Origin of the sequence: Streptomyces aculeolatus (assembly GCF_020400605.1) — a bacterium.
GTDB lineage: Bacteria > Actinomycetota > Actinomycetes > Streptomycetales > Streptomycetaceae > Streptomyces > Streptomyces aculeolatus.
On record NZ_JAINRD010000027.1, the window covers coordinates 1 to 115,343 of the forward strand.

Below are 115,343 nucleotides of genomic sequence, written 5' to 3' on the forward strand. Positions count from 1 at the left end.
CTCCCCGGCGCGCCCCGGGGCCCGCTACCGCGTCTGGTCGTCCTCGGTGTCGCGGGACCGGCGGCGGCGCAGGATCACGATCCCCGCGGTGCCGACGAGGAGCGCGGCGGCGGCGCTGCCGGCGGCGTAGACCTTGTTCGACGAGACCCAGGGCTCCGGGGACCACTCGTCGTCGGCGCTGGTGCAGGTGAGCCACTCGCCGCGGTTGCCGCCCTGGAAGCAGACCGTGGTCGCCGAGGCCGCGGCGCCGGTGCGGCGCGGGGCGGGTGCGTCGGAGGGTTCCGGGTCCCGGTCCGTGTTCTGCGCCCTGCGCACCCGGTCCCCGGTACGGCCGGGGGCCGCGGTCACCGTCAGCTCCCGGCTCGTGCCCGCGGGCAGCATGATCTCCCAGGTCACCTGCTGCCCCGTCGCCGTGGCCCGCGGGCTCGCGGAGACGTACTCCAGGGAGTCGGGGAGGAGTTGGGTGACCCGGCCGTGGGGCGCGTCCGCGCCCGAGGTGTTGTGCACCGTGATCGCGTACGTCGTGCCGCCGTCCGCCGCGTCCCGGCGCTCCAGCGCGAGCCGGACCGGGGACGACGGCGCCACCGTCCCGTCGGGCGCGGGCGTGCCGGGGGAGAGCGGCGGGGAGGGGGCGAGGGACGCCAGCAGGCCCGCGACCATCGCCGCGGAAGCGATCGCCGTACGCATTCCCTGCCACCTCCCTGTCCGTGCCGCCCGATCCCTGCGGCCGGTCTACCAGCGGGAGTCGCCAGGAAAAAGGGCAAATCGCACCAACGGCGCCGCGATGCTACGAACGGCCCGCCGTACCGTCCCCCGGTCGGAGGAACCGGTCCCGCGGTGCGTCCGGGGGCCTCAGTCGCCGTAGAAGAGGCGCTCCACCACCGCGCGCGCCCGCCGCGTCGTGCGCCGGTACTCCTCGGGCAGCTCGCCGGCCTGCCCCGGCCCGTAGCCGAAGTAGCGTGCCACCGCGCCGAGTTCGCGCTCGGCGGCGGGGAAGGTGTCGCCGGGGCGGCCGCGCACGAGCATCACCGCGTTGCGCAGGCGCGTCGCCAGCAGCCAGGCGTCGTCCAGGATCCGCGCGTCCTCCGCGTCCAGCAGCCCCGCTCCCAGCGCCGCGGCCAGCGCCGCGCGGGTGCGGGTCGTACGCAGCTCGGGTACCTCGCGCGCGTGCTGCAACTGCAGGAGCTGCACCGTCCACTCCACGTCGGCGAGCCCGCCGCGCCCCAGCTTCGCGTGCAGGGCCGGGTCCGCGCCGCGCGGCAGCCGCTCCGCCTCCATCCGCGCCTTCAGCCGCCGGATCTCGCGTACGGCGTCCTCGTCGAGCCCGCCCGCCGGATAGCGCAGCGGGTCGATCAGCTCCGTGAACCGCGCCCCCAGACCCGCGTCGCCCGCGACCGGCTCCGCGCGCAGCAGCGCGTGGCTCTCCCACGTCAGCGACCAGCGCCGGTAGTACGCCTCGTACGACGCGAGGGTGCGCACCAGCGGCCCCGACTTGCCCTCCGGCCGCAGGTCCGCGTCGACCAGCAGCGGCGGGTCGGCGCTGGGCAGTTGCAGCAGCCGGCGCAGCTCGTTGGCGACGGCGAACGCCGCCGCCCCCGCCTCCTCGTCGGAGACGCCCGCGCGCGGCTCGTGCACGAACAGCACGTCGGCGTCCGAGCCGTAGCCCAGCTCGTGGCCGCCGAAGCGGCCCATGCCGATCACCGCGAACCGCGTCGGCAGCGTGTCGCCCCAGCGGGCGGCGGTCGCGGCGCGCAGCGCGCCGGCGACGGTGGCGGCGTTGAGGTCGCTGAGGGCGTCGCCGGTGCGGTCGACGGCGGCGGCGATACGGGCGTGCTCGGCCCGGTCGTGCTCCTCCGCGGCCGCGAGGTCCACGGCCGCGGCGTCCTCGCCGTCCTCCTCGCCGGGCACCGTGTGGGCCCCGTACGCCGTGATGAGGTCCGCCGCCGCGGTGCGGAACAGCTCCCGCCGCCGCACGCCGCGGGCCGCCGCCACCGCCGCTTCCGGGTCCGTGTGCCGGCCGACGGCCGCCAGGGTCTCCTGCTCCAGGTTCGCCCGCCCGCGCGGCCGCAGCCCCTGCTCGTCGCCGAGCAGCGCCACCGCCTCCGGCGCCCGCAGCAGCAGGTCGGGCGCGAGCCGGCCCGAGGACAGCACCCGCGCCAGGTTCTCCGCCGCCGCGCCCTCGTCGCGCAGCAGCCGCAGGTACCAGGGCGTGCTGCCCAGCGCGTCCGAGACCTTGCGGAAGTTCAGCAGCCCCGCGTCCGGGTCGGCCGAGTCGCCGAACCAGCCCAGCAGCACCGGCAGCAGGGTCCGCTGGATCGCCGCCTTCCGGCTCATCCCCGACGTCAGCGCCTCCAGGTGGCGCAGCGCCGCCGCCGGGTCCTCGTACCCCAGGGCCACCAGCCGCTCCCGCGCGGCGTCCGGCGTCAGTCGCACCTCGCCGGGCGCGAGCCGGGCGACGGCGTCGAGCAGCGGGCGGTAGAACAGCTTCTCGTGCAGCCGCCGCACCTCGAAGGAGTGCCGACGCCACACCTTGCGCAGCTGCGACACCGGGTCGCCGCGCTCCGTGTCGGGCAGCAGCCGCGCCAGCGAACGGCCGAGCGCGCGCAGTTCGTGCTCGCCCTCGGGCACCAGGTGCGTACGGCGCAGCTTCTGGAGCTGGATGCGGTGTTCGAGCGAGCGCAGGAAGCGGTACGCGGCGTCCAGCGCGGCCGCGTCGGCCCGGCCCACGTACCCGCCGGCGGCCAGCGCCTCCAGCGCGTCGAGGGTCGTACCGCTGCGCAGCGAGGCGTCGGCGCGGCCGTGCACCAGCTGCAGCAGCTGCACCGCGAACTCCACGTCCCGCAGCCCGCCGGGCCCCAGCTTCAGCTCCCGGTCGACCTGCGCCGCCGGGATGTTCGCCACCACCCGGCGGCGCATCTGCTGCACGTCCGGCACGAAGTTCGCGCGTTCCGCCGCCTGCCACACCATCGGCGCGATGGCGTCCGCGTACGCCGCGCCCAGCTCCGGGTCGCCCGCGACCGGCCGGGCCTTCAACAGGGCCTGGAACTCCCAGGTCTTGGCCCACCGCTGGTAGTACGCCAGATGGGAGGAGAGGGTGCGCACCAGCGGGCCGTTGCGCCCCTCGGGGCGGAGGTTGGCGTCCACCGGCCAGATAGTGCCCTCGGCGGTGGTGTCGGAGCAGACGCGCATGAGGCGGGCCGCGAGCCGGATGGCGGCCTGCATCGCGGCGCGCTCGTCGGCGGGCTCCCCGCCGCTGCCGCCCGGCCCTTCCCCGCGCGGTTCGGCGACGAAGATGACGTCGACGTCCGAGACGTAGTTCAGCTCCCGCCCGCCGCACTTGCCCATTCCGATCACCGCCAGCCGGCACAGCGCGGCGTCCTCGGGCTGCTCCTCGGAGGCGATCTCCAGCGCCGCCCGCAGCGTCGCCGTCGCCAGGTCCGCCAGCTCCGCCGCGGCCTGCACCACGTCCGTCGTCCCGCACACGTCCCGCGCCGCGATCCCCAGCAGCGCCCGCCGGTACGCCACGCGCAGCGCGTCCGCCCGCGGCAGCTCCGCGCCCCGCGCGCCCCACACCCCCTCGGCGAGCGCCCGCTCGAACTCCGCGGTCGTCGGGTGCAGATCGGCCGCCTCGTACGTGACGAGCGACTCCCAGTCGTCCGGGTGCCGTGCCAGATGGTCGCCCAGCGCCTCCGACGCGCCGAGCACCCCCAGCAGCCGGTCGCGGAGCGGCTTGGCGGCCACCAGCGTGTCCAGCAGCGCCTGCCGCCGCTCGGGACCCAGCGCCTCCGCGAGCCGCACCAGGCCGAGCAGCGCCCGGTCCGGGTCCGCGGTGCCGCCCAGCGCGTCGAGCAGCACGGGATCGTCCCGTACGCCGTCGAGCGCCGCGGACTCCAGCAGCCGCCCGGCGGCGGCCGGCTCCCCGAACCCGTACCGCAGCAGCCGGGTGAACGCACTGCTCCTGCGCCCCTGCGGAACCGCCATCGCCGCGCCCCGCCCCCTACAGGACCGGGAGGCTCTTGCGCAGCTCGAAGGCCGTGACCTCCGAGCGGTACTCCTCCCACTCCTGCTTCTTGTTCCGCAGGAAGAAGTCGAAGACGTGCTCGCCGAGGGTCTCGGCGCAGATCTCGCTGCGCTCCATCAGCCCGATCGCCTCGCCGAGGTTCTGCGGCAGCGGCTCGATGCCCATCGCGCGCCGCTCCGCGTCGGTCAGCGCCCACACGTCGTCCTCGGCGCCGGGCGGCAGCTCGTAGCCCTCCTCGATGCCCTTCAGGCCGGCGGCCAGGAGCATCGCGTACGCCAGGTACGGGTTGCAGCCGGAGTCGATGGAACGGACCTCGATGCGGGTGGAGCCGGTCTTGCCCGGCTTGTAGAGGGGGACGCGGACGAGGGCGGAGCGGTTGTTGTGGCCCCAGCAGATGTACGACGGCGCCTCCCCGCCCGCACCGGCGGTGCGCTGGGAGCCGCCCCAGATGCGCTTGTAGGAGTTGACCCACTGGTTGGTCACCGCGGAGACCTCCGCGGCGTGCCGCAGCAGCCCGGCGATGAAGGAGCGGCCGACCTTCGAGAGCTGGAACTCCGAGCCCGACTCGTGGAAGGCGTTGCGGTCGCCCTCGAAGAGCGACAGGTGGGTGTGCATTCCGGAGCCCGGGTACTCCGAGAACGGCTTCGGCATGAACGTCGCCTGCACGCCCTGCTCCAGCGCCACCTGCTTCATGATCAGCCGGAACGTCATGATGTTGTCGGCGGTGGCCAGCGCGTCCGCGTAGCGCAGGTCGATCTCCTGCTGGCCGGGGGCGCCCTCGTGGTGCGAGAACTCCACCGAGATGCCCATGGACTCCAGCATCGTGATCGCCTGCCGGCGGAAGTCCATGCCGACGTTCTGCGGGGTGTGGTCGAAGTAGCCCGAGTTGTCGGCGGGCACCGGGCGGCTGCCGTCGACCGGCTTCTCCTTCAGCAGGAAGAACTCGATCTCGGGGTGGGTGTAGAAGGTGAAGCCCAGGTCGGAGGTCTTGGCGAGGATCCGCTTCAGCACGTACCGCGGGTCGGCGTAGGACGGCGAGCCGCCCGGCATGAGGATGTCGCAGAACATCCGCGCCGTGCCGGGGGTCTCCGCGCGCCACGGCAGCACCTGGAACGTGCCGGGGTCGGGCTTGGCGAGCATGTCCGACTCGTGCACCCGGGCGAAGCCCTCGATGGCCGAGCCGTCGAAGCCGATGCCCTCGTCGAACGCCTGCTCCAGCTCGGCGGGCGCGACGGCGACGGACTTCAGGAAGCCCAGCACGTCGGTGAACCACAGCCGCACGAACCGGATGTCGCGCTCCTCCAGGGTCCGGAGCACGAACTCCTGCTGCTTCTCCATGGTCCACATCCTCGCAGGTGACTCGATGGCGCGGGCGCGAGCCCTCAGTATCACGGTAGGGAGTTTCCGCCGCGTTTCGCACCCCGCGTGTCCGCCTGCGGCGGGCGCGGCGGGTTCGTGGCGCGGCTCGGGGGTGGGGGCGCGCCGCTGGGCCGGTGGGGGAGCGGGCGGGGGCTACGACGGGGGGCGGAGTGTGGAGCCGTCGGGGAGGGTTGCGGTCAGGGTGGCGCTTGCGCCGCGTTCCGCCGTCGCGGCGAGGAACCGGCCCTCCACCGCGCCGCTGACGCCGCCCGACGCCGTGACCGACGTGACGTCGCGGCTGCCCGCCGCCAGCACGTACCAGCTGCCCGAGCGCGCCTTCCACAGCACGCCCGCCAGCGCGTGCGGCGCCCGCGTCCCGCACGCCGTCGTGTCCCGCCCGCGGGCCGCCACCGCGCCCTGCTGCCGCGTGTCGGCCGTCGGCGGCTGGAACTGCGCCAGGGCCACCCCGCCCGTGCCGCGCCAGGTGTCGGCGCGGGTGCACACCCAGGCGGCGGTGCCGCCCGCCTCGGGCAGCGGCTGGCCGGCGAAGGTCCAGGAGTTCACGGACCGTACGCCGTGGACGCGGAGCGCGGCGAGGTGGCACGCGGTACGGGCCCAGCGGTCGCGGGCCGCGCTCCCGGCGACGTCGGCGGCGGCGCCCGGCGAGCCGTACGTCAGCCTCGCCGGCACCATCTCGCCGAGGTCGGTCGTGAGCTGGGCGGGAGCGCCGGTGCCCGCCGAGGGGCGGGTGCGCAGCTCCAGGACGGGCCAGGTGGCGCAGGGCTCCTCGGCGGCGGGCGGGGAGGCGGCGCCGTCCTCCTCCGGAGCGGTGGCGGGGAGCGGAGGGCTGGGGACGGGGTCGGTGACGCCGTCGGTGTCGCGGCCGACCCGCCGCGGCGCCGCCGCCGGGTCCAGCAGCTCTCGCTGCGACACCCCGGAGACCCACGGGGCGGTCAGATAGCGCACCTTGCCGTCCCTGCGGCCGACCACGACGGCCAGCGCGCTCGCCGCGTCCGCCGCGTCGGCGCGGGCGAAGTCCAGCACCGCGGCGCCCGGTTCGCCCGGCACCTCCGCGTACCGCACCAGCCGCAGGCCGTCGTGGAGGAGGACGACGGTCGCCCGGTCGACGTCCCCCGCGTACAGCAGCCGCGGCGGTCCCGCGGGCGGCCCCGCGGCGGTGCCGGGCGTCGCCGAGACCCGTACGGACTCGCCCGGCCCGGCCCAGACCGCCAGGGCCCGGCCGAGCAGCGCGCTGTCGCCCGTACGGTCGCCGCGGGCGGGCCAGGCGGCGAAGTCGGCGCGGTCGGCGCGCTGCCAGTCGTCGCGGCCCGCGACGGCGAGCCGCGCCGGGTCGAGCGCCTGCTCGGCGAAGGCGTTGCGGGCGTACGGGGCCGCCGCCGCGTCGTCCGTACGGCCGCCGGCGCCGGGGACGCCGAGCAGGGCGACGACGGCGACGAGGGCCGCGGCGGCGGCGAGCGCGGCGCGGGTGTGCTGGCGGCGCCGCAGCAGGTCGGTGGGGCGGGCCTGGAGCGCGCAGGGGTCGAACTCGGGGGAGAACAGCAGCCGCCGCTCCGCGCTGCCGGGCGGCTCGGCGACGCCGTCGGCGGCGGCGAGCGCGGCCCCGGGGTCCTCGGCGCCGGCCGCCGCGAGGAGCCGGCGCACGGCGGGGGCGGGCAGCGCTTCGAGGCCGCGCAGCACGTACGCGGCGCGGGCCGGCGGGGGGAGTGCCGCGAGGGCGCGGTCGAGGGCCAGTTCGTCGGAGCCGCCCGGGCGCGGGTGGAGCCGCAGCCCCCAGAGCCGGGGCAGCGGGCTCGGCAGCCGTACGGGCCGCGGCAGCCCGAACGGGCCGCGGGCGCGCCCGGCACCGAGGGCGGCCCGTACGACCCGCAGCCGTACGTAGGCGTACCCGGCACCGGAGTCCTCCGCGGGGCGCCAGGCGGCGCCCCCGGTGCCGGCCCCGCCCGGGTCCGCCCGCGGCCCGGGCACCCCGCCGACCGGCACCCCGCCGACGGGCACCCCCTCCGGAGCCGGTGCCCCCGGTGCCGTACGCCCCCGGGGCAGCGAGCGCTGCACCAGGCCGTGCGCCGCCAGGACCCGCCTGCCGCGGTTCTGCTCCGCCGGCAGCAGCAGGTACGCGAGACGCGTCAGGTGCGCGTAGTGCTCGACGACGGCGGCCTCGGCCTGTTCGACGTCGACGGGCGAGGAGACGGTGTCCGCGGGCGGCGGCGGGCCCGCGGCTCCCCGGGCGGCGGTGACGGCCTGCTGATCCACGCTGGGTTGAACGAGTGAATCCTCAGATGGTCACTCCGCCCGCGGGCCGCCCCGCGGGCACCCCGCGGGCGCCGCGCCCACGGGACCTCCCGCACTCACCTCACCCGCTCGTCCACCCGCTGAACTCCACCGTCCCCCGCACCCCCGCCGCCGCCGACATGAACGGCCCCGCGTCCTGCGTCCCCGCCGTCCCCGGCACCGTGACCGTCGCCACCGTCCGCCACGTCGCCCCGCCGTCCGTGGAGCACGCGCCCGTGAACGCGTCCCCCTCCCGCGTCAGCCGCAGCGTGACCGGTGCCGCGATACCCGTGATCCGCTTGTACGTGTCCAGCGTCCCGTCGCCGTTGGAGTCGTACGACAGCGCCACCCCGTTCGCCGGCGTCACCGCCAGGTTGAGGAACCCGGCCGCGCCCGCCGTCCGCAGGTCGTTGCGGGCGACGATGCCCGCCCGCGCCCACGGCCCGCTCGGCGCCTGCGCGTCGACGGTCAGCGTCACCGTGCCGCCGGAGGCCAGCGCGCCCGGCCGGAAGACCGCGCCGAACTCGGTCGTCGCCTTCCACATGTCGGCGCCGCCCCCGTCGATCGCCCAGCGGTCACCGAGCTGCCCGAAGACGGCGGCGTTCGTGGTGACCGCGGCGACGCTGTCGTCCAGCGGCCCGGCGACGAACAGCGTGCCCGGCGTGTGCACCGTCACCGGCTTCTGCCCCGCCATCCCGTACGCCGTGCGCACCTCGTACTCCAGCGGCGTCAGCGGCTCCGCGGGCGGCCCTGCGGGCGCCCGCACCTCCCACGCGTGCTCCGCGCGCCCCGCCGCCGGCACCGCCGGGAGGGACACCGCGCCCGGCGGCGTCGCGTCGAGGCCGGTCAGCTCCAGCTCCACCGGACCCGTCGCCGCCAGCCCGCACATGTTGCGGAACCCGGCGGTCAGCCGCCCCGTACCGCCCGGGGCGAGCGCCGGGGGGTCGGCGACGGCCGTGACGACGCCCTGGTACGGGGCCGCGGCCAGCACCTCGTGGACCCGGCGGGCGATGGTGTGCGCGTTGCCGGAGGGGCGCTCGGGGTAGCTGTTGCTCTGCCGCGTCCAGGGGTCCTCGACCGCGTACCAGTCGAAGGGCTCCGGCTCCCGCCCCGCCGCCAGCGCGTCCTGCAGCTCCTCCAGATAGGCGCGCCAGCGCGGCGCGTGGAAGTCGCGGATCAGCCCCGACCAGTCGCGGTTCGCGTAGTCCGCGAGGTGCCCGCCGTCGGCGGTGGGGCGGTCGGCCCAGGTGGTGACCAGCACCCGCGCGGTGCGCTCCAGCCGCGCGGCCTCCGCGTCGTCCGCGGCCATCCGGCGGGCGTCGGCGAGCCAGGGGCCGAGGAGGAACGCGCGGTGCGCGCCGGTGGTCTCGTCGCTGAGCGCCATCAGCTTCAGCCACAGGTCGGACAGCGTGCGGAACGCCGCCGCGTCCTTGCGCCCGTACGCCGCCTTGAGCTGCGGCAGCAGCACCCGCGACCGGCTCGCGAGCGCCTGCCGGGCGAGGTCGACGAGGTCGTGCCGGTACGCGTCGGAGGCGCGCAGCGCCGGGGCGACGCCCAGCAGCGCGCCGAACGCCTTGTCGAAGTCGGCGAGGTCGAAGGCCGGCGTCTTCGTCGCGTAGTACGCGCCCGAGCGGGCGTCCAGCGACGGGCGGGCGGCGAAGATCGAGTCGTGCGGGCGGCCGTCGGCGCTGGAGATCGCGTACGCCGTCTCGCGCAGCGCCGCGAACGCCTCGCGCGCCGCCGCGTCGTCGCCCCCGTAGCGCACGGCCGCGTACTCGTCGAACCACTCCTTCCGGTCCACCGGCTCCGCCCGCCACGCCAGTTCGCTGAAGAGCTCCAGCGCCGCCGGGTCGCGCTCGGCGGCCTCCGGCATGTACGCGGTGCCGACGCAGGCGCTGCCCGGCTTGTCGCGCCAGGCGGCGAAGCGCTCCGCCCACATGTGGGTCTTGGCGCCGATCGTGGTGCGCCCGCCGAAGTTGGGGATGGTGCCGAAGGCGTACGGCACGCCGCCCCAGTCCGCCTCGCGGTCGGTGACGCGCTCCAGGTCGGACAGGCCGTCGACGACGAGCATCCGCTCGGGGTGTGCGAGGCCGTCGAGGAGTTCGCGCCGCGGGTTCTCCTGCCAGCCCAGGATCACCCACGTCGCGCCCGGGCGGGCGGTCTGCAGCGCGGTCTCGACGGCGCGCGCGGCGTCCGGCACGGGCACGTCGCCGGGGTCGCCGCCCTCGTGCAGCAGGTCCATCTTCAGGTGCGCCACCGGCCCGAACAGCTCTTCCTGGTGGCGGTAGTAGGCGGCGGCGACGTCGCGGAAGGCCTCGGTGCGCGGGTCGAGCCAGTCGGGGCGGGGCAGGCCCGCCCAGGTGCCCTGGGGGATGGTGCGGGCGAGGGGGTGGCGGTCCGTGAAGCCGCCGGGGACGGTGCCGAAGTAGCCGGGCAGCACGGGGGCGATGCCCAGCTCGCGCATGCGGCCGACGATGCGGCGGCCGAGTTCGGTGCGCTCGGCCAGCAGCGCGGGGCTGACGGGGCCGCCGTAGTCGCTCATGTTCTGCAGCAGCCACCACGGCTGGTGGCTGGGGGCGGGCAGCCAGGCGCGGGCCTCGGCGTCGGAGTAGCCGAACTCCGTCAGCAGCCGGTGGTAGACGGCCTCGCTGCCGGGGGTGACGAGCACCTGGTTGCAGCCGTGCAGGGCGAGCACGTCGATGAACCGCTCCCAGCGCGGCCAGTCGTGGTACGGGCCGGTGTAGCCGTCGTGGGTGTCGTTGAGCGCGAACCGGGCCGGGACGGTGGCGCGGCGCTCGACGGGGGCCGCGGGCGCGGGCAGGCGGCGCGGCAGCCGGGTCTGGCTGCCGGACCAGGAGACGACGGCGCGGCAGGTGTACTTCAGGTACCAGTGCACGCCGGTGAGGAGCACCGCGGGGCTGGTGCCGCCGACCTCGATCCGGCCGGCCCGGCCGCGTACGGTGAACCGCTCGGCGCCGTCGAGGGCGGTGAGCGCGAACTGCCCGGCGTGCTCGGGCAGCAGCCGCTCCAGCGCCTCCCGGGCCGCCGCCACGTCGAACCCCCCGCCCGCTTCCGCGTCCGCTGCCGTACCGCCTCCGGCCGTCACGCTACGGGCGTGCGCCTGCCCGCTCACGAGTGCCGCGCCGGCGCCGAGCGCGCCGGCCGTGCCCAGGATCGTGCGTCGCGTCATGTCCGTCATCAGCGGACCGTAGCCACGCGCGGCGGGCGGGGGCAACGGAGGGAAACGGGCGGAAAGCGGCCCGTACCCGGGCGGGACAGAAAGCGCTGTCTGCGGAAGCCCGGCCGGGCGCGGCCCGAAGCAGAGCCGGGCGGGCGGCCGAACCGCCGCCGGGGCCCCGCGCCCCGCGCCGGCCGGCCGGGTCCTGGTGCGGTCCTGGTGCGGTCCGGGTCCGCCCGGGTCAGCCGCGGTCGAGGTACGCCAGCACCGCCAGCACCCGGCGGTTGTCGTCGTCCGACGGCGGCAGCCCCAGCTTCCCGAAGATGTTCGACGTGTGCTTGGCCACCGCCCGTTCCGTGACCACCAGCCGCTCCGCGATCGCCGCGTTGGACCGCCCCTGCGCCATCAGCTCCATCACCTCGCGCTCGCGCGGCGTCAGCGTGTTCACCGGCTGGTCCTGCGCCGCCCGCCGGCTCAGCAGCTGCGAGATGACCTGCGGGTCCATCGCCGTACCGCCGCCCGCCACGCGCCGTACCGCGTCGATGAACTGGTCGGCGTCGAACACCCGGTCCTTGAGCAGGTACCCCACGCCGCCGCGCTCGTCGGCCAGCAACTCGCGTGCGTACAGCTGCTCCACGTGCTGCGAGAGCACCAGCACCGGCAGCCCCGGCCGCTTCGCCCGCGCCTGCAGCGCGCACTGCAGCCCCTCGTCCGAGAACGACGGCGGCAGCCGGACGTCGACGACCGCGACGTCCGGCTCCAGCTCGTCCAGCGCCCGCGTCAGCTCCGGGCCGTTGTCCACCGCGGCCAGGATCTCGAAGTCGTACGCTTCGAGCATGCGGACGAGACCGTCCCTCAGAAGGAAGAGGTCTTCGGCGATGACAGCTCGCACGGAATCTCCAGGGTCACCATCGTGGGGCCGCCGACCGGGCTGTTGACGGCCAGTACGCCGTCGAATGTACCGAGCCTGCGCTCCACCCCGGCCAGCCCGGAGCCCTTGTCCACCGACGCGCCGCCGCGGCCGTCGTCCGTGATCGCGATCCGCAGCATGCCGTCGCGGTGCCCCATGTCCAGCCACACGCGCTGCGCCTCGGCGTGCTTGATGGCGTTCGTCAGCACCTCGCTGACCGCGAAGTACGCCGCCGACTCCACCGGCTCCGCCGCCCGCCCCGGCGGCGTACCCAGGTCGATGTCCACCTCGACCGGCACCGGCATGCGCAGCGCGAGCGCCCGCACCGCGTCCGCGAGGCCGCGCTCGGCCAGCACCGGTGGGTGGATGCCCCGTACCAGGTCGCGCAGCTCCGTCAGCGCCTCGGCCGACTCGCCGCGCGCCCGGGAGACCAGCTCCTTCGCCTTGGCCGGGTCCTTCTCGATGAGCGCCTCGATGGTCCCCAGGCTCATGCCCATGGCGACCAGTCGGGCCTGCGCGCCGTCGTGCAGGTCGCGCTCGATGCGGCGCAGCTCGGCGGCGGAGTTGTCGACGGCGTCCGAGCGGGTCTCGGTCAGCCGCGCGACCCGCTGGGCCAGCTCGACCTCGCGGGGCGCGAGCACGCCCTTGGTCATCTGGAAGTGCATCGCCAGCAGGCGGGGGCCGGTGAAGAGGCCGACGGCGAGCAGGGCCGTGCCGAGCCCGGCGGCCATGAACGCGGTGCTCTGCGAGGACACCGGCACGAAGCCGTACCAGTAGGTGCTGTCGCCGCCGCCGGTCATGGGGTCCCAGACACCGGCGGCGATCACGTACCCCTCCAGCGGGTAGAAGGTCAGCGCGACCGTCACGATCGCGAGGACCGAGCCCGCGATCATGTCGGTGAACAGCCAGCGCACGTCGCGCCAGGTCGCCGGGTCGGTGAGCAGGTGGCGGGTGCGCTGCGCCTGGCCGATGAGCCCGCCCTGGAGGTCCGGCGGCCAGGGGCGGTACGTGGCGGGGATGCGCACGTCCGACCACTGCGCGGCGAGCAGCCGGCGCAGGTTGGCCTGCATCCGTACGCCCTCCAGCACCCAGGGCGTGGTGATCAGGCCGATGCCGAGCACGGGTATGAGCACGACGGAGACGACGGTCAGCACGAAGAGCGTGATCGAGGCCGCGGTGCACAGCACCGTCAGCGCCAGGGCCCGTACCCCGGCGAGCGCCCAGTTCCGGAAGATCATCTCCGTGTTCCCCTCTGTCCCTGCTGTTTCCGCTGGTCCCTGCTGGTCCCGTGTCCGTTCTGCGGCCGTCCCGTGCCCGGCCTGCGGCCGGGGCCCGGCCCGCGCGGCCGTTCGCCGGGCGCATGTCACAGTCTGCCGCGTGGGCAGGGCGGGGGCACGGGGCCGGCCCCCCGGGGCCGGGGTGTAGCTAGCACCACCACCCCCGCGACGCCCGCCGCGCCGCGGCGTACGGGGAGGCGGGGGACACACCGGGTTTACATCCGGGCAACGGTCGGGAAACCGCGGCTTGCGACGCTGCCCGGGGCGGGAGGACGTGCCCGCCGGGACCGCATCTGTGCGACATCTGTGCGAACGAAGGACGGCGACCGTGAGCTACAAGGCCGAGTACATCTGGATCGACGGCACCCTGCCCACCGCCAAGCTGCGCTCGAAGACCAAGATCGTCGAGACCGGCGCCGAGCCGCCCCTGTGGGGCTTCGACGGCTCCAGCACCAACCAGGCCGACGGCAGCTCCTCCGACTGCGTCCTCAAGCCCGTCTTCACCTGCCCCGACCCGCTGCGCGGCGGCGCCGACGTGCTCGTACTCTGCGAGGTCCTCGACACCGACCTGCGCCCGCACGCCTCCAACACCCGCGCCGAGCTGCGCGAGGTCGCCGAGCGCTTCGCCGCCCAGGAGCCGGTCTTCGGCATCGAGCAGGAGTACACCTTCTTCCGCGGCTCCCGCCCCCTCGGCTTCCCCGAGAACGGCTTCCCCGCCCCGCAGGGCGGCTACTACTGCGGCGTCGGCGCCGACGAGATCTTCGGCCGCGAGGTCGTCGAGGCCCACCTCGACAACTGCCTCAAGGCGGGCCTCGGCCTGTCCGGCATCAACGCCGAGGTCATGCCCGGGCAGTGGGAGTTCCAGGTCGGCCCGCTCGCCCCGCTGGAGGTCGCGGACCAGCTCTGGGTCGCGCGCTGGCTCCTCTACCGCACGGCCGAGGACTTCGGCGTCTCCGCCACCCTGGACCCCAAGCCGGCGAAGGGCGACTGGAACGGCGCGGGCGCGCACACCAACTTCTCCACCCGGCGGATGCGCGAGGGCTACGAGGCGATCGTCGCCGCCTGCGAGGCGCTCGGCGACGGCGACAAGCCCCTGACGCACGTGCGCGCGTACGGGGCGGGCGTGGAGAGCCGGCTGACGGGGGCGCACGAGACGGCGCCGTGGGACGAGTACTCGTACGGGGTGTCGGACCGCGGGGCGTCGGTGCGGATCCCGTGGCAGGTGGAGAAGGACGGCAAGGGCTACATCGAGGACCGGCGGCCGAACGCGAACGTGGACCCGTATGTGGTGACGCGGCTGATGGTGGACACGTGCTGCGCGGCGCTGGAGAAGGCGGGCCTGGACTGAGCCGGTAGGCCGACGGGGTACGGGCCGGGGCTGGACCGGGTCGCCGCGGTCGGCGGGGTCCGCGGCCGCCGTGCCCGGAACCGCCGGCCACCGGGCGGCCGAGGGGTTGGTGCAAAGGGCTCTTCCGCTCGCCCTTTCGGCCGCGTTGCGCTGGCCCGCGGCCGGTGAGGTGCCGAGGCTGAGTGCATGTCAGGGGCGCGGCGGGTCTGGACGGCGGTCGCCGCCGCGCTGCTGAGCGCGCTGACGGTGCTGCTGCTGTGCCGGTACACGGTGGCCGACCCGGCGTACTACACGGGCGCCGTACGGGAGGCCGACGGCTACCAGCGCATCTACGACGAGGTACTGCCCGACCCCGCGGTCCGCCGGGTGCTGCGCAGCGGCGCGCTGGGCGTCCCGCTGCGTAGCGACGCGGTGGTCGACAACCTGCCGCTGCTGGTGCCCCGCCCGGCGCTGGAGCAGGCGGCGGCGAGGCAGGCAAGGGCCCTGGTGGCGGCGCTCACGGGCACCGGCCGCGCGGTTCCGGGTGACGACTGGCGCGGCCCGGTCACGGAGAGCGCGACGGAGGCGGGCAGCGAGCACCTCCGCGCGCTGCGCGCCGACGCGGACCCCTCCGCGGCGCGCGGCCTCACCCACCTCATCGCGCGCCTCCGCGAGTACGTCACCCCGTCCAGCCCGTCGCCGGCCCCGACATCGGCGCTGCGGACCGCGGTGGCGGCCTTCGTCCACGACACGTGGCCCCCGGGTACGGCGCGGCGCATCATGACGGCGCTGGACGAGGTCCTGCCGGGAGCACCGCCGGAACCCCACGGCCCGTCGACCGGCGCCGGAGTGGACGGCACGGGGGCGGAGGTCCGCCCGCCGTTGACAGGGCCGCCGGAGTGGTGGTCGGTGGCCGGGAGGGGGTCGGAGACACGGGCGAAACGCGGTGCGGAGCTGCGCCCGCCGTTGGTCGTGGGTGGCGAGGCGGTGGGGCGGCCGGGGTTGTGGTCGGCGGAGCCGGGGGATGGTGCGGCGGGCGCGCGGGCAGGACGGGGTCTGGAGCCGCGGGGGCCCGGGGCCGGGGAGGGACCTGGGGCGGAGCCGCGCCCGCCGTTGGTGGTGCGGGGTGAGGGTGTCGGGCGGCCGGGATGGTGGTCGGCGGTGCCGGGGGATGGTGCGGCGGATGCGGATGTGCCGGTGGGGCGGGGGCCGGAGGCCGGGGAAGGGTCCGGGTTGGAGTCGCGTGGGCAGACTGCGGGGGGCGGGTCCGGGGCGGAGTCGCGCCCGCCCTCGACGGAGGAAGCGGCGGACCGGCCGGGCGCGCCCTCGGTGGCGTCGGGGGGTGCCGTGGCGGAGCGGCGGGTGCCACTGGTGGTGGAGGACAGGGCCGGGGCCGGTGCGGATCCGGCGTCGGCGGCCCCGTCGAAACTGCCGGGGTGGGTGCCGGAGCGCGGCGCGGTGGTACGGACCGTGCTCGCCGCCGCCGCGTCGTGGTGGGCCGTCGCCGGGGTGGCCGCCGCGGCGGCCGTCGCCGGAGTGCTGGCGCTCCGCGCCGCGGCCCGGAGCGGGCGGCCCCGGGCCCGTACCGCCGCGGCGACGTGCGCCGGCGCCGCGGTACTGACCGCCGCCGCGGGGACCGCGGTGTGGGCGATGCTGCCGGCGTCCGCGGGGCTGGTGCCGGACGGGCTGCCGCCGAGCGTGGCGGCGCTGCTCACGGACGTGGTGACCGGGCTCTACCGCGAGGCGGCCCTGAGCTGGGCCGCCGCCCTGCTCGGCCTGACCCTGACCGCGACCGCCCTGGCCCTCACCGCCTCGACCGCCACCCGCAGAACCCTGCACCGCACCCTCACCGCGCTCACCCGCCGCCCCTCGACCCCACCGCCAGCCGCCCACCACACCCCGCACCACCATCCGGAACCCCCCGCACCGGCCCGTATCCCACCCACCTCCCCGACTCCCCCCGAACCCGCCCCGCCCGCCCGCAACCGTCCCCGCGCCCCCGCGCCTCCGCGCCCCTCCCGCCCCCCGAAGGCGACTCGTTGGGTCCACCGCGCCGGAATCTGCGCCGCCGCCGCAGCCGCCCTCGCTCAGGTCTGGGTGCTCGTCGGCGTCCCCTCCGAGGCGGCCCTCGCCTGCAACGGCGACGTCGCCCTCTGCGGGCGGCCCTACGACCGCGTCGTGCAGGTCGGCGCGCACAACGCCATGGCCACCGTGCCCGACGGGTTCCTCGGCGCCCACCAGGACGTCTCCCTCACCGGGCAGCTCGACCGCGGCGCCCGCGCCCTCCTCCTCGACACCCACTACTGGGAGACCGCCGAGCGCCTCGTGCCGCCCGCCGGCACCGGCGGGCTCGACGCCGCCGCGCGGGCGACCCTCGTACGGGCCGTGGACTCCGTCGTGCGGCCGCGGCCCGGGACGTGGCTGTGCCACGGGCCCTGCCGCATGGGCGCCACCCCGCTCGCCGCGCAACTGCGCGAGCTGCGCGGCTGGCTGGAGGAGCATCCGCGGGACGTGGTGACCCTGATCCTCCAGGACGCCATCACCCCCCGCGATACGGAACGCGCCTTCCGCGCCGCCGGCCTCGGGCCGTACCTGTTCCGGCCCGACCCCGACCCCGCCGCCCCCTGGCCGACGCTCGGCGAGATGGCCGGCTCCGGGCGGCGGCTCGTGGTCTTCGCCGAGGAGGCCGACGGGCCCGCGCCCTGGTACCGGAACTTCTACGACTACGCCGTCGAGACCCCGTACCGCGCGCGCAGCGCCGGCGACCTGAGCTGCGCGCCCCACCGCGGCGGCACCGACCCCCGCAAGCAGCTCTTCCTCCTCAACCACTTCGTCACCCACGGCATGGGCGCCCCCCGCGCCGAGGCCGCCGCCGTCAACGACGCCGACGTCATCGTCCGCCGCGCCACGACGTGCGCGCTGCTGCGCGGGCGGCTGCCGACCATCGTCGCCGTGAACCACATGACCCTCGGGGACGCCGTCGGCGCGGTGCGGCGCCTCAACGCCGGGACGTCCTGAGGGAGCCGCCGGTCAGCCGCAGCGCGTTCCCTCCCGCGGCAGGTTGCCCTCGAACAGGAAGCGGTCGACGTTGCCGTCGACGCAGTCGTTCCCGGTGATGTAGCCGGTGTGGCCGTCACCCTGGTAGGTCAGCACGACGGAGTCGTTGCCGAGCGCCTTCGCCATGTCCGCCCCGCCCTTGTACGGGGTGGCGGGGTCGCCGGTGGTGGCGACGAGCAGCGCCGCCGGGGCGTCCGTGGCGCGTACGCGGCGGGAGTCGTTGTCGCCGGGGACGGGCCAGCCCGTGCAGGTCAGCAACTGGCCGGCCATGAACGTGCCGAAGACCGGGGACGCCTTGGTGAACTCGGGTCTGGCCTCCTCCACGTCCGCGGCGGTGTAGCGGTCGCTGGTGTCGCGGCAGGTGACGGCGGTGAAGGCGGCGTCCGCGTTGTCCTCGCCGCCGCGCTGCGAGATCCCCGAGCCCGACCCCGGCACCACCGCCCCTGGAACCACCGCACCCGGAACGGCTGACCCCGGCGCCCCCGCGCCGCCGCCTCCGCCCGCCAGCCGTACCAGCGGCGCCCCGTTGCCGTTCCCGAGCGCGGTCAGCGCGCGCCGCAGGTCCGGCCACAGCTCCGTCGTGTACATCGCGTTCGTCAGCGCGTCGACGAACGTCGTCTGGTCCAGCACGCCCGCCGCGGTCTCGATCTCCCGCCCGTCGAGCAGGCCGAAGAGCTGCCGTATCTCCTTCCTGGCCGCCGAGGGGTTGCCGCCCAGCGGGCACTTCGACGCGCCGCGCTTCGTGCAGTCGTCGGTGAAGTCGTCCAGCGCGCGCTGGAAGGCGTGCGCGTTGGCGAGGTAGGTCTGCCGGCTGTCCTTCAGCGGGTCCTCGACCCCGTCCAGGACGATCCGTCCCGCCTTGTCCGGGTAGTGGTGCAGGTAGTCGGCGCCCAGCTTGGTGCCGTAGGAGAAGCCCATGTACGTGAGCTTGTCCTCGCCGAGCGTCGCCCGCAGCACGTCGAGGTCGCGGGCGGAGTCGACGGTGCCGACCCACGGCAGGAGCTGCGCCGAGTCCTCCTCGCACAGCCTGCCCTGGAGCCGGTGGTACGCCGCGAGCCGGTCGGCCTCCGTGCGGTCGTCGGGGGAGCGGTCCAGGCTCTTCGTCTGCCGCGCGGTCGGCCGCGCGCAGCGTACGGGGCTGCTCTCGCCGACGCCGCGCGGGTCGTGGGCGACGACGTCGTAGCGCTCGTTGAGCTTCGCGAACTTCGCGCCGAGGCCCGCGAGGCCCTCGACGCCGGACTCGCCGGGGCCGCCGAAGTTGAGCACGAGGGAGCCGATGCGCTCGTCCTCCGGGCCGGTCGCGGGCAGCCGGGCGACGGCGAGGTGCAGGTCGCCGCGGTCGGTGGCGGCGTAGTCGCGGGGGACCTGGACCCGGGAGCACTGGAGCCGTTCGAGGTAGGCGGGGGCCTTGCGGCCCGCCTTCTTCTCCGCCTCCGCGACCGCGTGACCGCAGTCGTTCCACGACACGGACTGGTTGTAGTACGGGGCGAGCGGCGCCGTGTCGTCGTCGGCGGGGCGCTGGACGGGGGCGCCGGCCGGGTGCGCGGCCGTGAGCGCGAGGGCGCCGGCGAACGGCAGGACCGCGACGGCGAGGGCGGCGCGGCGGGACGCGGAACGGCGGCGACGGGCGGGGGATATGTCGTGGTTCGCTCCCATAGGCCACACGGTAAGCGCGGCCCCGTACGCCCGCACCCGCGGCGCGGGCCGCCGGACGCCCGCCGGCGTACCCCCGCGGAGCCGCGTGCGGCACCGGTCCCGGCGCAGTGCGCGGAGCCGTGCGCGGAGCCGAGGGCCGCCGGGCGCAAAACGGGGCGCGCGGCTGCCCTGCGGGCTGGGATGCTGGCCCGCATGGCTGATCACGACCCCCGCGGCGCCGCGCGCGTCGTCGCCGCGCTCCACTCCGTCGGCGTCCGCCGCCACACCGGGCAGGTCATCCTCGACGGCGTCGACTGGACCGTACGGGCCGGGGAGCACTGGGCGCTGCTCGGCCCCAACGGCGCCGGCAAGACCACCGCGCTGCGGCTGCTCGGCGCGCTGACGCACCCGACGACCGGCACCGTGGACGTGCTCGGCCACCGCATCGGCCGGGTCGACATGCGGGAGCTGCGCGCCGCGATCGGCCTGGTCTCGGCGGCGCAGAAGGTGCCGCAGGACGCCACCGGGCACACGGTCGTGCTCACCGGCGCCAGCGGCACCGTGCAGCCGCTGTGGCGCACGTACGGCACGGCCACGCGCGAGCGCGCGTACGAACTGCTGGCGGAGCTGGACTGCAAGGAGCTGGCCGACCGCCCGTACGGCGTCTGCTCCGGCGGCCAGCGCGCCCGGCTGCTCATCGCCCGCGCGCTGCTGCCGGACCCGGGACTGCTGCTGCTCGACGAGCCGTTCAACGCGCTCGACCTGCCCTCCCGCGAGGACCTGGTCGACGCCCTGGAGCGGCTCGCGGAGACCCGCCCCGGGCTGGCGACCGTCATGGTCACCCACCACCTGGAGGAGCTGCCGCCCACGACGAGCCACGCGCTGCTGCTGCGCGACGGCCGCGTCTCGGTGGCGGGCCCGGCGGCGGAGGTGCTCACGGGCGCACGCCTGACGGAGTGCTTCGGCCGCCCGATCGAGGTCCACCACCACACCGGCCGCTGGCAGGCCCGCTCCCCCCGCCCGTAGCACCCCCGCGCCGAGGGGCCCGGCCGGGCCCGTACCGCCGCCCGGCTGCCGCACAGCAGCACGACGTTCGCCCCGCCCCGCAGACCCTTCCCGCGCTCGGAACCTTCGCCCACCGCCGAACCAGGAGATCGAACATGAGCGTGCCCGACCGCTGCACACCGCGCCGCCTCCGGTGGCACCGGTGATCGTGATGCAGCCGGTCCTGGAGTTCTACGCCCCCGGCGGATTCGACCTCTGGCCTCTCTCCGAGGAGGCGCCGTTCGGGTACCTGGCGCTCAGCGGTGAACTGACCACCGCCGAGGTCGGGACAGCGGTGATGTCCATCGCCCGGTGCAACGACATCGACCCCGACCCCGCAGCGGGAGACGACCGCCCGCCCCGGCCGGCCGACCCGCTCGGCTCCTTCCTGCACGGGCTGCTGACCTTCGACGACCTCTTCGCCGCCGGCGGCCTGCGCGTCACGGACCACTCCACCGGCGTCACGTTCCTCCCCGGCTGCTGCAACGGCCTGGAGGACTGGCGCGAGTGGTACGGCATCGTCGACGCCGGCGCACCGGCGTCCTTCGGACACGACCCCGACCCGGCAGCCGAGCTGATCGATGGCACCGTCCGCCTCACCGTGGACGCCGAGCAGGACGACAGCCCGGTGATCGACTTGCCTGCCGCGGACCTCCGGCCGCTGCTGGACGGGGTGGAGCGCGACCTCGCCGGCTTCCTCGCGCTGGCGACCGGCTGGGCCGGCGAGCAGCTGGCGGACGGCGCCGCCCCCGTGGCCGCGGCCCTCGCCCGAGTTCTCGCCCACCCGGCCCGGTGACACCCGAACCTCTGCGCGCCGGCTGCCCGCAGCCCCCGCGGCCCGTCCTCCGTTACGCGCCCGGGGGTATGCGGTCGCGTTCGCCCGGCCAGTCCAGCGTCAGGCGGTGTGCCCGGGGGAGTTTGGCGACCACCAGGTCGTACGAGTCCTCGATCATCTCCAGCACCAGGTCCTCGGGCACGGCGCCGTCGAGGCGGACCGTGTTCCAGTGGCGCTTGTTCAGGTGGTACCCGCCGACGATCTCCGGGTACGTCGCGCGCAGTTGCACCGCCAGGTCCGGCTCGCACTTCAGGCTCACCGACAGCGGCGCGGCGGCCAGCTCGCTGAGCGCGAACATCTTGCCGCCGACCTTGAAGACGGAGACCGCCCGGTGGCGGTCGAAGGGCCACTCCTCGACGGCCCCGTTCGGCTCCAGGCAGGCGGCGCGAAGCTGGTCAGGTTCCATGCGCCCAGTATGGGAGCCCCCACTGACACCGCACGGCGAGCGCCCGCCAGGGGCGTACGCGGAGGGGCCCGGATGGCGGACCGCCGCCCGCCCCAGCCGCCCGCGGGCCCTACAGCCCCGCCGACGTCGCCGCCGCCGTCAGCACCTCCCGCAGCATCGCCGGCGTCAGCCGGCCGGTGAAGGTGTTCTGCTGGCTGACGTGGTAGCACCCGTACAGCTCCAGCGGCGCGCCCCCGTCCGCCCGCCGCAGCGTCGTGTGCGCCCCGTGCCCGAACTCCGGGCGCGGGCGCGGCACTTCCCAGCCCGCCGCGGCCAGCACCGGCAGCGCCGCCTGCCAGCCGAACGCGCCGAGCACCACCGCCGAGCGCAGCGTCGGCCGCAGCAGCTCGATCTCGCGGACGAGCCAGGGCCGGCAGGTGTCGCGCTCGGTCGGCGTCGGCTTGTTCTCGGGCGGGGCGCAGTGGACGGGGGCGGTGATGCGGACGCCGCGCAGGGTCAGGCCGTCGCCGCGGTGGGTGGCGGTGGGCCGGCTGGCGAGGCCGGTGGCGTGCAGGGCGGCGTACAGGACGTCGCCGGAGCGGTCGCCGGTGAACATCCGCCCGGTGCGGTTGGCGCCGTGGGCGGCGGGGGCGAGGCCGATGATCAGCATCGCGGCGTCCGCGGGGCCGAAGCCGGGGACGGGGCGGCCCCAGTAGTCCCAGTCGGCGAACGCCTTGCGTTTGGTCGCCGCGACCTCCTCCCGCCAGGCGACCAGGCGCGGGCAGGCGCGGCACTCGCACAGCCGCCCGTCCAGTTCGGCGACGGTACGGGTGAGGGGGGCGGTGTCGGCGGGGAGCGGGGGTTCCGTGGTGGTCATTGGTGCCAGCATGCCCGAAGGTGGCCGGCGGTGCCGAACGGGGTCCCTGTACACCTCTGCACATTCGAACTGGTATCCCGAAATGACCTTTGACCAGGGGAGTTTGTCAGTCGGTGGCGGTATCATAGAGGGAGTGAAGACGGGCCAAGACGAGGCCGAGGAGGTCGCCCATGCCAGTGGCGTACGCCCCGACACCCCTGCCCAAGAAGCCGCTTCCGGCAGGTATGCCGCGTGAGTGGTATGTCGCGCACAACCGCATGCTGAAGGCCATGCGCATCGCCATCGCACTGCTCGACACCGGGGTCTACACCCCGCAGCGCGCCCGCAACGAGGTGATACGCCACACCGCCGAACGCATCGGCGTCCACCCGCCCTCGCTCACCACCTGCCGGCTGGTGCGCAACCTGCTCCCGCTCATCTGACCGCGCCGTCCTGACCGCGCCCGTTCCGAGCACGTCGTCCCGGACCGCGTCGACCTGACGGCGCCGTCCTGACCGCGTCGATCCGACCGCGTACCGCGTACCGCGTACCGCCTACCGCGTGCCGGGCGCGGGGCCCGGTCCGCAGGCCACGAGCCTGCGGGCCGTACGCCCCGCGCCCGCGCACACGCGTCCGAACCCCGGCACCCCAGCCCCCCGCCCGGAAAAACCGGCTGCGCCGCGTCCGTTCCAGCGCCCACACTGGACGTCCCGACACGGCGCACACTCCCTGCGCGCGCCGCACCCCGACCCGAAACAGGAGCCCGCCGCGTGCAGGCAGCAGTCACCGTCACCCCCGCCCGGATCCCCGAGTTGCTGCTCGGCCTCGCCACCGTGCGCCCGGTCTTCCTCTGGGGCGCCCCCGGCATCGGCAAGTCCTCGCTGGTGCGGAAGTTCGCCGACTCCCTCGGCCTCGACTGCGTCAGCCTCATCGGCACCCAGCTCGCCCCCGAGGACCTCATCGGCGTCCCGCAGATCCGCGACGGGCGCAGCGTCTTCTGCCCGCCGGAGGCCATCGCCCGCGACGAGGCGTACTGCCTGTTCCTCGACGAGCTGAACGCCGCCACCCCCGACGTGCAGAAGGCGTTCTACTCCCTCATCCTCGACCGCCGCATCGGCAACTACGAGCTGCCCGAGGGCAGCATCGTCATCGGCGCCGGGAACCGCGCCACGGACAACGCGCTGGCCCGCCCCATGGCCTCCGCCCTCGTCAACCGCCTCGCCCACGTCCACCTGGAGGCGTCCGCCACCGACTGGCTGGTCTGGGCCGGCGAGCACGGCATCCACCCCTGGGTCACGGACTACCTGACGGACCGCCCCGACCACCTGTGGTCCAAGCCGCCGAAGACGGAGGAGCCGTTCTCCACCCCGCGCTCGTGGCACATGCTCTCCGACGCGCTGCACTCCTTCGGCCCGGCCCTCGACGACCACACCCTGAAGACCGTCGCGCACGGCACGCTCACGCCCGCGCACGCCGTGTCCTTCTGCGGGTACGTCAAGATCGTCCGGCACCGCTACGGCGTCGAGGCCATCCTCAAGGGCGACGCCTCCTGGCCCCGCCGCACCGAGGACCGCGACCTGCTCTACTACCTCGCCGAGGCGTTCCGCGGCCGGCTCGTCAAGGAGCTGCCCGCGAGCAAGGAGCACGCCTCGCCCGCCGTGCGCGAGACCGCGTACCGCGCCAAGGCGCTTCTGGTCCAACTGGCCGAGATATCCGTGGAGGTGGCGCAGACCGTCATCGCCGAGGACGCGGACGGGCAGCCGGTGCTGCCGGCCTGGTTCCTGGTCGAGGCGGCCCGCGACATGCCGCGCCTGGTGGAGGCGCGCAGATGAGCCGTACGAACCGGGCGGCCCGGCGCGGCAAGGCCAAGGCGCAGCAGCGGGACGACCCGGCGACCCGCGCCTTCTCCGCCGGGCTCGCCAAGGCGATGCAGAACCCGGCGCTGCGCGCCCTCGGTGCGCAGGTCGTCCGCAAGGGCACGACGGGTACGGGCGCGGGGGGCGCGGGGGCAGGCACCACGGGCACGGGCGCCGCCGCGGGCGCCGCCCCCGCACCGCGGACCGCGGTCTTCCCGGACACCGCCGCCACCCTCGCCCCCGCCCACGGCCTCGCCCGGGTGGACTCGTACGGCACCGTCCACGCCCACCCCACCCGGCGTGCCGAGCCCGCCGAGTGGACCTGGGCGCTGGCCCACTGCCTGCTGCACCTCGGCTTCGGCCACGCCCCCGCCGCCCGCGGCGAGCGCACCCAGCCCGACCGGTACGAGCAGGCCGCCCGCTGCACCGTCGTCAACCGCTTCCTCGTCACCTTCGGCACCGGCCGCCCGCCCGCCGACCTGCCCGAGCAGTACCCCGGCGGCGGCGAGGAGGAACTCGCCGCGCGCTGGCGGCGCGACGGCATCCCCGCGGAGTACGAGCGCTGCGGCGCCGCCGGCGACGAGCCCGACGTGCTGCTGCTGCCGTGGGACGGCTGGGCCGGCACCGCGCCGCCGGACTGGCAGAAGGACTTCGCGTACGCCCTCACCCGTACGATGTCCGCCGCCATGGAGGTCGCCGGCGGCCGGCGCGACTCCCTCACCGGCGAGCGGGCGCCCCGGCGGCCGTGGGAGCGGGCGCTGGAGTGGTTCGTCTCCTCGTACCCGCTGCTCGGCGGGGTCGCGGCGGGCATGACCCTTGTCGCCGACGCCGAACTCGCCCGCGCCCACGACATCTCCGTCGCCGCCGTCGACGCCGCCGCGGGCGAGATCTACATCAACCCGCTCAGGGACCACTCCGACGACGAGTGGCGCTTCATCCTGGGCCACGAGATGCTGCACGCCGCGCTGCGCCACGGAGAGCGCCGCGGCGCCCGCGACCCGTACCTCTTCAACATCGCCGCGGACTACGTCGTCAACGGCTGGCTGCTGGAGATGCGCGTCGGCGAGATGCCCCCCGGGCTGCTGCACGACCCGCGGCTCGCCGGGCTGTCCGCGGAGGAGGTCTACGACCGCCTCGCCGCCGACCTGCGCGTCCAGCGCCGCCGGCTCGCCACCCTGCGCGGCCGGGGGCTCGGCGACATCCTCGGCGGCCCGCTGGTGCCGCGGGACCCGGCGGCCGCGTACGTCGACCTCGACGAGTTCTACCGCCGCGGGCTGCAGCGCGGCCTCGACCTGCACGAGCGCGACCACGGCCGCGGGCTGCTGCCGGCCGGCCTGGTCGAGGAGATCCGCGCGCTGGCGCAGCCGCCCCTGCCGTGGGACGCGCTGCTGGCCCGCTGGTTCGACGAGTACGTGCCCCGCGCCGAGCCGGTGCGCACCTTCGCGCGCCCCGCCCGCCGCCAGGCCGCCACTCCCGACATCCCGCGGGCGGGCCGCTACTTCCCGCCCGAGGAGGTCGCCCGCTGCACCTTCGGCGTCGTCCTGGACACCTCCGGCTCCATGGACCGCACGCTCCTCGGCAAGGCGCTGGGCGCCATCGCCTCGTACGCGGAAGCGCGTGACGTGCCCGCGGCGCGCGTCGTCTTCTGCGACGCCTCGCCGTACGACGCGGGGTACCTGCCGGCGACGGAGATCGCCGGCCGGGTGCGGGTACGGGGCCGCGGCGGGACCGTGCTCCAGCCGGGGCTCGACCTGCTGGAGCGCGCGGACGACTTCCCGCCCGCGGCGCCGGTGCTGGTGATCACCGACGGCATGTGCGACGTGCTGCGGGTACGCAGGGAGCACGCCTACCTGATCCCGGGGTGGGCGTCGCTGCCGTTCGTCGCGCGGGGGCCCGTGTTCCGCGTGAGGTGACCGCGCCCGCGGGCTTCGCGGGCGCGTACGGTGACCGTCTGAGGCGGCGGAGCGGCGGGAGGCGGCGGACGTGGCGGAGAACACGCGGACCCTGGACTGGAACGGGGCCAACGGCGACCACTGGGTCGCGTACGAGGACAAATACAACGCGGCGATGCTCCGCTACGGCGAGCGGCTGTTCGCGGGCGCCGACGTGCAACCCGACGACCGCGTCCTCGACGTCGGCTGCGGCTGCGGCCAGACGACCCGCGTGGCCGCGGCGCTCGCCGCCGGGGGCTCGGCGCTGGGCGTCGACCTGTCCGCCGCGATGCTCGCGCAGGCGCGCGCCCGGGCGGCGGAGGAGGGCCTGGCGAACGTGGGCTTCGAGCAGGCCGACGCGCAGGTCCACGACTTCGCCGACGGCGCGTACGACGTGGCGATCAGCCGCTTCGGGGTGATGTTCTTCGCGGACCCGGTCGCGGCGTTCGCCAACGTACGGCGCGCGCTGCGGCCGGCGGGGCGGCTCGCGTACGTGTGCTGGCGGGCGCCGGAGGAGAGCGAGTACTCGGGCGTGCCGCGCGCCGCCCTCGCCCCGTACGCCACGCTGCCGCCGCCGGGCGGCAGCGCGACCGAACCGGGGCCGAACTCGCTGGCCGACCCCGAGCACGTACGGGAGGTGCTCGGGGGGGCGGGCTTCACCGACGTGCAACTGGAGGCGGAGAACGAGCCGATGGACCTGGGGGCGGGTGTGGAGGAGGCGCTGGCCTTCGTCCTCGACCGGCCGCACGTGCACGCGGCGCTGGCGGAGACCGACGCGGCGACCAGGGCGAAGGCGACGGAAGACCTGCGCGAGGCCCTGACCCCGTACGCCACCCCGGAGGGGGTGCTGCTGAGGGCCCCGGCCTGGCTGGTGACGGCGCACGCCCCGGCGTAAGGGGGCCGCGCGACGGAAGGGGGCGGCCGCGTGTGCGCTCTCTTCCTGGTCACCCCTGGCGGCGCCGCGAGCGTGGTCGCCCGTCGGGCACCCGAGACGTGACGCCCGGCTCCGCGACCCGCCCTTCCCCCGGCCGTCAGGCCCCCAGGGTCCGGCGGGCCACCAGTGCCGCGCTCAGGCGGCGGGCGTCCGCCGGGGTGGTGGGGGTCAGGCCCGTGAGGAGGGCGATGCGGCGGATGCGGTAGTCGACGGTGTTGGGGTGGACGTGCAGCGCCGTGGCGGTGCCGCGGCGGTCGAGGTCGCGGGCCAGATACGTCTCCAGGGTGTGCAGCAACTCCGGGCGGCCGGCCAGCGGTTGCAGCAGGTCGGCCAGCCCGGTGAGGGCCTCGCTGGGGCGGCTGAGCTGGTAGTCGAGGAGCACGTCGGCCAGCCGGTACAGGCCGGGCGGCCGGTCCGTACGCCGTACCAGCTCGACGATGTCCGCCGTCTGCGCCACCGCCGCCGGGAGCCCGTCCGGTACGGCCCCGGCCGCCGCCGCGGTCACCGGCGCCCCGACGGCCGTCTCCGTACGGTCGATCAGTCCGCACAGCGCCGCCCACGCCGGCTCCTCCGCCACCGGCAGCAGCGCGGTGCCGCCGCCGGCGTCGAGCGCGGTGAGCGCAGGTTCGCCGGCGAAGCCGTTCAGCGCCGTCTGCAGCCGGCGGATCTTGCGCCGCGCGGCGATCCGCGACCGGGGCCCGGGGGAGTGCTCGTCGGGGTGCGGGGCGACGTGCAGTGTCAGGGCCACGTACCGCGGGGCGGGCCGCAGCCCCGTGCGGCGGGCGATGCCCTCGAGCGGCTCCCCGGCGAGCAGCGCGGCCAGCAGCGCGTGCCGCGGCGCGTGCTCCTGGACGTCGAGCACCTGCCGGGCCTCCAGGTACGCGGCGCTGACCGCCGCCACCAACTGCCGTTGCAGGACGAAGAGATGCCGCAGCACCTCCTGTGCGTCCGCGAAGTCCGCGGGCCGCGCGTCCACGGCGATCTCCTCCCAGCCCATCGCCGTGCCGATCTGGTATGCGCTGAGGATGGCGTCCAGCGGCACGCCCTCCTCGGCGCGCTGGGCGGCCGACTCCCGCTGCCGTACCAGCTCGTCGTCGCGCGCCGGGCCGCGGCGCTGGAGCACGTCGGCGAAGAGCCGCAGGCTGCGCTGCACGATGTCGGCGATGTCGCCGGCGACCTCCTCGGGCGGCAGGGCGGCGTACACGGGCAGTTCGGTGAGCAGCCGGTCGACGACGCGGTGGGTGAGCGCGGGCACCCGGGCCCGCAGCCGCGCGTCGACCGGGCTGCCGCCGATACACAGCGGTGTGTTGTCACGCGTCACAACGGCTCCCGGAGAAGTCTGCGTTACTGACCAGTTAAGCGCAGCCCGGCCCGTCTGCATCATGTGCACGACACAATTTTCCGCCAGCTCCACACGCACCAGCACACGCACACCCGCATCCACCCCCACGGCCGGGAGCCGCCGATGAACGTGCTGCCGAAACTCCTCAAGGGCGCCCTGGGCGCCGCCGCGGCGACCGGCCTCGTCGTCGGAGGCACGGCCGCCCCGGCCGCCGCCGACGCCGCGGCCGGCGAGGTCTACGTCGCCCTCGGCGACTCGATGGCCTCGGGACCACTCATCCCGCTCCCCACCGGCCCGCTCGCCTGCGGGCGCTCCACCGAGAACTACGCGCACGAACTGGCCGACCGGCTCGACGTCGCGGAACTGCGCGACGTCACGTGCAGCGGCGCCAGGACCGACCACATGACGCAGCCGCAGTCGCTGTCGCTGCTCGACGTGGACATGGGCGAGGCGCCGCCGCAGTTCGACGCGCTCGGCGCGGACACCACCCTGGTCACGCTGACGATCGGCGGCAACGACGTCGGGCTCGTCGGCGTCGCCGAGGACTGCATGCAGCTCAACCCGCTCGGCGACCTGTGCAAGGACGGCTTCACGGAGGGCGGCGTCGACACCGTCGCCCAGCGCGTCGAGGCCATGGGCCCGAAGCTCGGCGCCGTACTCGACGGCATCCACGCCCGCTCCCCGCAGGCCCGTGTCCTGGTCACCGGCTACGGCGACTACATCAAGCCGGGCGGCTGCTGGCCGTACCAGCCGGTGCTCTCCGCCGACGCCGACTGGCTCCAGGGCAGCGTCAACCACATGAACCAGGTGATCGCCGACCGCGCGGCGGCCCACGGCGCCGAGTACGTCGACGTGTTCACCCCGAGCCGCGGCCACGACTCCTGCCAGTCCCCGGACAAGAAGTGGGTCGAGGGCTACGTCCCGACCGCCCCGGCGGCACCGCTGCACCCCAACGCCAGGGGTGAGGAGGCGTACGCCGGCATCATCCACTCCCAGCTGACCGGCTGACCGGCTGACCCGCTGACCCCGCCCGGCCCGACCGGCGGGGACGGGCCGGCCACCCGGCGTTCCCATCCCCCGAGGGGACGCACACACGCCGGCCCGGCGCGGACAACGCGCCGGGCCGGCACGTGTGGCGCCTGCGAGGGGGGTCAGCCGCCGCCGAGGCGGCCGACGCCGCCGTAGAGCCACACCTCGTCGAGGAGCCGCGGCCGGACGGGGCCTTCCGGGTGCCAGTGGGGCAGTTGGACGACCCCGGGCTCGACGACCTCGAAGCCGTCGAAGAGCGCCTCCACCTGGTCCAGCGGCCGCGGCACCATCAGCGCCGCGGCCCGCCGCTCGCCGTACACGGCGGCGGCGTCGGCGGCCCGCCGCGGCTGGATGTCGTTGGTGGTGTGGGACAGGGCGAGATAGCTCCCGGGCGGAAGGGCGTCCCGGAAGGCGGCGACGATGCGGCCGGGCTCCTCCTCGTCGCGTACGAAGTGCAGGACCGCGGACAGCACCAGCGCCACCGGCCGGTCCCGGTCCAGCGTCGCCCACAGCTCCGGCGCGCCGAGGATCTCCTCCGGCCGGCGCAGGTCCGCCTGGATGTACGCCGTGCGGCCCTCCGGGGAACTGCTCAGCAGCGCGCGGGCGTGGGCGAGGACGACGGGGTCGTTGTCGGTGTAGACGACCCGGCAGTCCGGGCTGATCTGCTGGGCGGCCTCGTGGAGGTTGGGAGAGGTGGGGATGCCGGTGCCGACGTCCAGGAACTGCCGCACGCCCTGCCGGGCCAGATAGCGGGCCGCGCGGAGCATCCAGGCGCGGTTGGCGCGGGCGGACTCCCGGACCTGGGGTGCGCGCCGGATGGTCTCCTCGGCGGCCGAACGGTCGGCGGCGTAGTGGTCCTTGCCGCCCAGCAGGTAGTCGTAGATCCGCGCGGGATGCGGCACCTGCGGGTTGATCGGTAACTGAGGCTCGTCGCCTAACGGCGGTTCGTGTGTCACGGGAATCTCTCTCGGTCGGTTTCGCCTGACGCACAACGGCATCTCAACGCGCCCAACATAGAGCGGCACACCCCCCACCCACCATCTACCCCACCCGGGCTCCGGGGCACTCGTCGCTGCACGGGCAGGCCCGGACCAGCCGCCACCCGAACCGGCCGACCGCACCGGGCACAAACGCCACGAGGACGTTGCTCGTCTCTCGCCAGTCGTACGGCACCCCATCAACGTGCTCGGCCGCTATTCCCTCCGGCTTTCCGACCTGTTCGGAGGCTTCAATTCCGCACGCGAGTCCCGCTCATTGCGGCGGATCGTCGTTGCGGAGGGCCGGTACCCGACGTCACAATGCGTGGAGGTGCCGGGTGGTCATCCCGGCGAAGTGTTGGAGGCGCTGCTTGTGAACACCGCACCGCGGTGCGCCTCGCTCTGCGCGCCAGACGCTGACCACTTCGCTTCGCCCACCGGCTGACCTACTTCGTTCACGGTGGGCGCTTCCCCTATGGGAGACCACCGTAGTGTCCGAAATCGTCGGGACGGTTGATCGCCGTCCTCTGGCAACGGTTCTTGCCGCCAACCTCGTTTCGATCGCAGGGAATTGCCTCACGTACATGGGCGTGCCGTGGTTCGTGCTGCAAAGCACGGGCAGCGCCGCCAGGGCGGGGATCGTCGCGTTCTGCACGCTGCTGCCCGCGGTGCTCGCCGCGATCGTCACCGGTCCGGTCATCGACCGGATCGGGCGACGGCGGGTGAGTGTCGCCTCGGATCTTGCCTGCGGAGTTGCCGTTGCGGCGATCCCGCTGCTGCAGTTCGCCGGCACCCTGCAGTTCTGGATGCTGTGCGCGCTGATGGCGCTGACAGGCCTGTTCGGCGCGCCGGGTGCAACGGCTCGCGGCGTGCTGTTGCCCACGCTTGCCGAACGCGCCGGAATGCCGCTGACCAGGGCTGCCGGGCTGTACGACGGAGCGGCACGCTGTGCGGCGCTGACGGCATCAGCTCTCGGAGGTGTGCTGATCGCCGTACTCGGAGCCGAGAACGTCCTGTTGGTGGATGCCGCAACCTTCGCCGTGGCCGCGCCGCTGTTCGCGTTCGGAGTGCGCGGCCTGCCCGAGGCGCAGGCCAAACGACGGCCCGAGCCGACGTCGCTGCGGGCCTACCGTCGTGAACTCGGGGAAGGCTGTCGCTTCGTGGCGGCGACGCCGCTGCTGCTGGGTCTGTGCCTGATGACGCTGGTCACCAGGGGCCTTGACCAGGGATGGAGCGCCGTGCTCCTGCCCGTGCATTCCGGTGAGGAGCTTGACGGTGCCATCGATCTCGGTCTGCTGAACGCGGCGTTCGGCATCTGCGCGCTCACGGGGGCGCTGGTCTACGGGGCGGTGGGCAGCCGCTTTCGGCGGTGGCCCGTGTTCACAATCGCCTTCCTCATCGGCGGCCTGCCGCGCTTCGTGGTGGCCGCCTTCACCGACACCTTCACCCCGCTGGCCGTGATCATGGCAGTAGAGGGTCTCGCCTTCGGTGTACTCAACCCCATCATGGCCACGGTGACGTATGAGACGGTGCCGGAGGACCTGCGCAGCCGCGTGCTGAGCGTGACAACGGCCTCGGTGCAACTGGTCACTCCACTGGGCGGACTGGCCGCGGGCTTCCTCGTTGATTCGGCCGGCTTGTCTTCCGCGCTGCTGACGGTCGGCGGTGTGTATCTGCTCGCCACGCTGTGCCCGGTGGTCTTCCCGTCCTGGAGGCAGATGGACCGTACGGGTGATCCCCGTGACGGGGCCAGGGGCTCGCTGACGCGGGGTTCAGGGGCGAAACGGGTGTAGTCACCGAGACGGCCGTTCCGGCGCTGCTCACGAACACCTGACATCGGTGCTCCCCGTCGCGTTCAAGCAGGGGCCCAGACGGCACCCACGGGCCGGCCGGTGGCCGGGTCCCAGAGCCGCACCGTGCCGCTGTCGCCGAGGCTGGTGGCGAAGAGGAACTCGCCGGGCGCGGGCGCGGCGGACAGGTCCGGTTCGGTGGGCGGAGGGAAGCCGCTGGAGTTCGCGGATCCCCGGACTCGAAGGCGGTGTCCAGTCGCCGCAGTATCCGCGCCAGGGCGGCGGCGTCCCCGTACCGCCGGCGGGGCTCCTTGTGCAGCAGCGAGCGTACGAGGTCGTCCCGGTCGGCGGGGATGAGTCCGGTCCGGGTGAGGCGGTCCGCGGTCACGCTGCCGTCGGCCGCGCGCGCGATGCCGAAGTCGAGGACCTTCACGCTGTCGGAGGGCGTGATGAAGATGTTGGCGGGCTTCACGTCCCGGTGCATGATCCCGTTGGCGTGCGCGTCGGCGAGGGCGTCACACACCTGCGCCCCCCACCGCGCGGCCTCCGCCCTCGGCCCGGTGCAACTGGGCGGGCCCGACGGGGCGTCCATGGAGGTGGCGGGTCCGCCACGGCCGGGACCATGTGGTGGGCGCCGGCCGGACGGCATGGAGCGGAGGGGGTTGTGGCATGTCGTGGGGATGGGTGGTCACGGGTGCGGTCGCGGCGGTGGGGGTCGCGGCGCTTGGTGCGGTGCGGGTGAGGAGACGGCTGGTCAACCCGTGGGAGCGGGCGGAGAGGGAACTCGACAAGCGGGATCGGACGCTGCGCGAAGAGCATCCCGATACCGTGGCGCTCCGGCACCGGGCCCACTACCTGAGCGAGACCGGCGACCTGGCCGGCGCCGTGGAGGTCTCCGAGCAGATGCTCGCCGAGCGGGTGCGGGTGCTGGGCGAGGACGACCCTCATGTCCTCGTCACTCGGCACAACCTGGCCAACCTGCGCGGCAGGGCGGGGGACGCGGCCGGTGCCGCCGAGGCGTTCGAGCGGCTGGCGCTCGACATGGAGCGGGTGCACGGAGCCGACTACATCTACACCGTTCAGGCCCAGCGCGCCGCCGTCCGCTGGCGGGAGGAAGCGGAAGGCGACAGCCAGGACACCGAGTGACGACAACGGATCCAGGCGTACCAACGCGCCGCTGGGGCAAGAGCTCATCGTGACCCACGACGGACGCCGTCTCGGACTGAGCTTCCACTACTACGTCGAGATCACAGACTGGGAGCGGCTGCGCCGCCAGGCGTCCCCTTGAGGTCAGGGCCGTGGGGGGTTGGGCTGCGGATTACGAGGGTGTGGGCTGCCGGGGTGTCTGCTGCGGAGGGCTGTCTCGCTGGTAGCGCAGCAGGAGCATGGCGGCGTCGTCCTGGAGGGGGCCGCGTACGTGGGCGATCAGGTCTCGGCGGACGGCGGCCAGGGCGGTGTCGGCGTCGGTGCCGGCCAGGAGCGCGGCGCACCCCGCGAGGGAGTAGAAGGCCCCCTGTCTGTCGCGTGCTTCCGTGACGCCGTCCGTGTAGAAGAGGATCTGGTCGCCGGGGCTGAAGGGGTGCACGTGCGGTTGCGGGGGCCCGGTGCCGTGCATGCCGAGGCCCAGGGGCAGTGCGCGCGCGGGCGGTTCGAGCAGGCACGTATCCCCGCCGCTCTTCACCGCCAGAGGTGCGGGGTGCCCGTAGTTGAGCAGGGTGACGGCACGCTCGTCGCCGATCTCCGCCATGATCGCCGTGACGAACTTCTCGGACGACAGGTGACGGTCCAGCGCGCGTTCCACTCGTTCGCCGACCCCCTGGAGGTCGGGTTCGTCGTAGGCCGCCTCGCGGAAGGCGCCGAGCACCACCGCCGCGGTCTCCACCGCTTCGAGTCCTTTGCCCTGCACGTCGCCGATGATCACTCGCACTCCCGCCGGCGACGTCACGACCTCGTACAGGTCGCCTCCGATCCTGGCGTCGGCGACCGCGGAGGTGTACGAGAGTGCGATCCGCAGTTTTCCGGCGGCCAGCGGCACCGGCCGCAGCAGCACCCGCTGGGCCGTCTCGGCGATCGAGCGCACGCTGGCCAGCTCCGCCTCTCTCGCCTGTCGCATCCGTACGGCCACCAGACCGGCCGCGGTGACGCCGACCACCGAGAGCATCGCGGTGTACCCGCGCCGGTCACCGAGCAGCCCGTTGTACTCGGCGAGTGCCGTGCAGAGCAGGAGCGCCAGCGCGCCGATCAGCACCGTGCGCTGCCACCTGCCGACCAGGCCGGCGAACGCGGGGCCGAGGGACACCAGGGGCAGGTAGCCGACTTCGGGGCCGGCGGACGTGTCCACCACGGTGACGATGGCCATGACGCCGTAGGGCAGTACGGACAGCACACCGTGGAAGGGTGAGGCCGCCCGGGGGTTCTGCGGCACGTTCACGGCTTCCCTCTCCCGTGAGGGATCGCCCGGCGCCCCACGACGTACATCACCTGCCACGTTAGGCACACCGGGTCTGCGAACTCGACCCACCCGCGCCCGTCGTTATGGATCCGCAGTGATCTCCCGCCCGGAGCGCCATTCGGCTCCGGGCGGCGCTGAGGAGGCGGACGGAACGGACTGCGGCGACGGTGCCTCCGTCTACTCGAAGAACTTCAGGCTGTAGCCCACGTCGGTGGTGCTTCCGGGGACGTTGGCGCGCCGGTAGGTGGTGTTGCTCCACCAGACCGCCGTGCCGGAGTACCAGGAGCGGTTGGACCACGTGTACGGGGTGCCCTTGGCCACCGCGTGGAACAGAATGGGGAAGCGGTTGCCGGACGGCGGGCCGGCGTTGACGTCGCCCCGCGGAAGGATGAACGTGTGGTGGCCGGGGCCGTTGACGTTCACCGTCGGTGTCCACCCGGACATCATGGACGGCCCGTGCGAGCCGAAGAGGCAGCCGTTGCTCTTGTACCAGTCCCAGACGTAGGTGGGATCGCCGCCGGCCCTCAGCCTCAGGTCGGCGATGCAGTACTTGTCGCTCCAGCTGCCGTTCGCGGAGTAGACGACGTGCAGCCGGCCGCCGGGGTCGACGATCGGCTGGGGCGCCTCGTTGATGTACGGGTTGCCCACGACGCGCTCCCACGGTTCACGCGGTTGCGAGATGATGGAGCGGCCGCCGGTGGAGGCGGTGGGGCTGCTCATCCGGGCGACGTAGAGGTTCTGTTCGACGTTGGTGTCGCCGGCCCAGCCCGACCATACGAACCAGCGCTGCCCGCCGAACGTGAAGGGCACTCCGTCGATGGCCCACTTGTCGCCGGGCAGCGCCACCTTCACGGCCGGGGAGTATCCGGACGTCGGATTCGGGGAGCCGATGTGGTACATCCGGTGGGCCGCACCGCGACCGGCTGCGAAGTAGATGCGGTACTGGCCGTCGTGATGGACGATCTCCGGCGCCCAGACCTCGCCCAGGTTCGCGGTGTCCTGCCACACCTGGTGCTTGGGGGCGGTGGCCACGGCCTCCGGCGTGGCCGCCGTCCGCACCGCGATCCCGCCGTCCACCGATTTGGCGGAGACGTAGAGGCTGCCCACCTTGATGACGCTGGGGTCGGCGCCGCCCACCAGGGCACGGCCGAGCGTGGAAGGCGGACCGGCCGCCGCTGCCGTCGCTGTCTCCTCGGCTGACGGGCCGGTGGGTCCGTCATCGGGCCTGGCGGCGGTGGCGGCTTGTCCGAGAGCGAGTACGCCGATCAGCCCTAACGGGACGGCACCGGCGAGCCAACGGGAAGGGCGCATCAGATCTCCTTGGCGTGTCCATGACGATTTTTGAGAGCGCTCTCGACTATCACGGCGGCGGGCAGACCTGTCAACTCCTCTGCTGGACCCGCCGGAGTGCCGGCAGCCCGTACGGGATCGGCGCAGAGCGGCGCTCGCCCTTGCCCGGAGCCGGGCACGGGGACCGGGTCAACGTCCGTACACCTCGAACGAGAACAGCGAGTACCCGTACTGCGTGTTGCGCTGTGTCCCGTACATGCGCACGTGTCGTGCGTCGGCGGAGACGGGGATCGTCTCCACCCCGCCCGGCCCGCTGGTCGTGGAGTGGACGTCGGTCCAGTCGCTGCCGTTGTCCGAGACCTGGAGCCGGTAGTTCTTGGCGCTGGCCGTCTCCCAGTGGAGTTTCACGGCCCCGATGGCCGTCGTGGCGCCCAGGTCGATGCTCAGCCACTGCGGGTCGGAGTAGTCGGATCCCCACCGGGTGGTGTCCTGCCCGTCCGTGGCGTTGGCCGGGGCGACTTCGGCGGCGCGGGTCGAGGAGGCGGTGGCGGGCTTGCCGCGTGCCAGGTCCGGAGCCGCGTGGACCTCGAGGCCCCGCAGCGAGAAGCCCCGCGGGGTGTGCCGCTCGGTGAGGTTCAGGCGGACGAACCGCACCGCCTGGGGGGTGATGGCCAGGGTCCGTGTGCCGCCCGTCCCGGCGTTGGTCGAGTGGACGGTCCGCCACGTCTCGCCGTCGGGAGAGACGTCGACGGCGTACGCCTGCGCATAGGCCGTGTCCCAGTGCAGCGTCACCGCGTCCGCGAACTGCGGCGTCAGAAGATCGACCATCGCCCATTCGTCGTCCGAAGGCGCCGAAGCCCAGCGGGTGCGGGGGTTGCCGTCGGTCAGGAAGTGGGCCCCGACGGAGGTGCCCTGTTCGGAGGAGGTGAGCACCGGGCGGCGCAGGGCGACGTCGTTCGCCGTTGCGCCGAGGGTGACGCCCGCTCCCTGGCGGTCGCCGTCGGGGAGGGTGGCGGTCCGGCGGGTGACCTTTCCGAACCGCGTGAGGGTGACGGCGACGGTGACGCCGGGCTTCTGCGGGGCGGAGACGGTGATGACGGGCGCGCCGGGTCCCGACTCGTCGAGGATGACCATGCAGGGCTCGTCGACGGCCAGGGTCACTCCCTTGCGGATATCTGCGGTGCCGGGGGAGTAGAAGAGGAGCTGGGAGATGCCCAGACCGTCGTGGCGTACGCCTTGCAGGGACGTGGTGTTGGCGACGATCCGCACGGGCAGGTGCTGCGCGTACGCCGCGGCCTGGCCCTGGTTGACGCCGGGCCGGACGACGTAGGCGTAGGTCGCGCCGCTCGGCTCCACGCCGTGGTCGAGCCAGAGGCCGAACACGTCCTCGGTGACGGGGGCGGGGTCCTGGCCGGTCGCGATGTCGGCCCAGGCCCCGGTGACGGTCTCGTTCTTCACGGTCATGGCGACCGGCTCGAAGAACGCGTACCCGGTGCCGTCGTGGTAGGCCCAGTTTCCGGTACGGGTACGGGTGGCCCCCGGCTCGACGGTGCTGCCGGCGGCGACGACCCTGCCCGTCCGGCGCGCCTGGTTGAGCGTGGTCACGACGGGGTTCGGGTCGGTGGAGGTGATGCCCGCGCCGAGTGCGACGAACTCGTCGTCGAAGCAGAAGTAGCCCTTGCGGGCGGTGGTGCCGTACTTGTCCATGTCCAGGGCCGCGGCGCCGTAGAGCCCGTTGTCCACGCCGCCGACGAAGGTGGTCGACTGCCGGTAGGGGTTGCTCGCGTCCAGGGGGACCACGACCGCGGGGTTGGTGCAGCCGGGCAGGCGGGACCAGTCCCACACGGGGAACAGGTTGCGGTACTCGTCTCCCCTGCGGGCGATGAACGTGGTGCCGAAGGGGACCCAGTACAGGTAGTTGAGCCTTCGGGGATTGGAGGAGCGCCACTCCGAGCCGATGGTGCGCGCGGAGACCATCTTGACCGTCACGCCCCAGGCGGGCCGCTTGTGGGCGGCGAAGTCCGAGCGCCAGAAGTACTTGTGGCCGCTCAGTCCCGTGTCGCTGCTCCGGAGGGCGATATTGCGGCGCAGTTGCCCGAAGTGGCCGGCCTGGCCGGGCAGGACGTCGTCCATCCGGCGGAGGGCTTCGAGGGTGCGCTCGGCGTTGCTGCGGTACCGGGGGGCGGGGTTGAGGAAGACGTTGAACTCGGCGTGGTCCCCGTTGATCATCCAGCGGGTGCCGTCCAGGACCCAGCTCGCGTAGTCGTAGACCGACGCGGGCGAGAAGGCGTAGGAGGTGCGTCGCAGGACGTACAGCCACTGCGCGACGTCGGTGAGCATGCTGCGGCCGTACCCGGCCGAGTAGAGCTGGTCTCCGTGCTGGTGGTAGCTGAGGTCGCTCTGGATTCCGTCGCCCGTGTTGAGGAGGATCGCGCGGGCCATGGCATCGCGTCCGGAGGCGACGAGGGCGGGGTCGGGGGCCAGCAGGCCGCGGAAGATGACGTTCTGCGCGTACCAGACGGCGTTCTGGCCGGTGCCCGACGAGCTGCTCTGGAGGACGCCGACGATGTCGGCGGTGCGGGCGGCGCCGAGCTGTCCGTGGAGGAGCAGACCGATGCGCCCCAGGCGGAGCTGGATGCCGATGCCCCGCTCCCACCAGTTGACGTTGGTCGGCTTGACCTGGAACCAGTGCTCGACGCCCTTCTGCACACCGGCCAGCAGCGCGGGGTCGCCGTGGTGCGGCCCGGCGGGATTGGCGTGGGCGGCGGCCATGGCCTGCATGCGGTCCAGCGCGCGGTACGGCGACCACGCGGCCCCGTTGGCGGCGCTGTTGGTGGCGGAGTAGTCCACGTCGCTCCACGAGCCGTCGGCCCGCTGGGCGGACAGGTAGCTCGTGGCCTGGCTCTGGTACGTCCATTCCACCCGGGCGGTGGTGCCGTCGTCGAGCCAGTCGTGTGCGAGGTAGATCCCGAGCAGGGTCGAGCGGATGTCCGCGAGGTCGCCGGCGGTGCCGGCGGTGCCGGCGAACGCCGACGGCACGCGGCCCAGCGGGCCGCCGGTCGTCATCAGCGCGGCGAGTGCCGCGCTTGAGGAACCCAGAAAGACTCGGCGTGAAACGGTCACGACGAGACTCCTCTCTTCGAGGTGGGGGGCGGGACGGGGATTACGGGACGGTGCGCTCGAGTGCGGCGACGCCGATGGAGCTGTCGGCCATCCCGTAGAAGACGTACGGGATGCCTTCGATCTCCTCGATGGCGGTGGGGAAGACGACGTTGCTGAGAGTGCCCTCGGTCTCCTCCCGGGTCTGCGGGGACAGCCACGGCTGCGGGCTGCGTGCCAGCACCCGGGACGGGTCGAGGGCGTCGAGCAGGATGCCGCCGGCCCGGTAGACGGAGCCGTGGCTGAGTTCGAAGCCCTTGGCGACCGGTCCGGTGACGCCGTGGTGGATGAGCAGCCAGCCCTCGGGCACGCGCAGTGGCGGCGGCCCGGCTCCGATCTTGGCCTCCTCGAACGGCATCAGGGGGCCTGCGACCGGCGCGGCATGGGCCAGCGAGGTCAGTGCGGACAGGTCGGTGCGGACGGCGTCGGCGTCCGCGTAGGCGATCCAGATCGACGGCCGGAGGTCGGTGACCCCGGTCGGTGCCGGGGCGCCTTCGCCGGGCCGCAGCCAGTCGAGTTCCCACATCGGCCGGTGCAGCATGGCGAAGCAGGGCCGGCCGTGCGGTCCCGGCACCACCTCGGGGAAGAACACCAGGTCCTTGTTGGGGAAGAAGTTCAGGTCGGTGGACAGGCCCGGCCGGTACGCGAAGTGCAGTGGACCCAGGCGCCGCCAGTGGACGGTGTCGTCGGAAACGGCCAGGGCCGGGCGGGGGCCGAGGGGGCCGTAGGCGACGTAGGTCATGACGTGTACGCCGAGGTCCGGGAGGAACGTGATGCGCGGGTCCTCCACGCCGGCGTTGTGCGCGCCGCGTTCGAAGCCCTCGTCCGGGGCCAGGACCACGCCCTGGCGTTCGACGCCGACCGGGACACCGTCTTCGATCACCACGCGGGCCCGGGCGATGCGGGAGACGTTGCCGGCCGAGACGATCCGCGGGAACAGGTAGAGGTGTCCGTCGGGTCCCCAGGCGGTGGCGGGGTTGAGGACGCCTTCGGCCTCCAGCGGGTCGGCCGGGTCGGCGGTCATGAGTACGCCGATGCGCTTCAGGGCGTAGGGGAGTGCGGTTTCGGCGTTGAGCTGGGTCATACCTACCCTTTGATCGCGGAGCCGAGGTTGGCTGAGGTGAAGTGGCGCTGAAAGAGCAGGAACAGCACCACGGCCGGGACGGCCAGGACGCACGCGCCGGCCAGCACGGCGCCCATGGGGTTGGCCTGGAAGGTGGAGTTGGCCTGGGAGAAGTTGGCCAGGCTCACCGCGAGGGGTTGCATGTCCGGGTTCTTGGTGATCAGGAACGGCCACAGGAACTCGTTCCACGGGCCGATGAAGGTCACCAGCATCGCGGTGAGGATCGCCGGCCGCACCAGCGGCACCGCGACCGAGCGCAGGATGCGCAGTTCGCCGGCGCCGTCCATGCGCGCCGCGTCGAATATCTCCCTGGGTATCTGCAGGAAGTACTGGCGGAAGATGAGCACCGCGACGGAGTTGACGGCGAACGGAAGGATCATCCCGGCGTAGCTGTCGGCCAGGTGGAAGTAGCGCACCACCATCACGTAGAGCGGGATCATCAGCAACTGGAACGGGATCGCCTGGACCAGCAGCACCAGGGCGAAGACCAGGCCGCGACCGCGGAAGTGCAGGATCGCCAGCGCGTATCCGGCGAGGAGCCCGAAGACCAGGGTGCAGGCCACCACGCCGGCGGTCATGATGAGCGAGTTGAGCAGGGCGGTGGTGAGGCTGAAGGAATCGTCGATCCCGGAGAGGTTGGCCAGGGTCAGGTTGGACGGGTCGGGCAGCAGCCCGCTCAGGCTGGTGTCGCGCTTCTTCTGCAGCGCGCCGATGAGCATGTAGTAGAAGGGCAGCAGCGCGGCGACGGCACCCAGACCGAGCGCGCCGTAGCGCAGCAGGCGCAAGGTACGGGCCATGTCAGTTCCTCTCCATGACGCGCCGGGAGACGGTCGCGAGGATGAGCACCGCGGTGACGAGGATCAGCCCGATCGCGGCGGCCGCGTCCGGTTCGCCCTGTTCCAGGCCGCGCTGGTAGATCAGCAGGGCGGGGGTCAGCGAGGCGCCGTTCGGGCCGCCGCCGGTGAGCAGGAACGGCTCGGTGAAGATCTGCCCGGAGGTGATCAGCGACAGGAGGATGACCAGGGAGGTCACCGGCCGCACGGCCGGCAGCGTGACCGCGCGGAAGGCCTGCCAGCGCCCCGCGCCGTCGGTGAGCGCCGCCTCGTGCAGCTCGCGCGGCACGTTCTGCAGCGCGGCCAGATACAGCAGGACGTAGAAGCCGAGCTGTTTCCAGGTCACGTACAGCGCGATGAGCGGCATCACCAGGTGCTTGTTCGCCAGCCACGACGGATCCGGCGCCCAGGCGCCGAGCGCGTGGTTGACCGCGCCGGAGCCGTTGAAGAGGAAGAGCCACACGGCGAGTGTGGCCACCGACGCGGTGACGTACGGGACGTAGTAGGAGACGCGGAAGAACACCCGCCACCGCGTGGCCGTGTTGAGCGCCGCCGCCAGCGACAGGGCCAGCACGACGGTCAGCGGAATGTTGATCGCCATGAAGACGACCAGGTTGCGGAAGGCGCGCCGGGTGTCCCCGTCGCCCAGGACGGCGGTGAAGTTGTCGAACCCGACGAACGGGTGCGGGACCGACACCCCCGGGGCGGTGAAGAAGTAGTCGTGGAAGGCCATCCACACGCCGAAGCCGAACGGGATCGCGAAGACGACCAGGACGAAGATCGTGTACGGGGCGGTGAGCGCGAGCCCGAACGGGTGCCGGCCCAGCCAGCGCTCAAGTCGCTGTGCCCGCCGGGGCCGTGCCCGCCGGCCGGCCCGGGCGCTCGCGCGGGGGGCGGGGGGAGCGGAGCGCGGGAGCTGCGGCCCGGAGGGCGAGCCGCCGCCGGCCCGCGCCTCCTGCCGGTGGGGATGCGGTGCGGTCATGGTGGTGCGCCTCGTCAGCCGTTGGCCTGGTCGTCGATGGTCCGGGCGGCTTCGCCGAAGGCGTCCTCCACGTCGCCCTTGCCCGAGAGCACGGTGTCGTCCCACGCCTTGCGGAAGGTCGTCCACGCCTCGCTGGAGCCGGGGATGTTCGGCACGTCGACAGCGCGCGGGACGGCGTCGGCGAAGGGCTCGTAGAACGGGTTCGCCTTCAGGAAGTCCGCGGCCACGGTCGTCACATCGGTGCGGGTGGGAAACTGGCCGGTCTCCTCCAGCAGGGCCGCGTCGTTCTCCTTGCTCATGGAGAACTTGGCGAAGTCCCAGGCTGTCTGCTGGTTCCGGCACGAGGTGAACATCCCGACGTTCTTCGAATCGGCGAACGTCGACGTCCCCTCCGCGCCGGCGGCGGTGGGCAGAGGCACCACGCCGTACTCCACCTTGCCGTCGAACTGACCCTTGCCCCACGGCCCGGCGATGCCCATCGCCGCCACCCCGTCGGCGAACGGACCCGCCCACATGTCGCCGCTGTACGCCTCCGGCGAGGAGTAGCCCTCGGCGTACATCTGCTGCCAGAACCCGAGGGTCTGCAAGCCGGCCTCGCCGGTGAAGGTGGCCTTGTCGTCCTCGACGAGCTGGGTGCCGCCGGAGTTCGCCAGATACAGCGGGTAGAAGTCGAAGAGCGCATTGGTGTAGTCGCTGGTCGCCGGCGGGTACAGCGCGAAGTCCGCCGCCTTGGCGCTCCTGATCGCCTCGGCCGCCGCCAGTACGTCGTCGTAGGTACGCAGCTCGGGGTGCTCGGCATCCAGCCCGGCCTCGGCGAAGACTTCCTTGTTGTAATAGAGCATGAACGGGTTGGTCTTCCAGGGCATTTGATACAGCGAACCGTCCGGGGACCGGAAGCCGTCCACCGCGTCCCCCGAGCGCTGCTCGATGAACGACTCGGCGTCCTTGAACGTCTTCGACAGGTTCACCAGCCCGCCCTGCTTCTCGAACGCGGACACCGCGGCGGGTGCGGTGTTGTAGACCAGGCAGGGCGTGTTGCCGGCGGTGATCGCCGCGCCTATGACGTCCTCGGTGGACTTGCCCGCAGGCACCGCGCGGGCGGTAATCTTCTCCTCGGGGTGCTCGGCGTTCCAGGCGTCGACGACCGCCTCGGCCCAGGCCTGCTCCTGCTCGTTGGTCGAGTACCAGATGTCGATCGGCCCAGCTGTCGGTTTGCCGCCGCCGGAGTCGTCCGATCCGCAGGCGGACAGTGGCAGGACCACCGTCGCGGCGGTCATCAGCACCGCAATGCGCGTATGACGCTTCATAGGGCCTGACCCCTTCGAGGTATGAGGGTGGAGAGATGCTGTAAGCAGCGGCCGCTGCCCGTTCCGCGCCGCCGTCGACCGGTCCCGGCAGATGATCGAGCCGGGGTTACGGGCGCCATTCAAACCGGTTTAAAATCTGAGCGTCAAGGGATCGCACGAAACGTTCCGGCAATCGGCTGCGCGTCCGCCCCCCGGGCTCACGGGTACCGGGCGGCGGCAAGGAGGCGAACAGCATGGCCCACCAGCACCCCGAGCCGAGCGCGGCGCAGACCGACCCGGAGCCGGCTGCGCCTATGCCTCCGCGCCGGCGCAGCCGCCCCACGATCGGGGACGTCGCAGCACTGGCCCGGGTGTCCAAGGCGACCGTGTCCTTCGTCGTCAACGGCCGGGCCGGCGTCAGCTCCCGCGCGCGGCAACGGGTCCTGGAGGCGGCCGCCGAGCTGGGCTGGCAGCCCAGCGCCGGTGCCCGGGCGCTGTCCACCCGTCGCGCCCAGGCCCTCGGCCTGGTGATCCGCCGGCCCCCCGAGCTGCTCAGTACCGACCCGTTCTTCCCGCAGTTCCTCGCGGGCGTCGAGAGCGGCCTGTCACCACTCGACTACGCCCTGGTCCTCCAGGTCGTCGAGACCGAGGAGGCCGAGCGCAACGCGTACGAGCGCCTGAGCCACGACGGCCGGGCCGACGGCGTGTTCCTCACCGATCTGCAACTCGACGACCGGCGCCCGGTGCTCACCGACGGACTGGGCCTGGCCGCTTTGATCATCGGCCCGGAGCGCCGGGACAGCCCGGTGCCGGCGCTCGGCGTCGACGACGCCGAAGGGGTGCGCCGCGCCGTCGAACACCTGCATGCGCTCGGCCATCGCCGTATCGGGCACGTCAGCGGCGCCGAGGGCTACGTGCACGCGGAGGCCAGGCGGCGCGCCTGGACGGCCGCCCTGGACGACGCCGGACTGCCCGAAGGACCCCTCGAAGCCGCGGACTTCACCGGCGCCGGCGGCGCCCGCGCCACCCACGCCCTGCTCGACCTGCCGGAGCCGCCGACCGCCATCCTCTACGCCAACGACTTGATGGCCATCGCCGGGATCGCTGCCGCGACCGGTCGCGGACTGCGGGTCCCGGAGGATCTGTCGGTGGTGGGATTCGATGACATCCCGCTCTCCGAGTACGTCGCCCCGCCGCTGACCACCATCCGCCAGGACGTGATCGCATGGGGCCGTGCCGCGGCACAGCAACTGGTCTCCCTCGCCCAGGGGCACCCCTTCCAGGCGACGGCACTCCCGCCGGTCGAGTTCGTGGCCCGCGCCAGTACGGCGCCGCCGGCGCGCTGAATCCGGCAGACGCACCGACCCGGCCGCGGGCGGGCCGCAGCGGTGTCCCGGCCGCGGCGCGGACCCCGGCCGGATCCACTCGGACAGCAGGCCGCGTGGCCGCTGCCGGATGTCGTCCGCGGTCGTGACCTCACCGCTACGACTCGGATCTCCGGTGCGCCGCGCCCCACATCTGGTGTGCCGCGACTGTTGACGCACCCAGGTCGTAGCCGGTAACTGTTTTACGCGCCTCTTCAAACCGGTTTGAAAACTGGTGCGTACCTGTCCCAGGCCGTGACCCGATCAGCACCCGGAAGCACCCGTCGGTGGACGGGCGCACCTCTCCCGGCAGCGTTGTCGCCACCGGGTGCGTCTAAGGAGCCCGCATGCCCGAAAACGGAGCCGCACCCCTTCTCGACCGACGCCGTGCCCTCCTCGGCGGCCTCGGACTTGCCGCAGGCGTGGCCGGTCTGACGCTGTCGGCACCGGCTCTCGCGCGGGCCGCCGAAGCCGGCGAAAGCCACGCGGCGGCGGACGACATTCAGCTCATCATCGAACGCATTCAACAGCGCTTTCTCGCCCAGGGCGACCAGATCAAGCTCGCCAACTTCATCTACCTGGCCCGTACGTCCGAGGCCCTGACTTACGTCGAGTCGCTGCGCGCCGACGGCTCGTGGCCGAATGTGGACTACGCCGACACCACGAGTTCCGCGAACGGCCGGGTCTGGTCGCCGTACCACGCCCTCTACCGCATGATGGCGATGGCGCACGCCTACCGCGATCCGGACGCCCCTGGTTACGGGAAGCCGGAGCTTGTCGAGGCCCTGAACCGTGCACTTCTGTACTGGGACGGCGTCAAACCGACCAGCACGAACTGGTGGGAGGTCGAAATCGGCAAGTCCATGGCGATGGGCCGGGTGTCGATCTTCGTCGGCGACGAACTCAGCGCCGAGGCACGCGAAGTGACCTACGCACACAACACCGGACGGCTCGACCCGGTCGGGGCGAACGGCTCCTGGAGGACGGAGAACTACCTCTACGAAGCCGTCGCCAAGCGCTCGACCGCCGACATCGAGCAGGGCTACGACACCATGTCGCAGACGATCGCGGTCGACGGCAGCGGCGGCATCAAGGAGGCCGTGCAGGTCGACTCCAGCTTCTGGGCGCACGGTGCGCAGCTCTACAGCGAGGGCTACGGCATGGCGCTGTTCACCATCGTCGCCGCGTGGGCCGACGTCTCGCGCGGCACGAGTTTCGCCCTCTCCGACGAGGAGATCGACGCGGTTGCCTTCTACATCCTCGACGGGACCCGCTGGTTGATCCGCGGGGAGATCGGGATGATGTACCTCGGGTACCGCCCCGCCAACACGATCGACGGCGTCACGAGTTATGCGGCAGACTTCCTGGATCCGCTCGACCGGATGGTGCGGGCCGACGAGGGGAACTCGGCGGCCTACAAGAAGCTCGCCGACAACATCCGCGGAAAGACCCGCGAGAACGGCGTCACCGGACACAAGTACTTCTGGCGCTCGGAGTTCTCCTCGCACCTGCGCGACGGGTACGGAATCTTCACGAGGATCAATTCGCCGCGCATGGTCGGCAGTGAGTACCGCTCCACCTTCCGGCCGGAAGTCGGCAACGAGATCGACTGGAACGCGCAGGGCGCCACTTCGATCCAGGTCACGAACCGGGAATACGACGACCTCGTGCCCGCCTTCGACTGGTTCCACTACCCGGGTGTCACAGCGCCGTACGCCAAGGTGACGTCGACGTCGGGAAAGCGCAACGCCGGCAGCTTCACCGGCGGTGTCTCCGACGGGCGCTACGGAGCTGACGTCTTCACCCTCGACCGGTCCTCGACCACCGGACGCAAGAGCTACTTCTACTTCGACGACGAGATGGTCGCCCTCGGCGCGGGAATCAGCTCCACTTCCGAAAGCGCCGTCCACACGACCGTGAACCAGGGCGCGGCCCGGGCCAATGCCACCGTCGGCGGCAAGCCCCTGCGCCCGGGGACCGATTCCGCAGCCACCGGCGCCACATGGGCGTACAACGACGAGATCGGCTACGTCTTCCCCGCCGGAGGACCGCTCAAGGTCTCGAACAAGGAGCAGAGCGGGAGCTGGATCGACCGCGATCCGGTGACGCGGAATGCCTTCACGCTCTACTTCGACCACGGCCGGGCCCCGGAGGAAGCCGCATACGCCTACATCGTCCTGCCCGGCGCCTCACCGGCGAGGGTACGGGCCTACGCCTCCGGGCCGGCGGTCAGGATCCTGCGCAACGACGAGCAGGTTCAGGCGGTCCGCCACCCGCAGCTACGGCTGACGATTGCCGCCTTCCACGCCGCGGGCTCCCTCGACCTGGGTTCGCGCCGCACGCTGCGGGTCGATCAGCCCGCCATCGTCGTGCTCAAGGAGTCCGGCAGCCCGGCCGTCGTGAGCGTCGCCAACCCCGACCAGCCCGGCCTGACCGTCTCCGTCGCCCTCGCCGCCCCCGAGCGCACCCGCCGAGCCGCCTTTCAACTCGGCTCCGGCGTGGACCTCGGCAGGACGGTGACGCAGCCCCTCGGCTGACGGGCGCGAAAGGGCGGCTACCCCGATTTCGGGGTAGCCGCCCTCGCCGCGTTTCCGGCGTCGCTTCAGAGGACCGGCCGGGTGGTGTGCACTCGGCGCAGTAGAGGGTCGCCCGACCCGCATCGGAATAACGGCTCGAACGATGCGGGGGGTGTGCGTCCTCGGGCCGGTCAGGCGGCCGTCGCCGGGGCGGGGGTCAGGAGGCGGCCCATGGCTGCCAGGACCGCGGGCTCGACGCGGTAGTAGACCCACGTGCCGCGGCGTTCGGATGCGAGGAGGCCGGCTTCCTTGAGCTTCTTCAGGTGGTGGGACACGGTGGGCTGGGAGACTCCGACGTCGGCGATGTCGCACACGCAGGCTTCGCTGTCCGGGTGGGAGGCCACCTTGGAGAAGAGGCGGAGTCTGACGGGGTCGCCGAGGGCCTTGAACATCGCGGCGGTGAGTTCGGCTTCCTCGACGGTCAGCTCACGCTCGGTCAGGGCAGGGCAGCACGGCTCGGCCGGAAGCGCGGCCACCATCTCCTGAAGCTTCGACATACGTCTATGTTGTCACTAGTTTTCCCCGATGCCAAGGTCATATTATTAGACAACCGTCTAATCAAGAGCTGGGGGCAGCGCTCATGGCATCACCCGTCCACGCCCGGCAGTCGCGTACCGCGGTGGTCACCGGAGGGAGCAGCGGTATCGGTGCGGCCACCGCGCGCGAGTTGGCGCGCGCAGGGTTCGCCGTGGTCCTTGCCGCGCGGCGGGCCGACCGCCTGGAGGCGGTTGCCCGGGAGATCCGGGCCGAGGGTGGCGCGGTGCGGGCGTATCCGCTGGATGTGACGGACCGGGAGGCTGTCGCCGCGTTCGCCGAGCAGGTCGAGGTCTGCGATGTGCTGGTGAACGTGGCCGGCGGTGCCTACGGGGTGGAGGAGGTGGCGGATGCCGATCCCGGTGACTGGGGGCGCATGTACGAGGTCAACGTGCTGGGTGCGCTCAAGGTGACGCAGGCGCTGCTGCCGAAGTTGCTGGCGAGCGGTGACGGCACGGTGGTGGTGTTGACCTCGACGGCGTCCTTCACCTGCTACGAGGGCGGCGGGGGCTACAGCGCGGCCAAGCACGGGGCGCACGTGCTCGCGGAGACGCTGCGGCTCGAATCGTGCGGGCAGCCGCTGCGGGTGATCGAGATCGCGCCCGGCATGGTGCAGACCGAGGAGTTCTCGCTCAACCGCTACCGCGGTGACACGACGAAGGCCGACGCGGTCTACGCCGGGGTCCCCGACCCGCTGGTGGCCGAGGACGTGGCGGACGCGGTGGCGTGGGCGGTGACCCGGCCCTCGCACGTGAACGTCGACCTCATGGTCGTACGTCCCCGGGCGCAGGCTGCCCAGCACAAGGTGCATCGCGTCCCCTAGAGCCCGTCGTGCCTCGGCGCGGCTGTTCCGTGCGGTGCGCGCGGAACAGCCACGCCGTCGTCGGTCAGCAGCCCGGCGCGTCGGGTGCGTCGAACATGTCGGCGGCGTACGCGGCCAGTTGGAGCGCGGTGGTGTGGTCGACGCCGAGTTCCGTGGCGGCGGTGAGTACGGCATCCGAGGCGGTGGGGGAGGACCCCAGGTGCTTGGCGGTGACCTGGAGCAGTTGCTCGTGCTGGTCCCTGGTCAGCCCCAGGCGCAGGGCGAGGGCCTCGCCGCCGGCGGTCACGGAGCAGACGCCGGTCTCGGGCAGTTGGAGTTCGACCGACTTCGCGGCCTCCAGGTCGCCGGCGAGCGCGGCGGCGATGGAGCGGACCTGCTCGTAGCCGGTGAGCATGAGGAACGTCGGGGCGCGGCCGTAGCTCTTCATGCCGACGGCGTAGTAGCCGGGTTCCGGATGGGCCAGCTCGCGGTAGCCGTGCGGGGTGACGGTGCCGCAGGAGTGCTGGTTGGGGTCGATCAGCGGAGCCAGGGCGCGAGGTGCGGACATGATCGGGTCCAGGTCCAGGCGCAGCTCGTCGGTGATGCGGTGGTCGGGGCGGAAGCCGGTGGCCGCGACGACGCGGTGGGCGGTGAGGGTCTGCTCGTTGCCGTCGGCGTCGCGGGAGACGAGTTCGACCCGGTCCTGCGCGGGGTCGTCGCCCAGGCGGCGGATGGCGTGGGTGCGGAAGCCGGGGGCGAGGGTGACGCGGCCGGAGTCCACGAGCATCTTCAGGCCCGAGCCGATCGCGCCCCGGGCGGGCAGTTCGTCGTCGCTGCCGCCGCCGAAGGATGCGGCCGGGTCGGCGGCGCGGATGGCCCAGGTGATGGTGGTGCCGGGCTCGGCGTCGGCGAGTTCGGCGAGGGCGAGGAGGGTGTTGGCGGCCGAGTGGCCGGCGCCGACGACGACCGTGTGGCGGCCGGCGTGCTGGGCGCGGTCCGTACCGAGGACGTCGGGCAGGCCGTGGCTGATCCAGCCGGCGGCGTCCGGCTCCCCGTGGGCGGGCAGGCCGTTGGCGCCGACGTGGTTGGGCTGACGCCAGGTGCCGGAGGCGTCGATGACGGCGCGGGCGAGCAGTTCCTCGCCGCCGGCCAGGCGCAGTACGAACGCAGCCGTCTCGCGGCCGGTGGTGCGTACGCGGTCGATGCCCTGGCGGCTGAGGGCGGTGACGGCGGCGCCGTAGCGGATGTGGGGGGCCAGCGCGGGCAGCTCGGCCAGCGGCTGGAGGTACTGCTTGACGAGGTCGCCGCCGGTGGGCAGGGCGGAGGCGTCGGGCTGCTCCCAGCCCGCTGCCGCGAGCAGGCGGCGGGCGGCCGGGTCGGCGTTGTACTCCCAGGGGCTGAAGAGCTGGATGTGGGACCAGGCGCGCACCGCCGCTGCGGGGGCGTCGCCGGCTTCCACGACGACGAAGGGCACGTCGCGTTCGGCCAGGTGTGCCGCTGCGGCCAGGCCGACGGGGCCGGCGCCGATCACGGCGACGGGGAGGTGGTCGGGGCTGTGGTCAACCACGGTGCGTTGTCCTCTCAGGAAGGCTCGGGCGCGGATCGGGCGCGTTTCGGATCAGGCGACGGGGTGCCGGAGGGCACGTCGGTCTCCGCCTGGTCGTGCTGTTCCTTGCGCTGCCTGGCCCGGCGCTGCATCTCGGCGATCGCGGCGCAGCAGGGGCCGGCGGGCTCGGCGGCACCGGGGTCAGCGGCGGGGTCGCTCATCGGGTACGGCTCCTGTCGCGGCAGCCCTGATCGCGGCGTGGAAGCTGACTCATCACGACCGCCTATATAGATGAACAACGAATCAAGGTTCCAGGATTCCGCCTGGCTCGGTGAATGTCAACCACGCCCCCGGCGGCGTCCGGGTGTGACGAGCGTCACTCCGTATCGCGTTGCGCGAGTGCCGCGCGGCGGGCCAATCTCGATACATATCGAAACAGCAGGAGTAGACGGCACGGGCGCCTGCCCGACGCCTTGAGACACCGGGGGAACGGCGGCCGTGCCGACGGCCCGCCCGGCCCGTGAACGGCCAGAGCGCTCGCCACGCACGCGGCCGTCCATTCGACGGGACCGGCACTTCCCCGACTCTCTCCTACTCCCGCTCTCCCGGTGTGTGCGCCCGCCACCGGGCCGGCCCGCTGCCGGCTCGCCGCGCACAGACCGCGGTCCTTCCGTGCTGCTTCACAGTGAACGGCTTCGCCCTTCCCGGAAGGACACCCATGCACCACGATCTGAGCCGTGCGGCCGAGGCCGCCGGCGAACCGATCGCCATCGTCGGTATGGCCGGACGGTTCGCCGACGCCACCAGCCCCGAAGAACTCTGGGACATGCTGCTCCAGGGCCGTGACGCCATCACGGAGATCCCGCCCGAGCGCTACGACGTCGACGCCGTCTACGACCCCGCGCCCCGCACACCCGGCCGCACCGTCAGCCGCTGGGGCGGGCTGCTGCGCGACATCGACGCGTTCGACGCGGAGTTCTTCGGCATCTCTCCCCGCGAGGCCGACCGGATGGACCCGCAGCAGCGGCTGCTGCTGGAGGTCGCGTACGAGGCCCTCGAAGACGCCGGCCAGTCCCTCGCCGCCCTCGGCGGCACGGACACGGGAGTGTTCATCGGTCAACTCGGCGGCGACTACTGGCACCTGCAGTACGACAGGCGCGACGAACTCGACCTGTACGCCATGACAGGGGCGGCCTCCCGCGCCATCACCTCGGGCCGGCTTTCGTACGCGTTCGACCTGCGCGGCCCGAGCTTCACCGTCGACACCGCCTGCTCCTCCGCGCTCGTCGCCGTCCACAACGCCGTCCAGGCCCTGCGACTGGGCGAGTGCCCCGTGGCGATCGCCGGCGGCGTCAACCTGGTGCTGCTGCCGGAGGAAGGCGTGGTGTACTCCGGCGCCGGCATGCTCGCCGCCGACGGCCGCTGCAAGTTCGCCGACGCCTCCGGCGACGGATTCGTCCGCAGCGACGGCGTCGGCGCGGTCATCCTCAAGCCGCTGTACGCCGCCCAGGCCGACGGCGACCGCATCCGCGCCGTCATCCGCGGCTCCGCCGTCGGCAACGACGGCCGGTCCAGCGGCTATCTGGTCACCCCGGCCGTCGAGGGCCAGCTCGGCGTACTGCGCCGCGCCTACGCCAACGCCGGCGTCGACCCGGCCGACATCGACTACGTCGAGGCCCACGGCACCGGCACCAGCGTCGGCGACCCGGTCGAGCTGGAGGCCCTGGCGGCCATCGTCGGCGAGCGCACCCGGGACCGGCGCCCGCTGGTCGGCTCGGTGAAGACCAACATCGGCCACGCCGAGGCCGCCGCCGGCATCGCCGGGCTCATCAAGGCCGTGCTGTGCCTGGAGCACAGGGCCGTCCCGCCCAGCCTGCATCTGAAGAACCCCAACCCCGCCGTCGACTGGGAGGAACTGCCGCTGACCGTCCCGACCGACGCGACGCCGCTGCCCGACAGGGGCCGCCCGGCCGTCGCCGGGGTCAGCAGCTTCGGCTTCTCCGGCACCAACGCCCACCTGGTCCTCGAAGCCGCTCCCGAGCCGACGCCCGCGGAACCCGACGGCCACCGGCCGGCCGAGCGCAGCGAACTCCTGGTGCTGTCCGCACTCAGCCCCGAGGCCCTCGCCGAGAGCGCGAGCCGTATGGCCGAGCACCTCGAAGGCGACGGCGCAGGCCACTCCCTGCGCGACATCTGCCACTCGGCCGCCCTGCGCCGTACGACCCATGACGCCCGGCTCGCACTCGCCGCCGACAACCACGCCGAAGCCGCCGCCGCCCTGCGCGGTTTCGCCGCCGGCCAGGACGAACCCGGCCTTGCCTTCAGCGACTTCACCGACCCCGGCGCCCGCCCCAGGGTCGCGTTCGTCTTCCCGGGACAGGGCTCGCAGTGGCCCGGCATGGGCCGCGAACTCCTCGACACCGAGCCGGTGTTCGCCCAGGCGATGAGGGCATGCGACGACGCCGTCAAGGCCGAGAACGGCTGGTCGGTCATCGAGCTGCTGCGCTCCGCGGACGAAGAACGCCTCAAGCAACTCGACGTCATCCAGCCCACCCTGTGGGCGATGGAGATCGCGCTGGCCGAGCTGTGGCGGTCCTGGGGCGTGGAGCCCGACGTGGTCATCGGCCACAGCATGGGCGAATCGGCCGCGGCGTACATCTCCGGTGCGCTCTCGCTCCAGGACGCGGCCGCCGTCATCTGCCGCCGCAGCCGGCTCGCCAAGCGCCTCTCGGGCCGCGGCACCATGGCCTGGGTGGCGTTGCCCGCCGACGAGGCCGCGGCAGCGCTGGCCGGAGTCGAGGACAAGGTCGCCGTGGCCGCCAGCAACAGCCCGACGTCCACCCTGCTGTCCGGCGACGGCGACGCACTGACCCAGGTGCTCGACGCCCTCGACGCCCGCGGCATCGACAACCGGCGCGTCAACGTCGACTTCGCCTCCCACTGCCCGCAGATGGACGCCCTGCGCGACGACCTCCTCGCCGAACTGGCCCACCTCACCCCGCGTGCCGGCCGCATCCCGCTGCACTCGACCCTGCTGAACGAGGTGATCGACGGCTCCGGCATGGACGCCGACTACTGGGTACGCAACATCCGCCGGCCCGTCGACTTCGTCGGCGCCGTCAGCAGCCAGCTCACCCGCGGCGACACGGTGTTCATCGAGGTCAGCCCGCACCCACTGCTCGTGGCCAACATCCGCGAGACCAGCCGCCTGCACACCGACGCGGGCACCACCGCCGTCGGCAGCCTGCGCCGGCACGGCGACGAGCGCTCCTGCCTGCTCACCTTCGCCGCGTCCCTGCACGCGGCCGGCGTCGACCTCGACTTCCGTACGCTGACCGACGGCGGGAGCTACGTGCCGCTCCCGGCCTACCCCTGGCAGCGCACCCGCCACTGGATCACCCCCACCGAAAACCCCGCACCCACCGCCCAAGCAGAGCCGGTCACCGACCCGGCCCCGCAGGACCAGGCCGGGCACCCCGCGCACCCGCTGCTGGGCCGGCAGTTGCCCGCCGACGGCGCCACCCGCACGTGGCAGGGGCCGCTGACCCTCGCGGACAACGCCTATCTGCGCGATCACCGCATCCAGGAAGCGATCATCCTGCCGGGCACCGCCCACCTGGAACTCATCTCCGCGGCCGCCCGCTCCGTCCTGGGCACGAGCACCCTGTCCGTCTCCGACGTGCACTACCACCGCGCCCTGTTCCTGGACGAGGACGCCCCCGCACCCGAGGTCCGGGTCACCGCCACTCCCCAGCCGGACACCTCGCTGCACTGCCGTGTCCACAGCCGGGACGACGAGGGCAGCGAGTGGGTCCTCCACACCGAAGGCACCGCCCGCGCCCTGCCCCCGACCGCCGCCGAGCCGGCCGAACCGCTCCGGACGATCCGGGCCCGCCTGCCGCAGCACCAGAGGGCCGCGGACTTCTATCCCTGGAACGCCGCACGCGGCAACCAGTGGAACGGCACCTTCCAGGGCATCACCGAACTGTGGCGCACGGACGGCGAGGTCCTCGCCCAACTCGCCTGTCCCGCGCCGCTCGCCGGCGATCTCGTACGGCACCACTTCCACCCGGCGCTGCTGGACGCGAGCGGCCACGCCATGGCCGCGGCCCGGCCACTGACCGCGCCCGGCGAGGAAGGCGTCTTCGTCCTGGGCGGCATCGACGAGGTCCGCTTCCACCAGCAGCCGTCCACCTCCCTATTCAGCCACGCCCGGCTCCGGCCCTCCGCCCGCGCGGACTCCTTCACCGCCGACATCGACATCCGCGCCGACGACGGCAGCCTCGTCGCGCAGATGCGCGGCCTGCGCCTGCAGTACCTGGCCGGACACGCCCCCGCACTCCTGCACCCCCGGCCCGAGGACACCGTGACCGCAACCGACACGCCCGAGCCCTCTTCCCCGCCGGCCGCGGACAGCGACCACGGAGACTGGCTGCACACCCTGACCTGGGAGCCCGCTCCCGTCCCGGCCGGTCGAGCGGAGGGCACCGACCCGGACGGCTTCTGGCTCGTCCTGACCGACAGCGGTTCCGCGGGCCGTTCCCTGATGCGGGAGCTGACCGGCCGCGGGCAGCGCGTGGTCGCCGTCACCGCCGGCGCCGGCCCCTTCGCCGGCGGCGGCGACCGCTACCGCATCGACCCGTCGAACGAGGACCACTACCGCGAAGTCCTCGGCGACGTCGCCCGCGACGGAACCTGCCGCGGCATCCTCCACCTGTGGTCCCTGGACGCCCGGGCGGGCCTCGACGCCACACCCGCCGAGGTCGGCCGCGCCCAACTCCTGGCCGCCCACAGCGTCCTGCACCTGACCCGGGCGCTGGAGCGGCACCCCCTCGGCAACCCGCCGCTGTGGCTGATCACCCAGCTCGCCCAGGCCACCGCCGTCGGCGAGGCGGTACGCCACCCCTTCCAGGCCGTCTCCTGGGGTCTCGTACGCACCCTCGCCGGCGAAGCCCCCGCACTCACCCCCCGCCTGGTCGACCTCGACAGGTCCGCCGCCGGCGTCCCGGCGCTGGCCGACCTGCTGCTGCACCCGGACGGCGAGGACCAGGTCGCCCTGCGCGACGGGCGCCGCTTCGCCGCCAGGCTCGTACCGGCGGATCTGCCTGCCACGGGCTCCGGCCTGCCGCGGGCGCTCTCGCTGCCCGCGCCCGGCGTCATCGACGACCTGCGGCTGACCGAACGGATACCGCGTGCCCTCGGCGCGGACGAGGTACGCATCCGGGTCAGCCACGCCGGCGTCAACTACCGCGACGTACTGCTCTCCCTGGGCATGTATCCGGGGCAGGACGACCGGCCGCCGGTCATGGGCTGGGAGTGCGCCGGCACGGTCACCGAGGTCGGCGGGACCGTCACCGACGTGGCCGTGGGCGACGAGGTGATCGCCTTCGCCGAAGGCGCGCTGGCGTCCGAGGCCGTCACCCTGGCCTGCCTGACCGCACCCAGGCCGGCGCGGCTGACCGCGGCCGAGGCCGCCACCCTGCCGGCCGCGTACCTCACCGCGTACCACAGCCTGGTCGACCTGGCCGGGCTGGAGCGCGGACAGAACGTCCTCATCCACTCCGCCACCGGCGGCACCGGCCGGGCCGCCCTGAACATCGCCCGCTGGAAGGGCGCCCACATCTACGCGACCGCGGGCAGCGAAGCCAAGCGCGAGCTGCTCACCAGGCTCGGCGCCGAGCAGGTCGCCGACTCCCGGAGCCTTGCGTTCGCCGACGCCTTCCAAGCGGCCGTCGGCGGGCGGGGCTTCGACGCCGTCTACAACACCCTGCCCGGCGAGGCCGTCGCGGCGAACCTGTCGCTGATGGCCCCGTACGGCCACTACGTGGAACTCAGCAAGCGCGACATCCTCGACAACAACCCGCTGCCGCTGGGCGCGTTCGCCCGCAACCTGTCCTTCCACGCCGTCGACGTCGTCCACATGATCCAGCACGCGCCCCAGCGGGCCGGCCGCGTACTGCGGGCAGCCGCCGCCCTGGTCGCCCAGGGCACCCTCCAGCCGCTGCCGCACACCGTCTACCCCGCGGGGCAGGCCGCGGACGCCTTCCGGCTGATGGCCCAGTCCCGCCACACGGGCAAGATCGTGCTCTCGTTCGGCGAGGCGGCGTCCGGGCCCGCGACCGCACCACGGGGCCGGCCCGTCGCCATCCACGCCGACGGCACGTACCTCATCACCGGCGGCGCGGGCGGCATCGGCGGCCGGCTGGCGCTGTGGCTGGCCGACCAGGGCGCCGGGCACCTGCTGCTGACCGGGCGCAGGCCGCTGCCCGAGCCCGGCACACCCCTGGCCGAGGACCACCCGCAGGCCGCATCGGTGGCCTTGATGAGCGAGCTGCGGGAGCGCGGCGTGAACGTGGCGTACGAGGCCGTCGACGTCGCCGACGCGCCGGCCATGCGGGCGCTGCTCACCGCCAGGCGCCGTACGGGCCTGCCCCCGGTGCGCGGCGTCTTCCACGCCGCTGGGGTCATCGACTACACGCCGCTGAGCGAGATGAGCGGCACCGAGCTGGACCGGGTGCTGGCCGCGAAGGTCTCCGGTGCGTGGAACCTGCACCGGCTCCTGCGCGAGGAGCCATTGGAGGCGTTCGTGCTGTTCTCCTCCGGCTCGGCCCTGCTCAGCTCGCCCATGCTCGGCGGGTACGCGGCCGGCAACGCCTTCCTGGACGCGCTGGCGCACCACCGGCGGGCGGACCGGCTGCCCGCCACGGTCGTCAACTGGGGCTTCTGGGACAGCGTCGGGATGGTCGCCCGGCAGGAGGAACAGGAGCAGCGCACCCTGCTGCCGCAGGGGATGTCGTCGTTCAGCCCCGACGACGGCCTGGCGCTGCTGGGCAAGATCCTCGCGGAGGGCCTGGTGCACACCGCGGTACTTCCGGCCGACTGGCGGGCCTGGGCACAGGCGTACCCGGCGGCCGCGGAAGCGCCGCTGCTCAAGCACCTGACCGGCGACGCCGGGCCGGCCGAACGGGCAGCGACAAAGGCGCAGTACGAGCCGATGCCCCAGCCCGCCACGCACCCCGCCCCCACCCCCGCACCCGAGAACCCGCAGCCGCCCGTACCCGTGTCGGCGGCCGAGCCCGAGCCCGAGCCGGCGCCCGTGGTGCCGCCGGCCGCGGCGACCCGAGCCGCACCGGGTGCCGACCTGCTGGACTTCCTGAAGCAGGAGGTGGCCACCGTGATGGGGCTGCGTCCCGAGCGGGTGAACGTCAACCGGCCGCTGAACAAGCTGGGGATGGACTCGCTGATGGCCGTCGAGCTGCGCAACCGCATCGAGCGTCGCTACCAGGTGAAGCTGCCGATGGTGAAGCTCCTCAAGAACGGCACGATCACCACCGTCGCCCAGGCCCTGGCCGACGAACTCGACTCCGCGAACGCCCCGGCCTGAACCGAGCGACTGACGAGGAACCGACTGCCCATGAAAACGACCGACATCCGCATCGCCGGACTCGGCACCTACGTCCCGGAGAGCGTCGACGCGCGCAAGGCCGTGGCGCTCGGCCTGTACGACGCGGAGGACTGCGAGTTCTACGGCTGGACCGGCGCCGCGGTGGCCGACGACATGCCCGCCCCCGACATGGCGGTGGCCGCCGCGCGCCAGGCGCTGGAGCGCTCCGAACTGCACCCGCACGACATCGACATGCACATCCACGCCTGCGGACACGAGCAGGGCCCCGAAGGCTGGTCACCGCAGCACTACATCCTGCGCCACCTCACGGACCGCGACGTGCCGTCCTTCCGCGTCTGGCAGGCGTGCAGCGGCCTCATCGGCTCCCTGGAGCTGGCCGCCTGCTACCTCAAGGCCGTACCCGAGCGCACCGCCGCCCTCGTGACGGGCGCCGACAACGTCGGCACCCCGAACTTCAACCGCTGGGCGTTCGGCATCCAGAACGGCGTGCTGGGCGACGCGGGCAGCGCGGTGCTGCTGTCGAAGACCGACGGCTTCGCGAGCCTGCTGTCGATCAACACCGGTTCCACCGCCGAGGTGGAGGAGCAGTACCGGGGCAACGAGCCGCTCTTCCCGCCGTCGGCGACCGTCGGCCGGGGCATGGATTTCAAGGAACGCCTGGCCGCGGCCGGCGGTCTTGAGGAGACCGTCGCGGAAGTCGTACGCCGCCAGGGCGAGCTGCGCACCGAGATCGCGCTGCGCACCCTGGCCGAGGCGGGTCTGGAGCCGGGCGACGTCACCCGCGTCTGCCACGTCTTCACGGGCCAGGAGAGCTACCTGAAGGTCATCCTCGACCCCATGGGCCTGTCGCCGGAGCAAGGGCTCCTCGACTTCGGCCGGAACCTCGGCCACCTGACGGTCAACGACCAGATCGTGGGCCTGACCCACCTGGTGGAGACCGCGCAGGTGGGCCCCGGAGACCACGTCCTGATCGTGGCCCACGGCGGCGGGGTCTCCATCACCTGCGCCGTCGTCCGCATCGACCGGCGGCCCGTCTGGGCCGCCGGCTGAACACCTCCCGCCCGCCGGCTCCCGAACGGGGCCGGCGGGCGGCCTGTCCGCTCCTTCCCACCACCGACCCCGGGGGTATCCGTGGCACAACTCGCCGCATCACCCTTGCTCGACGCCGAAGCCCTGATCTCCACCTTCGGGCTGCTGGGCATCATGGCCACCGTCTTCGCCGAATCCGGGCTGATCGTCTGCTTCTTCCTGCCCGGCGACTCGCTGCTGTTCACGTCCGGACTGCTCGTGGCCAACGACCAGTTCCTCCACCAGCCGCTGTGGCTGGTCATGCTCGCCATCGCGGTCGCCGCAGTCCTGGGCGACCAGTTCGGGTACGCCTTCGGCCGCAAGGTGGGCGGCGCGCTGTTCCGCAGGCCCAACTCCCGCTTCTTCAAGCAGGAGAACGCCGAACGCGCCCACGACTTCATGGCGAAGCACGGGCCCAAGGCGCTGGTCATGGCCCGCTTCATCCCCGTCTTCCGCACCTTCATCCCCATCACCGCCGGGGTCGGGAGGATGGCGTACCGCACCTTCTTCCTCTTCAACGTGCTCGGTGCCGTCCTGTGGTCGGTCAGCCTCACCACGGTCGGCTACTACCTGGGCCAGGTGGACTTCGTCCGCGAGAACATCGAGTTCATCGTCATCGGGATCGTCCTCGTCTCCGGCATCCCGATCATCGTCGAAGGCATACGCATGCGCCGCCGCGCCCGCAGCGCCAAGGCAGAGGGCTCCCGGACGGACACCACCGCGACCGCCGCACCGGAAACGGAGCTTCCCCGGCCATGATCTCCGCACCAGACTTCTGCGACCTGCTCGCCGCCCGCGGGTACTCCCTGGCCAGCGGCGTGCCCTGCTCCCACTTCGGCGGGCCGATCGCCCACCTGAGCAACCGGCCCGGCGCGTACGTCCCGGCCCCGAACGAGGGCAGCGCCCTCGCGGTCGCCGCGGGCGCCGCGCTCGGCGGCCGGCGCGCGTACGTGATGCTGCAGAACTCCGGCCTGGGCAACCTCATCAACCCGCTCACCTCGCTGGTGATGACCTACCGGCTGCCGATCCTGACCTTCACCAGCCTGCGCGGCTGGCCCGACCCGGCCACCGACGAACCCCAGCACGCGGTGATGGGACCGGCGACCCCCGGCCTGCTCGACAGCGTCGGCACCCCCCACTACACGCTGTACGCCAAGGACGGCACCGAGGAGTTCTCCGCGATCCTGGAGCGGACGGAGAAGGACCTGGCCGCGCAGCGGGCCCCCTTCGTCCTGGTGGAGCGCGGCGCGATCGGCAAGGCCGCGGCCACCGGAACCGCCCCCGCCGGGGGGCTCGAGGCCGCGGAGGCCATCCGTGTCGTCACGGCCGCCGCGCCGGAGGCGGCCGTCGTCGCCACCACCGGCTACACGGGCCGCGACACCTTCGCCGTCGCCGACGCGCCGGGCAACTTCTACATGCAGGGCTCGATGGGCCACGCCTCCTCGCTGGGCCTCGGGGTGGCGCTGACGCATCCGGAGCGGACGGTGGTGGTCCTGGACGGGGACGGTGCGCTGCTGATGCACCTGGGCGCGCTGTCGATGATCGGCCACGCGGCACCCGGCAACCTGATCCACGTCGTACTCGACAACCGCGTGCACGAGTCGACGGGCGGGCAGGCGACCACGTCGGGGACCACCTCGTTCCCGCAGGCGGCGCTGGCGGCCGGCTACGTAAGCGCGGTCGCCTGCGACAGCCAGGAGGCCCTGCACGCCGCGGTGCTCAGCGCCCGCAGAACCTCCGGTCCGCACCTGATCAGTGTCACGACGCTGCCGCGCACCGGCGCGATCCCGCCGCGGGCGACCAACGCCCTGAGCCCTCTGGACATCCGGGACCGCTTCCAGGACAGCCTTCAGCAGTAGACGGTCGGCTGCCGTCCGGCCTGTGCTCCCTCGCGGACGTGAGAGGGCACAGGCCGGACGCACGCTTGTGCCGGGTGTATCAGGCGTTCTGTACCGTGCCCGCCTGGTCGGCCTCGGGCTGGAGGCAGGCCGCCACCGTCTCGGGGTCCATGGCCGCCAGGCTGGCGAACATGCGCAGCGGCTCGGCCAGGGTCTGACAGCACATCACGTACTGGTTGCTGCGCCCCTTGGGTATCGCCTCGATGAGGCCCTGCTCGCGCAAGGGCGCCAGATGGTGACTGACCAGCGTCTGGCTCAGGCCCGTCGCCTCCTGCAACTCCTTGACGGTACGCGGCCGCTGCGCGATCAGCAGGATCAGCATCAGCCGGGTCTCGTCGGCCAGTGCACGCAGCTTGGGCGCCAGCATCCGGGCCCGCTCGCGTTCGCCGATCCACTGGGCGGGATCGCTGACCGCGACCCTCAACTTCGCCGGCCGGGCCATCGTCACCTTCCTCTCACCCCCGTACCTGCCGTCCGGCCATGGACCCGCCACGCTGGGTGAGCCGATGTGGACCGCGGGTTCAATCCTACGCACCCTCGATCTCCCCGGACCTAGGGTCTGTCTTCGATCTCGCGTCGTTCGCCCGAAGGGCGTGCGGCGCGGCGTCTGGTGCGTGCGATCGCAAGGCGGAGGGTCGACCGCATAGTGGGCCTATTCGGTTGATCCCGACAACGCGGCGAGCGTGCGTGCCAGGGGTCGTGCCGCAGACGCGAGATCGAAGACAGACCCTAGGAGGACGCCGGGGAGTCCGCCTTGCCGCCGGGGGCGGCGACTTCGGCCTGCGCGGTGGCGCCGTCCTCGGCCACGCGGGCCCGGGGCAGGACGAATGCCGTGGTGAGGGCGCCGGCGACCGCGACGCCGACGGCGATCATCAAGGTGGTGGCGAAGCCGCCGACGAAGGAGTGCTGCGCGGCGTCCAGCACCCGGCGGCCCGCCGCACCGCCGAGTTGCTCTGCGGCGGCGGAGGCGCCCGCAAGGGACTCGCGCACCGCCGCCCCGGCCTCGCCGGGCAGGCGGGCGGCCTGGGGCAGATCGTCGCGGTAGAGGGTGGTGACCACACTGCCGCTGATGGCGATGCCGAGCGCGCCGCCGACCTGCATGCCGACGTCCGCCACCGCGGAGCCGGCGCCCGCCTGGCGGGCGGCGGAGACGACCAGGATCGCGTCGACCGCGGCCGGCAGGGCGATGCCCATGCCCAGGCCGAACACCGCGAGCCCCAGGAGGGCCTGGTTCTCGTCGTCGACGGACAGGCCGGCCAGGATGCCCATGCCGACAGCGCACAGCAGCAGCCCGAACACCACGGTGGCCTTCAGACCGGCCCGTTCGACGAGCTTCGCCGACAGCGGGGCACCGACCATCATCGTGCCGATGGCGAGCATCCGCAGCCCGGCGCCCAGGGGGTCCAGTTCCAGCACCGACTGCAGGTACTGGGTGAGCAGATACAGGCCGCTGTACAGGCCGAAGGAGGTGCAGGCGATCGCCAGGGCGCCGCCGCCGTAGCGGGCGTTGAGGAACAGGCCGACGTCGAGCATGGGGTGGGCGGTGTGCCGCTCCCAGAGCACGAAGGCGACCATCAGGGCGACGCCCACGAACAGGGAGCCGAGCGTGACGATGTCACCCCAGCCGTTGTGCGGCGCCTCGACCAGCCCGTAGACGATGGCGACCAGGCCGCCCACCGAGAGCAGGGCGCCGACCAGGTCCAGCCCGGGGTGGTCCGCTGCCTTGGACTCGGGGATCAGCTTGGCAGCGCCGATCAGGGCGATGGCGGCCAGCGGGACGTTGATGAGGAACATCGAGCCCCACCAGAAGTGCTCCAGCAGCAGGCCGCTGACGAGCGGGCCGAGCGGGACGCCGACGGCGGCGGCACCGGACCAGATGCCGATGGCCTTGCCCTGCTCCTCGCGCGGGAAGACGTCCTTGATGATGGCCAGGGTGGCGGGCATCATCAGCGCCGCCGAGATGCCCATCAGGGCGCGGAACGTGATCAGCGCCTCGGCGCTGGCGGCGAACGCGGCGCCGAGGCTGGTCAGCGCGAAGGCGGCCAGACCGATCGACAGCAGCCGCTTGCGGCCGAACCGGTCGGACAGGCCGCCGGCCATGAGCAGCAGCCCGCCGAAGGCCAGGGCGTACGAGTCGACCATCCACTGGAGCTGGCTGCTGGTGGCATCCAGATCCTTCTGGATGCTGGGCAGGGCCAGATTCAGGATGAGGGTGTCCAGGCCGATCAGCACCAGACTCAGGCACAGGACGTTCAGGATCTGCCATCGGCGTGGATGGCCGGTGGAGCTGTTCACTCACGCTCTCCTCAGACGCAACGGGCCGGGTCCCGCGGGAGGTCGGGGCCGACCAGCCGTATCTAAACAGCTCTCGCCACTATCAACAGCGTTTGCTGTTGATAGTGGCGTGTGTTGTGCGCCAATTCCAGCCATCTGCCCCGTGACCTCAGGATTCCCCCGGCCGATCGGTGCACTCCCGCGCTGATGTGCGCAAAGGGCGTGCGGGCCGGACCGCCGGGGCCGGCTGCCGGATGGAGGGCCGCGCCGGGAGGAAGTCACATGGAGTCGTGGAGAGTTGGCGCAAATCTTTCCCCGCCGCGTACGGGACCCTCGAATACTTCGACCGTCATCGATAAATTGACCGAGAAGCAGCACGGGGTTCCGTGCAGAAGGTCACGCACGAGGTGCCAGGGGGATGGAACAGATGCGTACATCCGGCAGGCAATTGCTGGCAGCCGCACCGCCGACGGCACCGCGGTAGCGCCCACACACCTTCGTCTTCCATGAGGTCCGTGCATGGCGGCACGGTCCTGACGTCACCTCGAACCCGATGAACAACTGCGCAGTCGGACGCGTTCGGCACACGTCCGGCTCCGCACACGAGGCCGGAATCAGCCACTGGCGACGACTGGTTCCCGGGCCTGTCGAAATACAAAGGGGGAACCGATGTCAGTCTCTGCTCAGCCACGCCTTGCCCTGGTGGGCGATCGCGGCAATCACGACGAGCCGTCCCACCCCAAGATCGACGCGATGCGTGAGCGGTGGGATCTGACCACGGAGTGGATCCCGACCACCGACATCCACGACGCATCCGCGCTGGAGGGCTGGGACGGCATCTGGGTGGTGCCCGGAGCTCCGTACTTCAACCAGAAGGGCGTGCACATCGCCGTCCGTCACGCGCGTGAGAACCGGCTGCCGTTCCTGGGCACCTGCGGGGGCTTCTTCAGCGCCCTCGTCGAGCACGCGCAGAACGTCCTGCACCTGCCGGAGGCAGAGGGCGTGGACGAGGACCCGGAAAAGCTGATGCCCCTGGTCACGCCGCTGACGTGCTCCTTCCGCGGGGAGAAGGCCCCGCTGAAGGTCAAGGAGGGCTCCCACCTCGCCGGCATCTACGGGACGACAGAGGTGGAGGAGATCTTCCACTGCGACTACGGGCTGGCCGACTCGTTCATGGACGCCGCCAACCAGGGCGACCTGCGGTTCAGCGCCTGGGACGGCGACGGTGCCGCCCGCGCCCTGGAGATCACCGGCCACCCCTTCTTCATGGGCAGCCTCTTCCAGCCCGAGCTGTCGTCCGAACCCGGCGCCGAGCACAAGATCCTCAAGGCGTTCCTCTCCGCCGTGCGCAGCAAACCCGGGGTGCCGGCGACCCCGGCGGCCTGACCGACACGGCACCGCTTCAGCAGCCGACGAGGTCGTGCGTCGTGCGCACGGCTGAGGCACCGTCATGCCCGTTCGTCCCCCGCACCCCGGGCGGAAGGAGCCTTGAGCCTCAATGAAGTCCGAACACAACGGTCTCTCCCGGCGCGGTTTCGTGCGCGGCAGCGTCGTCGGCGGTGCCGGACTGGGCACCCCCGCGCTGCTGCCGGTCGTCTCGGCGCACGCTGCCACCGACGGCACCGCCGCGGCAGGCGGCGCTCCGGCCGGCGGCGGCGCCCCGGGGGCGGCCTTCACCGATCAGTCGGCCGCGCTGACCCCGGACAGGACCGTCGCCACCGCCTGCCAGTTCTGCAACTCCAACTGCCGGCTCAACGTCGACCTCAAGGCCGATCGCATCCTCGCCGTACGGGGAGAGGACGACGATCCGGTGCAGCAGGGCCAGGTGTGCGTCAAGGCCGAGCTCATGCCCCAACTGGTCTACAACGCCGACCGGCTGACCCGGCCGCTGCGCCGCGTCGCCGGTGCGAAAGGCTCACCGGACTCGGAGTTCGAGCCCGTCACGTGGGACGAGGCGCTGCGCACGATCGCCGGAAAGCTGCTGGAGCTGCGGGACGCCGGCCAGGCGCACACCATCGCCAACCGCACCACCGGCCGGCTGCCCCGGGGCACGGGCTCCCTCGTGGCCCGCCTCTTCGCGATGCTCGGCAGCCCCAACAACACCGACGTCGGCCCCGTCTGCAACGACGCCGGCGGCAACGCCCTGGCCACCACGTTCGGCCTGGGGAACTTCACCAACGGCTACGGCACCGACGGCGCCACCGGCAGGGACGACCTCGGCTCGGCCCGCCACTACCTGTTCCTGGGCACGAACCAGGCCGAGACCCACCCGGTGACCTTCGACTACCTGCTGCGCGGCCGCAGCAGGACCAAGGCGACCCTGACGGTGGTCGACCCCCGGCTGACCCCGACCGGCGCGGAGGCCGACCGGTGGGTGGCGCCCAAACCGCACACCGACTTCGCGCTGCTGCTCGCCATGCTGCACCACGTCGTCGAAGAAGGGCTGTACGACAAGGCGTTCGTCAAGCGGTGGGTGGTCGGCTTCGACGAGCTGCGCGCGCACCTGGACGAGCACCAGTACACCCCCGCGTGGGCGGCGAAGGTCACCGGCGTCAAGGCCGCCGTCATCAGGGAGATGGCCGAGGAGTACGCGAAGGCGAAACCGGCGGCGATCTTCTGCAACGCCGGCATCTCCCACCAGCTCGGCGCCTTCGACACCTACCGGGTGGCGGCGTTCCTGGCCGCGGTGACCGGCAACGTCGGCGTACCGGGCGGCGGCTGCAACTTCATGCACAACACCTGGCCCGGCGACCTGCACCTCCCGCCGCTCGCGGCCGACGTGCCGGAGCGGCGCGAAGCGCTGCCCGTCGGCCCGGACTACTTCGCCGAGTCGATCCTGACGGGCAGGCCGTACGGGCTGCGCGCGGTGATCACACAGGGCAACCCGCTGGTGTCCTCCGCCAACACCACCAAGGTCAAGAAGGCGTTCGAGCAGCTCGACTTCTACGTCTACACCGGCCTGTTCATGGAGGAGGCGGCCTACTACGCCGACATCGTCCTGCCCGTCTGCAGCGGGCTGGAGATGGACGGCGTCTACATGCGCCGCGACGACCGGGCCATCCGCTGGCAGGAGCAGGTCGTCGACCGGGTGGGCGAGTCCCGGCCCGACTGGGAGATCTGGATCGGCCTCGCGCACGCGCTGGCCGAGCTGGACACCGACCGCCCCGCGGCCCAGTGGCGCGAGGCGTTCCCGGAGCGGTGGACGGACTACCGGCACCTGTGGGACGACTTCGTCGCCCACACCCCCGGCACCGGCGGAATGACCCGTACCCGGATGAGCCGGCGCACCGAGCCGCTGCGCTGGCCGTGCCCCACCCCCGACCACCCCGGCGTCAGCACCCTCTACCTGGATCACCCGAGCTGGTACGAAGCCGCCGAGTCGCTGGATCCCGGCAACCGCGGGAAACGCTTCCTCACCCCCAGCGGCAAGGTCGAGATCACCACCCCGGAGCTGGAGAAGAAACTCGCCGCGACCGGGCACGGCGCCCTGCCGGTCTTCTACACGCACCCCGAGGTCACCGGAAGGAACCCGACCCTGGCGTACGGCCGCGGGTTCGTCACCAACCCCCTCAACCCCCAGGCCGTCACGCACCCGGTCCGCCTGGGCGTTCCCGGAGACGACGCCGTGCACCGGGACTTCCCGCTGATGGGGATGACCGGGCGGCCCAGTGTCGTGCACTTCGCCGAGGTCACCCACTGGACGCCGACGGGCAAGCAGCTCAACGGGATCCGCTTCGTCCAGATCCACCCCGACACCGCGCGCCGCGCCGGGATCCGGGACGGCGACGACGTCCGGGTCGAGAGCCCGCGCGGCTCCGTTGCGGGCACGGCGCTGCTGTGGGAGGGGATCAGGGCGGACACCGTGTTCGTACCCAACACCTTCGGCCCGGCCCAGAAGACGGGCGACCTCTTCGACGACCCCCGCTACGAAGCGGCCAACACCCTGCCCGACGACCGCTACTACGACAACCTCTCCGGCCAGCAGGCGTTCAAGTGCTTCGCCTGCCGGGTCGTCAGAGCCTGAGACCCGCCACGACGCCGCACCGTACGTCCCCGACAGCTGGAGGCAGTGCATGACCGCCACGTCCGACCCGCGTCTTGAGGCGGAGTCCGTCACCGTCCGGACGCTGCCCGGCTTCGACGAGACCGTCCACGTCCTGGGCTCCAAGAGCTACACCAACCGCTACCTGGCCATCGCCTCCCTGTCCGGGCAGGAGACGGTCGTCGACAACGCGCTGCTCTCCGACGACACCGTCTACCTCGCCCGCGCCATCGAGAAGTTCGGGCACGTCACCTGCGACATCGACCGGCAGGCCGCCCGCATCCGCGTCACCCCCACCGGCAGGCCGATGCGCGCTCCGGACGAGGAGGTCTACGTCGGCGGTGCCGGCACCCCGCTGCGGTTCCTGATCTCCATGGCAGGGCACGCGGAGGGCACCACGATCATCAACGGCAACGCCCGCATGCAGGAGCGCCCCATGGGCGACCTCCTCAAGGCGCTGCCCGCGCTCGGCGTGGACGCCGCCGCGGTACGCGGCAACGGCAGCCCGCCCATCCGCGTGGTCGGCGGCTCCTTCAAGGGAGGCGCCACCTCGATCAGCGGTGCGGTCTCCAGCCAGTTCACCTCCAGCCTCATCATCAACGCGCTGCGCGCCCGGACCACCACCGAGATCACCATCAGCGACGAGCTGGTCTCCAAGCCGTACGTCGAGATGACGCTCGCCGCGCTGAAGGAGATGGGGGTGGACGTCGAGCGCGACGGCCACCGGCGTTTCACCGTCGCCGCCGGGCAGCAGGCCCGCGGCGGCACGGTCACCGTGGAGCCGGACGCCTCCGGCATGTCCTACTTCCTGATCGCCGCGGCCATCCTCCAGTCCCGGGTCGTCATCCCGGGCATCGGCAGCGGGTCCCACCAGGGAGACGCGCACCTGGTCCAGGCGCTGGAGCGGATGGGCTGCCGCGCCGAGGTCACGGACGGCTCCGTCACCCTGACCGGGGCGCCGCTGCACGGCATCGACATCGACATGGAGGCCATGCCCGACGTCGTGCCGTCCCTGGCGGTCGCCGCCGCCCACGCCGAGGGCACCACGCGCATCACCAACATCGCCTCCCTGCGGGTCAAGGAGTGCGACCGCATCGCCGCCGTCACCACCGAGCTGCGCAAGATGGGCATCGAGGTCGAAGAGCACGCCGACGCCATGTACATCACCGGCGGCACCCCGGTCGGCGCGGAGATCGACACCTACGACGACCACCGCATCGCCATGACCTTCGCGATCGCCGGTCTGCGCACCGAGGGAGTGGTCATCAAGGACCCCGGCTGCGTCGCCAAGTCCTTCCCCACGTTCTGGCAGACGCTCGACACCCTGCACCCCACCCTGAAGAGCACCGTATGAGCGGGCCCGACGACACGGCCGCCGGCCCGGGTATCCTGCTGGTGCTCGACGGCTGGGGCCAGGCCCCCGCGGCCGACGACAACGCCCTGGCGCTGGCCCGCACCCCGGTGTTGGACGACCTCGTCACGCGGTTCCCGCACACGCTCGCCGACGCCTCCGGCGAAGCCGTCGGGCTGACCGCCGGTACGGTCGGCAACTCCGAGATCGGCCACATGGTCATCGGCGCCGGACGGCCCGTGCCGTACGACAGCCTGCTGGTCCAGCAGGCCATCGCCGCCGGCACCCTGCGTACGCACCCCCGGCTGGGCTCCGTCCTGGACGCCACGGCGGCCGCGGGCCGTGCCCTGCACCTGATCGGCCTGTGCTCGGACGGGCAGATCCACGCCCACATCGCGCATCTGGCCGAACTGCTGGCGGCGGCAGCGGACCACGGGATGGACCGCGTGTTCATCCACGCGATCACCGACGGGCGGGACGTCGCCGACGGCACCGCCCGCACCTTCCTGGCACAGGTCGGCGAGATAGCCGACCACGCCGGGACGGGGCGCCTGGCCACCGTCATCGGCCGCGGCTACGCCCTGGACAAGGCCGGCAACCTCGACCTCACCGAGCAGGCCGTCGCCCTGGTCGCCGACGGCCGGGGGGCCGCCGCCGGCAGCGTGCAGCAGGCGCTGGCCGCCTCCGGGCGCGGCGACGAATGGGTGCCCGCGAGCGTGCTCACGGCTGCCGGAGAGGTGGCCGTCGCCGACGGCGACGCGGTGCTGTGGTTCAACTTCCGCAGCGACCGCATCCAGCAGTTCGCCGACGGTCTCGTCGAGCACCTCACGGCCACCGGCCGCTCGACGCGGATGCTGAGCCTGGCCCAGTACGACACCCGCGCCGCGATCCCGCCGCTGGTGGAGCGGTCGGACGCCTCCGGCGGCCTGGCCGGCGAACTCTCCGCGGCCGGGGTGCGAAGCGTCCGTATCGCCGAGGCGGAGAAGTTCGAGCACGTGACGTACTACGTCAACGGCCGCGACGCCACGGCGCGGAGCGTCGAGGAGCACGTGCGGATCACGGGTGACGGCAAGCCCGACTACATCGCCCGCCCGCAGATGAACCTAGACCGCGTCACCGCGGCCGTCATCGAGGCCGCCGGCCGCCCGGACGCCGAACTCGTCGTCGCCAACCTGGCCAACATCGACGTGGTGGGGCACACCGGCGACCTCGCCGCCACCGTCGCCGCGTGCGAGGCCACGGACGCCGCGGTGGGACGGATTCTCAGGGCGGCACGCACCGGCCGGCGGTGGGTGCTGGCCGTCGGCGACCACGGCAACGCCGAGCAGATGACCAAGGAGGCTGCGGACGGCACCGCCCGCCCCTACGGCGGGCACACCACCAACCCGGTCCCTCTGGTGATCGTCCCGCGCGCCTGGGGAGCGCCCGCGCCGGCACTGCCCGCGGCGGCGACGCTCGCCGACGTCGCCCCCACCGTCCTGCACCTGCTCGGCCGGAAGCCGGGGTCCGCCATGACAGGAAGGACACTGCTGTGAGCACCCGACTCGCCGCCCCCGCGGAGACCACCTGGACCCGGGCACCGGAAATGACGCGGTGCCTGGACACGCCGTACGTCGCGGCCGCATTCGCCGACGACGCCGTCGTGCGCAGGCTGGACACCGAAGAGGTCGGCGTCGTCGTACGCGAGCCGGCCGACGGCTCCTGCGTGGTGCTGGGCCTGCACAACTCGTCCGCGTCCGAAGCCCGCATCGGCCTCAACGCCCTGCTGCCGGAATACGCCGACAGGACCTGGCACTTCATCAGCGGCTCCGTACGCACCAGTCCCGCCGACGACGGGATGGACGTCCATCTGGAGGCGGCAGGCCACGTCTGGCTGACCGCCGCCCTCTGAGGAAAGGAGGCTCCACCACCCGGGCTGCCTGAGCCCGCTCTCTTCAACAGGCCGGCAGCGACCAGCTGTCGGCACACCTGCGCCAGATCCACCGCAGCCTGCGCGGGGCAGCCCTTCCGGGCACCGATGTCCCGCGTTTTCTTCAGGGCACCGCCAACCCGAAGGATCTGACAAATGCACCAGTCCGTTTGCTTTGCCATGCCTGTTTCCACGGACGCCTTCCGCGGCCATGCGTGCACCGCCGTCTCCCCCTCCGGGAGACCGCGCGGGACCACTTGACCACTTCGCCACCGAAGAGGCCGAGCCCGTCCCGGACCACACATCCACAGCGCACACCACGCGCACGCATGCAGAGAGAAGAGTCCCCATAGTGATCACTTACAAGCGCCGCGCCGCATATCTCACCTCGACCGCCGTCCTGTTCGTGTCCCTGTCCGGCTGCGCCGGCGACGACGCCGGCTCGGGGGGTGCGCTCCAGGTCAGCGGTTCCACCACCGTGGCTCCGGTGGCCGCCGACGCGGCCGAGGCGCTCAAGGCGAAGGGCCTCGACATCGTCGTGGCCACCCAGGGCGGCTCCGCGGGCGGCATCTCCCAGCTCGCCGCGGGCCAGATCGGCATCGCGATGAGTTCGAAGCCCGTGGCGGAGGAGGACGAGTCCGCCCACCCCGACACCGACTTCACCGTCACCCAGGTCGGCGCGGACGCCGTCGGCGTCATCGTCACCGACGAAGTCGCCGAGGCCGGCGTGGAGAACCTGACCGCGGCACAGGTACGCGACCTGTTCGAAGGGAAGATCACCAACTGGTCCGAGGTCGGTGGCCCGGACCTGGAGGTCTTCGTCTACGACAAGGAACCCGGACGCGGTACCCGTGAAGTACTCGACAAGTACATCTACGGCGAAGAGAAAGCCCCGCCCCCGCCGGAGTCGGGCAACTTCGCCATCGTCGGCGGCAACCTCGAAACGCGTAACAAGCTGAAGTCGACCCCCGGCGCCGTGGCGCCGCTGTCCACCAGCTTCGTCGAAGGGCACGACGACCTGGCGGTCGTGACGCTGGACGGCATCGCGCCCAGTCCCGAGAACATCGCCACGGGCACGTACCCGATGTCCCGGCCGCTGTACCTCATCACCGACGGCGAGCCGGAGGGCACGTCGAAGAAGTTCATCAACTACGTCCTGTCCCCGAAGGGGCAGGAACTGATGACGAAGCACGGCTACCTGAAGCTCAAGGAAATCGGGAAGTAGCCGATGGCTACGACCAAGACACCGGCTCGACCATCCGTCACCTCCGACGAGGGCAGCCGCCCCAGGCCGTCGACGTGGGTGTGGAGTTGGGTCTACGCCGGAGCACTCGCCGTCGCGGGGCTCCTTCTCGCCGTTGTCGGGTATCTCGGCAGCGGTATCGGCAGCGGCACCGTCGACTGGCTGAACCTGGTGACCGAGTCCGCGTGGAGCCCGCCCAACGCGGCCTTCGGCGGCCTGGCGATGATCTACGGCACCGCCGTGGTCTCCGTCCTCGCCCTCGCCCTCGCCGTACCCATCGGATGGGCGGCGGCCGTCGCTCTGTCGGAGTACCTCCCGCCGCGCGTCGCCCGGCCGATGCGCACGTGCGTGGAGTTGCTCGCCGCCGTGCCGTCGATCGTCTACGGCCTCATCGGCATCGCCGTCATCCGTCCCGTCATCGCGTCGATCGCCGACGTGCCGGGCGGAGACAGCCTCGCGGCAGCAGGCATCGTCCTGGCCGTCATGATCGTTCCCACGGTCGTGGCCGTCAGCGTCGACGCCCTTTCCGCCGTGCCCGACCGCTACCGTGAGGCCGCCTACTCCCTCGGCCTCACGCGCGGGGAAGTGATCCGCTCGGCGGTCCTGCCGCTGGCGCGGCCGGGGATGCGCGCCGCCGTGCTGCTCGGCCTGGCCCGGGCGCTCGGCGAAGCCATCGCGGTGTTCCTGGTGGTGGGCAGGGCCGACGGGCGGATGCCCCACAGCCTCGGCGAGTTCCTCGACTCGCTGAGCCACCCCGGCCAGACGCTGACCACGAAGCTCGCCGGCCCCGAGCCCGTACTCGCCGGCACCTCCGGTCCGCACTTCGCCGCCCTGTGCGGCTTGGGCCTCATCCTCTTGGCGCTGGTGGCCGGGGCGACGGTCTGGGGCACGCGGGAGCGACGGCTCAACACCCGAAAGGCCGGGCACCGGCCCGCGTCGCGTCTGCGGCAGCAGCGCGACCGGGTGCTGACGGTATGGCGGCTGGGAGCCCTGCTGCTGCCGAGCGCACTGCTGATCGGGATACTCGCCATGCTGGTGACGCGGGGGAGTGCCGCGTTCAACCCGTCGTTCTGGTTCAGCGCGGCGACCGGAGCGTCCGGCGGCGGCGTACGCGACCAGATAACGGGCACGCTCCTGCTCGTCGCCACCACGGGGCTGCTCGCCCTGCCGGTGGGCTTCGGCGCCGGCATCCTGATCGGCACCCACGCTTCCGCGCGGACGGCGCGGGTCCTGCAGACCCTGACGCTCGTCCTGGGCGGCGTGCCGACCATCCTGCTGGGGCTGGCCGGATTCGTCATCCTCTCGACCGCCATGGGGTGGGGAAGGTCCTGGCTGGCCGGTGCCATCGTGCTCGTGCCCGTCGTGGCACCCGTCGTCGCCCTGACCACCGCGGCACGCATCCGCAGCCTGCCGCCCGAACTCACGGAGAGCGCATTGTCGCTGGGCCTGACCCGCGCCCAGTACATCCGGTCGGTGGTCATCCCCTACACCTGGCCCGCCACCATCACCGGTCTGCTCCTCGGCCTGGCGCGCGCGGCCGGCGAGACAGCTCCGCTGCTCTTCACCGCGACGGTCTTCTTCGGCGCTCCCACGGTGCCGAACGGGATCGTGGAGTCCCCGGTGCAGGCGCTGCCGACCCATATCTTCACCCTCTCCCAGGACTCGGGTGAGTCGCTGGCCGTCGACCAGGCGTGGGGGAGCGCCATGGTGCTGGTCCTGATCACCGCGGTACTCCTCAGCGCGGCGATCGCGCTGCGCAACCGCTTCGAAGGAGAACGATGGACGACGTAATCACTGTGCACCAACTACGCGTACGCACCCGCGACAAGACCCTGGTCGGCCCGGTCTCCTTCACCCTCGAACGCGGCTCCACCACCGGACTGTGCGGCCCCTCGGGCGCCGGCAAGTCCACCGTCCTGCGTGCGCTGGTGGACCTGCTCCCCGACGGGCTCGTCAGGGAGGGCGACCTGAAGGTCCTCGACCGCACCATCGCACCCGGCAAGGGCGACGCGGACCTCAGAGCCAAGGTCGTCCTCGTACCCCAGACGCCGGTCGTCTTCGGCGGCAGCGTCCTCGACAACGCCCTGTTCGGCCTGCGTCACGTCCTGCGCGCGTCCCGGGAGGCGCTGCGCGAGCGAGCCGAACAGGCCCTCACCGAGGCCGGACTGTGGAAGGAGGTATCCGACAGGCTCGACGCTCCGGCCCAGACCCTGTCCGCGGGACAGCGGCAGCGTCTCTGCCTGGCCCGCGCACTGGCCCTGGAGCCGGCCGGGCTGCTCCTCGACGAGCCCACCAGCGCGCTCGACGAACAGAGCAGGGACACGGTCGAACAGTCCATCGCGGCGCTCCGCGGCCGCCGGACGGTTCTCCTCGTCTCCCACGACCCGGCGCAGGTGGAGCGCCTGTGCGACACGACGGTCCTTCTGGACCTGCCCGCCGCGACTTCTCCGGCTGCCGCGGCTGTCTGATCACCTCCTGCCGACGGGGTCACTCTTCGACGTTCACTCCGCCCCGGTGTCTCAACCCCGGACCACACAGCACGGGTTGAGGCACCGGGGTTGTTCAGTCGGCCTGCGACAGCAGGCCGGCCATGACCGACAGCGCTCCGGGTGCGACCCGGTAGTACACCCAACTGGCGCGGCGTTCCGACAACAGCAGCCCTGCTTCCCGCAGTTTGCGCAGGTGGTGGCTGACCGTGGGCTGGGAGACGCCGACGTCCTGGATCTCGCAGACGCACGCTTCCCCGCCCGGCCGAACCGCGATCTTCGAGAAGAGCCGCAGCCGGACGGGGTCGGACAGCGCCTTGAACATGGCGGCGATCGGCTCCGCGTCGTCGGCGGACAACTCCTCACGCCCCAGCGGCCGGCAGCACCCCAGCGGCGTGACGGTGGCGAGCGTGGCGGAGTCCGAGGCGGCCAACTTAGACATGCCTCTATGTTGACATCCGTCGAATCACTTGCCAAGGGGTGTGCGCGCATCAGGCTGTCGGCTCGCCCGTGGCGGATTTGATGAACCTCTATGTTGACGGATGTCGATCCCGCGTGCATGCTGAGCGGTATCGAAGAACGTCGATACAGAAGGAACGGCTCATGTCCCGGATACAACTCGCCCTGCGCGTCCCCGACCTGCAGGCATCGATCGACTTCTACAGCAGGCTGTTCGGTGCCGAGCCGGCCAAGCTTCGCGACGGCTACGCCAACTTCGCCATCGCCGAGCCTCCCCTCAAGCTGGTCCTCATCGAGGGAACGGAGGGAGAGGGCACCCGCCTGGACCACCTGGGAGTAGAGGTGTCATCCAGCGAGGACGTCCAGCAGGCCACGGCCAGACTGGACCTGGCCGGGCTGGCCACCGTCGAGGAGAACGACACCACCTGCTGCTACGCCCTGCAGGACAAGGTCTGGGTACAGGGCCCGGGCCAGGAGCCGTGGGAGGTGTACGTCGTCAAGGCCGACGCGGACTCCCTGGCCAAGGAGCAGAACAGCAGCTGCTGCACGCCCGCGGCTGCCACCGCGGCGGAGCAGCAGCCTGCGGCCGCCGGTTGCTGCTGACCGGCAGGTGAGCGACGTCAGCACGCGCGGGGACGCGACCGCCGCCGGTCGGCGGCCGCGTCCCCGCGCCGCTCTGCCCGCCCTGTGCCTGACCCAGATCACGAGCTGGGGCGTCGTCTACTACGCCTTCCCCGTGCTCAACCCCGACATCACCGCCGCCACCGGCTGGAGCCCTGCGGCCACCACCGCGGCGTTCTCCGCCGCGCTCCTCGTCTCCGCCCTCGCCGGCATCCGCGTCGGCCGCATCCTCGACGCCCACGGCCCGCGCAGGGTGATGACGCTGGGGTCGGCTGCCGGCATCACCGGCCTGGTCCTCGTCGCCACCGCGCCCAACCTGCCCCAGTTCGTCGCCGGATGGCTGCTGGCCGGGCTCGCGATGGCGGCCACCTTCTACCAGCCCGCCTTCGCCGCAGTCACCCGCTGGTACGCGCCGGACCACGTACGCGCCCTCACGACCGTCACCCTCGCCGGCGGGCTGGCCTCCACCGTCTTCGCGCCCCTGACCGCCCAACTCGCGGCCCACTTCTCCTGGCGGCACACCTACCTCATCCTCGCCGCCGTCCTGGCCGCCCTCACCCTGCCCGCCCACGCCCTCGCCCTGCGCGGCCCCTGGCCGCCGGCCCCGCCGCCCCCCGCTGCGAGCCCGGCGACCGCCAGGGGCATCGCCCGCAGCGGCACCTTCGTACTCCTCGCCGCAGCACTGACGCTCTCCGCCTTCGCCATGTACGCGGTCGTCGTCACCGTCGTGCCCCTGCTCCTCGAACGCGGATACACCACCGGGCAGGCGGCCTGGGTCCTCGGGCTGGGAGGTCTGGGCCAGACCCTCGGCCGCACCCTGTACGCGGCCCTCGCCCGCCGCACCCGGCCCGCGGCGCGCGCCGTCGGCCTCGTCGGCCTGGGCGGACTGAGCACCCTCGCGTTCGCCCTGATCCCCGGGCCGTACGCGCTGCTCGCCGCCGTCGCCGTCACCGCGGGCACCGTCCGCGGCAACCTCACCCTCCTCCAGGCCACCGCCATCACCGACCGCTGGGGCACCACCCACTACGGACGCCTCTCCGGACTGCTCGCCGCCCCCACCATCACCGCCTCCGCCCTGGCCCCCTTCGCGGGCACCGCCCTGGCGGCGCCGCTCGGCGGCTACCCGCACCTCTTCGCCGTCCTCGCCGCGATCAGCGCGATCGCGGCGCTGACGGCTCATCGCACGACACCGCGGCGGGAGAAGGTGCCGGGGGAGGGGGTGACGGCGCCGGAGCCTACGCGCCGGCTGCCGGGGCGATGTCGCCGATGAGGGCCTCGATACGCGTACGGATCTCGTCGCGGATGGGACGTACCGCCTCGACGCTCTGCCCGGCCGGGTCGTCGAGATCCCAGTCGAGGTAGGTCTTGCCGGGGAAGACGGGGCAGGCGTCGCCGCAGCCCATGGTGATGACGACGTCGGACGCCTGCACGGCGCCGGCGGTGAGGACCTTCGGTTGCGCGTGTGCGAGGTCGATGCCGACCTCCCGCATGGCCTCGACGACCGCGGGGTTGACGGTGTCGGCCGGGACCGAGCCGGCGGAGCGGACCTCGACGCGGTCGCCGGCGAGGTGGGTCAGCCAGGCCGCGGCCATCTGGGAGCGGCCGGCGTTGTGGACGCAGACGAACAGGACGGAGGGCTTGTCGGACATCGCGGTCTCTCTTGTTCTTGCGGCGATGGGCGGGGTGGTATCAGCTTCGCCTGATGTGACAATATCAGCCCATGCTGACATCAGTCGATGCTGAAGTGATCAGGGCGCTGGCGGACCCGCTCCGGCTCCGGATCGTCGAGCTCCTGGCCGAGGAGACGCTGTGTACGACGCACCTCGTGGAGGAGACGGGCGCGCGGCAGACGAACCTCTCCAACCACCTGCGGGTGCTGCGCGAGGCGGGCGTGGTGGAGACCGAGCCGTGCGGTCGCTTCACGTACTACAAGCTGCGCCCCGCGGTGCTGGAGGCGCTGGCGGGCTCGTTCACCGCGCTGGGGGCGGCCGCCCGCGCCACCGTAGAGGCCGACCGCAAACGGGCCTGCTGACATGGCCACCGCCGGCCCGGAAGCAGGCGCCGAAAAGCCCCTGGTCCGGAAGCTGTCGACGCTCGACCGCTACCTCGCCGTCTGGATCCTGCTCGCCATGGCCGCCGGCCTCGGCCTGGGCCGGACGGTGTCCGGTCTGGACGACGCACTGGCGAAGGCGGAGATCGGCGGCATCTCCCTGCCCATCGCCCTCGGCCTGCTGATCATGATGTACCCGGTGCTGGCCAAGGTCCGCTACGACCGCCTCGACGCCGTCACCGGCGACCGGCGGCTGATGGCCGCGTCCCTGGCGGTCAACTGGCTGATCGGCCCGGCGGTGATGTTCGCCCTCGCCTGGATCCTCCTGCCCGACCTGCCCGAGTACCGCACCGGCCTGATCATCGTCGGGCTCGCCCGCTGCATCGCGATGGTCGTCATCTGGAACGACCTGGCCTGCGGCGACCGCGAGGCCGCCGCCGTCCTGGTCGCGCTCAACTCCGTCTTCCAGGTACTGGCCTTCGGCGTCCTCGGCTGGTTCTACCTCGACCTCCTCCCGGGTTGGCTGGGCCTGGGCGACGGCGAGAACCTGGACATCCCGACGTGGAAGATCGCGCTCAACGTCGCCCTCTTCCTCGGCGTCCCCCTGCTCGCCGGCTTCCTCACCCGCCGCATCGGCGAACGCCGGCTCGGCCGGACGGCGTACGAGCAGCGCTTCCTGCCCCGTATCGGCCCGTGGGCGCTGTACGGGCTGCTCTTCACGATCGTGCTCCTCTTCGCCCTCCAGGGCGAGACGATCACCTCGCACCCCCTGGACGTCGCCCGGATCGCGCTGCCCCTCCTGATCTACTTCGCACTGATGTGGTTCGGCACCTTCGCCCTCGGCAAGGCCATCGGCCTGCCCTACGACCGCACCGCCACCCTGGCCTTCACCGCAGCCGGCAACAACTTCGAACTCGCCATCGCGGTCGCCATCGCCACCTTCGGGGTCACCTCCGGCCAGGCCCTCTCAGGAGTCGTCGGCCCCCTCATCGAAGTCCCGGTCCTCATCGCCCTCGTACACGTCTCCCTGGCCTGGCGCCGGAAGTTCGACTCCACCCGGGTACTTCGCCAAGGGCAGACAGGGATCATCGCGGAATGACCGGCCAAGCGAGGCAGGGGATGAGGATGGGCTCCGCGCGGGGAGTTCCTCGCTCAATCGGTGCCTGGCTGAAGGAGCTTGAAGACCAAACGTGCGGCAGTGCGTTGGGCTGCCCGACGTACACGGACCGGGGCCGGCGGTTCGCGGAACGTCCGTGGTCCGGCAGTGGCGAGACGGGGGAACAGGGCTTCGGCGTTGGTGCGGTTGATGGCTGTGAGCGTGCTGGTGTCGGCGTTGCAGTCGAGGCCGTTGGTGAAGTACTGACCGGCGCGGGCCGGTGCGAAGGGCCAGTCGCTGCCGAACAGGATGCGTCCGGGGCGGGCGAAGGCGAGGAGGGTGGGCAGGGCTGCCGGGCTGGAGGACAGGGCGGTGTCGAAGGAGAAGGTCCGGAAGTCGTCCAGGACGTCCAGGGGGCTTCGGCGGGTGTCGTTGGCGAGGCTGACGGCCATGCGGTGGCTGGCGTAGGGGAGGAAGCCTCCGGCGTGGCTGAGGATGAACGTGATGCGGGGGCAGCGGCGGATGATCCCGTTGCGGACCAGGAGATAGGCGGCCCGAGTGGTGTCCAGGAGGAAGTCGGCCGCGAAGGGGGGAATGGCGTCGACGGGGGGAGCGGGGAGTTCGGAGGGATGGACGAAGACCACGGCGCCACGCTCGTCGAGGGCCTGCCACAGAGGCTCCTGGCCGGGAGTGCCGAGGTAGGTGCCCTGGTTGTTGGCGAGCAGGATGACGCCGTCCGCGCCGAGGGTGTCCAGTGCGCGTACGGCCTCGGCTGTGGAGGCGGAGGGATCGGGCATGGGAAGGGTGGCGAAGTAGCCGAAGCGGCCGGGGTACTCGCCGGCGACGGTGGCGAGGTGGTCGTTCAGGCGCTGCGCCAGTGCGGTGGCTTCGGCGGGTGCGCTGAGGAAGTTCGTGCCCGGCGTGGAGACGGACAGGACGGCGCTGCGGACGTTCAGCAGGTCCATCGTCTTCAGGGCGGCGGCGGGAGTCCAGTCGGGAAGAGCGCGTCCGCCGGCCTGGGTGACTGCCGCTCTGGCGAGTGCTTCCCGGTAGAAGTCCGGCAGGGCGTGCTGGTGGACGTCGATGCGCTGGGGTTCCTGGTCTGTCACGTTGTCTGCCTCCTCCGTTGATCGGAGTCCAACTGGCGGATGGCGTGCTGGGGATCTGCTGCGCGGAAGCGGGACAGGGCCCTCCCAGGTGCCGGGGGCGCGTTTCCAGGCGGCGGGTCAGGGGCTCCGGTCGGTCATCCGGCGCGCGGCTTCGTAGACGAGCTGGGCGTGCAGTTCGAACAGGGGAACCAGGTCGATGGTGTCGCCGGTGATCTCCCGTTGCACGAACAGTCCGTCGGCGCCGGCCATCGTGTAGGTCGTCAGTGTTTGCACGGCGTTGTCGTCCAGGGCGGGGAACAGTTCCGGCAGCACCTCGGCGATCCTGGCGCGGGCTGTGTCGCGGACCTGGAGGAAGACGGTCCGGCCGCGGGGCTCGGCGGGACGGCGCTCCAGGGCGAGCATGAGGCCGAGCCGCAGGAAGTCGGGGGCATCCATCAGGGATTTCGCCACGCCGGCCGCCATGGTGGTGATCCGCTCCAGGCCGGTGCCCGTTTCCTCGGGCGGCAGGATCACGCTGGCCAGCCAGGTGTCGAAGCTGCGCTCGATCACCGCGGCGATCAGGTCGTCCTTGTCCTTGAAGTGCCAGTAGATCGAGCTGGCGGGCAGGCCGCAGGCGGCGCTGACCGCAGCGATCGACGTGCCTTCGTAGCCGCGTTCGCCCGAGATCCGCGCGGCGGCGTCAAGGATGCGCTGCCGTGATTCCACCCCGTTGGCCCGCTTGCGCACGCCCTGCGTTTTCGTCATGTCTTCTCTCCTGGTGCGGTGTGCCCTGTGCGTCACCTTGACCGCGGTCCTTCCGCCCTCTTAACGTAGCAGTCATTCCAATTAGAGTGATCACTACATGAAGCCTGTGGGGTGCGGGACGACAGCGAGGTGGCCGGTGAGGGGCGACAGCCGGAACAGCGCCGGGAGCGAGCCGTACGACGTTGCGGTGATCGGCTACGGGCCTACGGGGGTGACGGCCGCGAATCTGCTGGGTGCGATGGGGCTGAAGGTCATCGTTCTGGAGCGCGATGGCGAGATCTTCTCCCGGGCCCGTGCCATCTCCACGGACGAGGAGGTGATGCGGGTCTGGCAGCGGGCAGGGCTGGCCGAGCGGCTCAAGGAGGACATGCTCACCGAGAGGCCCGTGGCGTTCGTGGACGCCGCCGGGCGCTCGTTCTTCGACGCCTGTCCCACCTCGCGCGGCCATGGACATCCGCCGCAGATGTTCATCTACCAGCCGGCCGTGGAGCAGGTCCTGCGCGACGGGGTGGAGCGTTACCCGAACGTGGAGATCCTGCTGCGCCACGAGTGCCTGCGGGTGCGCCAGGACCCTGGCGGGGTGGAGCTGACCGTGGCCGGTACGGCGGACGACTCCGTACGGCGGCTGCGCGCCTCCTATGTGATGGCGGCTGACGGCGGTTCGAGTCTCACCCGCGCGCAGCTGAACATCGGCTACGAGGGCCGTACCTACGAGGACCGGTGGGTGGTCATCGACACGAGGATGCTCCAGCCCTGGCCCGAGCACGACAAGCTGCGCTTCCACTGCGACCCGGCCCGGCCCGCCGTGGACTGCCCCACCCCGCTGGGCCACCACCGCTGGGAGTTTCCCCTGCTGCCCGGTGACGACGAGAAGGATCTGACGACGGAAGCGGCCGTGCACCGGCTGGTGGCCCACTACGGGATCACTCGGGATCAGATCAAGGTGCTGCGGGCCACCGTCTACAGCCATCACGTCCGTTTCGCGACCCGGTTCCGGGCCGGTCGCATCTTCCTGGCCGGTGACGCCGCCCATGCGATGCCGCCGTGGATCGGCCAGGGCATGGCCGCGGGCGTGCGGGATGTGGCCAACCTCTGCTGGAAGCTCGACGCCGTCCTGCGCGGGCGCTTGCCCGAGACTCTGCTCGACAGCTACGAGGCCGAACGCAAACCGCATGTGAAGGAGGTGACGAGGCGTGCGGTGTTCGCCGGACGGATCATCACCGAACGCCGCCCCGCGGTGGCCGCGGTGCGGAACAAGGCCGGCCGTGTGCTGAACCGGGTGCCGGGACTCGCAGCCCGCTTGCAGGACTCCCTTTGGATTCCCGTGGCCCGGTACGGCAAGGGCTTCCAGGCCGCCGGGCGGACCAAGGCGTCGGGCTATCAGGTCCCCCAGCCCTACGTCATAGGCGCGGACGGCGCCCGCGTCCTCCTGGACGATGTACTCGGGGGAGGCTGGTTGGTGCTGCGCACCCGTTCGGCCGCACTTCAGCCCGCCTGGGACCGTCTTGGCCTACCGCACCTGACCGTCACGTCGGCGGACAGCCGTCCGGCCGCCGGCACGGTCGTCGACACCGAGGGGATCTTGCTGCGGTGGATGGGCCGGCACCGCGCGGCCGTGCTCGTCCTGCGTCCCGACGGCTACGTCTACGCCGCCGCACCGGCCGGCGCCCTCCTGCCTCCTCCACCAGCCGGGTTCGCCCCTGCCGGGGCGTCCAGCCCGTCCGCCGCCAGCGCCTGAGTGAGGAACGACATGACCATGCCCTATGCCCTGCCGGTGATGCAGGAAACGACGTACGACGTGAACGGGAAGAAGATCTTCGTCGCCGAAGCGGGGGACGGTCCGGCGCTGCTGCTGTTGCACGGCGGCGGCCCGGGTGCCTCCGGCGTGTCCAACTACGTCCGCAACATCGGCGCACTGGCCAAGGAGTACCGGGTCATCGTCCCGGACCTGCCCGGCTACGGCCGCAGCACCAAAGGCATCGACGGCTCCGATCCCTTCGGCTACCTGGCCGATCACATCCGCGGCCTGCTTGACGAACTCGGCCTGGACAAGGCGCACATGGTCGGCAACTCCTACGGCGCCGCCTGCGCACTACGGCTGGCGCTGGACACCCCCGGCCGCCTCGACCGCATGGTGCTGATGGGGCCCGGCGGCGTCGGAACCACCCGGGCCCTGCCCACCGCGGGCCTGAACAGCTTGCTCGACTACTACAGGGGCGAGGGCCCCTCCCGGCTGAAGCTGGAGAAGTTCATCCGCAACTACCTCGTCTTCAACGCCGCTGACATCCCCGACTCCGCGATCGAGGAGCGCTACCGGGCGAGCATCGACCCCGAGGTCGTCGCCGCACCCCCGCTGACCCGCCCGTCGGGTCCGGGAGCGCCGCGCACCGTGTGGCGGATGGACTTCACCCGCGACCCGCGCCTGAAGCGGCTGCCGGTTCCGACCCTGGTGATGTGGGGGGCCGCGGACAAGGTGAACCGGCCCTCCGGCGGCCGGATGCTGGCCGACCGCATGCCCGACTGCGACCTGTACGTGGCCGCCAACACCGGCCACTGGGTGCAGTTCGAACGCGCTGAGCTGTTCAACCGTATGTGCGCCGACTTCCTGGCAGGCCACCGATGACCACCATGACCACGGCTTCCGTATTCGGTGCCGTCCACCTCGGATACATCGTCATCGAGACGAACCGCTTCGCCGACTGGCGGCGCTTCGGCACCGACGCCATCGGCATGCACCACGACGCCCTCTCCCGCGACCTGATGCGCTTCCGCCTCGACGACCAGGAGTGCCGCTTCCTGCTGCGGCGCGGACCGGCCGAGGACGTAGTCGCCACCGGCTGGCACATCGACGACCACACCGCCTTCGAGCAGATCGAAGCACGCATCCGTGCCCACGGCGTACCGCTCGTCGCCGGGTCGGCCGAGGAGGCCGCCCTCCGCGGCGTCGAGCGCCTGCTGCGGTTCCCCGGCCCCAAAGGCATCACCCAGGAGATCTACACCACCCCCCGGGTGTCCGCCGAACCACTGCGGATGCTCGCCTCCGGGTTCGTCACAGGCGACTCCGGCATGGGCCACATCGCCCTGACCTCCACCAAACCTGCTGAGGTCCGCAGCTACTTCAACACCGTCTTCAACGCCAGGCTGACCGACTACATCGACGAGACCATCAGCGGCGTCAAACTCAAGATCCGCTTCCTGCGCGTCAACGAACGCCACCACTCCGTCGCCGTGGCGGCCGTCCGCGGCCTGCCCATCGACCCGATCCGCACCCGCGTCCAGCACCTCAACATCCAGGCCGCCACCCTCGACGACGTCGCCCGCAGCTACCAGCGCGTCCACGAACTCGGCTTCGACATGGCCCTCTCCGTCGGGCAGCACACCAACGACCGTGAACTCTCCTACTACGCCCGCACCCCCAGCGGCTTCGAATGGGAAGTCGGCTGGAACCCCATCGTCATCGACGAGAACACCTGGGAACCGACCACCGTCCAGGGCATCAGCACCTGGGGCCACCTCCCCGTCGGCGACACCATCGCCACCAAACTCGCCCAGTTCCGTGCCGGCGCCCGCTCCCTGACCCGCCCTGAGAACACCGTTCCCGCACTCAGCGGCACCGGCATCCCCGACGACTGACCGCGAGACGGCAAGAAACACCACCCACCGCCGCCGCCCGGTCACGCCCTCCCGGAGGTCTCCGCGTGCCCGCCGTCAACCGGTTGGAAGGCTCAGTGCCCGAGGTGTCGTAGGCAGTCCTCGAACGTCGCCTGCGTCGCGTCCGCGGGCCCGGCCGTCGAGCTGGTCGTGGCTGGGCACAGCCCGAGGCCGTGGCCGGCCACGTGCGGCTTTCAAGCGGCCGCGGCTCCGTGAGCCGAAGAGGGCGGCTACCCCGGTCTCGGGGTAGCCGCCCTCGCGGCGTTTCCGCGTCGCTTCACAGGGGGTCGCGGGACCCCGCGGTTCTAGATGTCGAAGTACAGCTCGAACTCGTGCGGGTGCGGGCGGAGCTGGATGGGCTCGATCTCCTGGGTGCGCTTGAAGTCGACCCACGTCTCGATCAGGTCGGCGGTGAAGACGCCGCCCTGGAGCAGGAACTCGTGGTCGGCTTCCAGGGCCTCCAGTACGGCCGGGAGGTTCGTCGGGACCTGGGGGACCGCGGCGTGCTCCTCGGGGGCCAGCTCGTAGAGGTCCTTGTCGACCGGCTCGGCGGGCTCGATCTTGTTCTTGATGCCGTCCAGGCCGGCCAGCAGCATCGCGGAGAAGGCCAGGTACGGGTTGCCGGAGGAGTCCGGGGCGCGGAACTCGATGCGCTTGGCCTTGGCGCTGGCGCCGGTGATCGGGATGCGGATCGCCGCGGAGCGGTTGCGCTGGGAGTAGACCAGGTTGACCGGGGCCTCGAAGCCGGGGACCAGGCGGTGGTACGAGTTCACCGTGGGGTTGGTGAACGCCAGCAGCGCCGGGGCGTGGCGGAGGATGCCGCCGATGTAGTAGCGGGCGGTGTCCGACAGGCCCGCGTAGCCCTGCTCGTCGTAGAAGAGCGGCTCGCCGGCGGTCCACAGCGACTGGTGGCAGTGCATGCCGGAGCCGTTGTCGCCGAAGATCGGCTTGGGCATGAAGGTCGCGGTCTTGCCGTTGCGCCAGGCGACGTTCTTCACGATGTACTTGAAGAGCATCAGGTCGTCGGCGGCGGCCAGCAGCGTGTTGAACCTGTAGTTGATCTCCGCCTGGCCGGCCGTGCCCACCTCGTGGTGCTGGCGCTCGACCTTGAGGCCGGAGGCGGCGAGCTCGAGGGAGATCTCCGCGCGCAGGTCGGCGAAGTGGTCGACCGGCGGGGCGGGGAAGTAGCCGCCCTTGTAGCGGACCTTGTAGCCGCGGTTGCCGCCGTCCTCGATGGCACCGGTGTTCCAGGCGCCGGCCTCGGAGTCGATGTGGTAGTAGCCGGCGTTCGCCTTGGTCTCGAAGCGGACGTCGTCGAAGACGTAGAACTCCGCCTCCGGGCCGAAGTACGCGGTGTCGGCGATGCCGGAGGAGGCCAAGTACGCCTCGGCCTTCTTGGCCACGTTCCGCGGGTCGCGGCTGTACTGCTCGCCGGTGATCGGGTCGTGGATGAAGAAGTTGATGTTGAGCGTCTTGTCCTTGCGGAACGGGTCGACGCGGGAGGTGGAGAGGTCCGGTACGAGCGCCATGTCGGACTCGTGGATGGCCTGGAAGCCCCGGATCGACGAGCCGTCGAACATCAGCTGGCCGTCGGGCTCGAAGACGTCCACGGGCACCGTGAAGTGCTGCATGACGCCCGGCAGATCGCAGAAACGCACGTCGACGAACTTCACGTCGTTGTCCGCGATGTACTGCTGGACCTCGTCGGCGTTCTGGAACATCCCATTCCTCCTATGTCCCGCCGCGAGGGGACGGGTAAGCCTGCAGAGCCTGCGCGAGGTGCGCGATACCGGCGTGCCAGCGTGCCAGCGTGCCGGCATGCTCGCCCGAGCCTAGGCACCCGGGATTTCTCGGGCATGACCCGATTGTTTCGCCGATGTTAACCACGGCCCCCGCCCACGCCCGGGAACCCGGCCCCGCCGGGCCCTCGGGTGGCCGGAATCGTATGCGGTCCGCGGGCCGCCGACGGGGGGCGAGGAGGGGCTTCGCCGGCCTGGCAGTACCGTGGATGCGTGGATGACGCGGAGAAGCGGCAAGCAATCGGATCGTGGCTCTCCGGCCCCCGCTCGGCGGCCGAGGACATGGGCGTCGACTTCGGCTACCGGGGTCAGCGCCTCGGGCTGCCCGAGACCGGGCCCGGCTCGGTCGCGTCGGTGGGCCGGCGCATCGCCGCGCTGGTCATCGACTGGCTGCTGTGCCAGCTCATCGCCTACGGGCTGTTCGCCGCCGGTGACACCCGGACGGTCGGGCTGTGGACCATGGGCGTCTTCTTCGTGATGAGCGTGCTGCTGGTCGGGACCCTCGGCTTCACCCCGGGCAAGCGGCTCATGCGCATCCGCGTCCTCGCCGAGAACGGCGCCCGGCTCGGCCCCCTCGCCACGGTCGCCCGCACTGTGCTGCTCTGCCTGCTGATCCCCGCCGTCATCTTCGACCGCGACACCCGCGGTCTGCACGACCGCGTCGCCCGCGCCGTCGAGGTGCGGTTCTGAGACCGGCCGGGACCGGGGCGGGCCGGGGCTCCGCCGAGACCGCGGGGTCCTTCGCCCCGCGAGTGGCCTCCTGATCGCTTCCGCGCACTTTCCGGCGGCCGGACGGGCTGCGCCCTCGTTCCGTATCCGGGCCGGGTCCCCGTGCCCGTACGGGCGCCGCCGCGCTCAGCGCAGCTTGCCGCCGCCCTTCGGCATCCGCATGCCCTTCGGCATCGGGCCCTTCGGGATCGGCATGTTGCTCATCAGGTCGCCCAGTGCCTTCAGCCGGTCGTTGACCTGCGTGACCTGCGGGCCCTGCAGCACCCGCGGCAGCTTCACCAGCGTGGCCCGCAGCTTCTTCAGCGGCACCTGGCCCTCGTCGTTGCCCACGACGATGTCGTGCACGGGCACGTCCGCGACGACCCGGTTCATCTTCTTCTTCTCGGCCGCCAGCAGGCCCTTCAGCCGGTTCGGGTTGCCCTCGCCGACCAGAACGATGCCTGCCTTGCCCACGGCGCGGTGCACGACGTCCTGCTGCCGCGTCATCGACACCGCGGGGGTGACGGTCCAGCCCCGCTTCATGTTGTCCAGCACCGCCGCGGCCGCGCCCGGCTGGCCCTCCATCTGCCCGAACGCCGCCGCCTCCGCGCGCCGCCCGAAGATGATCGCCATACCGAGCAGCGCCAGCAGGAAACCGACGATGCCCAGGTAGATCGGGTGCCCGATAAGGAAGCCGATGCCCAGGGCGGCACCGAGGACCAGGATGCCCACGCCCGCGACGATCAGACCGACCTTGGGGTCGGCCCGCCTGGTCATCTTGTACGTGAGGGCGATCTGCTTCAGACGCCCGGTGTTCTCGGGTGTGGGTTCACTGCTGGCCATGCCGCGAATTCTACGGCCAGCCGGGCCCGGGGTCAGACCGGGCCCGGCAGGCGGGGGCCGGAGCGGGGCGGCGGCGGGGCCGGGCCGAGGCGGCTATCGGGGCAGAGCGGACGTACCGCCCGCGGGCGGGTCCGCCCTGCCCACCGCCGACTCCGACTCCAGCCGGGCCCTGGCCCGGCGGCGGTCCTCCAGGACGGCGTCCCAGGCGTTACGCCGTGCGGTGCGCTGCTCGCCGCGCAGCAGCACTCCCTCGATGGTGCGCAGCACCCCGGCGACGGTGGGCCGGGGCGGCGGCCAGGACGGTAACGACGACGGTGACGACGGCACGACGGCCCCCCTCGGCGGTCGAGAAATCAAAGCGGTCAGAACAGTCACAGCGGTACAGAATTGCGCAGAGCGGTTGAAATTCTCTCGGGCTCCATGCTCACACCCCGGTGTTACCAGCGCGTGGCCCGGCGGTCAAAGCGGGGTGAAGACCGCCGGGGCGACGGTGCCGGGCGTACGGCGGCGGGCGTACGCGGCGGGCCGCGGCCCGCCGCGCGGCCGGCTCACGCCGCGGGCTGCGCGCGCTTCTCCATGGCCTGCTTGTACAGCCGGCCCGCCCGGTACGAGGACCGCACCAGCGGCCCGGACATGACGCCCGCGTAGCCGATCTCCTCGGCCTCCTGCTGCAGCTCCACGAACTCGTGCGGCTTCACCCACCGCTCCACCGGGTGGTGCCGCGGCGACGGCCGCAGGTACTGCGTGATGGTGATCAGCTCGCAGCCCGCCCCGTGCAGGTCCCGCAGCGCCTGGCTGACCTCCTCGCGCTCCTCACCGAGGCCCAGGATGAGGTTGGACTTCGTCACCAGCCCGGCCTCGCGCGCCCGCGTCAGGACCTCCAGCGACCGCTCGTAGCGGAAGCCGGGGCGGATGCGCTTGAAGATCCGAGGGACGGTCTCGACGTTGTGCGCGAGTACCTCGGGGCGGGCGGAGAAGACCTCCGCGAGCTGCTCCGGCTCGGCGTTGAAGTCGGGGATCAGCAGCTCGACGCCGGTGCCCGGGGTGGTGGCGTGGATCTGGCGCACGGTCTCCGCGTACAGCCAGGCGCCGCCGTCCTCCAGGTCGTCGCGGGCGACGCCGGTGATCGTGGCATAGCGCAGTTCCATGCGCTGGACGGACTCGGCGACCCGGCGCGGCTCGTCGCGGTCCAGCTCGGCCGGGCGGCCGGTGTCGATCTGGCAGAAGTCGCACCGCCGGGTGCACTGCTCGCCGCCGATGAGGAAGGTCGCCTCGCGGTCCTCCCAGCACTCGAAGATGTTGGGACAGCCGGCTTCCTGGCAGACCGTGTGCAGGCCCTCGTCCTTGACCAGCTTCTGCAGTGCGTTGTACTCGGGCCCCATCTTGGCGCGGGTCTTGATCCACTCGGGCTTGCGCTCGATGGGGGTCTGGCTGTTGCGGACTTCCAGGCGGAGCAGTTTGCGACCGTCGGGTGCGACAGCGGACACGTCCGGGCTCCTAGCTTTCGATTCCTCGGCGTTCTCCAGCGTACGCCTCTGAATTAGGGAGTCAGACCGCGCGGGGGAGCGGCTCGACCGTCTCCAGGATCTCGCGCAGATGCTTCTCCACGACAGGGAGAACCTCCGACACCGGTACGTCTCTTCCCAGCTCGCCGGAGAGCGAGGCCACACCCGCGTCGCGGATGCCGCACGGCACGATCCGGTCGAACCAGGTGTTGTCCGGATTGCAGTTCAGCGAGAAGCCGTGCATCGTCACGCCCTTGGCGACGCGGATGCCGATCGCGGCCAGCTTGCGGTCCTCGCGGCGCTGGCCGGCGTTGGACGGCGCGTACTCCGGACCGGCGAGGCGCGGGTCGTACTCCTCGTCCGACAGCCGCGGGTCGAAGTCCAGCGCCAGCCCGCCCAGCTCGGCGCGCTGCTCCACGGGGTCGCCCAGCACCCAGACGCCGCTGCGGCCCTCGATCCGGGTGGTCTCCAGACCGAAGTCGGCGCAGGCGCGGATCAGGGCCTCCTCCAGCCGGCGCACGTGGGCGACGACGTCCACGGGACGCGGCAGCTTCAGGATCGGATAGCCGACGAGCTGGCCCGGGCCGTGCCAGGTGATCTTCCCGCCGCGGTCCACGTCCACCACGGGGGTGCCGTCGAGCGGGCGCTCGTCCTCTGCCGTGCGGCGGCCCGCGGTGTAGACCGGGGGATGCTCCAGCAGCAGACAGGTGTCGGGAATCTCCTCGGCGAAGCGGGCGGCGTGCACGCGCCGTTGCTCCTGCCAAGCCTCCAGGTACTCCACGGCGTTCTCGCCGAACCCCAGGTGAACGAAGCGCAGCTCGCCCACGGTGCCCTCCTCGCGCTGTTCGCGCAGTTCGCGCCGGGCGGCGTGTGTACCTCCGCCCGGCATATGCGGCTGGCGGTATTCCAGCCGACCCTCTGCCACTGTACGGCGGTATACGTTCCCGCCCTGCACCCAGGTCTCCTCACACGATCGAATGAAGCTGGGACGAAAGCGGCGAGTGAGGCTTGTTTCGCCGCTACATTCGCGCCGTTCCCGGAGGCCAGGCAGGAGACCCCACAGGTGACGACGGAACGACCTTCACAGCGACCTCCCAACCGCCAGCTCGCGGCCCTCATCTCCGAGGCCGGGTTCTCCAACGCGGGGCTCGCCCGCAGAGTCGATCAGCTAGGGCTCGAACACGGCCTCGACCTGCGGTACGACAAGACGTCGGTGACACGGTGGCTACGCGGTCAGCAGCCGCGTGGCACGACACCGGCCCTGATCGCCGAGGTGTTCACCCGGCGCCTCGGCCGCCGGCTGACCGCGCAGGACCTCGGGCTCGACGCGTGCGCACCGGTGTACGCCGGACTCGAGTTCGCATCGACGCCGACCGAGGCGATCGACATCGTGAGCGGGCTGTGGCGCAAGGACACCGGCAGTCAGGCGGAGCTGCGGAAGATCGCGTTCACTCCTGCGGGTCTGGTTGTGCCGAGTCGGGATTGGCTGATCGGCAGACCGGACGAGAAGGTGGCGCGCGAGCTGCAGCAGCAGCGCGGGGCGCCGCCCGGTTCACCGCCGGGGGCGGTGCGGGTGCCGGCGCAGGGCCGGGGGCCGGGGGTGGGCTACGGCGGCGGTGTCGCCGTCGGCGCGGGCGCCGGGCCGGGCGCGGGTGCAGGCGCCGGTGCGGGCTCGGGTGCCGGTGCCCTGGGGGCCGTACCGGGGCCGGCGAGCGGCGCGGGGGCCGGTGCCGGCGGTGTCGCCGGCGGGCGCGGTGACGCGGGACCCGGGTGGGGCGGGCCGGGTGCGCGGGCGCCGGGGCAGCGGGTCACGCAGGGCGACATCGGGGCGATGCGGTCGGTCGCCGAGATGTTCCGGGCCCTGGACAACGCGTACGGCGGCGGGCATGCCCGGCAGGCCCTCGTGCGGTACCTGGAGCACGAGGTCGAGCCGATGCTGCGCGGCACGTACAACGAGGCGACGGGCCGCCGGCTGTTCTCCGCCGCCGCGGACCTGACGCGGCTGGCGGGCTGGACGTCGTACGACATCGCGGCCCACGGGCTCGCCCAGCGGTACTTCGTCCAGGCGCTGCGGCTGGCGCAGGCGTCGGGCGACCGCGCGTACGGCAGCTACGTGCTCGTCACGATGAGCCGCCAGGCGGTCTACCTGGGGCACGGCCGGGAGGCGGTGCAGCTGACCCGGGTCGCGCAGCAGGGCGTCGGCGGCGGTGCGCCGCCGGTGGTGCAGGCGCTGCTGCACGCCGCGGAGGCGCGCGGGCACGGGCTGCTGGGCGAGGTGCGGGCCTGTACGACGTCGCTGGCGCGGGCGGAGCGGGCGCTGGAGTCGGCACGGCCGGGGGAGGAGGCGCCGCACTGGGCGCGCTTCTTCGACGAGGCCCAGCTCGCGGACGAGTTCGGGCACTGCCACCGCGACCTCCAGCAGTACCGGGCGGCGGCGCAGCACGCGGAGCGCTCGCTGCAACTCCGCGCGGCGGGCTTCGCGCGCAGCCGGGTCTTCTGCCGGCTGGTGCTGGCCGCGGCGCGGCTGGGGCTGGGCGAGGTGGAGCAGGCGTGCGTGCTGGGCGCGGAGGCGGCGCAGCAGGCGGCGGAGATGCGCTCGGCCCGGGCGGCGGAGTACGTCCGCGACTTCGAACGCCGCCTGGAGCCGTACCGCGACGCACCTCCGGTGCGGGCGTACCGGGAACGGGTCGCGGCGCTGGCGGTGTGACCCGCGGGGAGGCCGGCCGCACGGGCCGGCGGGAGGCGTAGCGGGGCGCTCGCAGCGAAGAGCAGTGCTCTCACTCGAGAGCACTGCTCGCGGACAGCCCGGTGTTCAGCGTGCGGCATGCTGCTCGAGCCGCGCGACCCCTCCCGTTTCAAGGGCCGCCCACAGAGCGCCGTCGGGACCCAGGGCGATGCCGTGCGGCTCGGACGACGGTGACGGCAGGCTGTACTCGGCGATCTTGCCGCTACCGGTGATGTGGCCGATGCTGTTGGCTCCCCATTCGGTGAACCAGCAGTCACCGGTGGCGGCCGCGACGATGGCGTGGGGTTTGGCCGCGCGGTCAGGGAGCGGGAACTCCTCGACCGCGCCGTCCACCGAGATCCTGCCGATCCGGCCCGCCGCGATCTCGACGAACCACAGGGCGGCGCCGTCGCTGGTGATGCCCACGGGTGCGGCGCCCGGGGTGGGGAGCGGGTGGACAACGGTGTCTCCGTGGACAGTGATGCGGCCGATCGCGTTCGCCTGGTTGAGGGTGAACCACAGGGCACCGTCAGGGCCCGCGGTGATCGCCGAGGGATAGGCGTCCGTACAGGGAAGGGCGAACTCGGTGATCTCTCCCGTGCTGGTGATGCGGCCGATCCGGTCGGTGTTCATCTCCGTGAACCACATCGCATCGTCCGGCCCGGCGGTGATTCCGAAGGGCCCGCTGTCGGGCGTGGGCACGGGAAAGGACTCCGTTTCACCGTCGGTGGTGATGCGGCCGATCCGGTGGTCCCGGTACCGGGTGAACCACAGTGCTCCGTCGGGCCCGGGGGTGATGACCGTGGGGCCGCACCCGGGCGATTCCAGGGGGAATTCGCTGAGTTCGCCGTCGAGGGTGAGGCGCGCGATGCGGCCGCTGTGCGCGAAGGTGAGCCACAGGGCGCCGTCAGGTCCGGCCGCGATGCCGTACGGCCCGGCGTCCTTGTCTGCCACGGACATCTCGCTTACGGCCACAGCAACTCCTTGGAGGGCGGGGATCAATCGAGGTTCCCGACCGATGCCGCAGTCCGGTCTCGCGCCAGGTCGAGAATGATCGCGGCGAGGTCGGCAGGCCGGGTCATGGGGATGTTGTGGTTCGAGCTGATGTCGGTCAGCCGGCGGCCGGGGGCGGCATCGACGACGGTACGCACTTCGTCGCGCCGCGAGGCGTAGAAACCATGCTCGGCCAGCACGATCGTCATCGGACAGGTGAGGCGGTCGTACACCTCGATGCTCGGGAAGACCTCCGCGTCGGGCTCCACGGCGGTGACGGTCAGGATCTCCTCGATGGCCGGTCGCCGTATCCACCGGTGGCCGCAGCGCAGGAAGGAGCGCCGCGTGACCTCCTCGACGAGTTCGTGCCGTGCTCCGGCGTTGAGCCAGTCCCCTCCGGCCTCCCGTGCGCACTCCTCGGCATAGGCATGCATCTGGTCGTCGTTCGCTTCCCAGCCGTAGCGGAACATCGTCCGCAAACGGTCCGCCGCCTCGGTGGTCCGCACAGCGGCGTGCTCGGCGAGTGACGCGTTACGGTCATCGAGCACCATGCCGTCCACGATGCAGAGGGCGGCCGGTTCCACGAGGCCACTGGCAGTGGCCGCCGTCACCGCGTACCCGCCGGTGGAATGGCCCACCAGCACGGGGCGGTCCCAGCCCAGCGCGGTGACGACGCCACCGATGTCCCGCCAGTACTGCTCGGGGCCGGTGGAGTCGAGCCTGGTCTGCCCGTGGCCACGCAGGTCGATGGCGATCGGATGACACTCGCCCACCAGACGGGACGCCACATCCGCCCAGGCTGCGGCGTTGTGTCCGCTGCCGTGGACCAGCAGCACCCCCTCACCGCGGCCGCCGAAGTCCACACCCGACAGGACCCCGCCCGCGACGGGGAGTTCGATCTCCGTTCCGATCACCACCGCACCCTGACGACCGGAAGCCCACAGGCGCAACCGCTTTTCCCGCAGGAGGTCGGCGCGGGCATCGGCACGCCTGTCGGGGGGCTGGTCTCGGGGTGGAGAACCGTTCCTGCTAGGCGACTGCCGGGATCGCGGTCGTGCCTGTGGCCGGGGACAGGCCGAAGTCGCGGAGCAGAGCCCGGGCCGCGCGGCGGCCGGAGTACAGGGCGCCCTGCGGCGTGCTCGTGTCGCGGTGGTCGCCGCAGACGTACAGGCCGCACAGCACCCGTACCGGGCGGCGCAGGTCGTGCGGTGCCGGCATCGCCGGTATCGCCTCCGGGTCGTGGTGCGCGCCCACCAGCTCCCAGTCGAACGCCGACGTCCCGTACAGCTCGCTCAGCTGCCGCCGCGCCGACTTGTCCAGCACCCGCGCCGGCCGTACCGCGGCCTCGCCCAGCACCGCCGAGCTGACCAGCGCCCGCCCCCGCGGCGCCCGCGACGTGTCCGCGCCGCTGACCACCGCCGTGTGCGACACCGGGCCCGCCGCCCCCTCCGCGTCCAGCAGCAGCGCCGCCTGCCGCGACCCGCCGGCCCGCGCCGCCCCGTTGCGGGCCGGCGCGCCCTCCCAGGCCGCCCCCTCCCGCGTACCCGGACCCGCCTCATCCCCCGGGCCCGTCGCGCCCCCGCCGCGCGCCGCCCCGCCCGGCAGCGACTCCGCCGGGGCGCTGTGGTGCAGCACCGTCACCGGGTGGAACCCCGGCAGCCGCAGCCCCGGCAGCAGCCCCGCCGCCGCCCGCGCGCCCGTGGCCACCAGCACCGACCGGCACCGCAGCACCCCGTGGCCCGCCGTCCGCACCGCGGTCGTCGACACCGACACCGCCCGCACCCCCGTCCGCACCGTGCCGCGCGGCAGTCCCGCCGCCAGCCGCCGCGGCACCGTCGCCGCCCCGCCCGCCGGCAGGCACAGCCGCCCCCGCGCGAACGACCGCAGCGCCAGGTCCGCGGACCGGCTCGACGTGGTCAGCGCCGGGTCGTTGAGCAGCGCCACCAGCAGCGGCCGCAGGAGCCCCGCCGCGATCCGCGGCGGCAGCCCGCGCGCCGCCAGCGCGTCCGCGGCCCGGCGCTCCGGCCGGGCCAGCAGCCGCGCGGTGGGTACGGCCGCCAGCCGGGCCAGCGCCGCGGAGAGCCACGCCTGGTCGATGACGGCCCCCCGGGGCGCACGCGCGGCGCTGGCGAACGCGCTCGCCGTCGTGAACGCGCCCCCCGTGCCCCTCGATCCGCCGATTCGCTGCCGCCGCCCGCCCGCGCAGACGACCACGTCCCCGTCGAGCGGGCACAGCGGCACCCCCGCGAGCCCCGGCAGCCGACGCAGTTCCGGATACGAGGTGTTGAGCAGCTGCAGCGAGTGGTCCAGCCGGAAGCCGTCGACGTGGTCGGTGGTCATCCGCCCGCCGACCTGCTCGTCCGCCTCCAGCACGGTCACGTCGAGGCCCGCTCCGACCAGGTGCTGGGCCGCGGAGAGACCGGCGAGTCCTGCGCCTACGACGACGACGTCGACGGGGTCCGTGCTTCCTGCGGCATGGGGCACGGGTGCCTCCCGGGGTTGTGCGTCCGCGGCCGAGCGCTCTCGAACGCCACTGGACGCCTGTTTGATGCCCAACTGGGCATGGCCGTATCCGCGTTCCGGCGTGAACGCGTTCCGATGACGATAGGTCGGATGGTGACGCCGGCCAGGTGCGCACCACAAGGGCACGGACGCACACCCGGCGCAACCAGCCGCGACACCGCCCCTGCCGCGGCCCCCGACGAGTCCCGCGGTGCCTCCCGCAGAGCCCCCTGCCGGGCTCCTGCCCACCTCACAGCCGCGCGCCCGGACCGGCCCCCGATCAGCTCCGGACCGGCCCGGGGTCAGCCCCGGGTCACGTCCCGATCCCTCCCTGTCCGGCCTCCCGGACCCGTCGAGCCCCCCGCCCTCACCCCCGGAGCGCCGCCCGCAGCGCCTCCTCGATCCCCGGGAACGCGAACGCGAACCCCGAGTCGAGCAGCTTGCGCGGCACCACCCGCTGGCTGCCGATCACGTCCTCCGCGAACCCGCCCAGCGCCACCCGCAGCGCCGCCGCCGGCACCGGGAACGGCGTCGGTCGGTGCAGCACCCGTCCCATCGCCGCCGTCACCTCGCGGTTCGTCAGCGGCTCCGGGCCCGTGAGGTTCACCGGCCCGGTCAGCGACTCCGTGTCGACGAGGTGGCGCAGCGCGGCGATGTGGTCGTGCAGGGAGATGAAGCTCCAGTACTGCCGGCCGTTGCCGAGCCGCCCGCCCAGCCCCGCCCGGAAGATCGGGAACAGCCGCCCCCACGCCCCGCCCTTGCGGGAGACCACCAGGCCCGTACGCGCGTGGACGGTGCGGATCCCGGCCTCCTCCGCGGCGTTCGTCGCCGCCTCCCACTCCTGGCACAGGTCGGCGAGGAAGCCCCGCCCCGGCGGTGCGGTCTCGTCGACGCGGCGGTCGCCGGTGTCGCCGTAGTAGCCGATCGCGCTGCCGCAGACGAGGACGGACGGCGGCCGGTCGAGGGAGGCGACGGCGTCGGCGACGGCCGCGGTGCCGAGCACCCGGCTGTCGCGCAGCACCCGCTTGTAGCGCTCGGTCCAGCGCCGGTCGGCGATGCCGGCACCGGCGAGGTGCACGACGGCGTCGCAGCCGTCGAGCCGGGCGGTGTCGACGTACCCCTTCTCCGGGTCCCACCGCACTTCGTCCGGCGCGCTCGCCTCCCGCCGCACCAGCCGCAGGACGTCGTGCCGGTCGGTCCGCAGCGAACCGACGAGGGCGGAGCCGATGAGTCCGGAGGAGCCGGAGACCGCGATGCGCATGTGCCCATCCTGCCCTCATGTGCCCCGTCCCGGCAGCTCGTGTCACAGTGAGCGCATGACTGACGTGCACGGCGGCGGGGCGGCCGGCAGCGGTGAGCCGCGCATCCGGCCCGCGAGCGCCGCCGACGGCGACGCGCTCCGCGACCTCGACGCCGTCACCTGGTCGCGGCTGCACGCGGTGATGCCGCCGCCCGCCCCCGACGCCCCGTTCTTCGACGAGCGCCACCGGCCCGAGGACTACCTCGTCGCCGAGCTGGCAGGACCGGCCCGCGCCGGCCCCGCCCGCCCCGCTCCCGCCCGCGTCGTGGGCTACATCTGCGTCGTCCGCCCGACGTCGCTGGAGGTCAACGAGCACGTACGGCAGATCCAGGGCCTCGCCGTCGCCCCCGCGGTCCGCGGCAGCGGCGTGGCGCGGGCGCTGCTGCGCGCGGGCGTGGCGCACGCCCGCGCGCTCGGGGCGCGGCGGCTGACGCTGCGCGTGCTGGGGCACAACGTGCCGGCGCGGCGGCTGTACGAGTCGGAGGGGTTCGCGGTGGAGGGCGTGCTGCCGGAGGAGTTCCTGCTGGACGGCACGTACGTGGACGACGTCCTGATGGGGCGCACGCTCCTCTGACGCACGCGCCCCCCCCGCGCCCTCAGTCCTCCCGGTACAGCGCCCACAGCTTCGGGAACCGCCGCGCCAGCACCCGTACGTCCTCGAAGTCGATCGCCTCGCCCTGCGGCTCCGCGGGGGCCTCCGCCAGCCCCAGGTCCGGCAGCTTCAGCCCTGTCAGCCGCTCGTACGCCTCGTCCGCCGCGTACGCCAGGTCCTCCGCCTCGCCGTCCGTCTCCTCGTCGAAGTCGTCCAGCAGGTCCGCAAGGTCGTCGGGCTCGTGCAGCGCGCCCTCGAAGACCGTCCGGCCCTGTCCGATCAGCCAGCCGCGGAAGGAGTCGAAGGCGTCGTCGCTGACCCCGTCGAGCAGGACCCACGCCGCGCCCCACAGGTCCATGCGGTACGCGCGGTTCATCCGCGACTCGAAGTGGCAGGCGAAGTCGGTCACGGCGTCCGGGTCCAGCCCGGTCAGCCGGTCGACGAGCAGGTCAGCCTGCTCCGCGGGGTCGCCCTCGGCGGCCTCGCGGGTGCCGTCGACCAGCTCCCAGAACTCCGACTCCTCCATCACGGATCCAGCATCTGCCCTCCGCCGCGTGTACGCACGCGGAGCGGCGGGATCGGAATCCGGCGGGGTACCTTTCGCAACCCGCCGGAAAACCAGACAGAAGATGTCCGGATTCGCTGTCACGGTGTGCGCATGAGCGAAGAGCAGAACCGAGACAGGTCCGTCCCGACCACCGACGAGCACCCGCTGCGCGGGAAGGTCGCCCTGGTCGCGGGCGCCACCCGCGGCGCTGGCCGGGCGATGGCGGTGCAGCTGGGCGCGCTGGGCGCCACCGTGTACGCCACGGGCCGTACGACCCGGCAGCAGGTCAGCGAGGTCGGCCGCACCACCGAGACCATCGAGGAGACCGCGGAGCTGGTCACCGCGGCCGGCGGCGAGGGCGTCGGGGTCCGCGTCGACCACCTCGAAGCCGACCAGGTACGGGACCTCGTGGCCCGGATCGAGCGCGACCACGGCCGGCTCGACGTGCTGGTGAACGACGTCTGGGGCGGGGAGCACCTTGTCGAGTTCGCCAAGAAGATGTGGGAGATCGACCTCGACCGCGGCCTGCGCATGCTGGAACTCGGCGCCAAGACGCACATCATCACCAGCCACTGCGCGCTGCCGCTGCTGCTGCGCACCGGCGGCGGGCTGCTGATCGAGATCACCGACGGCACGGCGGAGGCGAACAAGCCGTACCGGGAGAGTTTCTTCTACGACCTGACCAAGAACGCCCCGATCCGGATGGCGTTCAACCTCAGCCACGAGCTGAAGGACGCCGGTGCCACCGCACTCTCCCTCACCCCGGGCTTCCTGCGCTCCGAGCAGATGCTGGACCACTTCGGGGTGACGGAGGAGAACTGGCGCGACGCGGTCGCCAAGGAGCGGCACTTCGCGCTCTCCGAGTCGCCGGTCCTCGTGGGCCGGGCGGTGGCGGCGCTGGCGGCGGACCCGGACAAGGCGCGGTGGAACGGCGCGTCGCTGTACAGCGGGCAGGTCGCCAAGGAGTACGGGTTCACGGACACGGACGGCACGGTGCCGGACAGCTGGCCGTACTTCCAGCAAGTCATGGCCGGCGAGGACCCCGGCGACCCGGAGGGCTACCGGCTGCGCCCGTAGAGCGCGGCGCTGCGGGCCGCCGCCGCCGCGAACCGCTCGCGCAGCTCCGGCGGCCCGAGCAGCTCCGCGTCCGGGCCCAGGGCGAGGAGCTGGGTGTACGCGACGTCCGCGGACTCCACCCGCAGCCGGACCGCCGTCCAGCCCTCCTCGTCCGGCCGGCCGGCGGCGGCCACGGCGTCCTCGGCGGCGAGCCGGTCCGTGACGTGCGGCAGCCGCCGCAGGCCGTCGGGGGAGAGCCGCAGCGCCACCTCGTCCCGCAGGATCGACCGCGCGAACGCGGCGGCCCGCTCCGCCCAGAAGCCCGGCAGGTCGAACTCCTCGTCCCGCTCGAAGCCCGCCCCTTCGGCCGGGCCGCCGGCGGCCCCGTCACCCGGCTCCGCGGCCGCGGTCTCCACCCGCTCGAAGCGCTCCACGCGATAGACGCGGTACGGGCCCCCCGCCCCCGGACCGCCCGCCCCGGACCCCGTCTGGGGCCCGGCCCCGGACCCTGCCTCCGGCCCCGCCCCGGAAGCCCCGGGCCCCGCCTCCGGCACCCGCGCGACCAGGTACCAGACCCCCGCCTTCAGCACCAGCCCGTACGGCTCCACCTCCCGCTCCACCGCCTCCGCCCCCGGCCGCCGCCGGTACGTCACCGCCAGCCGCCGGTCCGCCCACACCGCCTCCGCCACCGCCGGCAGCAGCTCCGGCGCGTCCGGCTCCCGCCACCACCCCGGTGCGTCGAGGTGGAACCGCTGCGCCGCGCTGTCCGGGGCCCCGCGCAGCTCCGGCCCCAGCGCCGCCGACACCTTCAGCCGCGCCGCCGACCCCGCGTCCGCCAGCCCCATGTCCCGCAGCACGCCCGGCACCCCGGACAGGAACAGCGCCTCCGCCTCGGTCCGCCCGAGCCCGGTGAGGCGGGTGCGGTAGCCGCCGACGAGCCGGTAGCCGCCGGTCCGCCCGCGGTCGGCGTAGACCGGCACCCCCGCCTCCGCGAGCGCCTGCACGTCGCGCGCGACCGTCCGCTCGGAGACCTCCAGCCGCTCCGCCAGCTCGGCGGCGGTCATGGTGGCACGGGACTGGAGGAGCAGGACCAGGTGAATGAGCCGGGCGGCGCGCATGGCAGCCATCATGCAGGGCCTTGATAGCGTCCTCCGGTACTGCACCAAAGAACAAGAGAGTCTTATATGTCCAACGAGCCTCGCGAGCGCTGGGGAAACCGGGCAGGTTTCCTCTTCGCCGCGATCGGATCCGCGGTCGGTCTCGGCAACATCTGGCGTTTTCCCTACGTCGCCTATGACAACGGCGGCGGCGCCTTCCTGCTGCCGTACCTCGTGGCCCTGCTCACGGCGGGCCTGCCGCTGCTGATCATGGAATACGTCATCGGCCGCCGCTACCGCTCCTCCCCGCCCGGCGCCTTCCGGCAGCTGGCCCGTCCCGCCGAGGCCATCGGCTGGTGGCAGGTGGCGATCTGCTTCGTCATCTCCGCCTACTACGCCGTGATCCTGGCGTGGGCCGTGCGCTACGTCGGCTTCTCGATCGACGAGTCGTGGGGCGACGACCCGAACGCCTTCTTCTCCGAGGACTTCCTCAAGGCCGGCGAACCGGGCACCGTCTCCACTTTCGTGCCCGGCGTGATGTGGCCGCTGCTAGGGGTGTGGCTGGTCACACTCGTCATCCTCTGGCTCGGCGTGCGCCGCGGCATCGAGTGGGCCAACCGCATCTTCATCCCGGCGCTGCTCGTCTTCTTCGGCATCCTCGTCGTCCGCGCGGTCACCCTGGACGGCGCGGGCGAGGGCCTGGACGCCCTGTTCAAGCCGGACTGGAGTGCGCTGGGCGAGGGCAGCGTGTGGGTCGCCGCGTACGGGCAGATCTTCTTCTCGCTGTCCATCGGCTTCGGCATCATGATCACGTACGCCTCGTACCTGGGCCGCAAGTCGGACCTGTCCGGCTCGGCGCTCGTCGCCGGCTTCGCCAACAGCTCGTTCGAGATCCTGGCGGGCATCGGCGTGTTCTCGGTCCTCGGCTTCATGGCCGCGCAGCAGGGCGTGGGCGTCAACGAGCTGGCGACCTCGGGCGTCGGGCTGGCGTTCGTGGCGTTCCCGGCGATCATCTCCAGCATGCCGGGCGGCGCGTTCTTCGGCGTGATGTTCTTCCTGTCGCTGGTGATCGCCGGCCTCACCTCGCTGGTGAGCATCGTGCAGGTGCAGGTCGCGGCGGTCGAGGACCGTACGGGCCTGTCCCGCGGGGCGGCCGTCGGGATCGTCGGCGGCGTGCTCACCGCGGTCTCGGTGCTGGCGTTCGCCAACGACGGCGGGCTCTCGCTGCTCGACGCCGCCGACCACTTCATCAACCAGTACGGCATCGTGCTCGCCGGCCTCGTGTCGGTCGTCGTCGTGGCCTGGGTGCTGCGCCGGCTGCCGCTGCTGCAGCGGGACGCCAACGCCACGTCGGCGGTCCGGATGGGCCGCGTGTGGCTGGTCTGCCTGGGGATCGTCACCCCGCTGGTGCTCGGCTGGATGATGGTCGACAGCCTGCGCACGGAACTGGACGAGAACTACGGCGGCTACCCCGGCTCGTTCCTCGGCTGGGCCGGCTGGGGCGTCGCGGCTGCCGCGCTGCTCGTCGGCGTGCTGGCCGCGCTGGTCCCGTGGCGGCACCACGGCGACATCGGCGGCCGGGCGCCGGAGGCGCAGTCCGTGGAGGATACGGAACCGGCGAAGGAGGGCAACTGATGTCGGCGAGCGCCATCGTCATGCTGGTCGTCGCGATCGTGATCGTCTGGGGCGGTCTGATCGCCGCGCTGCTGAAGCTGCGCAGCTTCCCGGACCAGCCGGACTAGTCCGCGGCGACCGTACGCGGCGGTCCGCCGCGGCCGACCGCACCGGCGGTCCGATACGGGCCCGGCCTGCGCCCCCCGCAGGCCGGGCCCGTACGCCGTACGGCCTCAGGCCAACCCGTACTTCGCCGCCGCCTGCGTGACCGTCTCCTTCTTCACCTCGCCGCGCCGCGCCAGCCGGTCCAGCACCGCCACGGCGATCGACTGCGCGTCGACCCCGAAGTGCCGGCGGGTCGCCTCGCGGGTGTCGGAGAGGCCGAAGCCGTCCGTGCCCAGCGAGGTGTAGTCCTGCGGGACCCACTGCGCGATCTGGTCGGGCACCTGCCGCATCCAGTCGCTGACGGCGAGGACCGGGCCCGGTGCGCCTTCCAGAGCACGGGTGACGTAGGGGACCCGGTCCTCGCCGCGAAGCTGCGCCGCGTCACAGGACAGGGCGTCACGGCGCAGCTCGCTCCAGGAGGTGGCGGACCAGACGTCGGCCGCGACACCCCAGTCCTCGGCGAGCAGTCGCTGGGCGTCGAGCGCCCAGTGGATGGCGGTGCCGGAGGCCAGCAGCTGGGCGCGCGGGGCGTCCTCGGCGGCGGTACCGGCGGGGGAGTCGGCGGTCCGGTAGCGGTAGAGGCCGCGGACGATGCCGTCCTCGACGCCCGCGGGCATCGCCGGCTGGACCTTCGGCTCGTTGTAGACGGTGAGGTAGTAGAAGACGTCCGGGTCCTCGCCGGGGGCGGCCTCGCCGTACATGCGGCGCAGCCCGTCCTTGACGATGACGGCCACCTCGTACGCGAACGCCGGGTCGTAGATCAGCGCCGCGGGGTTGGTGGAGGCCAGCAGCGGTGAGTGCCCGTCGGCGTGCTGCAGGCCCTCGCCGGTCATGGTGGTGCGACCGGAGGTGGCGCCGACGACGAAGCCGCGGCCCAACTGGTCCGCCAGCGCCCAGAACTGGTCACCGGTGCGCTGGAAGCCGAACATCGCGTAGAAGATGTAGAACGGGATCATCGGCTCGCCGTGCGTCGCGTACGACGTGGCCGCGGCCGTGAAGGACGCCAGCGAACCGGCCTCGGTGATGCCCTCGTTGAGGATCTGCCCGTCCGCCGCCTCCTTGTAGTACAGGAGCTGGTCGCGGTCGACCGGGTCGTAGGTCTGGCCGCGCGGCGAGTAGATCCCGGCGCTCGGGAAGAGCGACTCCATGCCGAACGTACGGGCCTCGTCCGGCACCACCGGCACCCAGCGCCGGCCGGTCTCCTTGTCCCGCATGAGGTCCTTGACCAGGCGGACGAACGCCATGGTCGTCGCGATCTCCTGGCTGCCCGAGCCCTTCTTCAGCGCGTCGAACGGCTTCGCCGCCGGCTCCGGCAGGACCACCGGGTGCACCCGGCGGGCCGGCGCGGGGCCGCCGAGCGCGGCGCGGCGCTCCTGGAGGTAGCGCACCTCGGGGGAGTCGGGGCCCGGGTGGGCGTACGGCACGAGGTCGGTGTCCAGCGCACTGTCCGGGATGGGCAGCTCCAGCAGGTCCCGCATGTCGCGGAACTCGGCGCCGGTCAGCTTCTTCATCTGGTGGTTGGCGTTGCGCGACTCGAAGCCCTTGCCGAGGGTGTGGCCCTTGACGGTCTGCGCCAGGATCACGGTCGGCGCGCCCTCGTGCGCGACGGCGGCACGGTACGCGGCGTAGACCTTGCGCGGCTCGTGGCCGCCGCGGGAGAGGTGGAAGCAGTCGAGGATCTTGTCGTCCGTGAGCAGCTTCGCCAGCTCGGCCAGCGCGGGTTCCGCGCCGAAGAAGTGCTCGCGGATGTACGCGGCGTCGCGTGTGGCGTACGTCTGGAACTGCGCGTCCGGCACCGCCCGCAGCCTGCGGACGAGCGCGCCGGTGGTGTCGAGCGCGAGCAGCTCGTCCCAGGCGGAGCCCCACAGCGACTTGACGACGTTCCAGCCGGCGCCGCGGAACTGGGCCTCCAGCTCCTGTACGACCTTGAAGTTGGCGCGTACCGGGCCGTCGAGGCGCTGGAGGTTGCAGTTGATGACGAAGGTGAGGTTGTCGAGCTGCTCGCGCGCGGCGAGGGCGAGGGCGGCGGTCGACTCCGGCTCGTCCATCTCGCCGTCGCCGAGGAAGGCCCAGACGTGGCTGGCGGAGGTGTCCTTGATGCCGCGGTGGGCCAGGTACCGGTTGAACCGGGCCTGGTAGATCGCGGAGATCGGGCCGAGGCCCATGGAGACGGTCGGGAACTCCCACAGCCACGGCAGCCGCCGCGGGTGCGGGTACGAGGGCAGCCCCTCGCCGGCGCCGGCCTCCTGGCGGAAGCGGTCGAGGTGGGCCTCGGAGAGCCGGCCGTCGAGGAAGGCGCGGGCGTAGATGCCGGGGGAGGCATGGCCCTGGATGTAGAGCTGGTCGCCGGAGCCGGGGGCGCCCTCGTCGTCCTTGCCGCGGAAGAAGTGGTTGAAGCCGGTCTCGTACAGCCACGCCGCGGAGGCGAAGGTGGCGATGTGCCCCCCGAGCCCGTACCGCGAGCCGCGGGTGACCATGGCGGCGGCGTTCCACCGGTTCCACGCGGCGATCCGCTGCTCCATCGCCGGGTCCCCGGGCAGCTCGGGCTCCGCGGCCGTGGGGACGGTGTTGACGTACGGCGTCTCCAGCAGCGCGGGTATGTCCAGACCGGTGTCCCCGGCGTGGGCGACGGTGCTGCGCAGCAGCTGCGCGGCCCGGTCGGGGCCGGCGTGCTGAGCCACGGCGTCCAGTGACTCGCGCCACTCGGCGGTCTCCTGCGGGTCCCGGTCCGGGAGCTGGTCGAGCTGACTCTGCATGGCAACTACCTCCTCGACCGAACTGTAAGTCTCCGATCGATGATCGATCAAAGCTTGGACGGCAAAATAAGTGCGGGGAGGCCAAAGTCGGCATGCCGTGCCACGCTTCCGGGCACGCGGTGCCTGCGGCAGGCGCGGCGGGGTGCGCAGGACCCGCGCCGGGCGCGGGAGGGTGCGCCGTACGGGACGCGGGCCGGCCCTCGGGGGTGGGGGGCGCGCCGGGGGCGGGTTCGAGGACGACGGGGAGGCCGACGGCGTCCGGCGCCGGGCGCGGTCCGGAGCCCGAAGCCGGAGCGCAGTCCGCCGGGGTCGGGGACGGCGTCCCGGTTGGACGCGGGGCGCGGCCGAGGGCCGGGGGCGGAGCCGCGGCAGGGGGCTCGAATCGGGTGCGTACGCCGCGGTGACGCGCGGGCCGGGCGCCGGTGCTGCGGCGGGGGGAGGTGGCGGCAGCGCGTCGGGGACGGCGTCCCGGACGCTTCCGGTGCGGGCTCCGGCTCCGGCTCGGTGCGCGGTCCCCGGGGGACCGGGGCGGAGCCCCGGCGGGGGAGCGGGGGCGGCAGCCCCCGCTACGCGGGCGCGCAGCCCAGGACGTGGTCCTTGACCAGTTCCGCGATCGCCGGGTCGCGGCGGCGGAAGGCCGCGACGATGTCCGCGTGCTCCTCCGCGTACGCCTGCTGGCGCGTGCCCAGCCAGCGGATCGCCAGCGACGTGTAGATCTCGATGCCCAGCGACTCCCACGTGTGCAGCAGCACGCTGTTGCCCGACGCCCGCACCAGCTCCCGGTGGAACGCCACCGTGTGCCTGACCTGCGCCCCGCCGTCGCCCGCCGCGTCCGCCTCGCGCAGCGCGGCCACGTGCGGCTCCAGCGCCGACACGTCCGCCGCCAGCCGCGGCGCCGCCAGCTCCGCCGCGATCTGCTCCAGCCCGGCCCGTACCGGATAGATCTCCTCCAGGTCAGCCGCCGTCAGGTCGCGGACCCGCACCCCCTTGTTCGGCGCCGACTCGATCAGCCGCATGCTCTCCAGCTCGCGCAGCGCCTCGCGCACCGGCGTCTGGCTGACCTCCAGCTCGACCGCGATACGCCGCTCCACGATCCGCTCGCCCGGCTTCCACCTGCCGCTGACGACGCCCTCCACGATGTGCTCGCGGATCTGCTCGCGCAACGACGGGTGGACGACGGAAGGGGGCATCGGCATCTCCTCGGGATCTCACACGGCCGCGCAGGGGGTGGAGACGAGAATACGGCGCCCCCGCCCGGACCGGAGCCGGACGGGGACGCCGCGGGGTGCGCGTCAGTGCGTGTCAGCGCGCGTGGTGCCCTCGCTCAGTCGAAGGGATCACCGTTGTACTGCGGCTTGCGCAGCCGCTCCGGCGTGAGCGGGCTCATGTCCGTCACGTCCCGGGGCGAGAGCTGGAAGCCCTGCCAGTGCACCGGCATCGGCGTCTGGTCCTCGTCCCGGGCGATGTGGTGGAAGCCGACGTTCACCCAGACGATGGGGTGCTTGAGCTGCTCGCCGTCGGTGGCGGCGACGATGTCCTTCGAGCAGTTGGCGTCCCACCGCCGGTTGTGGTTCGGGAACTTCTCGCACTTCTTGTACTGCGTGAAGTACACGTCCTTGCTGGTGAACTTGCGCCCCGTGTAGCGCGCGCTGTTGCTGTGCACCAGCTCCCAGGACCGCGTGTGCCCGTCGCCGTTCTTGCCGGCCGTGCCGCTCACGCGCCACCAGCGGTGCTGGTCGGAGTTGCCCGACGTCTCCTTGGTGACGTTCTTGCGGGTCGTCTCCTGCGCCGGGTAACCCCCCTCGCCGGTCCCGCTGCGGTTCGTGTCGTACTGCTGGATCCTGGCCGGGCGCGAGGCGTCCGTCTGGAAGTCCAGCCGCCAGAAGATGTTGTGCTGGTGGCTGGTCGCGCGGTCGCGCGACCCCTTGCCGATCGGCCAGCCCTGCTTGTCCGAGGCATCGAAGTCACCGGGGGAGAGGTTGCCGGTGGCGCCCTCCTTGGCGGTGATCGTGCCGTCGTCGGAGAAGTTCCACTGGGTGATGTAGTAGTAGTAACCCGCCGAGTGGATCGTGTAGACGACGAGGTCGTCGCCCTGGGCGCTGTCGTTGCGGCCGTTCTCCTCGCCGACGTCCCAGCTGTTGCCGAAGTGCGCGAAGCCGCGCGGCTGCTGGGTGACGCAGACCGCGTCGTACGCCTCGCCGCCGACCTTCACCGGGCGGCGGGTGCCGCCCGGGCAGTCCTTCTCCTTCAGCGACACGGGCGACGTGCCGAGCGAGATGTCGGTGACGTCGTAGTACTCGATGCCGCCGTCGTCGTACGGCACGTGTATCTGGCCCAGGCGGGCGCTGTTGAGCACCGGGACGGCGCTGTTGGCGCCCTTCGGCCTGTACGAGATGTCCTCCAGGACCAGGCCCGCGTAGTCGTTGTTCCGGTAGCACATCTGCCACTCGGTGCCGTTGGGCAGCTTGTGCGTGATCCGGTACTCCTCGCTGCAGTCCGGCGCCGCCGCCTGCGGCGCGCGCGGCGTCGCGGCGCCCGCGGTCGGCATCGCCGCGGGCGCGGCGGCCGGGAGCAGCAGGACCAGGGCGGCGACGGCACCCCTGCGCCAGGTCGCCGGACGGCGCCAGAAGGCGCCCCCGCGCCGGTCGGCGGGCACGTCCGACCCGCCCTCCGGCGCGTCCGGCCCGTGGGTCATGGCGTTACGCATGGTGCACCTTCCGCTCGCTCAGGTCGATGACGAAGTCGCGGGTGTCGATCCACGGGCCGTCCTTGACCCGGGTGAAGAGCCGCACGCAGCGGTGCTCCCCGCACTGCTCCAGGCCGCCGGAGTCACCCGGCCGCGCCGTGTACGTCATCCCCTGGACCTGCAACTGCCCTGCGCCGGTCAGCTCCTTGCCGGTCGCCGCCTCGTAGTCCTGCCGCAGCCCGGCCCCGACGGGGCTGTCCACCAGCAGGTCGGCGGCGGCCTCCGCCTCCGGCGCGGCCGGCGGCGGCTGGGCGCCGGTGGACTCGACGGTGTCCACGACCTCGTTGTCCGTGAGGTTGACGCTCTTCTGGACGAGCGTGTCCCGCGCGTAGTCGTAGAAGTACACGTCGGCGATCCGGTCGTCGCCGGCGCTCACCGAGGTGTCGGCGAGGTCGGTGTTGACGAGCTGCGGCACGCCTTCGCGGCCGCGGACCCCCTCGCTCTCCGTACGCAGCGTCCGGTCCCCGGCGAGCGCCAGCTCCTCGGCGCGCTGCTCCTCGTCCGGAGTCAGCGGGTCGCTGCCCGTGCCGGTCTTCTCCGTGGGGAGCGGGGCGGTGCCCGGCCCCCCGTCGCCCGGCGTCTCCAGCGCGCCGGGTGCCGGCGAGGACGCGGACACCCCCGGGTCCCCGTCCTGTTGGTCGTCGCCCGCCGCGCCGAGCGGCACGGCCACGACGACGGCGGCCGCGGTACCCGCGACGGCCGTCAACGCCCCCCATACGATGCGCTGTCGTATGCGGCGGCGGCCTCCCCCCGATGTGCTCATGGGAAGTCCCTTCATTTTGTTCGGTCCCGACCGATTAGACCGGCCGGACCGTTGTTCAGCACCCCGTTCCGGCCCATCCGAACAATCCCGAGGGCCCCGGTACGGCGTCGGTGGCGCGGTTTATCGTGGGAGACGACCTGGGGGAGCAGGGGAACGAGGGGGGTCCGCCCATGGGGCGGCGCGAGAAGCCCGTGGATCCGTCCGCGGGCCCGGTCCAGCGTTTCGCGTACGAACTGCGCAAGCTGCGGGCCGAAGCAGGAGGACCGACCTACCGGCAGCTCGCCGCGCGCGGGACGTACTCGGTGACGGCGCTGTCGCAGGCCGCGGCCGGCGACCGGCTGCCTTCGCTGCCGGTTGCCCTGGCGTACGCCGAGGGCTGCGGCGGCGACCCGGCCGAGTGGGAGTGGCGCTGGCGGCAGGCGGCGGCGGAGGAGGCGGAGCAGCCGCTGCAGCACGGCGGCGCGGCGCCGCCGTACCGCGGCCTGGCGCGCTTCGAACCGGGCGACAGGGACCGGTTCTTCGGCCGCGACCGGCTCACGGCGGACCTCGTGGAGCTGGTCCGTACCCACCGCTTCGCGGCCGTCTTCGGCCCGTCGGGCAGCGGGAAGTCGTCGCTGCTGCGCGCGGGGCTCGTACCGGCGCTGCAGTCCGGCCGGCTGCGGGGGGCCGACGACGAGGGGGACGACGGCGGGGAGCCGGCGGAGCGGCAGCCGGAGGCGGTCTGCCCGCCGGCCGCGGCGCTGCGCATCCTCACGCCCGGCGAACACCCGGCGCGTACGCACGCGGACGTGCTCGACGCGGCTGCCGCCGAGGGCGACACGTACCTCCTCGTCGACCAGTTCGAGGAGGTCTTCACCCTCTGCCAGGACCCCGACGAGCGCGCCGCGTTCCTCGACCGCCTCCTCGCCGCCCGCGACCCCGCGCGACGGCTGCGGGTGGTCGTCGCCGTACGGGCCGACTTCTACGGCCGCTGCGCCGAGTACCGCGCGCTGACCGAGGCGCTGCGCGACGCGCAGCTGCTCGTCGGCCCGATGTCGCCGGCGGAGCTGCGCGAGGCGGTGGTCAGGCCCGCGGCGGCGGAGGGCCTGATCGTCGAACGGGCGCTGACGGCGCGCATCCTCAAGGACGTCGACGGCGAACCGGGCGCGCTGCCGCTGATGTCGCACGTGCTGCTGGAGACGTGGCACCGGCGGCGGGGCCGGTCGCTGACGGAGGAGGCGTACGAGGCGGCGGGCGGCGTCCGCGGCGCGATCGCGCGGACGGCGGAGCGGGTCTACGGGGAGCTGACGCCGCCGCAGCAGCAGGTGGCCAGGCGCGCGATGCTGCGCCTGGTCTCCCCGGGCGAGGGCTCCCAGGACACCCGCCGCCCGGCGCCCCGGGCGGAGCTGGCGGAGATCGCCGCGGCGGCCGCCGCGGGCGGGGGCGGGCGGGACGACGTAGGCGCGGACGGCGCCGGGACCGGCCGGCGGTGGCGGACCGGGCGGGGCGGGGGCACCGCGGGCCGGTGGCGGGGTCGCAGGGACGGCGCCGCAGAGGACGGGGAAGGGACAGAGCAAGGGGACGTCGCTGCAGGGGGCGGGGTATCGCTGCGCGGCGGCAGGGGCGGCGCTGCCGGAGGCGTGGAAGGCGCGGGACCGGAGGTCCCGCCCGCGGGCGCCGCGGGCGCCGCGGGCGCCGCGGGCGCCGCGGGCGCCGCGGGCGCCGCGGACGGGGGTCTCGGGGGCGGAGCCCCCGAGTTCCGGGAAGGGGCGGGGTCGGGGAAAGCCCCCCGGTCGCCAGCCGCGTCCGACGGCACACCCACCACACCCGGTGAGACCCGCGCCGCCGGTGCCACCGCGCCCGGGTCCGCCGCTGGTGCCACCGCGCCCCGGCCCGCCGCCGGCGCCACCGGCGACGACGTCGGGTACGTGCTCGAACGGCTCGTCGAGGCCCGGCTGCTGACCCTCGACGACGACGTCGTCGACCTCGCGCACGAGGCGCTCCTCACCTCCTGGCCCCGGCTGCGCGGCTGGATCGAGGAGGACCGCGAGCGCATGCGCGCCCTGCGGCGCCTCACCGAGGCCGCGCACGGCTGGGAGGAGCTGGACCGCGATCCGGGCGCGCTGTACCGGGGGAGCCGGCTCGCGCAGGCCGAGGAGCTGTTCGCCGACCGGCCGCAGGAGCTGACCGCCGGCGAGGGCGCGTTCCTCGCCGCCAGCACCGCCGCCCGCGGCCGGGAGCGGCGCCGGTTCAGAGGGCTGCTCACGACGCTGGTGGCGCTGCTGGTGCTCGCCCTGGTCGCCGGTTCGTTCGCCTGGCAGCAGGACCGCAACGCCGACGCCGAGCACCGCCGCGCCGAGGCCCGCCGCGTCGCGGCCGTCGCCGGGAGCCTGCGGTTCACCGATCCCGTACGGGCCATGCAGCTCAGCGTCGCCGCCTGGCGGCTCGCCGACACCCCGGAGACCCGCGGCGCGCTGCTCGGCGCGCTGCACCAGCGCGAGGCCGACTCGTTCGCCCTGCCCCAGGACGGCGAGCCCCGTGCGCACCGCTTACTCAGCGCCGACGGCCGCACGGTCACCAGCGTCGGCAAGGATCGTACGGAGCGCTGGGACGTCGCCTCCCACCGCCGGCTCGACTCCGGCCCCGGCCTCGGCCGGCCGGCCGACGACTCCGACTTCGACGTCTCCCCCGACGGCCGCACCCTCGCCGTCCCCGGCGCCGACGGCGGCATGCGGCTGCGCCCCGGCCGCGGCGAAGTGCCGGGCACGACGGGCTGGTTCGGGCCCAGCGGGCGGACGTACATGGCGAGCACCCTGTCGTTCGGCGGCGAGCGGACGCACCTCGCGGTCTACGACGTACGCACCCGCAAGAGGCTCTTCTCCTACGGCTGGGCCGCCGACGACCTGGGCTGGTTCAGCCAGGTCAGCCCCGACGACCGGCTCGTCGTGGTGTGCCCGCGCAGCGGCACGCCGGAGGTGTGGCACATGGCCGGGCGGCAGCGCATGCTGCGCGCCTATCCGGAGGCCCGCGACGCCTGCGGCTCCGACACGACGTCGCTGGAGTTCACGCCGGACAGCCGCGGGATCGTCGTCATGAACGACTCCGGCTTCCGCGTGCTGGACGTCGGGACCGGGCGCAAGCGGCTGGAGGTGGAGCGCGAGGGGCTGTCGGAGATCGAGTTCAGCCGGGACGGCTCGCTGGTCGCCGCCGTGGGCCCGGACGAGCTGGTCGTCTGGCGCACGGCCGACACCTCGACGCCGGTGCTGCGCCATCCGCTGGTCAGCGAGTACGCCACGGAGCTGCGCGTGACGCCGGGCAACAGGGAGCTGCGGTACCTCAGCGGCCTGTCCGGGCACGTGGTGCGTACCGTGCGGCTGGACGGCATCGCGGGCGCGGGCTGGGAGAAGCGGCGGCTGGAGGGCGCGGTGTTCAGCCCGGACGGCGGCAAGCTGGTCACCGCCCGCCGCTCGGGGGCGCAGGGCGTCTTCGAGGTGCGGGACATGCGCGGCGGCCGCACGCCGCAGGCGCCGCCCCCGCTGCCGTGCCGGGTGCCGCGGGGGCTGGATCCCGTCGAGGACTTCTGCATCCCGCTGATGGCGTTCAGCCCGGACGGCAGGCGGCTGGCGTACGCGCTGCCGAGCGTGCTGGGCGACGAGCCGGAGCGGGTGCACGTGTGGGACACGCAGAAGGGCCGGATCGTCCGCAGCCTGGAGGTCACCCCGGATCCCGCGCGGGCCAACCCGCTGAACAGCCTCGCCTACGGGGCCGGCGGCAAGGTGGTCCTCTCCCGCATACCCGACCGGGAGTCCCTGGAGGTGTGGGACGTCTCGCGCGGCGAGCGCGTGCGGCGGCTGCGCGACACCGGCGGCACCCCGCTGGCCATGCACCCCGGCGGCAGGCTGCTGGCCACCGGCGACGACCAGCTCGTCGCGCTGCGCGGGGGCCGGGTCACGCCGCGGCCGCTGGCGCAGGACGGGGTGCGGTCCGTGGAGTTCAGCCCGGACGGCCGGTACCTCGCCGCCGGCGACGACTCCGGGCGGGTCACGCTCTGGGACGGCGAGGGCCGCCGACGCCTCGGGGTGCTGCCCGGTACGTACCGGGGCATGCAGACCGGTGCCGCTGAGCCGGCGACGGCGCTGGCGTTCTCGCCGGACGGCCGCACGCTGGCGGTCGCCGGGCACTCCGGGACGCTGCGGCTGTGGGACACCGCGTCGAACCAGTCGCTGGGCGGCAGTCTGCCGACGGCCGGCGACGAGCTGCTCGCGGTGTCCTTCAGCCCCGACGGCAGCGAGGTCTACGCGGTCGGCCGGCACACCGCGCCGCGGGCCTACCCGGCGGATCCGGAGCGGGCGCGGCAGGCGGTGTGCGCCCGCGCGGGCGGCGGCCTGTCGCGGGCGGACTGGGAGGCGTACCTGCCGGGGACGGCGTACCGCGACACCTGCTGAACCGCCCGGGACACGGCAGCGCCCCCGCCCGGGCTGCTGCTCGGAGCGGGGGCGCGGCCGGTTCGTACGGCTACCGGACGGCTCGCGTCACAGGCCGATCTCGCTCTCGAACTCGGCTGCCTCCAGGAGGCCCTTGACCGCGCCCAGGTAGCGGGCGGCGTCGGCGCCGTCCACCAGGCGGTGGTCGTAGGAGAGCGTCAGATACGTCATGTGGCGCACGGCGATCGTCTCGCCGAGGTCCGGGTGGTCGACGACCGTCGGACGCTTGACGGTGGCGCCGAGGCCCAGGATGGCGACCTGGTTCGGCGGCACGATGATCGTGTCGAACAGCGCCCCGCGCGAGCCGGTGTTGCTGATGGTGAAGGTCGCGCCCGACACCTCGTCCGGGGTGATCTTGTTGTTGCGGACCTTGCCGGCCAGCTCCGCCGTCTTCCTGGCGATGCCGGCGATGTTGAGGTCGCCCGCGCCCTTGATGACCGGGGTCATCAGGCCCTTCTCCGTGTCCACCGCGATACCGACGTTCTCGGTGTCGAAGTAGCTGATCGTGCCCTCGTCCTCGTTGATACGGGCGTTGACGACCGGGTGGGCCTTCAGCGCCTGGACGGCGGCCTTCACGAAGAACGGCATCGGCGAGAGCTTCACGCCCTCGCGCTGCGCGAACGCGTCCTTGGCCCGGGCCCGCATCCGCATGATGCGGGTGACGTCCACCTCGACCACGGTGGACAGCTGGGCCTGCTCGTGCAGGGCGCGCATCATGTTGTCGCCGATGACCTTGCGGATGCGCGGCATCTTCACGGTCTGGCCGCGCAGCGGCGACGCCTCCAGCACGGGCGCCGCGGGCCGGCTCGCCGGGGCCGTCGCGGGGGCGGCGGCCGGGGCGGAGGCGGCGGCGCGGGCGGCCTGCTCGGCGGCGGCGACGACGTCCTGCTTGCGGATACGGCCGCCGACGCCGGAGCCCTTGACGGTGGCCAGGTCGACGCCGGACTCGGCGGCGAGCTTGCGCACCAGGGGCGTGACGTACGCGCCTTCGGCGGCGGGCGCCGCGGCGGCGGGCGCCGGTGCCGGAGCGGCGGGCGCCGGAGCCGGAGCGGCCGGGGCGGGCTGCGCCGGCGGGGCGGCCGGAGCCGCCTGAGCCGGAGCGGGCGCCGGTGCCGGAGCGGGCGCGGCGGCCGGGGCGGGTGCCGGAGCGGCGGGCTGCTCCGCCGGCGCCGCCGGAGCGGCGTCCTGCGGAGCGGCGGGTGCGGCAGCGGGCGCCGGAGCGGCCGCGCCGGTGCCGATGACCGCCAGCCTGGCGCCGATCTCCGCCGTCTCGTCCTCCTGGACCAGGATCTCCAGCAGCGTGCCGGCAGCCGGCGAGGGGATCTCCGTGTCGACCTTGTCGGTGGAGATCTCCAGCAGCGGCTCGTCGGCCTCGACCTGCTCGCCGACCTGCTTGAGCCAGCGGGTCACGGTGCCTTCCGTGACCGACTCGCCCAGCTCGGGCAGCGTGACGTCGGTGCCCTGGGCACCGCCGGCGGCCTGCGCGGGCGCGGGCTGCTGCGGCGCCGCGGGCGCGGGCGGGGTGTCGGCCGGCGCCTGGGCGGGCGCCGGCGCCGGTGCGGCGGCGGGTGCGGGTGCCGGCGCGGCCGCGGGCGCCGCGGCCTGCTCGGCGGCCGGCGCGGGCGCCGCCGCGGCGCCGCCGGTGCCGTCGTCGATCACGGCCAGTTCTGCGCCGATCTCGACGGTCTCATCCTCGGCCACCTTGATGGAGGACAGCACTCCGGCGGCGGGGGAGGGGATCTCGGTGTCGACCTTGTCGGTGGAGACCTCGAGCAACGGCTCGTCGGCCTCGACGCTCTCGCCCTCGGCCTTGAGCCAGCGCGTGACGGTGCCCTCGGTCACGCTCTCGCCGAGCGCCGGCAGGGTTACGGAAACCGCCATGGTTTCGGTTGCTCCTAACGATCTTTGCGGATGGTGGGCGTGTCCGTGGCTCAGTCGTGAGCGTGGAGCGGCTTGCCGGCCAGCGCCAGGTGGGCTTCGCCGAGCGCCTCGTTCTGGGTCGGGTGGGCGTGGATGAGCTGCGCCACCTCGGCCGGCAGCGCCTCCCAGTTGTAGATCAGCTGTGCTTCGCCGACCTGCTCGCCCATGCGGTCGCCGACCATGTGCACGCCGACCACGGGGCCGTCCTTGACCTGGACGAGCTTGATCTCGCCCGTGGTCTTGAGGATCTTGCTCTTGCCGTTGCCCGCCAGGTTGTACTTCAGCGCCACGACCTTGTCGGCACCGTACGTCTCCTTCGCCTTCGCCTCCGTGATGCCGACGGACGCGACCTCCGGGTGGCAGTACGTCACCCGCGGGACACCGTCGTAGTCGATCGGCACCACGTCGAGGCCGGCCAGCCGCTCCGCGATCAGGATGCCCTCGGCGAAGCCGACGTGCGCGAGCTGGAGCACCGGGGTCAGGTCCCCGACGGCCGAGATCGTGGGCACGTTCGTGCGCTTGTACTCGTCCGTGAGGACGAAGCCGCGCTCCATGGCCACGCCCTGCTCCTCGTAGCCGAGGCCCTGCGAGACCGGGCCGCGGCCGACCGCGACCAGCAGGATCTCGGCCTCGAACTCCTTGCCGTCCGCGAGGGTGACCTTGACGCCGTCCTGGGTGTACTCCGCCTTCTCGAAGAAGGTGCCCAGGTTGAACTTGATGCCCCGCTTGCGGAAGGCCCGCTCCAGCAGCTTGGAGCTGTTCTCGTCCTCCGCCGGGACCAGGTGCTTGAGGCCCTCGATGACCGTCACGTCGGCGCCGAAGGACTTCCACGCGGAGGCGAACTCCACGCCGATGACGCCGCCGCCCAGCACGATCGCCGACTTCGGGACCCGGTCCAGGGTCAGCGCGTGCTCCGAGGCGACGATGCGGTCGCCGTCGATCTCCAGGCCCGGCAGCGACTTCGAGTACGAACCGGTGGCGAGCAGCACGTGCCGCCCGGTGTACCGCTGGCCGTTCACGTCCACCGAGGTCGGCGAGGACAGTCGGCCCTCGCCCTCGACGATGGTGACCTTGCGGGAGGCCATCAGACCCTGCAGGCCCTTGTAGAGGCCGGCGACCACGCCGTCCTTGTACTTGTGCACGCCGGCCATGTCGATGCCGTCGAGCGTCGTGTTCACTCCGAAGGATGCGCCTTCGCGCGCCTGGTCGGCGAGTTCCCCGGCGTGCAGCAGCGCCTTCGTCGGGATGCATCCGCGGTGCAGGCAGGTGCCGCCCACCTTGTCCTTCTCGATCAGGGCGACGTCAAGACCAAGCTGAGCACCTCGCAGGGCGGCGGCATAGCCGCCGCTGCCGCCTCCGAGGATCACCAGGTCGAAAACGGTGCTGGCGTCGTTCGCCACGTCACGTCCTCCATGCATGTGCGCCGGTGGCCGGCCGTGGTGCGGCCGGGCGGCGGCTCCTTATCGGCCGCTCTACTACTGAGGCCCTGTCCTGCCACCAGCCATCTTCGCACTTGTCGCCGGAAGACGGAGACGCGGGCCGCAACCCGCCGGCCCGGGAACCGGTCGCCGGCGGGTTGCGGTGCACGTCAGACCAGGTCGCCGTGCGCCGCTTCCTCGGCGATCGCGACCAGGGTGCGCACCGCGGAGCCGGTGCCGCCCTTGGGGGTGTAGCCGAACGGGCCGGAGGAGTTGAAGGCCGGGCCCGCGATGTCCAGGTGCGCCCAGGTGATGCCCTCGCCGACGAACTCCTCCAGGAAGAGGCCGGCCACCAGGCCGCCGCCCATCCGCTCGCCCATGTTGGCGATGTCGGCGATCGGGGACTCCATGCCCTTCTTCAGCTCCGGCGGCATCGGCATCGGCCA

Annotated in this window: 86 protein-coding genes and 1 pseudogene (1 of these 87 running past the window's edge); 40 read left to right on the forward strand and 47 right to left on the reverse strand. The window is 73.0% G+C overall.

What is annotated here, in order from left to right; translation table 11 throughout:
• Positions 1-24: 24 nt before the first annotated feature.
• From LG396_RS32765 to LG396_RS32795, 7 genes are all read right to left on the reverse strand, one after another.
• Complete coding sequence (locus LG396_RS32765) at positions 25-687, reverse strand: DUF11 domain-containing protein (RefSeq protein WP_225797534.1); 663 nt, start codon at positions 685-687, stop codon at positions 25-27.
• Positions 688-852: 165 nt separating this feature from the next.
• Positions 853-3,981 carry a bifunctional [glutamine synthetase] adenylyltransferase/[glutamine synthetase]-adenylyl-L-tyrosine phosphorylase gene (locus LG396_RS32770; protein ID WP_225797535.1) on the reverse strand — a complete coding sequence of 1,043 codons (3,129 nt, stop codon included), beginning with the start codon at positions 3,979-3,981 and terminating at the stop codon, positions 853-855.
• A gap of 16 nt (positions 3,982-3,997) precedes the next feature.
• The gene (gene glnA2 / locus LG396_RS32775; protein WP_018840400.1) at positions 3,998-5,359 is read right to left on the reverse strand and encodes a gamma-glutamylpolyamine synthetase GlnA2; all 1,362 of its coding nucleotides are present in this window, start codon (positions 5,357-5,359) and stop codon (positions 3,998-4,000) included.
• A gap of 174 nt (positions 5,360-5,533) precedes the next feature.
• Entirely contained in the window at positions 5,534-7,651 is a 2,118-nt protein-coding gene (locus LG396_RS32780) for a hypothetical protein (RefSeq protein WP_225797536.1), read from the reverse strand.
• A 100-nt stretch (positions 7,652-7,751) separates the two neighbouring features.
• Positions 7,752-10,868 carry an alpha-N-acetylglucosaminidase gene (locus LG396_RS32785; protein WP_225797537.1) on the reverse strand — a complete coding sequence of 1,039 codons (3,117 nt, stop codon included), beginning with the start codon at positions 10,866-10,868 and terminating at the stop codon, positions 7,752-7,754.
• Between the two features lie 220 nt (positions 10,869-11,088).
• The gene (locus LG396_RS32790; protein WP_037730032.1) at positions 11,089-11,739 is read right to left on the reverse strand and encodes a LuxR C-terminal-related transcriptional regulator; all 651 of its coding nucleotides are present in this window, start codon (positions 11,737-11,739) and stop codon (positions 11,089-11,091) included.
• The gene (locus LG396_RS32795; protein ID WP_225797538.1) at positions 11,703-12,995 is read right to left on the reverse strand and encodes a sensor histidine kinase; all 1,293 of its coding nucleotides are present in this window, start codon (positions 12,993-12,995) and stop codon (positions 11,703-11,705) included. Before LG396_RS32795 ends, LG396_RS32790 begins: the two co-directional genes overlap by 37 nt.
• Before the next feature lie 367 nt (positions 12,996-13,362).
• Between LG396_RS32795 and glnII the strand changes: the two genes are divergently transcribed.
• Positions 13,363-14,382 carry a glutamine synthetase gene (gene glnII / locus LG396_RS32800; RefSeq protein WP_037748260.1) on the forward strand — a complete coding sequence of 340 codons (1,020 nt, stop codon included), beginning with the start codon at positions 13,363-13,365 and terminating at the stop codon, positions 14,380-14,382.
• Positions 14,383-14,568: 186 nt separating this feature from the next.
• The gene (locus LG396_RS32805) at positions 14,569-17,379 is read left to right on the forward strand and encodes a phosphoinositide-specific phospholipase C-related protein (RefSeq protein ID WP_225797539.1); all 2,811 of its coding nucleotides are present in this window, start codon (positions 14,569-14,571) and stop codon (positions 17,377-17,379) included.
• Positions 17,380-17,391: 12 nt separating this feature from the next.
• Here the strand turns inward: LG396_RS32805 and LG396_RS32810 are convergent, their stop codons facing one another.
• Entirely contained in the window at positions 17,392-19,074 is a 1,683-nt protein-coding gene (locus tag LG396_RS32810; RefSeq protein ID WP_225797540.1) for an alpha/beta hydrolase, read from the reverse strand.
• A gap of 180 nt (positions 19,075-19,254) precedes the next feature.
• Here LG396_RS32810 and LG396_RS32815 point away from each other — a divergent pair, with 180 nt between their 5' ends.
• Positions 19,255-20,079 (forward strand): ABC transporter ATP-binding protein, encoded by an 825-nt coding sequence (locus LG396_RS32815; protein ID WP_225797541.1) that lies wholly within the window; start codon positions 19,255-19,257, stop codon positions 20,077-20,079.
• A gap of 190 nt (positions 20,080-20,269) precedes the next feature.
• Entirely contained in the window at positions 20,270-20,893 is a 624-nt protein-coding gene (locus LG396_RS32820) for a hypothetical protein (protein WP_225797594.1), read from the forward strand.
• Between the two features lie 52 nt (positions 20,894-20,945).
• On the opposite strand, the gene LG396_RS32825 is transcribed toward LG396_RS32820, so the two are convergent.
• Both LG396_RS32825 and LG396_RS32830 read right to left on the reverse strand, forming a co-directional pair.
• A complete protein-coding gene (locus tag LG396_RS32825; protein ID WP_018852609.1) occupies positions 20,946-21,338 on the reverse strand; it encodes an MmcQ/YjbR family DNA-binding protein in 393 nt (130 codons plus the stop codon).
• Positions 21,339-21,447: 109 nt separating this feature from the next.
• On the reverse strand, positions 21,448-22,194 hold the full coding sequence (locus LG396_RS32830) for a uracil-DNA glycosylase (RefSeq protein ID WP_225797542.1): 747 nt from the start codon (positions 22,192-22,194) through the stop codon (positions 21,448-21,450).
• Between the two features lie 170 nt (positions 22,195-22,364).
• Between LG396_RS32830 and LG396_RS32835 the strand changes: the two genes are divergently transcribed.
• The 4 genes from LG396_RS32835 (at position 22,365) to LG396_RS32850 (ending at position 26,855) form a co-directional block, all read left to right on the forward strand.
• Positions 22,365-22,616, forward strand: a complete 252-nt coding sequence (locus LG396_RS32835; RefSeq protein WP_051102869.1) for a hypothetical protein — start codon at positions 22,365-22,367, stop codon at positions 22,614-22,616.
• A gap of 327 nt (positions 22,617-22,943) precedes the next feature.
• Positions 22,944-24,005, forward strand: coding sequence for an ATP-binding protein (locus LG396_RS32840; protein ID WP_018837542.1), 1,062 nt, complete (start codon positions 22,944-22,946; stop codon positions 24,003-24,005).
• A complete protein-coding gene (locus tag LG396_RS32845; RefSeq protein ID WP_225797543.1) occupies positions 24,002-25,942 on the forward strand; it encodes a vWA domain-containing protein in 1,941 nt (646 codons plus the stop codon). Before LG396_RS32840 ends, LG396_RS32845 begins: the two co-directional genes overlap by 4 nt.
• A gap of 70 nt (positions 25,943-26,012) precedes the next feature.
• A complete protein-coding gene (locus LG396_RS32850; protein WP_225797544.1) occupies positions 26,013-26,855 on the forward strand; it encodes a class I SAM-dependent methyltransferase in 843 nt (280 codons plus the stop codon).
• Positions 26,856-26,991: 136 nt separating this feature from the next.
• On the opposite strand, the gene LG396_RS32855 is transcribed toward LG396_RS32850, so the two are convergent.
• A complete protein-coding gene (locus LG396_RS32855; protein ID WP_018837545.1) occupies positions 26,992-28,215 on the reverse strand; it encodes a PucR family transcriptional regulator in 1,224 nt (407 codons plus the stop codon).
• 144 nt (positions 28,216-28,359) lie between these two features.
• Here LG396_RS32855 and LG396_RS32860 point away from each other — a divergent pair, with 144 nt between their 5' ends.
• The gene (locus LG396_RS32860; protein WP_225797595.1) at positions 28,360-29,244 is read left to right on the forward strand and encodes an SGNH/GDSL hydrolase family protein; all 885 of its coding nucleotides are present in this window, start codon (positions 28,360-28,362) and stop codon (positions 29,242-29,244) included.
• 143 nt (positions 29,245-29,387) lie between these two features.
• Here LG396_RS32860 and LG396_RS32865 read toward each other — a convergent pair whose 3' ends face one another.
• On the reverse strand, positions 29,388-30,263 hold the full coding sequence (locus tag LG396_RS32865) for an SAM-dependent methyltransferase (RefSeq protein ID WP_263979881.1): 876 nt from the start codon (positions 30,261-30,263) through the stop codon (positions 29,388-29,390).
• Positions 30,264-30,733: 470 nt separating this feature from the next.
• Between LG396_RS32865 and LG396_RS32870 the strand changes: the two genes are divergently transcribed.
• Complete coding sequence (locus LG396_RS32870) at positions 30,734-32,035, forward strand: MFS transporter (RefSeq protein ID WP_225797545.1); 1,302 nt, start codon at positions 30,734-30,736, stop codon at positions 32,033-32,035.
• 388 nt (positions 32,036-32,423) lie between these two features.
• Here LG396_RS32870 and LG396_RS32875 read toward each other — a convergent pair.
• Positions 32,424-32,681, reverse strand: a pseudogene (locus LG396_RS32875) (protein kinase domain-containing protein); the annotation flags it as partial.
• Positions 32,682-32,701: 20 nt separating this feature from the next.
• On the opposite strand from LG396_RS32875, the gene LG396_RS32880 reads away from it, so the two are divergent.
• Positions 32,702-33,178: a tetratricopeptide repeat protein gene (locus LG396_RS32880; protein WP_018852610.1), complete on the forward strand. Its 477-nt coding sequence runs from the start codon at positions 32,702-32,704 to the stop codon at positions 33,176-33,178.
• 172 nt (positions 33,179-33,350) lie between these two features.
• Here LG396_RS32880 and LG396_RS32885 read toward each other — a convergent pair whose 3' ends face one another.
• The 7 genes from LG396_RS32885 to LG396_RS32915 all read right to left on the reverse strand — a co-directional run bounded on the left by LG396_RS32885 (position 33,351) and on the right by LG396_RS32915 (position 43,178).
• Entirely contained in the window at positions 33,351-34,463 is a 1,113-nt protein-coding gene (locus LG396_RS32885; RefSeq protein ID WP_225797546.1) for a PP2C family protein-serine/threonine phosphatase, read from the reverse strand.
• Positions 34,464-34,661: 198 nt separating this feature from the next.
• Positions 34,662-35,621: a glycoside hydrolase family 43 protein gene (locus tag LG396_RS32890; protein WP_225797596.1), complete on the reverse strand. Its 960-nt coding sequence runs from the start codon at positions 35,619-35,621 to the stop codon at positions 34,662-34,664.
• A gap of 342 nt (positions 35,622-35,963) precedes the next feature.
• Complete coding sequence (locus tag LG396_RS32895) at positions 35,964-38,897, reverse strand: polysaccharide lyase family 8 super-sandwich domain-containing protein (RefSeq protein WP_225797547.1); 2,934 nt, start codon at positions 38,895-38,897, stop codon at positions 35,964-35,966.
• 40 nt (positions 38,898-38,937) lie between these two features.
• A complete protein-coding gene (locus tag LG396_RS32900; protein ID WP_225797548.1) occupies positions 38,938-40,017 on the reverse strand; it encodes a glycoside hydrolase family 130 protein in 1,080 nt (359 codons plus the stop codon).
• A 2-nt stretch (positions 40,018-40,019) separates the two neighbouring features.
• Complete coding sequence (locus LG396_RS32905; RefSeq protein ID WP_018837555.1) at positions 40,020-40,853, reverse strand: carbohydrate ABC transporter permease; 834 nt, start codon at positions 40,851-40,853, stop codon at positions 40,020-40,022.
• Between the two features lies 1 nt (position 40,854).
• Positions 40,855-41,871, reverse strand: a complete 1,017-nt coding sequence (locus tag LG396_RS32910; RefSeq protein ID WP_225797549.1) for a carbohydrate ABC transporter permease — start codon at positions 41,869-41,871, stop codon at positions 40,855-40,857.
• Positions 41,872-41,885: 14 nt separating this feature from the next.
• On the reverse strand, positions 41,886-43,178 hold the full coding sequence (locus tag LG396_RS32915) for a sugar ABC transporter substrate-binding protein (RefSeq protein ID WP_225797550.1): 1,293 nt from the start codon (positions 43,176-43,178) through the stop codon (positions 41,886-41,888).
• Positions 43,179-43,411: 233 nt separating this feature from the next.
• Between LG396_RS32915 and LG396_RS32920 the strand changes: the two genes are divergently transcribed.
• Positions 43,412-44,503 carry a LacI family DNA-binding transcriptional regulator gene (locus LG396_RS32920; protein WP_225797551.1) on the forward strand — a complete coding sequence of 364 codons (1,092 nt, stop codon included), beginning with the start codon at positions 43,412-43,414 and terminating at the stop codon, positions 44,501-44,503.
• Positions 44,504-44,868: 365 nt separating this feature from the next.
• Positions 44,869-47,058 (forward strand): polysaccharide lyase family 8 super-sandwich domain-containing protein, encoded by a 2,190-nt coding sequence (locus LG396_RS32925; RefSeq protein ID WP_225797552.1) that lies wholly within the window; start codon positions 44,869-44,871, stop codon positions 47,056-47,058.
• A gap of 170 nt (positions 47,059-47,228) precedes the next feature.
• On the opposite strand, the gene LG396_RS32930 is transcribed toward LG396_RS32925, so the two are convergent.
• Positions 47,229-47,594: an ArsR/SmtB family transcription factor gene (locus LG396_RS32930; protein ID WP_145900728.1), complete on the reverse strand. Its 366-nt coding sequence runs from the start codon at positions 47,592-47,594 to the stop codon at positions 47,229-47,231.
• Between the two features lie 83 nt (positions 47,595-47,677).
• Here LG396_RS32930 and LG396_RS32935 point away from each other — a divergent pair, with 83 nt between their 5' ends.
• Positions 47,678-48,454: an SDR family NAD(P)-dependent oxidoreductase gene (locus LG396_RS32935; protein ID WP_225797553.1), complete on the forward strand. Its 777-nt coding sequence runs from the start codon at positions 47,678-47,680 to the stop codon at positions 48,452-48,454.
• A gap of 64 nt (positions 48,455-48,518) precedes the next feature.
• Here the strand turns inward: LG396_RS32935 and LG396_RS32940 are convergent, their stop codons facing one another.
• Positions 48,519-50,000 (reverse strand): NAD(P)-binding domain-containing protein, encoded by a 1,482-nt coding sequence (locus LG396_RS32940; protein ID WP_225797554.1) that lies wholly within the window; start codon positions 49,998-50,000, stop codon positions 48,519-48,521.
• Positions 50,001-50,014: 14 nt separating this feature from the next.
• On the reverse strand, positions 50,015-50,200 hold the full coding sequence (locus LG396_RS32945) for a hypothetical protein (RefSeq protein ID WP_225797555.1): 186 nt from the start codon (positions 50,198-50,200) through the stop codon (positions 50,015-50,017).
• Between the two features lie 497 nt (positions 50,201-50,697).
• Between LG396_RS32945 and LG396_RS32950 the strand changes: the two genes are divergently transcribed.
• From LG396_RS32950 to aepY, 4 genes are all read left to right on the forward strand, one after another.
• Entirely contained in the window at positions 50,698-57,363 is a 6,666-nt protein-coding gene (locus LG396_RS32950) for a type I polyketide synthase (RefSeq protein WP_225797556.1), read from the forward strand.
• 30 nt (positions 57,364-57,393) lie between these two features.
• Complete coding sequence (locus LG396_RS32955) at positions 57,394-58,434, forward strand: ketoacyl-ACP synthase III family protein (protein ID WP_018837565.1); 1,041 nt, start codon at positions 57,394-57,396, stop codon at positions 58,432-58,434.
• Positions 58,435-58,515: 81 nt separating this feature from the next.
• On the forward strand, positions 58,516-59,211 hold the full coding sequence (locus LG396_RS32960) for a DedA family protein (RefSeq protein WP_037748328.1): 696 nt from the start codon (positions 58,516-58,518) through the stop codon (positions 59,209-59,211).
• Positions 59,208-60,311, forward strand: coding sequence for a phosphonopyruvate decarboxylase (gene aepY / locus LG396_RS32965; protein ID WP_225797557.1), 1,104 nt, complete (start codon positions 59,208-59,210; stop codon positions 60,309-60,311). The genes LG396_RS32960 and aepY overlap by 4 nt, the downstream gene beginning before the upstream one ends.
• Before the next feature lie 79 nt (positions 60,312-60,390).
• Here the strand turns inward: aepY and LG396_RS32970 are convergent, their stop codons facing one another.
• Together LG396_RS32970 and LG396_RS32975 are read right to left on the reverse strand one after the other, a co-directional pair.
• On the reverse strand, positions 60,391-60,792 hold the full coding sequence (locus LG396_RS32970; RefSeq protein ID WP_018837568.1) for an ArsR/SmtB family transcription factor: 402 nt from the start codon (positions 60,790-60,792) through the stop codon (positions 60,391-60,393).
• Between the two features lie 287 nt (positions 60,793-61,079).
• A complete protein-coding gene (locus LG396_RS32975; protein WP_225797559.1) occupies positions 61,080-62,645 on the reverse strand; it encodes an MFS transporter in 1,566 nt (521 codons plus the stop codon).
• 648 nt (positions 62,646-63,293) lie between these two features.
• Between LG396_RS32975 and LG396_RS32980 the strand changes: the two genes are divergently transcribed.
• From LG396_RS32980 to LG396_RS33015, 8 genes are all read left to right on the forward strand, one after another.
• Positions 63,294-64,010, forward strand: a complete 717-nt coding sequence (locus LG396_RS32980) for a glutamine amidotransferase-related protein (protein ID WP_037748333.1) — start codon at positions 63,294-63,296, stop codon at positions 64,008-64,010.
• Between the two features lie 112 nt (positions 64,011-64,122).
• On the forward strand, positions 64,123-66,648 hold the full coding sequence (locus LG396_RS32985; RefSeq protein ID WP_225797560.1) for a molybdopterin-containing oxidoreductase family protein: 2,526 nt from the start codon (positions 64,123-64,125) through the stop codon (positions 66,646-66,648).
• A 49-nt stretch (positions 66,649-66,697) separates the two neighbouring features.
• The gene (gene aroA / locus LG396_RS32990; protein ID WP_225797561.1) at positions 66,698-68,020 is read left to right on the forward strand and encodes a 3-phosphoshikimate 1-carboxyvinyltransferase; all 1,323 of its coding nucleotides are present in this window, start codon (positions 66,698-66,700) and stop codon (positions 68,018-68,020) included.
• Entirely contained in the window at positions 68,017-69,552 is a 1,536-nt protein-coding gene (gpmI, locus tag LG396_RS32995) for a 2,3-bisphosphoglycerate-independent phosphoglycerate mutase (RefSeq protein ID WP_225797562.1), read from the forward strand. Before aroA ends, gpmI begins: the two co-directional genes overlap by 4 nt.
• Entirely contained in the window at positions 69,549-69,908 is a 360-nt protein-coding gene (locus LG396_RS33000) for a hypothetical protein (protein ID WP_225797563.1), read from the forward strand. Before gpmI ends, LG396_RS33000 begins: the two co-directional genes overlap by 4 nt.
• Before the next feature lie 370 nt (positions 69,909-70,278).
• Entirely contained in the window at positions 70,279-71,151 is an 873-nt protein-coding gene (locus LG396_RS33005) for a phosphate ABC transporter substrate-binding protein (protein WP_018837575.1), read from the forward strand.
• A 78-nt stretch (positions 71,152-71,229) separates the two neighbouring features.
• A complete protein-coding gene (gene pstC, locus LG396_RS33010; protein ID WP_308190147.1) occupies positions 71,230-72,960 on the forward strand; it encodes a phosphate ABC transporter permease subunit PstC in 1,731 nt (576 codons plus the stop codon).
• Complete coding sequence (locus tag LG396_RS33015) at positions 72,948-73,637, forward strand: phosphate ABC transporter ATP-binding protein (protein ID WP_225797565.1); 690 nt, start codon at positions 72,948-72,950, stop codon at positions 73,635-73,637. The genes pstC and LG396_RS33015 overlap by 13 nt, the downstream gene beginning before the upstream one ends.
• 94 nt (positions 73,638-73,731) lie before the next feature.
• On the opposite strand, the gene LG396_RS33020 is transcribed toward LG396_RS33015, so the two are convergent.
• Entirely contained in the window at positions 73,732-74,097 is a 366-nt protein-coding gene (locus tag LG396_RS33020) for an ArsR/SmtB family transcription factor (RefSeq protein WP_027743257.1), read from the reverse strand.
• 161 nt (positions 74,098-74,258) lie between these two features.
• Here LG396_RS33020 and LG396_RS33025 point away from each other — a divergent pair, with 161 nt between their 5' ends.
• Both LG396_RS33025 and LG396_RS33030 read left to right on the forward strand, forming a co-directional pair.
• Complete coding sequence (locus tag LG396_RS33025) at positions 74,259-74,717, forward strand: ArsI/CadI family heavy metal resistance metalloenzyme (RefSeq protein ID WP_225797566.1); 459 nt, start codon at positions 74,259-74,261, stop codon at positions 74,715-74,717.
• Positions 74,718-74,724: 7 nt separating this feature from the next.
• A complete protein-coding gene (locus LG396_RS33030; RefSeq protein ID WP_225797567.1) occupies positions 74,725-76,005 on the forward strand; it encodes an MFS transporter in 1,281 nt (426 codons plus the stop codon).
• Here the strand turns inward: LG396_RS33030 and LG396_RS33035 are convergent.
• On the reverse strand, positions 75,971-76,384 hold the full coding sequence (locus LG396_RS33035) for an arsenate reductase ArsC (protein WP_225797568.1): 414 nt from the start codon (positions 76,382-76,384) through the stop codon (positions 75,971-75,973). The two genes, LG396_RS33030 and LG396_RS33035, sit on opposite strands and share 35 nt — an antisense overlap.
• A gap of 71 nt (positions 76,385-76,455) precedes the next feature.
• Between LG396_RS33035 and LG396_RS33040 the strand changes: the two genes are divergently transcribed.
• Together LG396_RS33040 and arsB are read left to right on the forward strand one after the other, a co-directional pair.
• Positions 76,456-76,767 carry an ArsR/SmtB family transcription factor gene (locus LG396_RS33040; protein WP_225797569.1) on the forward strand — a complete coding sequence of 104 codons (312 nt, stop codon included), beginning with the start codon at positions 76,456-76,458 and terminating at the stop codon, positions 76,765-76,767.
• Position 76,768: 1 nt separating this feature from the next.
• Positions 76,769-77,884, forward strand: coding sequence for an ACR3 family arsenite efflux transporter (gene arsB / locus LG396_RS33045; RefSeq protein ID WP_225797570.1), 1,116 nt, complete (start codon positions 76,769-76,771; stop codon positions 77,882-77,884).
• Positions 77,885-77,937: 53 nt separating this feature from the next.
• Here arsB and LG396_RS33050 read toward each other — a convergent pair whose 3' ends face one another.
• Both LG396_RS33050 and LG396_RS33055 read right to left on the reverse strand, forming a co-directional pair.
• Positions 77,938-78,990: an amidohydrolase family protein gene (locus tag LG396_RS33050; protein ID WP_225797571.1), complete on the reverse strand. Its 1,053-nt coding sequence runs from the start codon at positions 78,988-78,990 to the stop codon at positions 77,938-77,940.
• Positions 78,991-79,107: 117 nt separating this feature from the next.
• Positions 79,108-79,734 carry a TetR family transcriptional regulator gene (locus tag LG396_RS33055; RefSeq protein WP_225797572.1) on the reverse strand — a complete coding sequence of 209 codons (627 nt, stop codon included), beginning with the start codon at positions 79,732-79,734 and terminating at the stop codon, positions 79,108-79,110.
• A gap of 136 nt (positions 79,735-79,870) precedes the next feature.
• On the opposite strand from LG396_RS33055, the gene LG396_RS33060 reads away from it, so the two are divergent.
• The 3 genes from LG396_RS33060 to LG396_RS33070 are packed head-to-tail and all read left to right on the forward strand — an operon-like array spanning position 79,871 to position 83,367.
• Entirely contained in the window at positions 79,871-81,472 is a 1,602-nt protein-coding gene (locus LG396_RS33060) for a bifunctional 3-(3-hydroxy-phenyl)propionate/3-hydroxycinnamic acid hydroxylase (RefSeq protein ID WP_225797573.1), read from the forward strand.
• Positions 81,473-81,484: 12 nt separating this feature from the next.
• The gene (locus LG396_RS33065) at positions 81,485-82,357 is read left to right on the forward strand and encodes an alpha/beta fold hydrolase (RefSeq protein WP_037750203.1); all 873 of its coding nucleotides are present in this window, start codon (positions 81,485-81,487) and stop codon (positions 82,355-82,357) included.
• Positions 82,354-83,367, forward strand: coding sequence for a VOC family protein (locus LG396_RS33070; RefSeq protein ID WP_225797574.1), 1,014 nt, complete (start codon positions 82,354-82,356; stop codon positions 83,365-83,367). The genes LG396_RS33065 and LG396_RS33070 overlap by 4 nt, the downstream gene beginning before the upstream one ends.
• A gap of 323 nt (positions 83,368-83,690) precedes the next feature.
• Here LG396_RS33070 and glnA read toward each other — a convergent pair whose 3' ends face one another.
• Positions 83,691-85,106: a type I glutamate--ammonia ligase gene (glnA, locus tag LG396_RS33075; protein ID WP_037750195.1), complete on the reverse strand. Its 1,416-nt coding sequence runs from the start codon at positions 85,104-85,106 to the stop codon at positions 83,691-83,693.
• A gap of 291 nt (positions 85,107-85,397) precedes the next feature.
• Between glnA and LG396_RS33080 the strand changes: the two genes are divergently transcribed.
• Positions 85,398-85,874 carry an RDD family protein gene (locus LG396_RS33080; RefSeq protein WP_018837590.1) on the forward strand — a complete coding sequence of 159 codons (477 nt, stop codon included), beginning with the start codon at positions 85,398-85,400 and terminating at the stop codon, positions 85,872-85,874.
• Positions 85,875-86,039: 165 nt separating this feature from the next.
• On the opposite strand, the gene LG396_RS33085 is transcribed toward LG396_RS33080, so the two are convergent.
• The 4 genes from LG396_RS33085 to lipB form a co-directional block, all read right to left on the reverse strand.
• Positions 86,040-86,735, reverse strand: a complete 696-nt coding sequence (locus tag LG396_RS33085) for a DUF4191 domain-containing protein (protein WP_225797575.1) — start codon at positions 86,733-86,735, stop codon at positions 86,040-86,042.
• A gap of 93 nt (positions 86,736-86,828) precedes the next feature.
• Positions 86,829-87,062, reverse strand: coding sequence for a hypothetical protein (locus tag LG396_RS33090; protein ID WP_051642688.1), 234 nt, complete (start codon positions 87,060-87,062; stop codon positions 86,829-86,831).
• A 221-nt stretch (positions 87,063-87,283) separates the two neighbouring features.
• A complete protein-coding gene (lipA, locus tag LG396_RS33095; protein WP_018837593.1) occupies positions 87,284-88,222 on the reverse strand; it encodes a lipoyl synthase in 939 nt (312 codons plus the stop codon).
• A 61-nt stretch (positions 88,223-88,283) separates the two neighbouring features.
• On the reverse strand, positions 88,284-89,066 hold the full coding sequence (gene lipB / locus LG396_RS33100; RefSeq protein WP_225797576.1) for a lipoyl(octanoyl) transferase LipB: 783 nt from the start codon (positions 89,064-89,066) through the stop codon (positions 88,284-88,286).
• Between the two features lie 237 nt (positions 89,067-89,303).
• On the opposite strand from lipB, the gene LG396_RS33105 reads away from it, so the two are divergent.
• The gene (locus LG396_RS33105) at positions 89,304-90,947 is read left to right on the forward strand and encodes an NsdA family TPR-like regulatory protein (RefSeq protein WP_225797577.1); all 1,644 of its coding nucleotides are present in this window, start codon (positions 89,304-89,306) and stop codon (positions 90,945-90,947) included.
• 105 nt (positions 90,948-91,052) lie between these two features.
• On the opposite strand, the gene LG396_RS33110 is transcribed toward LG396_RS33105, so the two are convergent.
• The 4 genes from LG396_RS33110 to LG396_RS33125 form a co-directional block, all read right to left on the reverse strand.
• Entirely contained in the window at positions 91,053-91,940 is an 888-nt protein-coding gene (locus tag LG396_RS33110) for a Vgb family protein (RefSeq protein WP_225797578.1), read from the reverse strand.
• A 23-nt stretch (positions 91,941-91,963) separates the two neighbouring features.
• The gene (locus LG396_RS33115; RefSeq protein WP_225797579.1) at positions 91,964-92,872 is read right to left on the reverse strand and encodes an alpha/beta fold hydrolase; all 909 of its coding nucleotides are present in this window, start codon (positions 92,870-92,872) and stop codon (positions 91,964-91,966) included.
• 115 nt (positions 92,873-92,987) lie between these two features.
• Positions 92,988-94,442: an NAD(P)/FAD-dependent oxidoreductase gene (locus LG396_RS33120; RefSeq protein ID WP_225797580.1), complete on the reverse strand. Its 1,455-nt coding sequence runs from the start codon at positions 94,440-94,442 to the stop codon at positions 92,988-92,990.
• 385 nt (positions 94,443-94,827) lie between these two features.
• Positions 94,828-95,721, reverse strand: a complete 894-nt coding sequence (locus LG396_RS33125; protein WP_018852642.1) for a TIGR01777 family oxidoreductase — start codon at positions 95,719-95,721, stop codon at positions 94,828-94,830.
• Between the two features lie 55 nt (positions 95,722-95,776).
• On the opposite strand from LG396_RS33125, the gene LG396_RS33130 reads away from it, so the two are divergent.
• The gene (locus LG396_RS33130; protein WP_037750183.1) at positions 95,777-96,334 is read left to right on the forward strand and encodes a GNAT family N-acetyltransferase; all 558 of its coding nucleotides are present in this window, start codon (positions 95,777-95,779) and stop codon (positions 96,332-96,334) included.
• 22 nt (positions 96,335-96,356) lie between these two features.
• Here the strand turns inward: LG396_RS33130 and LG396_RS33135 are convergent, their stop codons facing one another.
• The gene (locus tag LG396_RS33135) at positions 96,357-96,878 is read right to left on the reverse strand and encodes a DUF4240 domain-containing protein (protein WP_225797597.1); all 522 of its coding nucleotides are present in this window, start codon (positions 96,876-96,878) and stop codon (positions 96,357-96,359) included.
• 132 nt (positions 96,879-97,010) lie between these two features.
• Between LG396_RS33135 and LG396_RS33140 the strand changes: the two genes are divergently transcribed.
• Positions 97,011-97,976 (forward strand): SDR family oxidoreductase, encoded by a 966-nt coding sequence (locus tag LG396_RS33140; RefSeq protein WP_225797581.1) that lies wholly within the window; start codon positions 97,011-97,013, stop codon positions 97,974-97,976.
• Here the strand turns inward: LG396_RS33140 and LG396_RS33145 are convergent.
• A complete protein-coding gene (locus LG396_RS33145; protein ID WP_225797582.1) occupies positions 97,958-99,073 on the reverse strand; it encodes a helix-turn-helix transcriptional regulator in 1,116 nt (371 codons plus the stop codon). The two genes, LG396_RS33140 and LG396_RS33145, sit on opposite strands and share 19 nt — an antisense overlap.
• A gap of 66 nt (positions 99,074-99,139) precedes the next feature.
• Here LG396_RS33145 and LG396_RS33150 point away from each other — a divergent pair, with 66 nt between their 5' ends.
• Together LG396_RS33150 and LG396_RS33155 are read left to right on the forward strand one after the other, a co-directional pair.
• Positions 99,140-100,687 carry a sodium-dependent transporter gene (locus LG396_RS33150; RefSeq protein WP_018837604.1) on the forward strand — a complete coding sequence of 516 codons (1,548 nt, stop codon included), beginning with the start codon at positions 99,140-99,142 and terminating at the stop codon, positions 100,685-100,687.
• A complete protein-coding gene (locus LG396_RS33155) occupies positions 100,687-100,794 on the forward strand; it encodes a methionine/alanine import family NSS transporter small subunit (protein WP_018837605.1) in 108 nt (35 codons plus the stop codon). Before LG396_RS33150 ends, LG396_RS33155 begins: the two co-directional genes overlap by 1 nt.
• A gap of 105 nt (positions 100,795-100,899) precedes the next feature.
• Here the strand turns inward: LG396_RS33155 and aceE are convergent, their stop codons facing one another.
• The 4 genes from aceE to LG396_RS33175 all read right to left on the reverse strand — a co-directional run bounded on the left by aceE (position 100,900) and on the right by LG396_RS33175 (position 107,096).
• On the reverse strand, positions 100,900-103,587 hold the full coding sequence (aceE, locus tag LG396_RS33160; RefSeq protein ID WP_225797583.1) for a pyruvate dehydrogenase (acetyl-transferring), homodimeric type: 2,688 nt from the start codon (positions 103,585-103,587) through the stop codon (positions 100,900-100,902).
• A gap of 566 nt (positions 103,588-104,153) precedes the next feature.
• Positions 104,154-104,777 (reverse strand): GntR family transcriptional regulator, encoded by a 624-nt coding sequence (locus LG396_RS33165; RefSeq protein ID WP_037750169.1) that lies wholly within the window; start codon positions 104,775-104,777, stop codon positions 104,154-104,156.
• 134 nt (positions 104,778-104,911) lie between these two features.
• A complete protein-coding gene (locus LG396_RS33170; RefSeq protein ID WP_372483620.1) occupies positions 104,912-106,282 on the reverse strand; it encodes a copper amine oxidase in 1,371 nt (456 codons plus the stop codon).
• A 4-nt stretch (positions 106,283-106,286) separates the two neighbouring features.
• Positions 106,287-107,096 carry a hypothetical protein gene (locus LG396_RS33175; RefSeq protein WP_225797585.1) on the reverse strand — a complete coding sequence of 270 codons (810 nt, stop codon included), beginning with the start codon at positions 107,094-107,096 and terminating at the stop codon, positions 106,287-106,289.
• A gap of 170 nt (positions 107,097-107,266) precedes the next feature.
• Between LG396_RS33175 and LG396_RS33180 the strand changes: the two genes are divergently transcribed.
• The gene (locus tag LG396_RS33180) at positions 107,267-111,520 is read left to right on the forward strand and encodes an nSTAND1 domain-containing NTPase (protein ID WP_225797586.1); all 4,254 of its coding nucleotides are present in this window, start codon (positions 107,267-107,269) and stop codon (positions 111,518-111,520) included.
• Between the two features lie 87 nt (positions 111,521-111,607).
• Here LG396_RS33180 and sucB read toward each other — a convergent pair whose 3' ends face one another.
• The 3 genes from sucB to LG396_RS33195 form a co-directional block, all read right to left on the reverse strand.
• Entirely contained in the window at positions 111,608-113,440 is a 1,833-nt protein-coding gene (gene sucB / locus LG396_RS33185) for a 2-oxoglutarate dehydrogenase, E2 component, dihydrolipoamide succinyltransferase (protein ID WP_225797587.1), read from the reverse strand.
• A 50-nt stretch (positions 113,441-113,490) separates the two neighbouring features.
• A complete protein-coding gene (gene lpdA, locus LG396_RS33190; protein ID WP_018837612.1) occupies positions 113,491-114,879 on the reverse strand; it encodes a dihydrolipoyl dehydrogenase in 1,389 nt (462 codons plus the stop codon).
• A 188-nt stretch (positions 114,880-115,067) separates the two neighbouring features.
• Positions 115,068-115,343, reverse strand: the 3' portion of a protein-coding gene (locus LG396_RS33195) for a leucyl aminopeptidase (RefSeq protein WP_027767171.1). 1,308 nt of this gene lie beyond the right edge of the window; only the last 276 of its 1,584 coding nucleotides appear in the window; its start codon lies beyond the right edge, outside the window; it ends in the stop codon at positions 115,068-115,070.

What these genes read in the sequence shown, in the direction of transcription:
- LG396_RS32805 (WP_225797539.1), top strand. Translation starts at nt 14,569, where the DNA reads ATGTCAGGGGCGCGGCGGGTCTGGACGGCGGTCGCCGCCGCGCTGCTG.
- LG396_RS32950 (WP_225797556.1), top strand. Translation starts at nt 50,698, where the DNA reads ATGCACCACGATCTGAGCCGTGCGGCCGAGGCCGCCGGCGAACCGATC.
- LG396_RS33180 (WP_225797586.1), top strand. Translation starts at nt 107,267, where the DNA reads ATGGGGCGGCGCGAGAAGCCCGTGGATCCGTCCGCGGGCCCGGTCCAG.
- aepY (WP_225797557.1), top strand. Translation starts at nt 59,208, where the DNA reads ATGATCTCCGCACCAGACTTCTGCGACCTGCTCGCCGCCCGCGGGTAC.
- LG396_RS32915 (WP_225797550.1), bottom strand. Translation starts at nt 43,178, where the DNA reads ATGAAGCGTCATACGCGCATTGCGGTGCTGATGACCGCCGCGACGGTG.
- LG396_RS33165 (WP_037750169.1), bottom strand. Translation starts at nt 104,777, where the DNA reads ATGCCCCCTTCCGTCGTCCACCCGTCGTTGCGCGAGCAGATCCGCGAG.
- LG396_RS33085 (WP_225797575.1), bottom strand. Translation starts at nt 86,735, where the DNA reads ATGGCCAGCAGTGAACCCACACCCGAGAACACCGGGCGTCTGAAGCAG.
- LG396_RS32930 (WP_145900728.1), bottom strand. Translation starts at nt 47,594, where the DNA reads ATGTCGAAGCTTCAGGAGATGGTGGCCGCGCTTCCGGCCGAGCCGTGC.
- LG396_RS33145 (WP_225797582.1), bottom strand. Translation starts at nt 99,073, where the DNA reads ATGCGCGCCGCCCGGCTCATTCACCTGGTCCTGCTCCTCCAGTCCCGT.
- LG396_RS32795 (WP_225797538.1), bottom strand. Translation starts at nt 12,995, where the DNA reads ATGATCTTCCGGAACTGGGCGCTCGCCGGGGTACGGGCCCTGGCGCTG.
- LG396_RS32970 (WP_018837568.1), bottom strand. Translation starts at nt 60,792, where the DNA reads ATGGCCCGGCCGGCGAAGTTGAGGGTCGCGGTCAGCGATCCCGCCCAG.
- LG396_RS33035 (WP_225797568.1), bottom strand. Translation starts at nt 76,384, where the DNA reads ATGTCCGACAAGCCCTCCGTCCTGTTCGTCTGCGTCCACAACGCCGGC.
- LG396_RS32820 (WP_225797594.1), top strand. Translation starts at nt 20,270, where the DNA reads ATGCAGCCGGTCCTGGAGTTCTACGCCCCCGGCGGATTCGACCTCTGG.
- LG396_RS32925 (WP_225797552.1), top strand. Translation starts at nt 44,869, where the DNA reads ATGCCCGAAAACGGAGCCGCACCCCTTCTCGACCGACGCCGTGCCCTC.
- LG396_RS32825 (WP_018852609.1), bottom strand. Translation starts at nt 21,338, where the DNA reads ATGGAACCTGACCAGCTTCGCGCCGCCTGCCTGGAGCCGAACGGGGCC.
- LG396_RS32880 (WP_018852610.1), top strand. Translation starts at nt 32,702, where the DNA reads ATGTCGTGGGGATGGGTGGTCACGGGTGCGGTCGCGGCGGTGGGGGTC.
- LG396_RS33040 (WP_225797569.1), top strand. Translation starts at nt 76,456, where the DNA reads ATGCTGACATCAGTCGATGCTGAAGTGATCAGGGCGCTGGCGGACCCG.
- LG396_RS32765 (WP_225797534.1), bottom strand. Translation starts at nt 687, where the DNA reads ATGCGTACGGCGATCGCTTCCGCGGCGATGGTCGCGGGCCTGCTGGCG.
- LG396_RS32770 (WP_225797535.1), bottom strand. Translation starts at nt 3,981, where the DNA reads ATGGCGGTTCCGCAGGGGCGCAGGAGCAGTGCGTTCACCCGGCTGCTG.
- LG396_RS33020 (WP_027743257.1), bottom strand. Translation starts at nt 74,097, where the DNA reads ATGTCTAAGTTGGCCGCCTCGGACTCCGCCACGCTCGCCACCGTCACG.
- LG396_RS33065 (WP_037750203.1), top strand. Translation starts at nt 81,485, where the DNA reads ATGACCATGCCCTATGCCCTGCCGGTGATGCAGGAAACGACGTACGAC.
- LG396_RS32910 (WP_225797549.1), bottom strand. Translation starts at nt 41,871, where the DNA reads ATGACCGCACCGCATCCCCACCGGCAGGAGGCGCGGGCCGGCGGCGGC.
- LG396_RS33130 (WP_037750183.1), top strand. Translation starts at nt 95,777, where the DNA reads ATGACTGACGTGCACGGCGGCGGGGCGGCCGGCAGCGGTGAGCCGCGC.
- LG396_RS32810 (WP_225797540.1), bottom strand. Translation starts at nt 19,074, where the DNA reads ATGGGAGCGAACCACGACATATCCCCCGCCCGTCGCCGCCGTTCCGCG.
- LG396_RS33170 (WP_372483620.1), bottom strand. Translation starts at nt 106,282, where the DNA reads ATGACCCACGGGCCGGACGCGCCGGAGGGCGGGTCGGACGTGCCCGCC.
- LG396_RS33175 (WP_225797585.1), bottom strand. Translation starts at nt 107,096, where the DNA reads ATGAGCACATCGGGGGGAGGCCGCCGCCGCATACGACAGCGCATCGTA.
- LG396_RS32830 (WP_225797542.1), bottom strand. Translation starts at nt 22,194, where the DNA reads ATGACCACCACGGAACCCCCGCTCCCCGCCGACACCGCCCCCCTCACC.
- LG396_RS32900 (WP_225797548.1), bottom strand. Translation starts at nt 40,017, where the DNA reads ATGACCCAGCTCAACGCCGAAACCGCACTCCCCTACGCCCTGAAGCGC.
- LG396_RS33150 (WP_018837604.1), top strand. Translation starts at nt 99,140, where the DNA reads ATGTCCAACGAGCCTCGCGAGCGCTGGGGAAACCGGGCAGGTTTCCTC.
- LG396_RS32905 (WP_018837555.1), bottom strand. Translation starts at nt 40,853, where the DNA reads ATGGCCCGTACCTTGCGCCTGCTGCGCTACGGCGCGCTCGGTCTGGGT.
- LG396_RS32955 (WP_018837565.1), top strand. Translation starts at nt 57,394, where the DNA reads ATGAAAACGACCGACATCCGCATCGCCGGACTCGGCACCTACGTCCCG.
- LG396_RS33155 (WP_018837605.1), top strand. Translation starts at nt 100,687, where the DNA reads ATGTCGGCGAGCGCCATCGTCATGCTGGTCGTCGCGATCGTGATCGTC.
- LG396_RS33140 (WP_225797581.1), top strand. Translation starts at nt 97,011, where the DNA reads ATGAGCGAAGAGCAGAACCGAGACAGGTCCGTCCCGACCACCGACGAG.
- LG396_RS33025 (WP_225797566.1), top strand. Translation starts at nt 74,259, where the DNA reads ATGTCCCGGATACAACTCGCCCTGCGCGTCCCCGACCTGCAGGCATCG.
- LG396_RS32920 (WP_225797551.1), top strand. Translation starts at nt 43,412, where the DNA reads ATGGCCCACCAGCACCCCGAGCCGAGCGCGGCGCAGACCGACCCGGAG.
- LG396_RS33135 (WP_225797597.1), bottom strand. Translation starts at nt 96,878, where the DNA reads ATGGAGGAGTCGGAGTTCTGGGAGCTGGTCGACGGCACCCGCGAGGCC.
- LG396_RS32980 (WP_037748333.1), top strand. Translation starts at nt 63,294, where the DNA reads ATGTCAGTCTCTGCTCAGCCACGCCTTGCCCTGGTGGGCGATCGCGGC.
- glnA (WP_037750195.1), bottom strand. Translation starts at nt 85,106, where the DNA reads ATGTTCCAGAACGCCGACGAGGTCCAGCAGTACATCGCGGACAACGAC.
- LG396_RS32945 (WP_225797555.1), bottom strand. Translation starts at nt 50,200, where the DNA reads ATGAGCGACCCCGCCGCTGACCCCGGTGCCGCCGAGCCCGCCGGCCCC.
- arsB (WP_225797570.1), top strand. Translation starts at nt 76,769, where the DNA reads ATGGCCACCGCCGGCCCGGAAGCAGGCGCCGAAAAGCCCCTGGTCCGG.
- LG396_RS33055 (WP_225797572.1), bottom strand. Translation starts at nt 79,734, where the DNA reads ATGACGAAAACGCAGGGCGTGCGCAAGCGGGCCAACGGGGTGGAATCA.
- LG396_RS32935 (WP_225797553.1), top strand. Translation starts at nt 47,678, where the DNA reads ATGGCATCACCCGTCCACGCCCGGCAGTCGCGTACCGCGGTGGTCACC.
- sucB (WP_225797587.1), bottom strand. Translation starts at nt 113,440, where the DNA reads ATGGCGGTTTCCGTAACCCTGCCGGCGCTCGGCGAGAGCGTGACCGAG.
- LG396_RS32860 (WP_225797595.1), top strand. Translation starts at nt 28,360, where the DNA reads ATGAACGTGCTGCCGAAACTCCTCAAGGGCGCCCTGGGCGCCGCCGCG.
- glnA2 (WP_018840400.1), bottom strand. Translation starts at nt 5,359, where the DNA reads ATGGAGAAGCAGCAGGAGTTCGTGCTCCGGACCCTGGAGGAGCGCGAC.
- LG396_RS32835 (WP_051102869.1), top strand. Translation starts at nt 22,365, where the DNA reads ATGCCAGTGGCGTACGCCCCGACACCCCTGCCCAAGAAGCCGCTTCCG.
- LG396_RS32985 (WP_225797560.1), top strand. Translation starts at nt 64,123, where the DNA reads ATGAAGTCCGAACACAACGGTCTCTCCCGGCGCGGTTTCGTGCGCGGC.
- gpmI (WP_225797562.1), top strand. Translation starts at nt 68,017, where the DNA reads ATGAGCGGGCCCGACGACACGGCCGCCGGCCCGGGTATCCTGCTGGTG.
- LG396_RS33015 (WP_225797565.1), top strand. Translation starts at nt 72,948, where the DNA reads ATGGACGACGTAATCACTGTGCACCAACTACGCGTACGCACCCGCGAC.
- LG396_RS32785 (WP_225797537.1), bottom strand. Translation starts at nt 10,868, where the DNA reads ATGACGGACATGACGCGACGCACGATCCTGGGCACGGCCGGCGCGCTC.
- aroA (WP_225797561.1), top strand. Translation starts at nt 66,698, where the DNA reads ATGACCGCCACGTCCGACCCGCGTCTTGAGGCGGAGTCCGTCACCGTC.
- LG396_RS32845 (WP_225797543.1), top strand. Translation starts at nt 24,002, where the DNA reads ATGAGCCGTACGAACCGGGCGGCCCGGCGCGGCAAGGCCAAGGCGCAG.
- LG396_RS33125 (WP_018852642.1), bottom strand. Translation starts at nt 95,721, where the DNA reads ATGCGCATCGCGGTCTCCGGCTCCTCCGGACTCATCGGCTCCGCCCTC.
- LG396_RS32815 (WP_225797541.1), top strand. Translation starts at nt 19,255, where the DNA reads ATGCTGGCCCGCATGGCTGATCACGACCCCCGCGGCGCCGCGCGCGTC.
- LG396_RS32865 (WP_263979881.1), bottom strand. Translation starts at nt 30,263, where the DNA reads ATGCCGTTGTGCGTCAGGCGAAACCGACCGAGAGAGATTCCCGTGACA.
- LG396_RS33070 (WP_225797574.1), top strand. Translation starts at nt 82,354, where the DNA reads ATGACCACCATGACCACGGCTTCCGTATTCGGTGCCGTCCACCTCGGA.
- aceE (WP_225797583.1), bottom strand. Translation starts at nt 103,587, where the DNA reads ATGCAGAGTCAGCTCGACCAGCTCCCGGACCGGGACCCGCAGGAGACC.